This window comes from Pantoea sp. DY-5, assembly GCF_019795955.1.
Lineage (GTDB): Bacteria > Pseudomonadota > Gammaproteobacteria > Enterobacterales > Enterobacteriaceae > Pantoea > Pantoea leporis.
Genome location: NZ_JAIMIE010000007.1, coordinates 57672 through 173014, shown reverse-complemented (window position 1 = coordinate 173014; position 115343 = coordinate 57672). Strand labels below are relative to the sequence as shown.

Sequence of the window (115343 nt, the reverse complement as noted above, 5' to 3'; positions counted from 1 at the left end):
TGCACAGCGTGCGGTGGAAATCGGTATCGGCGGAGGCAAAACCGTAAACGTTATCGCTTTGCATCATCGCCTGCATCTGCGCCACGCCCTGATAGAGCTGATTAAGCTGCTCAGCGCTGTTGCGTCCGGCCTCAATCGCCCGGCGACAGGCCAGCGTCTCCAGCGGGATGCGCACATCGATAATCTGCTCCAGCCGCTGATGCGAAATCTCCATCAGGCGGATACCTTTATACGGCTCGCTGGTGACAATGCCCTGGCTCTCCAGAATGCGCAGCGCTTCGCGGATCGGCACGCGGCTCATACCGAGTTTCGCCACCAGCTCGGGTTCTGCGATGCGGTCGCCGGGCAGGATCAGGCCGCGCGAGGCGGCGCTGAGAATGGCATCCACGGCGTGATCGACCAGCGTGCGCGGACGCGCGCTATTCCAGCTGTTATCGGTGGCTGCGTCCTGCGCCAGCGGGGCGCTGTTTTTACGACGAGCGGTAGAGGGTTTTCCTGCCATGTTGTTTATCCTGTTTAAACCTGTCGGGTCACGAATTGACCGAAGCCGGGTTCAACCTGCATCTGGTCATCCTGGAATACCGTGACGCCACGAATTAATGTGCGCACCACTCTACCCTGACAGCGCATCCCTTCAAATGCGCTCCACTTGCCGAGTCCCTGAAAATTGGCGCCGCGCACCGTCCAGCTTTGGCTGGCGTCGTAGAACACCAAATCGGCGTCGAAGCCGGGCGCAATCGCCCCTTTTTTGCCCCACAGCTGGAAGGCTTTGGCCGGGCTGCTGGCGGTCATGCGCGCAAACTCGCTGAGCGCCACGCCACGTTCAATATGGGCCGCGCTGAAGAACATCGGGCTGAGGGTTTCCACGCCGGTCAGGCCCATGCCCGCCTCCCAGATGCTGGCTTCACCCGCCTGTTTTTGTGCGGGCGTGTACGGACAATGGTCAGAGGCGATCATGTCGATATCGCCGCGCAGCAGCACCTGCCACAGCGCATCCACCACCGGACGCGGGCGGATCGGTGGGCCGCAGCGCGCGTTGGGGCCGATGCGCACCAAATCGTCTTCGTCGAGCAGTAAATAGTGCGGACAGGTTTCGAAGCTGGCGCGTACGCGGGTTTTGGCAGCGACAATGGTTTCCGCCGCGCGCGCCGAGCTGACGTGCACGATATGGCAGCGCGCGCCGGTCTCTTCGGCAATCGCTAACACGCGTCCTACCGCTTCGATCTCGGCGATTTCCGGCCCCGCCAGCGCATGAGCGCGCGCATCTTTGCGTCCGGCGCGGCGCTGTTCGCTGCCGGCACCGATCAAAATCTCGTGATTCTCAGCGTGCACGCCAATCAGCCCGTCGAACGTGGCCAACTCGCGCATGGCGCGCAGCAGGCCGTCATCGTCGAGACGCGGCAAACCTTTCTCGTCGGTGGCGTCGCCGTTGGGTGCGCCGCTGCACAGGAAGGCTTTGAAGGCCAGCGCACCCGCCTGATTCAGCGCCGCCAGTTCATGCACGTTATTTCCATCTAACCCAGCCCACAGGGCGTAATCCACCGAGCAGTTGTCTGCCAGCCAGCTTTTTTTGGCGCTGAAGTTAGCCAGCGACGTCGCCGGTGGCAGAGAATGCGGCATCTCGACGATGGTGGTAACGCCGTGCGCCGCCGCACCGCGCGTGCCTTCGCGCAGCTCCTGTTCGGGAAAATCGTGCGAGCCGGTGAAATGGGTATGCACATCAATCGCGCCGGGCACGATGATCAAACCACGCGCATCGATCACCTCGTCAACGCCGTCGGTAAGCGCGCCGGGCGTCAGCAGACCGCTGATTTTGCCGTTTTCCAGTAACAAATCGGCAGGCGCCGCGCCGCTTTCACCGACCACCAAACCATTAATAATTAGCTGTTTCATTGCTCTGCTCCTGCCTGCGTCACCAGCGCCGCGTACGGCACCGGCTGTGACGAATCGAGCCAGCCGATAGCACTTAACAGCTGGCTGAAATGCGTAAATTCGGCGCGCGGAATGACGCCATCTGGCGCAAAGACGCCAGCCTGTTGATAAGCCGCGAGACCGTGCACCAGCGCCTCGCGCGGATAATCGGGGTAAAACGCCTGCACCTGTTGCGCCAGTTCATTGGCGTTATGATTGGCGATCCACGTCAGCGCCTGCGCAATGGCGCGGGAGAAGGCGGCGAAGGCGGCGGCTTTCTCCTGCAGCACATCGGCGCGTGCGATGTAGGCGCTCCACGGTACGTGGCCGCACAAGCTGGCGAGGCTGCTGATGCTGTGGAGTTGTCCGGCGGCGATGGCAGGCGCCAGCATATGCATGGCGTGCAGCGCATAATCGGCTGCACCTTGGGCAACTGCGGCGAAATCCCGCGCCTGATCGCCGCTGCCTGCGATCAGCTCAACGTCATCCTGCAAACCGTGACGCGCCAGCAGCCAGCGGAACGTCAGCGTGGCGGTGCCGACATTACCGACATCCAGCACACGTTTGCCGCGCAGATCGCTGAGCTGAAAATCGGGCTGCGCCTGCGCCGCCGCAAGAAACCACGGATTGGCCGCCACCGAGGCGCAGAAACACTGCAACTCTGCGCCGTGCTGCTGAAAATGCTTCATCACCACCATCGGGCCGCCCAGCGTGAGATCGGCGTCGCGATTCAGCACTGCGGGAACCTGGCCGCCTTGTACCGTATGCCCGCCTGATTCGCTGGTGGTGAAGATCACCTGCAGCTGCTGTGCGGCGAACAGGCCGAGGCTGTGCGCCAGATAGTGCGCGCAGTAATAGATGCGGGATTCGCTGGCATCGCCTTGATTGAAAATCAGTGTCTGCATCAGTGGCGCTCCTCGGTGATAAAGCTGCCGTTGAGTGCCGCCATATCGCTGACGCCGCACCAGTGACTAATGGCCGTAACTTCATTGATCCAGCCGGAAAGCAGATCGAACACCGCGCTCTCGCCGCCCGCCACTAACGCGCTGATGATCGGGCGCACGCTGAGCGACAGCGACGCGCCAAGACAGCGCGCCACCACCGCATCGCTGCCGCAGCGTACGCCGCCATCCAGCAGCAGCGGCAGCCGCGTCACCGCCTGCAAATCGGGCAGCTGATCGACCGGCGTAGCCCAGCGCGCGCTCTGGCGCAGGCCAATGTTAGAGGCAATCAAACCGCTGACGCCGTGCTGCGCGGCCTGCGCCGCATCGTCATGATGCAGAATGCCTTTTAGCCACAGCGGAAGCTGGCGATCGGCGCAGTGCGCCGCCACCTCATCAATCTCCTGCCAGCGCCACACCGGGAAAGCCGGCAGCGGCGCAACACCCGGCTGCGTGCCGCCGATGGTGTGCCAGCCGCGCTGTTTCAGGGCGTCGCCGATAGAGAAGCCGCCGGGCTGTAACCCGGCCACCGGATGCACCGGCGCCAGCACCGTGAGCACGATATTTTTAAATCCGGCCTGCGCGGCTTGGTCGATCAAGGCGTTGATGCGGCCGACATCGCCCGCCGCGCGCAGTTGCAGCCAGCAGCGGTCGTATTCGGCACCAATCTGCTCCAGCGTTGTGACGCTCTCTTCGGAGATCACCAGCGGCAGTTGCAGACGTTTGCAGGCGCGCGCAATCGGCAGCACCCCTTCTTCATGGAAAATACGGTCACCGGCAAACGCGCCGACGCCAATCGGCGCGGACCAGTTTTGCTGGTGCAGGGAAATCTGCGTATCGATGCTTTCATTGCCCTGCAGCACGCGCGGTAACAGACGAAAGCGGCGCAGCGCCTGCTGATTGGCATCGGGTTCATTACCCAGCGCATCGGCCGGTTGGCCCTGCATATAGCGGAACAGCGCATCGCCGAGGCGCTCGCGTGCCGTGAGTTCAAAGCGCGTTGGCATGTGGCGCCTCCGCAGCATTTTCATGTTCAAGGAAGGTGGCAAAAGCCGGCGTTTGCGGATTTTGCAGCATCGTCGGCGGGCCTTCTTCAATCAGCGCGCCGTCCTGCAGGAACACCACGCGATCGGCAACGCCCGCCGCAAATGCGATGTCGTGGGTGCTGATGATCATGGTGATGCCGGTCTGCGCCAGGCTGCGCATGGTTTGGTTCACTTCGCGCACCAGTTCGGGATCGAGCGCGGAAGTCGGTTCATCAAACAGCAGGATTTGCGGTTCTGCCGCCAGCGCGCGCGCAATGCCGACGCGCTGTTTCTGTCCGCCAGAGAGTTCGTGCGGCAGCGAGGCGGCGAAATCACCGAGTCCTACCATTTTCAACGCGCGCATCGCTTTGCCGCGCGCGATTTCCGGCTGTGCGCCCTGCACGCGCAGCAGAATGCTCATCACGTTTTCCAGCGCGGTAAGATGATCAAACAACGCGAAGTGCTGGAACACGATGCCAATGCCCGACTTGGCGCGGTTCACCGGCAGATGTCGCGGCGCCAGTGCGCGACCGTTTTCGTCGCTGCCCATGAAGTGGCCTTCGGTCTGAATGGTGCCGCTGCTGCGTGGCGTCAGCGCCAGAATCGATTTCAGCAGCGTACTTTTGCCCGAACCGGAGCGACCAAGCAGCACCACCACTTCGCCGCGACGGACGGTTAACGACAGCGATTTCAGTACCGCTTTACCGGCGTAGTCGACGCACAGCTGATTCACTTCCAGCACCGGCGCGGCGGTTTGCGTATCCCAGCGCCGTTTTGGTAGCTGCATCGGCATCACGTCTGCTTCCGGCGGCAGTTTCGCCAGGCGCGCGCGTGCCCGACGTGCACGTTCATCAAGGTTGTAGAACTTCTCCAGCCACCACTGACCGCCCGCCAGCAGCGTGGAAAGAATCAGGTAGATGCCGCCCGACGCGACCAGCACCGGAATAAACAGGAAGTTTTGCGACACAATCGCCTGGCCGCGCATCGTCAGCTCATTGACGCCCACCACCGAAGCCAGCGAGGTGGATTTCAGCAGCCCGACAGTTTCATTGCCCATGGTGGGCAGAATGGCGCGCAGCGCCTGCGGGATCACCACGTGAATCATCTCTTTGCTGCGCGAATAACCGAACGCCTGCGCCGCCATGCTTTGATCGCGATCGGTCGCCATAATGCCGCCGCGAATGATTTCGGCGCAGAAGGCGGTTTCGTTGATCATCAGGGCGATAAGCGCGCTGGTGAATGGGCTCAAACGCAGACCAAATTCCGGCAGCACGTTGTACAGCAAAATCAGCTGCAGCAGCACCGGCGTGCCGCGCAGCGTATAGATGTAAATCTTCACCGGCACGCGAATAAACCCGTGCTTTGAGCTGCTGGCTAACGCCAGGAAAAAACCAATCACAATGCCGCCCGCCAGCGCGCCAATCAGCAGCTGCACGGCGATAACAGCGCCTTCCCACAAGTAGGGGAAAGTCAGGTACTTAAGAAAATCATCCAAGGCGTTATCCTCCTCAGCGCCTCGGTTTCGTCACCGAGGCGGCTGAGTTTATGCATTAACCACGCGCAACCACTGGACGCTCGGCAGCGCTGCCCTGGCCCCAGTAATCCAGCAGTTTTTTCTGTGCGCCGCTCGCCTGAATCACCTTCATCGCGTCCAGCACCGCCGCGCGCAGCGTGGCGTTGTCTTTGGCGATCGGGAAGCCCACCATGATCGGCAGATCCACGGTGAAGCCGCTTTGCAGCGATTTATCCGCTTTGGCGATAGCAACGGCGGAACCGGCTTCGGTCAGATAGACGTCCGCGCGACCGCTTTTCACCGCCTGAATGCTGTTGTCGGTGTTTTGCACCATCAACATGCTGACTTCGGGCTTACCGGCGGCGCTGCATTTGGCGCTTTGTTCCGGCACCAGTTTGTTGGCTTCGTACGAACCCGCAGCGGCGGCGACGGTTTTGCCGCACAGATCATCGACGCTGTTGATTTTCTTCGGATTGCCCTGTGCCAGCACCGAACCATCCTGCACCTGCATCGAGGCGACGAAGGCGATCTGCTTCATGCGTTCTTCGGTGACGTACAGCATCGGACCGATATCCGCGCGTCCGCTGGCGATCGAGGTGAGCAGCACGTTGAACGAGCCACTTTGGTAACTGTGTTTCGCGCCGAGGCAGCTGCTGATGCGCTCGAACAGGGAAGGATCGAGTCCTTCAATGATGCTGGGATCTTTTTCCGATGGCGCTTCAAAGCCTTTGGTGTAGCCGCCGAGGCCGACGACCAGATCTTTGCCTTTCAGCGAGGGATATTTGGTTTGCAGTGCTTTGCACTGCGCCATCGCCGCGAAGTCGCTGGCGGCAGGCGTGATGGGATCGGTGCTGGCTGCGTGGGCGCTGGAGATGCCCGCCAGTAAGCTGCCGCTGAGACCAGAGATTAACAAAGCAGTGCGTGCAAATTTCATAATAAGGTTCCCCTGATGCTGGTGAATGAGAAAGCGATGACCTTGTGATTTATGAACGTCTTTGGTGCTTTTTTAGGTGGTCGCCATGAATGGCGACCCTACGGAAATATCGGGGGTTAATAACCTCGTGCCGGATCAACCTGATTACGCAGCGGTTGTCCGTGGCGGAAGCGCGCCAGGTTATCGATAAACACGTCAAGGCAACCGGCGAGGTAGGCGCTGTGATCGTCGAGGCTGCAGTGCGGCGTCATCACTACGCCGGGCGTGTGCCACAGCGGGTCGTCGGCCGGTAGCGGCTCTTGCGGATAGACATCCAGCACCGCGCCGGCCAGTTCGCCTGCGTTGAGTTTTTCGCGCATCGCGCTGTAATCAAACACATCAGCGCGTCCAACAATCACGATACCAGCGCGTGCGGGCAGCAGATCGAGACGGCGGCGATCGAACAGATTGCGGGTTTGTGGCGTCAGCGGCAGCGTCGATACCACCACATCCACCTGCGGCAATACCTCGTCTAGCGCATCAATACGGATGCAGCGCGCCACGTTGGCATCGCACTGGCCGCTGCGCGTCACGCCAATCACGCGATAGCCTTGCGCCGTCAGCAGAGTTGCCGCTGCGGCGCCAATGCCGCCCACGCCCAGCAGCAGCACGATTTTGCCGCGTGCGCAGCCGCCAAAGGTCGGACGCCACACACGCTGCGCCTGATCCTGCAGAAAACCGGGAATGCCGAAGTTGAACATCAGCGCCGCCATCAAAATGAACTCGGCACCTTTATCGCCGTGTACGCCAGAAGCATTGGTGAGCGTCACGCCTTGCGGCCAGTGCGCCAGCCACTGCTCAACGCCAGCGGACATCACCTGCACCCAACCCAGACGCGGCGTGCTGAACTGATCGAGCGCCAGCTTACGTCCGCTCCACAGAATGTCGCAGCGGGCGAGAAAGTCGGCGGTGTGTGCCGGATCGCGGTTTTCGCTCAGCGTGAAGTGGCTGCGCAACGGCGGATGCGCGTCGAGCTGCAGTTGCAGCTGCTTGACAGAGAGATGGAGTGCGCGCGGTGCGCTGGCGTCGTTCTCGATATGAATATGCATCAGCGCATCGCCGTCACTTCCATCTCGACCAGCAGGTCAGGATGGTTGAGTTGAATGCCCACGGTGGCGCGCGCCGGGAAGGGGAACCGGAAGAATTCACTGTAAGCGGCATTCATCGCGCTGAACGTACTGAGATCGGTCAGGTAAACAGTGACGCGGACCACGTTGTCGAAGGTCATATTCGCTTCGCTCAGCAGATCGCCGACGTTTTTCAACACCTGACGCGTCTGGCTGGCGATGTCGTTGCCCATAATCTCGCCGCTGTAGGGATCAATCGCCACCTGGCCGGAAATGAACAACATCGGTTCGTGCAGCACGGCGGCGGAGAGCGGCGCAGGCCCCATTGGGCGGTCGCTGGCGTTCATGCCGGGATAACTCAACGCAATCTTCATGGTGAAATCTCAAGCAAAACTGTTTCACCGCAATTTCGTATACGATTATACGAGTGTCAACGCGCGATTTTTAACCATTGGGTCAAAAAGGTGATATTCATAACGTAATAGGATTTGCTGATATATCGATCAAGATTATGATACGTAAGATTTTAATGAAAATTTTATGTTGAGTGCTCGCGATGAGTGTGAATCGTATACGATTTTCTTATTGTTCTGTTTTTGCCCGCTAAACCTTGCCGTAATCGCCTGCGCATTGGCCTGGATTTCCGGCTGCACAATCCGCGGTCAAAGGGTATACTGGCGCACTCTTTTTTTAACCGATCCGTATCGCGTGCGAATTCAACATGCAAAAGTTTGATACCAAGACCTTTCAGGGCCTGATCCTGACCTTGCAGGATTACTGGGCGCGTCAAGGCTGCACCATTGTCCAACCGTTGGACATGGAAGTGGGCGCCGGCACCTCACACCCGATGACCTGTCTGCGTGCCTTAGGCCCAGAGCCGATGGCGACCGCTTACGTGCAGCCATCTCGTCGTCCGACCGATGGACGTTACGGTGAAAACCCGAACCGTTTACAGCACTATTACCAGTTCCAGGTGGTGATTAAGCCCAACCCGGACAACCTTCAGGAGCTGTACCTTGGGTCGCTGAAAGAGCTGGGTATGGATCCCACCATCCACGACATTCGCTTTGTCGAAGACAACTGGGAAAACCCGACGCTGGGCGCGTGGGGACTCGGTTGGGAAGTGTGGCTGAACGGCATGGAAGTGACGCAGTTCACTTACTTCCAGCAGGTTGGCGGCCTCGAGTGTAAGCCAGTAACCGGCGAGATCACGTACGGCTTGGAGCGTCTGGCGATGTACATTCAGGGCGTAGACAGCGTTTACGATCTGGTGTGGAGCGACGGTCCGTTCGGTAAAACCACCTACGGCGAAGTGTTCCATCAGAACGAAGTGGAGCAGTCGACCTATAACTTTGAATACGCTGACGTTGACTTCCTTTTCACCTGCTTCGAGCAGTATGAGAAAGAAGCGCAGCAGCTGCTGGCGCTGGAAAAACCGCTGCCGCTGCCGGCTTACGAGCGCATTCTGAAAGCGGCGCACAGCTTTAACCTGCTGGATGCCCGCAAAGCGATTTCGGTTACCGAACGCCAGCGCTATATCCTGCGTATCCGCACCCTGACGAAAGCCGTGGCGGAAGCCTATTATGCGTCCCGTGAGGCGCTTGGCTTCCCGATGTGCAATAAAAACAAGTAAGAGGCAGCCATGACCGATAAAACTTTCCTGGTGGAAATTGGCACCGAAGAGTTGCCTCCGAAAGCGCTGCGCAGTCTGGCGGAAGCCTTTGCTGCGCACTTCACCGCTGAACTCGATAGCGCCGGTCTGGCGCACGGCGAAGTGAGCTGGTTTGCTGCTCCGCGCCGTCTGGCGCTGAAAGTGGCCCAGCTGGCTGCCGCGCAGCCGGATCGCGAAGTTGAAAAACGTGGCCCGGCTATCGCCGCCGCATTTGATGCCGATGGCAACGCCACCAAAGCGGCCGAAGGTTGGGCGCGTGGTAACGGCATCACCGTGGCGCAGGCTGAACGTCTGAGCACGGATAAAGGTGAATGGCTGGTGCACCGCGCTGCGATCACCGGCGAAAGCGCGCAGGCGCTGCTGCCCGCTATGGTTGCCACCGCGCTGAGCAAGCTGCCGATTCCTAAGCTGATGCGCTGGGGCGCGAGCGACGTGCAGTTTGTGCGTCCGGTGCACACCGTTACGCTGCTGCTGGGTGACGAGCTGATCCCCGCGAAGATTCTGGGCATTCAGTCCGATCGCGTAATTCGCGGTCATCGCTTTATGGGCGAGCCAGAATTCACCATCGACAACGCCGATCAGTATCCGCAGCTGCTGCTGGAGCGCGGTAAAGTGGTGGCGGATTACGCGGCGCGTAAAGCCAAAATCAAAGCGGACGCGGAAGCGGCGGCACAGAAGATTGGCGGCATCGCCGATCTGAGCGAAAGCCTGCTGGAAGAAGTGACCTCGCTGGTGGAGTGGCCAGTGGTGCTGACGGCGAAATTCGAAGAGAAGTTCCTCGCGGTGCCAGCTGAAGCGCTGGTTTACACCATGAAAGGTGACCAGAAGTACTTCCCGGTGTACGACGCGGCGGGCAAACTGCTGCCGAATTTCATCTTCGTCACCAACATCGAATCCAAAGATCCACAGCAGATTATCGCCGGTAACGAGAAGGTGGTGCGCCCGCGTCTGGCGGATGCCGAGTTCTTCTTCAACACCGACCGCAAAAAGCGTCTGGAAGATAATCTGCCGCGTCTGGAAACCGTACTGTTCCAGAAAGAGCTGGGTACGCTGCGTGATAAAACCGATCGCATTCAGGCGCTGGCTGGCTGGATTGCCGCGCAGATTGGTGCTGATGTGAATCACGCTACCCGCGCGGGCTTGCTGTCGAAATGTGATCTGATGACCAACATGGTCTTCGAGTTCACCGACACGCAGGGCGTGATGGGCATGCACTACGCGCGCCACGATGGCGAAGCGGAAGATGTGGCTGTGGCGCTGAACGAGCAGTATCAGCCGCGCTTTGCCGGTGATGATTTGCCGTCAAATCCTGTGGCCTGCGCCGTGGCGATTGCTGACAAAATGGACACCCTAGCGGGTATCTTCGGCATCGGTCAGCATCCGAAAGGCGACAAAGATCCGTTCGCACTGCGCCGTGCCGCGCTGGGTGTGCTGCGCATCATCGTGGAGAAAAACCTGCCGCTCGATCTGCAAACGCTGACCGAAGAAGCGGTGCGTTTGTACGGCAGCAAGCTGAGCAACGCCAAAGTGGTCGATGAAGTGATCGACTTTATGCTGGGCCGTTTCCGTACCTGGTATCAGGAAGAGGGCCACAGCGTTGACACCATTCAGGCGGTGCTTGCGCGTCGTCCAACTCGTCCGGCTGATTTCGATGCGCGCATGAAGGCGGTTTCGCACTTCCGTACGCTGGAAGCGGCTGCGACATTGGCCGCTGCCAACAAACGTGTGTCGAACATCCTGGCGAAATCGACCGAAACCCTGAATGACAGCGTGCAGGCTTCCCTGCTGAAAGAGAACGAAGAGATCCAACTGGCGACCTTCGTGACCGCGCTGGGCGACAAGCTGCAGCCGTACTTTGCAGAGGGTCGCTATCAGGATGCGCTGGTTGAACTGGCGCAGCTGCGTGAAGCGGTGGATAACTTCTTCGATAAAGTGATGGTGAACGCTGACGATCAGGCGGTGCGTATTAACCGTCTGACGCTGCTGGCACAGCTGCGCCAGCTGTTCCTGCAGGTGGCGGATATTTCGCTGCTGCAGTAATTGGCGTGGTCGCCATGAATGGCGATGTTACGAAACAAAGGGGACGAGAGATCGTCCCTTTTTTGTTTTCAAAACTCGGCGCTAACGTCCTGCGAGTGGTGCAAGATACGCCCGATGAAAATGTCATCCACTTCAGCGCGGTAGATCACAATATGCTGTTCGAAAGGCAGCGAATAAATCTGCTTTCCTAAATCCGGTCGTTTGCGACCTAAATCAAACATGGCGAGTTTGTCGAAGAGCTGAGCGAATCTGGCGCTATAGTCATCAGCTAACCGCTCTCCATAATTCCAGTAGCCATAAATCCAGATCTTCATTAGATCTGCATCAGCTTCCGGTTTTATCGTGATGGTCCTTTTCATAAATGCCTACCCTGGCTTTTGCTCGTTTTAGAAAATCTTCATGATCCCACTCTTTTCCCGGGCCGCTTTCAAAGCCCTCTCTGACCAACTCTCTGAGCTTTTCCAGCTTTGATTCCGCCTGCTTCTCACGCAGTAAGCGCAGCGAGTCGCGCACCACTTCGCTTTGCGTACGGTAGTCCCCGGACTCAACCAGAGATTCAACAAACTCGCGCAGTTCATCGCCTAAATCGATCGTCATGGTACGTGCCATCATCGTCATCCTGTGTAAGAGTATTTCTTACATTCTGGCACTTTTTTGCGCAACAGGGAATGCGCGTTGCAGCGCAGTTACAGGCTGAACTGCGAGGCAACGCGAGAGATTTTAGGCAGATGAGACGGGAAACAGGCGGTCGTCGCGCAACAGATGATCGTTACCACGGCGGCGAGTGAAGCCGCTGCGGTCGAAGAATTCCAGAATCTGTATCGCCACTTTGCGCCCGGTGCCAAGCTGGTTGCGGAAGTCGGCGGCGCTGGTGCTGCCCTCTTGCGCGGCACGTTGGCGAATCAGATCGGCGAAGATCTGGATCTGGTCGCTGCGGTAGTAGCGATCGCGTACGATCGCGGTGATATGTCCGAGCCGGGCAGCAGTGAGCAGCAGCGAGCGAATCGCCTGTTCATCCTGCTGCAGCGCCAGCGCGATATCGCGCACCCACAGCGGCTGATCGCCAAACAGCGGGCCGACCTGCTGCCAAAGGGCTTCTTCCTGCGGATTAAAGCGCGGTTCGAAATCGGGCAGATGCAGCCAGCCCTGTCGCTGTTGCAGCTGACCTTGCGCCAGCAGCTGATCAATCAGCGCTAATACCCATTCCGCAGGCTGATGCGGCATTGCCACACGACGCAAACGATCGTGGCCGATGCCCGGCACCTCGGGATGCTGCTGATGAAAATGCGCCAGCGATTCCAGCAGCTTTTGCCGCCATTGTACTGCCTGCGCGGCACTCATCAGCGCGTTATCAAGCTTTACCGGCGCTGCATGCTTGATCAGTGCATCCAGCGCGGGCTCGGTAAGCTGGCGCGCCCACGCCAGGTCACGCCGTTCTGTCGGTTGATAGGCCAGATGCGCCTGCAGGCTGGCGTCATCATCTTGTGCGGCGGCCAGCTGCTGCAGCCAGGCAAGATATTCCGTCTGACGTTTGCCGCGCTTTTTACTGTTGAGCAGCAGCACGCGCGCGCCGCCCAGCGTGTGCTGTGCGTTGCTGTCGCGGATAATCAGCCGATCGTTCTCGGCCAGCCACAGCGGTTGGTTCAGCACCAGTTCCGCGACATCATCCGCCAGCAGCGTAATGCGTCCAGTGACGTGGCTGGCGGCGTGGTGGAGATGAATCGGCTGCGACGCGCTCTTCAGCGGCTGCAGCAAGCGCAGCGCCACGGTTAAGCGCGTGGTGCCTTCCGCTCTGGCCTGTGACAGCAGCCAGTCGCCGCGCGCGATCTGCGCTTTTTCCACATCGCCGACGATATTCAATGCGATACGTTCACCGGCTTGCGCGCGCGTCACCGATTGGTTCTGCGCATGCAGCGCGCGCACGCGCAGCGGCAGATTCAGGCTGCTAAGCCAAAGAGTATCGCCGACGTTCACTTCGCCCGACAGCGCGGTGCCGGTGACCACCAATCCGCTGCCTTTCAGCGTGAAGGCGCGATCAATAGCGAGACGGAAACGGTAACGAGAGTCGAAGGCCGGTTCCGCCAGCGTGCTGAGATGCTGGCGCAGCGCATCGATGCCTTGCTGGGTGTGGCTGCTGGTGACAAATTGCGGCACCGCCGGCCAGCCGAGTTGCTGCGTGAGCTGCGCCACCTGCCGCTGGACTTCCGCGATGCGCGCTTCGTCCACGCGATCGGCTTTGGTCAGCGCCACGCTGAGCGGCGGCTGTCCGGCCAGGCTCAGCAATTGCAGATGTTCGCGGGTTTGCGGCATCACGCCATCGTCGCAGGCCACCACCAGCAGCGCATGATGAATGCCGCCAATGCCCGCCAGCATATTGGCGAGAAATTTCTCGTGGCCCGGCACATCAATAAAGCCCAGCACGCGACCATCCGGCTGCGGCCAGTACGCGTAGCCGAGATCGATGGTCATGCCGCGCCGTTTCTCTTCCGGCAGGCGATCGGCATCCACGCCGGTTAATGCCTGTAGCAGCGCGGTTTTGCCGTGATCGACGTGTCCAGCGGTGGCAATAATCATGACGCTAAGGCCTGAATCAGCGCGCTTTCATCATCAAGGCAGCGCAGATCCAGCCACAGTTTGCCTTCCTGAATGCGGCCAATCACCGGGCGCGCTAAGCTGCGCCAATGCTGTGACAAATTGACGAGCTGGCTACCGCGCCCATCGCGCGGCGCAAAGGTGATAGCAAAACTGGGAATACGTTCAACTGGTAGCGATCCACTGCCGATTTGGGATGAACAGGGCGCAATCGCTAGCGAAAAATCATCTTGATAAATCTGTTGTAACGCGGGCAGCAATCGTTCAGCTTGTTGCTGAATAGCCTGCGCTGGACGGGTGAGCAGCCGCAGCGTCGGCAGGGCTTCGCGCAGCGTTTCCGGCTGACGATAGAGCTGTAGCGTGGCTTCCAGCGCCGCGAGCGTCATTTTGTCAACGCGCAACGCGCGTTTAAGCGGATGCGACTGGAGCTGATCAATCAGCGTCTGCTTGCCGACGATAATCCCCGCCTGCGGACCGCCGAGCAGTTTGTCGCCGGAGAAACTTACCAGACTGACGCCTGCGGCGATCAGCTGCTGCGGCATCGGTTCAGCCGGCAGACCAAATTCGGTCATATCGATCAGCGATCCGCTGCCAAGGTCGGTGATCACCGGCAATTGATAAGCGTCACCCAGCTCAACCAGCTCTACTTCCGTTACCGCATGGGTAAAGCCCTGAATCTGATAATTGCTGGTGTGCACCTTCATCAGCAGGCCGCTGTTTTCCGCGATGGCGGCGCGATAATCTTTCAGGTGCGTGCGGTTGGTGGTGCCCACTTCCACCAGCTTGCAGCCCGCCTGGCGCATCACGTCAGGAATGCGGAAGGCGCCGCCAATTTCCACCAGCTCGCCGCGCGAGACAATCACTTCGCGCCCCGGCGCTAACGCGGCCAACATCAATAACACGGCGGCGGCATTGTTGTTAACGATACAGGCCGCTTCCGCGCCGGTTAACTCGCACAGCAGCGCGCTAACCGCACGATCGCGGTGGCCGCGCGCCGCTTCATCCAGCGCGTATTCCAGCGTGACCGGCTGACGCAGGCAATTCACCACCGCGTCGATAGCGCGATCGCTCAGCTGTGCGCGGCCAAGATTGGTGTGCAGCACGGTGCCGGTGAGATTGAACAACGGACGCAGCGCGCTTTGCTGCTGTTGCTGGCTGCGGCGCAGCGCTTCATCCGGCCAGTTCAGGTGCCACTCTGGCAAGGTTTGGTGCTGCTGAATGTGGTCGCGCGCTTCCTGCTGCATGCTGCGCAGCTGGCGCGTAGCGAAGGCGGTTCCGTGATCGGCAAGCAGCGGCTGCAGCGCGGGATCGCGCAGCAGGCTGTCGATAGCAGGTAATTGACTGTACAGGGTTTTCATCGGGTGACTTACAGAGAGGGCGGAACGGTGCGGGCAAAGCTTTCGCGCGCAAACAGGTTTTCGGCCAGCTTCACCAGCGCCGGGCGATTTACGCACCAGTTTGGCAGCACGCGGCGGAAGTTGAGGTAACCAATCATGCAGCCGGTGGCGATATCGGCCAGATTGAGCGTGCCGCTATTGAGCCATTCGCCTTGGGCGGCGGCGGTTTCTAGCGCATCGAGGCCGCGTTGGATTTTGTCACGGTTGCGCAGCAGCACCTCTTCAGATTGCTGATCGCCGGGACGCATCTGCTCGCGCACGATCATCACCGCCGCATCGTTAATGCCATCGGCCAGTTTTTCCAGCTGACGGATGTGCAACGCGTGCAGCGCATCATCGGGCAGCAGCGCAGGCGCATCGCCGCGCAGCTCAATGACTTGCGCGATGATCGAAGAGTCGAACCAAGTGAGCTGGTTGTCGTCAATCAGCGCCGGTACTTTGCCCAGCGGATTGTACTGCGGTACATCGCTGTCATCGATCCACGGAGAGTGATTAACGAATTCGAAAACCAGGCCTTTTTCCAGCAATATCACTGATATTTTGCGGACAAAAGGGCTGGTGTAGCTGCCAATCAGTTTCATCGTGCGCCTCCGTGTTGAGCTGCGTGGATTTGTGCGTTCATCGAGAAGGTCGCCATAAATGGCGACCCTACGAGGTTGTTGCGAACTTTCGTCGGGGCGAATCCTTAATCGCCGGGGAACATAAACGGATTCAGACTGCTGCGGGCGAATCCTTCTTGCTCCATGCGGGCATCCAGCACCAGCGAGGCCAAATCATCGGCCACCGGCTCCACGGCGGGATCCTTCTCCTGATACAACATCTTCAGGTAGGTGCCGCAATCGCCGCAGCTCTCTGCTTTCACCGCCGCTTTTTCGCTGTCCAGCGACCAGTAATGCAGATCGCCGGTTTGTTCACAGTTGGAGCACTTGCTGCGCACTACATACCATTCGCTTTCACACAGATTGCAGTGCAGATAGCGCAGACCTTGCTGGCCTACGCTCATGTGCACCACGCTGGTGACCGGCACGCTGGCGCATACCGGGCAGAACTGGCGATGCTCACCGTATTCGGCGCGCGCTTTGCCGGGAATTAATGCCGCCATCTGCGCCCAGTAAATCGACAACGCCGCCCAGATGAACGGCGATTTGTCGCTGCTCACCTGTGCGAAATCGCCTTCCAGCAGCGCATGTGCCAGATTTTCCAGTTCGGTAGTGGAGGATTTTTCCAGATTCTCCAGCACTGCCAGCGCCTGGCCGCTCATCTCTGGCTTCAGCTCGGCGATCAGCGAATGCAGCAAACGCTGCCAGTGCGCATCGCGCGTATAGGTGTGGATATCGAGCGGCGGTTTGCCCTGCTCGGCGCTCTGCGTCAGCCGCTGCTGCAGATCGAGCTGCAGCGGATGGTCATACAGCACGATCTCCTGCGCCTCGGCGATCACCGCGGCAAAGCGCAGGTAATCACCCAGCGGATTCTTCGCGGCCAGGTCGCGCAAACGTGCCGCACGGCGGCTATACAGATTTTTCAGCCGGGGGAAAAGTAACGGCGGAACTTGCTCCGCCGTGTGCTTTTCGCTTTTCTCCAGCTGGTCCTGCGGGATGATGCGAATACTCATCAGGGACGTTTTTCCTGTTGTGTTTGGCGTTGGCGCTGCTCGCGATACCAGCGTGGGTGATGTTTCTTCGCCCACGCGGCCGGAACCCAGCCCTCAACCATGGCGGTAATGGTGCCTTTTACCCACAAGGCGGCGTAAATGTGCACCATAATCACCACGATCAGCGCCACAGCTGAGACCGAATGCACCACTAGCGCGATGCGAATCAGCGGAATAGTAAAGGCACCGGCAAAGTACGGGCGCCAGATAACAATTCCGCTCACCAGCAGCAAGACTAAGCTGATGATAGCAGCCCAGAACACACACTTCTGCCCGAAATTGTATTTGCCGGTATCGCCGACCTCTTCGTTTTGCACGATTTTGTGGATGTTTTTCGCCCAAACCAGGTCTTCGCGATTGATCAGATTATGTTTCCAATAGCGTAAGAACATGATGATAAAGGCGGCAAACATCACCGTGCCAACAAACGGATGCAGGATACGCGCCAACTGCGGCGTGCCGAGCACGTGCATCAGCCAGTTAAACGACGGGAAAAAGAAACCCAGTCCGCTCAGCGCGGCGAGCACAAAACAGAACGCCACAATCCAGTGATTGATGCGTTCCGGTGCGCTGTAGCGCACCAGACGATCGCGTTTTTTCATTATTCGCGCTCCTCTTTTTCGTGCAGATTCTCGTCCTCATCCTCTTCCACGCGGTTTGGCCCTACGCCAACGTAGTGGAACACGGATGCAGCAAAGGTAGCGGCAAAACCGATCGCCGCCAGCGGTTTCCAGATCCCTTTCCAGAACGTTACCGCCGGGCTGATGCTCGGATTATCCGGCAAACCGTGATAGAGCTGCGGTTTGTTGGCGTGGTGCAGCACGTACATCACGTGCGTACCGCCGACGCCTTCCGGATCGTACAAGCCGGCGTTGGCATAGCCGCGCGTGTTGAGCTCGGCCACACGTTCACCCGCCAGCGCCTGCATATCGCTTTTGCTGCCAAAGTGAATCGCGCCGGTCGGGCAGGTTTTCACGCACGCCGGTTCCTGTCCAACATTGACACGATCGACGCACAGCGTGCACTTATAAACGCGGTTGTCCTCTTTATTCAGACGCGGCACGTTGAACGGACAGCCTGCAATGCAGTAGCCGCAGCCAATGCACTGTTCCGACTGAAAATCGACGATGCCGTTGGCATACTGAATAATCGCGCCTTCAGACGGACACGCCTTCAGGCAGCCGGGATCGGCGCAGTGCATGCAGCCATCCTTGCGGATCAGCCACTCTAACCTGCCGTTCTCCTCCACTTCTGAGAAGCGCATCACCGTCCATGATTTGGCGGTCAAATCGGCGGGATTGTCGTACACCCCAACGTTATGTCCCACTTCATCGCGGATATCGTTCCACTCCGAACACGCCACCTGACACGCTTTGCAGCCGATGCAGGTGGTCACGTCGATCAGTTTCGCCACTTCCTGCTGATGGTTACGTGCCTGCGGGGCAGGCGTGAGTCCATTGGTGGCGGAGCGGCGGATAATGTCTTGAGATTGATAAGCCATATTCGTTCTCCTTACACCTTCTCGACGTTGACCAGGAACGCCTTAAATTCTGGCGTCTGCGTGTTGGCATCACCGACAAACGGCGTCAGGGTATTAGCGATAAAGCCTTTTTTCGCCACGCCCTGATAACCCCAGTGAATCGGAATGCCGATGGTATCGACGATTTTGCCGTCGACGTTGAGTGGACGGATGCGCTTAGTGACCACCGCTTTGGCTTTGATGTAGCCGCGATTGGAGCTCACTTTCACCGTGTCGCCCTGCACGATGCCGAGCTTGTTGGCCAGCTTCTCGCCGATTTCAATAAACTGTTCCGGCTGTGCGATGGCATTGAGCCGCGCGTGTTTGGTCCAGTAATGGAAATGCTCGGTGAGGCGATAAGTGGTGCCGACATACGGGAACTGCTCCGCCTGGCCCATCGATGCCATATCGTCCTTGAACACGCGCGCCGCCGGGTTGGATACCACGTTCGGATGCAGCGGGTTGGTGCCGATTGGCGTTTCAAACGGCTCGTAGTGTTCCGGGAACGGACCTTCGGCCATTTTATCGAGCGCAAACAGGCGGCCCATGCCTTCCGGCTGCATGATGAACGGCCCGACATCGCTGCCGGGTGCGGCTGCGCTGTAGTCCGGCACATCCATGCCGCCCCATTTGCTGCCATCCCACTTCAGGATCTGACGTTTCGGATCCCACGGATTGCCTTGCGGGTCAGCCGAGGCGCGGTTGTAGAGAATGCGGCGGTTGAGCGGCCACGCCCAGCTCCAGTTCAGCGTATTGCCTAAACCGGTGGGATCGGTGTTGTCGCGGCGTGCCATCTGGTTGCCGTCCGGCGTCCAGCTGCCGGCGAAAATCCAGCAGCCGCTGCTGGTGCTGCCGTCATCTTTCAGATGGGCAAAGGTGCTGAGCTGTTGGCCTTTTTTCACCAGCAGCGTGCCTTTGTCATCGTATACATCCGCCAGCGCTTTGCCGTTGTTCTCCATCGCCACTTCTTCCGGCGCAGGATTTTCTGGCGTCAGGTAGTTCCAGCTCATGTTCAGCACCTGCTCAGGCAGCGCACCGCCTTCACTGGCGTACATTTTGCGCAGGCGTGAATAAATGCCGGAAAGAATCTCGCCGTCATTCAGCGCTTCGCCCGGTGCATCCTGACCTTTCCAGTGCCACTGCAGCCAGCGGCCAGAGTTAACGATTGAACCGTTCTCTTCGGCGAAACAGGTGGAGGGCAAACGGAACACTTCGGTCTGAATTTTTGACGGATCGACATCGTTAAACTCGTCGTGATTCTCCCAGAAGGTGGCGGTTTCGGTGTTGAGCGGATCGATGGTGACGAGGAACTTCAGCTTCGACAGCGATGCGATCACTTTGCGCTTGTTCGGGAACGACGCCACCGGGTTGAAGCCCTGGCACAGATAGCCATTGACCTTGCCTTGTGACATCATCTCGAAGTACTGCAGCACGTCGTAGCCTTTATCCCACTTCGGCAACCAGTCGAAGCCCCAGCTGTTTTCCGCCTGGGCTTTGTCGCCGAAGAAGGCTTTCATCTGGCTGACAAAGAATTTTGGGTAGTTGCTCCAGTAATTTACCTGGCCCGGCAGCAGCGCTTTCGGCGTGTTGGCAGCAAGATAACTCTGCAGATCGGTGTGTTTTTCCGACGGCAAAGTCATGTAACCCGGCAAACTTTGCGACAGCAAACCGAGATCGGTCAGACCCTGAATATTCGAGTGACCGCGCAGCGCATTGATGCCGCCGCCAATCATGCCCATGTTGCCGAGCAGCAGCTGAATCATCGCCATGGTGCGGATGTTCTGCGCACCGACCGAGTGCTGCGTCCAGCCGAGCGCATACAGGAACGAGGTGGTGCGATCGCGCGCGCTGGTTTCGCCAATCAGTTCACACACGTGCAGGAAGTCCGCTTTTGGCGTGCCGCAGATGCGTTCAACAATTTCTGGCGTGTAACGGCTAACGTGCTGCTTCAGCAGGTTCCATACGCAGCGCGGATGCGTGAGCGTGGTGTCGCGTTTGGCGAAGCCGTCGGCGTCCAGCTCGTAGTTCCAGCTGGTTTTGTCGTATTTGCGATTCTCTTCGTCGTAGCCGCTGAACAGGCCATCTTCAAAATGATAATCCTCGCGCACGATCAGGCTGGCATTGGTGTACGCCTGCACATATTCATGCTGGATTTTGTCGTTTTGTAGCAGCCACAGCAGGACGCCCGACAGGAAAGTGATGTCGGTGCCCGAACGAATCGGCGTATAGAAATCGGCTACCGATGCCGTGCGCGTGAAGCGCGGATCGATAACAATCAGTTTGGCTTTGTTGTGAATCTTGGCTTCCATCGCCCAGCGGAATCCCACAGGATGCGCTTCAGCGGCGTTCCCGCCCATCACAACGATCAGATTGGCATTACGGATGTCGACCCAGTGATTGGTCATCGCACCGCGACCAAATGTTGGAGCAAGACTTGCTACCGTTGGTCCGTGTCAAACGCGTGCCTGGTTGTCGACCGCTAACATGCCGAGCGATCGGGTAAATTTCTGGGTTAAGTAGCCGGTTTCATTGCTGGAAGCGGAAGCACACAGCATGCCGGTGGAGAGCCAACGGTTTACCGTCACGCCCGCAGCGTTTTGCGCCACGAAGTTAGCGTCGCGGTCCGCTTTCATCAGCCTGGCGATGCGATCAAAGGCATCGTCCCAGCTAATGCGCTGCCATTTATCGGAGCCTGGCGCGCGGTATTCCGGGTATTGCAGGCGACTTTCACTGTGAATAAAGTCGAGCAGGCCTGCGCCTTTCGGGCACAATGCGCCGCGACTCACCGGATGATCCGGATCCCCTTCGATGTGGAAAATGGTCTCTTTGGCGTTTTTCGCGCCGTCACCGAGGCTGTACATTAACAAGCCACAGCCAACTGAGCAGTAAGTGCAGGTGTTACGGGTTTCGCGTGCGCGCAGCAGTTTATACTGTCGCGTTTCCGCCAGCGCTACCTCTGGCGCAAAGCCAAGCAGTGCTGCCGTTGTCCCTGCCATACCGCCAGCACAGACCTTGAAGAATTTTCTTCGGCTGACGTTCATGGATTATCCTTTCAACATGAATGATTTTTTACTTTTGCAGTGCAGTGAATCGGGCGTCACAATAACCCGACGAATATTGCGGCAATAGCGACCTAATATTACCACTACTTTAGTAAGGTTGTTATGTGAGGCGAAAAAAGTGACAGAGAATGAGCAGGAAAGTCACATTAATGTGAATAAGATCTCAGGTGCGGTGCAGGCGCAGGTGCATCAGCGGCGTGATATCAGCCTTGCGGAAACAGACTGGCTGGCGCAGGAAGTACCGGTGGCGCTGGTCTATAACGGCATTTCGCACGTTGTGATGATGGCGACACCCAATGATTTGGAAGCTTTTGCGATAGGTTTCTCGCTCTCGGAAGGCATTATTACGCGCCCGGATGAAATCTACGGTATCGATGTGGTTCCGGGCTGTAATGGCATTGAAGTACAGATTGAACTCTCCAGCCGCCGCTTTATGGCGTTGAAAGAGCAGCGCCGCGCCATGGCCGGACGCACCGGCTGCGGCGTGTGTGGCGTGGAGCAACTCGATCAAATCGGTAAGCCATTACAGCCGCTGCCGTTCAGCCAAACCTTTGATTTAGTCAATCTGGATAAAGCCCTGGCGCAGCTGCGCGATTACCAGCCGATCGGTAATCTCACCGGCTGCACGCACGCGGCGGCGTGGATGTCACCGCAAGGCGAATTGCAGGGCGGGTATGAAGATGTCGGTCGCCATGTGGCGCTGGATAAACTGCTGGGGAATCGCAGCCAGCAGCCGTGGCAGCAGGGCGCGGTGCTGGTTTCCAGTCGCGCCAGCTATGAGATGGTGCAGAAATCCGCCATGTGCGGCGTGGAGATTCTGTTCGCGGTGTCGGCTGCGACACAGCTCGCCGTTGAGGTGGCCGAACGCTGCAATCTCACGCTAGTCGGCTTTAGTAAACCGGGCCGCGCCACGGTTTACAGCCATCCGCAGCGGCTGCGTTAAACCACCTGCACCTGCGGCAGCGCCTGTTGCAGCGCCGTCAGCGCGCCGGGTTTTACCGCGCCGCTGTCGCAGATCAGCAGATCGATTTCCGCAATCGCTGCATAAACGGTGCGGCTCATCACGCCGAGTTTGCTGTGATCCGCCAGTAAAATGGTGCGGTTTGCCTGCTGTACCATGGCGCGGGCAATCGCCGCTTCGTGGGGATGAAAACTGCTGGCACCGTTTTTCGCATCGATGCCGACCGGCGAAAGCAACGCGACATCGGCGCGATAACGATAAATTTCCCCAATCGTCATCTCCCCGCGCGTTTGCTGCGCGCCTGCCATCATCATGCCGCCAATTAAAATCACCTGATTATTCAGCGTCTCATGCTCTTCCGCTGCGCTCAGCGCCAGCGCGGCCTGCAGGCTGTTAGTGATAATGGTTAAACCCGACATGGTGCGCAGTTGTTCGGCCAGCATGGTGGTGGTGGTGCCAGCATCGAGGAACAGCGTTTGGCCGGGCTGGAGATGTTGCGCGGCAGCAACCGCAATTGCGCGTTTCTCTTTCGCCTGCGCGTTACGGCGCACCTGCAGCGGCGGCTCTGGCTGGCTATCGACGGCGACCAAACCGCCATGCACCCGCCGCGCCAATCCCTGCGCTTCCAGCGCAATAATGTCGCGCCGCGCGGTTTCACGCGAGATGCCAAGCTCAGTGATAATGCGCTCGGTGCTGAGCTGATGTTGCGTGGTCAGCAGCGCGCGAATGCGGTGTAAGCGGGTTTCCTGCAGCATGACTTTTCCCTGTGGCGTGTTCAACCTAGGCCTAAGCTTACCTGAGTGTCATTGCGCCGTCATGTGTATTTGGTTGTATTTGTGTATTTGGTTGCATTTGTCGCCAAAGCAGGCATGATATTGGCAAACGGCGATTTCGCATGCACCCCTTTCACCTTCGCAACGGGAGTTACCATGGCTACACGTTCTACCATCATGGATACCAACAGTTTTCGTGCTGAGCACGCCGACGGACTGGATGCGGCAACCCGCAAGCTAACCGACAAGCGCAGCAAAGTGTTGGGCGAGTCGTATCGCCTGTTTTACCGCAAGCCAGTGCATTTAGTGCGCGGCGAAGGGCAGTATGTGTGGGATGCCGCCGGTGATAAATATCTTGATGTGTACAACAACGTGGCGAGCATTGGTCACTGCCATCCGGCGGTGATTGAGGCGGTGAATCAGCAGATGAAGATGCTGAACACCCACACGCGCTATCTGCACGAACGCATTCTCGATTACACCGAAGAGTTGCTGGCGACCACGCCAGATGCCATCGATCGCGCCATGTACATGTGTACCGGTTCGGAAGCCAACGATTTGGCGATCCGCGTGGCGCGGGCTTTCAGCGGCGGCACCGGCATTATCGTGTCGCAGGAGGCGTATCACGGCACCAGCGATCTCACGTCAGGTGTGTCGCCCGCCCTCGGCAGCGGACAGCCGTTGGCGGCAACCACGCGTCTGGTTTCACCGCCGGATGCCTATCGCGTGAATGCGCCCGATCTCGGCGAGTGGTTTGCCAATGAAATCCAGCAGCAGATTGACGATATGAAAGCGCACGGCATTAAGTTTGCCGGCTTCCTCGCTGACTCGATCTTCTCATCCGATGGCGTATTGCCGAACCCGCGCGGCTTCCTGCAAAAAGCGGTCGATGTGGTGCATGCCAACGGCGGGATTTTCATTGCCGATGAAGTGCAGCCGGGCTTTGGTCGTACCGGCGATGCGTTCTGGGGCTTTGCGCGTCACGGCGTGGTGCCTGATGTGATCACCACCGGCAAGCCAATGGGCAACGGCATTCCGGTTTCAGGTTTGCTGGCGAAAAGCGATGTGCTAGCGGCATTTAGTGACGAGATTCCTTACTTCAACACCTTTGGCGGTAATCCGGTGGCGATGGCCGCCGCGCAAGCGGTGCTGACGGTAATTAAAGAAGAGGGCTTGCAGGAGCACAGCCGCGTGGTGGGCGCCAGGCTGTTGAGTGAACTGCAGAAACTAATGGATCGTCACGAGTCGATCGGCGACGTGCGCGGTGCGGGCCTGTTTATTGGTTTCGAACTGGTGCAGGATCGCGCCAGTAAAACGCCGGATAAAGCGCTGGCGCTGGATTTGATCGAGAAACTGCGCGAACACCGCGTGTTGACGTCAGTGGCGGGACCTTACGGCAACGTGCTGAAGTTGCGTCCGCCGTTGGCGTTCCAGGAAGCGGATATCGATTGGCTGGTGGGCGCGCTGGATAAATCGCTGAGTGAGCTGGGGCGTTAACAGATCATTGATTGTGCACATTTTGTCGCGGCGCGATTTATCGCGCAATAAATTGCGCCGCTACGATATGTGCAGGTTTACGCAGCTGCGGTTTCCTCGGCGAAAATGCTCTCCATCTTCTGCCACGCCTGCGCGACATCGTCATCCAGATTAAACAAACCTGACGTGCCCACAATGAACACATCCACGCCGGAAGCGGCGATTTGTTTAAAAGTGCGCGCATTGCATGAACCATCAATTTCGGTCAGATAGTGATAACCGTGCTCTTCGCGCATGGCGATCAACTGACGAATCTTATTCAGCGTTTGCGGGATAAATGTCTGCCCGGCGAAACCCGGATCCACTGACATCACCGTGACTTTATCCAGCAGGTGCGCATATTCACGAATAGTTTCTGCCGGTGTGGCCGGATTTAACACCACGCCGCAGCGACGGCCTGCGTCTTTAATTTGCGTCAGCAGGCGGAAAATTTTGTTATTAGCGGTTTCCGGGTGGAAGCTAATAATATCGGCGCCGGCCTCAATGCACATCGGGATAATATCTTCGGGGTGATTTACCATTAAATGCACATCAATCGGCACATCGGTAATTTTACGCAGGTTCTCAATAAAGAACGGCGACAGCGTAATATTCTTCACATAGCTGCCATCCATAATATCGACATGATAAAAGGCGGCGGTGCTATTCATCGCTTCAACCTGCTCGCGAAAACGCGTGAGATCCATGCACATTAAGGAGGGGGAGAATTTGGCTTGCATAACTTATTTCCTCATTACAACAACAGCGCCCGCAGGCGCTGTTGATGACATCAATGGAAGAACGAAATAATGTGGCCGAGCACAATACCAACAATGCCGAAGTCGGCATCACCGAAGGTGGTGGAAGCGAAGCCGAGGTCGCCCATCAGCGGCAGCAGAATCGCTGGCAGGAAGGAGATCAGCAAGCCTTGCACAAAGGCGCCGATCACTGCGCCGCGACGTCCGCCAGTGATATTGCCGTAGACGCCGGCGGTCGCACCGCAGAAGAAATGCGGTACCAGACCCGGAACAATAACGCTTAGACCAAACAGCGGACACAGGAACATGCTGATCAAGCCGGCGGAGAAGCTCGACAGGAAGCCGATGATTACCGCGTTCGGCGCGAACGGGAACACGGTTGGGCAATCCAGCGCCGGTTTGGCGTTGGGTACCAGCTTATCGGCGATACCTTTAAAGGCCGGCACGATTTCGGCAATCACCATGCGCACACCGGCGAGGATGATATAGACGCCCGCAGCAAAGGTGATCGACTGAATGATGGCGAACACAATGTAGTTTTGGCCGCCACTGATGCTTTCGGTGAATTCTTTACCGGCAACCAGAACCAGCGCGATAAACAGAATCATCATGGTCAGCGAAATCGCTACCGATGAGTCGCGCAGGAAGTTGAGGGTTTTCGGCACCTTAAGCTCTTCAATCGACGGGCTGCCTTTACCGACCATTTTGCCCACTAACGCGGAGAGCAGATAGCCGGTTGAGCCAAAGTGGCCGAGCGCCAGATCGTCCGAGTTGGTGATTTTGCGGGTGAACGGCTGCAGAATCGCCGGGCAAACCACCATCATGGTGCCGAGAATCAGCGAACCAATCAGCACCAGCCAGAAGCCGTGAATGCCGCCTACCGACAGAATTACCGCCAGCATCGCCGACATATACAGCGTGTGGTGACCGGTCAGGAAGATGTATTTCAACGGGGTAATGCGCGCCAGCAAGATGTTCACCAGCATACCAAACACCATGATCATGGCGGTTTCGGTGCCGTAACTTTTCTGCGCCAGCGCGGCCATTGCATCCGTATTTGGCACTACGCCCTGAATATTAAAGGAGTGCTCAAACAGCTGGCTGAAGATGGTCAATGTGGCCGCAATTAAATTGGCCCCGGCGATGAGAATAACAAAACCCATGATGGTTTTAAGCGTACCGGAAATAACATCAGAAACCGGTTTCTTTTGCAGTAATAAACCAAACAGGGAAAAAAGGCCGACAAGTATAGCGGGTGTTCCAAGAACATCCTTAATTATAAACTGCAGCATAACTTACTCCATAGTGAGTAAAGTTTTTCGGGATAAACTGTTATTAGATATTTTCAGCCAGAATTTCTTTAATCTTTGCATTATCCAGCAGGTTTGTCAGACCAACGACTTTCGCGCTGTGCCCGGCTAATTGGTCGGCAATATCTTTTGCGGCAATGATTAAATCAGCCTGTTCAGATTTCGCAGAGGTTAAATCGGTGTGGCCCACTTCCGCTTCTTTGCCTAATTCCGCCACAATCTTCTTCACGTTCATTTCAACAATAAAGCTGCTACCTAAACCATTTCCACACACAATCAGCACTTTTTTCATCATAGGGTTCTCTGGTTATTTATTTTCAATGACAGCTTCAATCGCTGACAGGGAAGAAGCCGACAGCAACTGCTGCAGGCGGGATTCGTCGCTGAACACGTCCGCTAAGGCGGTGATCATCTGAATGTGATCGTCACCAGATACCGCGCACAGCATGATGACCACATAAACCGGATCGTTTTCATCGGCCTGAAAATTCACGCCATTTTTCACATGCAGCAACGACAGGCCGTTTTTGCGCGCGCCTTGTTCCGGGCGGGCATGCGGCATCGCCAGGCCCGGCGCCAGCACGTAGTAAGGGCCGAGTTCGGCATGTGAAGTGAAGATAGCATCGAGATAAGCCGGGCTGATCGCCCCAGCGGCCAGCAGCGGTTCGGCAGATAATCGCACTGCTTCCTGCCAGTCGCTAACCTGCTCTACTACCCGAATATGTTGCGGCGTTAGCCATTGAGTGAGCATCAGTCATTCCTGTTTATTCGTCGATGGAGTGCAATGTAGGTTATTTTCTCAGCGGTTTTCTGTGATGATTGTCGCAAAAGTTAGCGCTAACACCGTTATTGTTAAAAAACGTGTTATCGCTAACATTTCCTTGCTGTGCGTTTGTCTTGGTTGCAAGCACCTGACATGCTCAATCATTCTGAAAAGATCGCGGGGTGAGGGATGCCCGAAACTGTGGTTTTTCACATGGCGCGTTAACAGATTTGGTTTTAAGCTGCGTCCTGGCAAAAAAGTAGCGAGTAATGCAGGAGATCGCATGACAGAAAAGAAACGGCGCGGTACCGGCAAAAGTACTTTAGCCGATGTTGCCCGTTTGGTAGGTGTAAGCACCATGACTGCGTCGCGCGCGTTGCGCATGCCGGAGAAAGTGTCGCCTGAAATTCGCGCCAAAATCGATGCGGCGGTGATTGAGCTCTCCTATGTACCGAACGTGCAGGCGAGTAATCTCGCATCGGCGACATCACGCCTGATCACCATGGTGGTACCGTCGTTTGCCACGCCGGGCAGTGCGATTGTGTCGGAAGCGCTACAGGAAGTGCTGCGCCCGCAGGGCTATAACATGATGCTGGCGGAAGCCAACCATTCGGCTGCGGAAGAGAGCGAGCTGATCGAAATGCTGCTCTCCTATAATCCGGCGGCGATGGTGCATTTCAATTTTGATAACGCCGCCGAAGCGCATCGTCTGCTGAGCAATTCCGGGCTGCCGGTGATGGATATTGGCGGCGTGCATCAGGATTCGGCGGGGATCAGCATTGGTGTCGATTACGCCAAAGCGATTCGCCAGTTGGTGCAAAGTCTGGTCGAGCGCGGCTATCGCAATCTCGGTTTGCTGTGCACGCAGAGTAATAACACCATCTTCCGCCAGCTGCTGAATGGCTGGCATAGCGGCATGCTGGCGATGAATCAGGCGCCGCATCGCGTGGTGACCTCGCCGAAAATGCCGACCTTTGCCGCCGGGCACAGCTTGCTGGCGGAAATTCGCCTGACCTGGCCGGAGCTGGATGTGCTGATTTGCACCAGCGATGAAGTGGCCTGCGGCGCTATCATGGCGTGCCATGCGGCGGGGATTGCGATTCCCAGCCAGTTGGCGATTGCCAGCATCGGCGGCGGTCCGCTAGCGGCCGTATGTTCGCCGCCGCTCACCAGCATTGTGCTGCCGTATGAAGAGATGGGGCGCATGGCGGGTAAACGTCTGCTGGCGGCGCTCAAAGGTGATGAGCCGCCAGCCATCAATGAACTGCCGGTGCAGCTAAAACTGCGCGCCAGCAGCCACAAGGTGTAGCCGTGCGTGCGCACCTTTTCCCAGATTCATCAAATCCTTATCAATTCTAAGGCATTGATAACCCTTTTACGGATCATGTTTTTAACTATAATGATCCGACTGCTTACGCGGCACGCCCAGTGAGGTGGTGCTGCAAAACACTAAAATGGAGAGGAAGAACATGAGTTATTCACTGCCATCCCTGCCGTATGCGTACGACGCACTGGAACCGCACTTCGACAAGCAGACGATGGAAATCCATCACACTAAACACCACCAGACCTACGTTAACAACGCTAACGCTGCGCTGGAAGGTACCGAATTCGCTGACCTGCCGGTAGAAGAGCTGATCACCAAACTGGATCAGCTGCCAGCAGACAAAAAAGGTCCACTGCGTAACAACGCAGGCGGCCACGCTAACCACAGCTTCTTCTGGAAAGGTCTGAAGCTGGGCACCTCGCTGCAGGGCGACCTGAAAGCCGCCATCGAAAAAGATTTCGGTAGCGTTGAAGCTTTCCAGGCTGAGTTTGAGAAAGCCGCGACTACTCGCTTCGGTTCAGGCTGGGCGTGGCTGGTGAAAAAAGGCGACAAACTGGCTGTGGTTTCAACCGCAAACCAAGATAGCCCGCTGATGGGTGAAGCCGTTGCTGGCGTTTCAGGCACGCCGATCATCGGTCTGGACGTGTGGGAACACGCTTACTACCTGAAGTATCAGAACAAACGTCCTGATTACATCAAAGCATTCTGGAACGTAGTGAACTGGGACGAAGCTGCAGCACGTTTCGCTGCTGCGAAGTAAGTTCAGGCGATAGCCGCAACGCACTAAACCGGTGATCTCTTCACCGGTTTTTTTTCGCCTTTATAAACCCTTGCTAAACGACCTGAATATTCCCGCACACGACTATTCCGCTGCGAAAGCTATTAACCTGCCGTTGATAATTTGGGGCATATAGTGGCGATAATTTGTCTCGCCAAGCCTAAATAATCATGTCTACTATCACAACTTCTGTGACGAATAATGATTCGTCAGCACCGCTGTTTTTGCCGTTAATAAGCGGAAAGTTCAGGCCAAATAAATTATGGAATAGCGGAAGATTTCGCGCGAAATTTGCCTTAAGATCGCTGGTGTTTCCTGTAACTACCTTTAATTACCTGCATCAGTTGGCGCAATTATCTGCGTTACCACAGCTGTTGACCATGCAGGGTTTGCTGCCGGCGAAGCCACATCGTCCTTATCTGCGTGCGGGATTCAGCGTGGCGCAGCGCGCACAGGCGATCATCGATCACTATACGTTGATGGATCAGTTAGACAATGCGGCGCTGCGTCAGCTGTTGCAGAGTCCGGGTGATAATTTACTGGCCAACCTGAGCGGCAAAAATGATGAGACGTATGTGATTCACTGCTGTCCGGGCCGCTTTGACCGTGAAGGTGAAATTACTTTGGAATTGCGCTATGAAACGCAGTTAATTGCGTCGCTCTCTTTCTCAATTATTCGCGAACAGCAGAAGCGCACGTTATTAATTGGTGGATTGCAGGGGCCGCGTAAGCATATTTCTAACGATGTGATTCGCGATGCCACCAAAGCGGCGCACGGCGTATTCCCAAAACGCCTGCTGATGGAAGTAGTATTTAATCTGGCGGAACAGTGTGGCGTTGAGGCGATCACCGCCGTTGGCGATACCACGCACGTGTTTCGCAGCCTGCGCTACCGTCACAGTAAAGGTGATAAGTTCTTTGCCAGCTACAGCGAGTTTTGGTTGTCGTTGGGTGGCGTGGCGCGTGCCGATGAGCTATTTACGTTGCCGTTACGCGCGGAGCGTAAAGATCTGGAAGAGATTGCCAGCAAGAAGCGCGCCGAGTATCGCCGTCGTTATGCCTTGCTGGACAGTCTGAATGAACAAGTTCATCAGGCGGCGGGTATCCTACGCGACGTTTCACACGCCGCGTAAGTCAAGATTAGAACGGCTGCTTCGCGTAGCCGGTCATCACTTTCAGTCCCATCTCACGTCCGAGCGCGGTCATTGGGTGTACCACCACCAGGCCGCGCACGCTTTTCTTGAATGCGCCCATGTTGGCTTGTTCTTTTTTGGTGATTTCGCGGCTAAAGCCCAGCTTCTGCAGCTGTTGCGCTTCTTTGCTCAGCTTCTCGGTGCGCACACCGCGCAGGCGCTCAATTTCCAGCTCCAGCTTCTCTTTTTCACGCAGCAGTTCACCGAGCTTTTCGGCATCGCCAGAGGCTAACAGCGGGGCTTCTTTGCGGTTGAGCGCATCGAGCTGATCGCTCAGAAGTTTGATCTCGGCTTTTTCTTGTTCTTTCATTGGGGGAAAACTCGTTAAGGAAAACAGGCAAAGGATACATCAAATTCAGGCAACTTTGCAGCGCATGACTTCGCGCGATAAATCGCGCCGCGACAATGCGTGCTGATTTAAGACGTAGATGCCTCACGCGCACTTATCCGCAGCGGCACGCTTCATCGTGCTTGTTCATACAAAAACTACAGCGCCGGCTTTTTAAACACCTGCTTATGCGAAATCCGTGAAATCAGCTCGGTGAGCGACAGCACCATGGTTGAACGCACCATCTGCAGATAGCGCTGTTGCTGCATGGAGCGCAGTTGGTCGTCGTCACGGTTGAAGTCTGGCTGCGGTGGCCAGGCGGCCACGCAGTGCAGTTCGCCAAACGGGCCGAGGATCTCATCGTCGGTAAAACGATAATCGCTGATATCGTGATTCAGCTCCTCACGCAGCGCCAGCAGCAGTTCACAATCTTCGTACTCATGCCGGTTGATCACGCCCAGGCCGTAAATCAGCTTGAGGCGAACCGAGAGTTCGCCCAGCGGACCATCACCCAGCAGCAGCGGTTCTACCGCGTATTTAACCGCGTAATCGTCCTTGCGAAATACTTGCAGCACCAGCAGGTTAACCGCTTCGGTCAGCAGCTCAACGGCGGCGATCAGGAAGCTTCTCACCGAACGACCGGCGTTCAGGCGCTCAAGCACCCGGTTTTCAAAAGCCTGCTTCTCTTCCATCATTGCCTGCATCGTTCAGCTACCGCCAGCGGGCACGCAAGCGCGCCCGAGTTAACCACTAAAGGGCGCGCATTATGCCATAGCGTTGTAAGCGCTCACCACTGAGGTGACTACTTCGCTGTTGGCATCCAGGCCAGAAATTTCCGCCAGCGTGGCTTGCGGGCCTTTTTCTGCCAGCAGCGCGACCAGTTCCTGCGCCTGCGGATCGGCTTCGCTGCGATAGTGCATCGCGGCGGCAATGCCCTGAACCAGATTATCGTGCGGCAGCTGATACTCCAGCGTGCCCAGCGTTGGCTTGATCAGGCGATCGCCCGCGCTCAGTTTACGCAGTGGCTGACGACCGACGCGCTCAACGTCATCTTTCAGGTAAGGGTTTTCAAAGCGGGTGAGGATTTTCTGGATATAGGCAGCATGTTTATCGGCTTCAAAACCATAACGCTTGATCAGCACGGCGCCGCTCTCCTGCATCGCGCCTTGCACTACCGCACGCACGTTCTCATCGAGAATCGCGTCACGAATGGTAGCGTGACCAGCCAGCTGGCCAAGATACGCGGTGATGGCGTGACCGGTGTTAAGGGTGAACAGCTTGCGCTCAACGAATGCCATCAGGTTGTCGGTCAATTCCATGCCAGGAATGTTCGGCAATTCCCCTTTGAACTGGGTTTTATCAACAATCCACTCGCTGAAGGTTTCAACTGTCACTTCCAGCGGATCGGTGGTGCCCGCTTCGGACGGCGGCACGATGCGGTCTACTGCGGAATCAACGAAGCCAACATGCGTTTCAACCCATGCGTGATACTGCTTTGGCAGCGCTTTTAGCACGTGCTGCTTCAGCTGGCTGGTACCGCGCACCATGTTTTCACAGGCGATGATGTTGAGTGGACGCACATTACCGCTGTCGCTGCGTTTGGCCAGACCTTTCGCGACGCCACCGGCGATGCGCTCCAGAATCTGCGGACCAACCGCTGTGGTCACGATATCAACCTCAGCAATCAGCGTAACGATGTCATCGCTGGTGCTGTTAACGGCGCTCACGCCTGTTACGATTTCGACTTTTGCCTGTTCGCCAACCACATGAACCGGATACTCATGACGGGCGTTAAGGGCATCAAGTACCACCTGATTGACGTCAGCAAACACCAGCTCGATGCCGGCATCTGCCAGTAACTTACCGATAAAACCGCGACCGATGTTACCTGCTCCAAAATGTAACGCTTTCATAAATTTGACCCATATCAAATGACGAAAGGGCGGGCAAGTCCGCCCCGGAAATGTGGGACGGGCTTACCCGCCCCAGGGAAGGTAAAACGGGGTATTACGCTTTGACGGTGCTGCCCGAGAGCAGATCCAACACGTCCTGCACGCTGGTGGTATTGGCCAGCTTCTCAATCACGCTGTCATCATCCAGCGCGTTGGTCAGGCTGGTAATCACCTGAATGTGCTCGTTGTTGCGAGCGGCGATACCAATCACCAAACGCGCCACGTCTTCTGGCTCATCACCAAACTGCACGCCCGCCGGATACTGACAGAACACCACGCCGGTTTTCAGCACGCGGTCTTTCGCTTCTACGGTTCCGTGTGGTACAGCAATGGATTCACCGAGGTAAGTTGGCGTCAGCTTTTCGCGTTCCAGCATCGCTTCAACATATTCCGGCTGCACGTAGCCGCCTTTCACCAGCTGCTCACCCGCAAAGCGAATCGCCTGCTCTTTATGGGTGGCACTCAGACCGAGGAACACGTTGTCTGCACCCAGTTTGAACAGGTGCGCGTTGCCTTCGTCGTAGCTGTCAGCCAGCGTGGTCTGCACGGTTTCACGACGCGCTTCGCTGCGGTTAGCGGCCACCAGACGTTCGGTCAGGTTGCTGTACAGCGCGCTATCGAGGAAGTTGTTCAGCGAAATGTGCTGCGCCTGCGGCGCCTGACGCATTGCACGTTCGGTCAGATCGCGGTGGGTAATCACCAGATCAACGTCGCCCGGCAGCGAGTTAATCGCCGTGTTGGTGACAGAGATATTGCTCAGACCCGCGTCCTGCACTTTTTTACGCAGCACGCCTGCACCCATCGCACTTGAACCCATACCGGCGTCACAGGCTACGATGATTTTACGCACGTGGTTCAGGTCAACGCTCATCGCATCGCCAGCAACTGGCGAACCGGCAACAGCCTGACCTTTTGACTGCGCTTTCATATCCTGCATGCGCTGCGTCGCCGCTTCGATGTCGTCATCTTCTTTCACTTTGCTGGTTTTCAGCAGAATAGCTGAGACCACAAAGGAGACGGCAAACGCAGCGATAATGGCAGCGATATTCGCGAAGTAAGCGCCTTTTGGCGTCATCGCCAGCACCGCCAGGATGGAACCTGGAGAAGCCGGAGAGACCAGGCCGCCGTTCAGCAGTGTCAGGGTGAATACGCCAGTCATACCGCCGAGAATAACCGCCAGCAACAGACGCGGCGCCATCAGCACGTATGGGAAGTAAATTTCGTGGATACCACCAAGGAAGTGGATGATCGCTGCACCGCCTGCAGATTGTTTGGCGCTACCGCGACCAAATACCATGTAGGCAACCAGTACGCCCATACCCGGACCTGGGTTGGCTTCAATCAGGAAGAAGATTGATTTGCCTGCCTCGCTCGCCTGCTGGATACCCAGCGGCGAGAAGATACCGTGGTTGATGGCGTTATTAAGGAACAGGATTTTCGCCGGTTCAACAAAGATTGAGGTCAGCGGCAGCAGGTTGTTCTGCACCATCAGATTCACGCCCGCGGCGAGAATGTGAGACAGGCCTTCAACCAGTGGACCGATAGCGACAAACGCCAGCAGCGCCAGCAGCATACCGATGATACCGGCCGAGAAGTTGTTAACCAGCATCTCGAAGCCGCTTTTGATCTTGCCATCAACAACGCGGTCAAAGGATTTGATTGCCCAGCCGCCCAGCGGACCGGCAATCATGGAGCCGAGGAACATCGGCATATCGGCACCGACGATCACGCCCATGGTGGTGATCGCACCGACCACGCCACCGCGATCGCCGCCAACCAGACGGCCACCGGTGAAACCAATCAGCAGCGGCAGCAGGTAGGTGATCATTGGGCCGACGAGTTTCGCCAGCGTTTCGTTTGGAATCCATCCGGTTGGGATGAACAGCGCAGTGATGATACCCCATGCGATAAACGCACCGATGTTAGGCATCACCATATTACTCAGAAAGCGACCAAAGCTCTGAACCTTGACCTTTACTGATGAGGACATAAACCCACCCCTTATTGAGACGCGCTGCAATAAGAGAGCGCGTTTGTTTTTGTTTGAACGTTACGGCGGGGGCCGTGGCATTACTGTATGCACGCGGACTCTAGCACTAGTTTATTACGCTGCGTAGAGCTGCACCTAAGTGTGATGCAGATCACGCTAAGCTGGGGTGGTTGGGGGGCAATAAGGTGACATCGATCACAAAAAGGCGCTGTAAGAAAGCAACGGTGCCGAAAAATTAAGCAAAACAAGGCGATGAATGTGACTTAAGTCACCTTTTTAAGTAGGTGCTTTGTTGTGTAAGTGTGATCAATGTCACAAACTATTTTTGGTCGAAAATGCGCCAGATCACAATCTGCAGCAGCAGATAAGTGAGCTGTAAGGAAGTGACGAAATTCTGAAAAGGGATAACAGACTTTCAGGGTCGCCATTGATGGCGACCACTAAAATAGTTCGGCTGTTACAACCCGCCTTGCACCGCATTTTGCGCTTGCGTCAGCGCTTGCGCGTTGCTGGAGAGATTGCTCATCAGCGTGTTGTATTGCGTTGCCTGATCCTGGGTTGGGAACTGTACGCCGCCATCGTTGAAGGTTACGCGCGTGCCTTGCGATTGCAGATAGTCGCCGGTTTGCACGGCTGCCTGGCTCAGCGCCTGCAGCTGTGGCAGCAGCGGAATCAGCGTGCTCGCTGGCTGCGTCACGACTTTGACGTAGGCCGCGTCATACACTTTCTTCAGATCATCCGGCTGCTTCAGGGTGGCTTTGCTGCTGTCCGCCTGCATTTTGGCGCTCTGAATCTGCTGGGTCAGCACGCTCAGATTGCCGCTGGCCTGGCGCAGGCTATCGCGACGCGTGAGGTAATCCTGTGGTACACGAATCGCTGCTAACTCATCAACCACCGGGCGCATACCTTGCTCAATCGCCTGATTGGTCTGCTGCGAGAAGCCATAAAGGATGGCGTAGTCGCTGGCGTAATTGCCGAAGGTTTGCTTTTGGTTTTCACTCAGGCTTGGCAGATGTTCGCCACTGCGCATCACCGTGTTCTGAAGGAAGTCACTGAACGCTTTACGCTGATCGCCCTCTTTGTCACCGCAGGCTGTGAGTTGCAGCACCACTAACGCGCTGACCATCAGCATGCCGGTACGCATCCAGATGCGAGAAATTCCTGACGCCATGATGAACTCCTGTTATGGCTAATTCGATTCGATGGGAATGGTCCTAAAGAATAGTGCAATGGCCTGACGGGTACAACGGGCGGCGTTTGCCTGGTGCGCATAAATGCGCACCCGATAAGGAAATGGCGGAATTCCAGGGTCACCAATAATGGTGACCGTTTTAACACGTTAAATCAAAACACCAGCGCCTGCCCATCCTTACGGCTTTCAGTGGCGGCGATATAGAAGCCTTGTGGATCGCGCACAATCGCCTGCGCACCGCCGAAGTTATAGCCGAGCAAAGGATCTTCCAGCGTGATCTGGTGCCCCATCTCGCGCAGCTTCGCCAGCACGTTACGGTCGATGCCGGGTTCAACCACCACCGCACGTCCTTGTTCAACGCGCCAGCGCGGTGCATCAATCGCTGCCTGCGGGTTTTGCTTATGCTGCATGATGCGTAGCGCCATCTGCAAATGACCTTGCGCCTGCATCGGGCCGCCCATCACGCCAAACGACATCAGCGGCTGGCCGTCACCGTCGAGGGCAAACGCCGGAATGATGGTGTGGAACGGACGTTTGCCGCCGGCGACCACATTGGGATGCTGCGGATCGAGCGAGAAACCGCAGCCACGATTTTGCAGGCTAATGCCGGTGCCCGGCACCACTACGCCAGAACCGAAGCCCATGTAGTTTGACTGTATAAAGGAAACCATCATGCCGCTGGCATCAGCGGTAGAAAGATAAACCGTGCCGCTCTGCTGCGGGGAGCCAAAGGTAAAATCTCCTGCCCAATCGGGATTAATCAACTGCGCGCGTTGTTTTAAATACTCATCACTGAGAAGCAATTCTGCCGGGAACTCAAGGTGATCGTAATCGCTGACGTAGCGATCCAGATCGGCCAGCGCCAGCTTCATCGCTTCAATCGACAGATGCAGCCACGGCACCGAATCCGGTTCATAGCGACCAATATCCCACTGCTCAAGAATGCCCAGCGCAATCAAGGTGGCAATGCCCTGACCGTTCGGCGGCAGTTCCTGCACCGATCCGCCCGCAAACGGGCGCGATAACAATTCTACCCAGTCGACGCGATGATTTTTCAGATCATCAAGGCTCAGCGCCGCACCATGCTGCTTAGCAAACGCCACTATCTTTTCAGCCAGCTCGCCACGATAGAAGGCTTCACCGCGCGTTTCGGCGATTTTTTGCAGCGTTTCGGCTTGCGCCGGATTACGGAACAGCTCGCCGGCACGCGGCGGTCGTCCATCGGGCGCAAAGCACTCGAGGAAGCCGGGCTGATCTTTCAGCTTGTGGTAGGCGCGTTGCCATAGATGACCAATCAGCGGTGAAACCGGGAAACCATCGCGTGCGTATTCAATAGCCGGTTGCGCTAGCGTGGTGAGCGGCAGCGTGCCAAAGCGTTCGGCCAGCTCCACCCACGCCGAAACCGCGCCCGGCACGGTGACCGCTTCCCAGCCAATTTCCGGCATGGCATCGCGTCCGGCAAAGCGTTCCGGGTTCCATGCGGCGGGCGAGCGGCCCGAGGCATTCAAACCGTGCAGCTGTTTGCCATCCCAGATAATCGCAAAGGCGTCACTGCCGAGTCCGTTGCCGCTAGGCTCCAGCACGGTCAATGCCATTGCACTGGCAATCGCCGCATCTACCGCATTGCCGCCCTGTTGCAACATACGCATCCCGGCTTGCGCCGCCAGCGGCTGCGAAGTGGCAACCGCGTTGCGTCCCATCATCGGTACGCGGTGTGAGGCATAGCTGACGTTAAAATCCAGTTCACTCATGATCGTTCCTTAGTGTGAGTCATCACGTGGGTCGAGCGCGTCGCGCAAACCGTCGCCCAGCAGGTTGAAGCCCTGCACGGTGAGAAAAATAGCCAGGCCGGGGAAAATCGACATCCACGGCGCCTGTTCGAGAAAGCCTTTGGCGGTATTCAGCATCGCACCCCATGAAGGCGAGGGCGGTTGCTGGCCGAGGCCAAGGAATGAGAGGCTGGCTTCGGTAATGATCGCCGAAGCAATCGCCAGCGTGGCCTGCACCAGAATTGGCGATAGCACATTGGGCAGCACGTAACGCAGGATGATCCAGCGATCGGGCAGGCCAATCGCTCGCGCGCCGTCAATATAATCTTCGTGGCGAATGGCGATCACCTGGCCGCGCGTCAAGCGCGCGAAAATCGGCATCGCAGATAAACCGATGGCAATCATAGCGTTTGATAAGCTCGGGCCGAGAAACGCTCCCAGCGCGATTGCCAGAATCAGAAACGGGCATGCCAGCAGCGCTTCGATAAAGCGCGAAATAATGCCGTCGCACCAGCCTTGCCAGTAACCGGCAATCAACCCAAGCGGCACACCAATCAGAATGGCGATCAGCACCGAAATGCAACCCGCCAGCAGCGAAGTACGCGCGCCCCACACCAGCCGAGACAAAATATCGCGCCCCAGCTCATCGGTGCCAAACCAGTGCAACACCGTAGGTGCTTTACGCACCGCAAGGAAATTGGCTTTGATGGGATCAAACGGTGCCAGCCACGGTGCCAGCAGCGCCACGGCGACAAACAGCAGCACAATCACCGCACCAATCAGCGCACTTTTATTACGCAGGAACTTTTTCAGCACCCGACGATTCGGCTTTGCCACTGCAGGCAGTGCGCCAGCGGTTAATACCTCGCTCATGGTCAGCCTCGCATTTTCGGGTTAATGATCATATAGAGCACATCGGCCAGCAGATTGAGCAGCAAGAAGCCAATCGCCACCACCAGCACCACGCCTTGCACCACGGCGTAATCACGGTTGAATACCGCATCGACAATCATCTTGCCAAAGCCGGGCAGCGTGAAGACCTGCTCGGTCAGCACCGCGCCACCCAGCAACTCGCCAAACAGCAGCGTGGTGAGAGTAACTATCGGCATCAGCGCATTACGTAACGCATGCTTGAGCACCACTTTCTTTGCCAGCAGCCCTTTGGCGCGTGCGGTGCGAATGTAATCCGCTTTCAGCACGGCGATCATTGAAGCGCGAGTGTGGCGCATTAACGTGGCGGCCAGTCCGGTACCAAGCACCAGCGCCGGCAGCAGCAGCGTTTTCAGGTTCTGCGCCACATCTTCGCTAACCGGCACAAAACCCGATGCCGGCAGCCATTGCAGGTGCACGGAAAACAGCAAAATCAGCAGAATACCGAGCCAGAAGTGAGGCACTGAAATCCCGGAAAGCGCGACAAAGTTGGTGGTGTGATCGACCCAACTGTCTTTGCGCACTGCGGCGATGATGCCCATGCTGATGCCAATCACCAGCGCGATAATCATCGCCAGCAATGACAATTCCAGCGTGACCGGCAATTTGCTGGCGATCAGCGCCGTCACCGGCTCTTTGGTGCGCAGCGACATGCCCAAATCGCCGGTTAGCGCATTACCCATCCAGGCGAAATATTGCGCGGGGATCGGATCGTCCAGATGATATTCCGCCCGCAGCTGGGCGATAACCGCTGGATCGCGCTCTTCGCCCGCCATCGCCAGCACCGGATCGCCCGGCAGCAGCTTTTGCAGTGCGAACACCATAATGCTCACCAGCAGCAGCGTCGGAATGGCCAGCAATAGCCGTTTTACAATCAGTTCCAGCATCCTCGCTCCTTAGCGGTTTACTGCGCCAGACTTACGCCAGCCAAACGTACCAATCCGTCCGGCCAGGCTTTGAAGCCCTGCAGTTTTTTCGACATGCCAAAAATGCGTGGCTCAAAGTAGAGGTAAGCAATCGGCATATCGCTTTGCAGTTGGTTCACCACCTGGGTGTAGAGCGCCTGACGCTGTGCCTGGTCGTTGGTGAGACGCGCGGCATTCAGCCACTCATCGACCTGCGCATTGCTGTAGCGTCCGTCATTGAGCGTGCCTTTGCTGTTAATAAACGAATAGATGCTGCCGTCCGGATCCGGACGACCAGACCAACCCGACAGGCTAAGCTGATAATCCCCGCGCTGCTGGCGATCCAACAGGGTGGCGAACTCACTCATTTGCAGATTGAGGTTGAAACCGGCTTCACCGACCATCGCCTGAATCACCTGGCCCACCTGCTGCGCGGTCGGGTTATTGCTGACCAGCAGCGTCAGATTCAGCGGTGTGGTAACACCCGCAGCCTTCAGCAGTGCTTTGGCTTTCTCAACATCGCGCGGTGCGATCGGTGTTTTGACGTGATACGCGCTGACCGGTGAAAACGCCTGATTGGCTGGCGTATATAAGCCTTCAAACGCCACCTGATTCAGCGCATCACGGTCAATCGCCAGTGAGAACGCTTCACGCACCCGCGCATCTTTCAGCGGACTATTAGCATCGACTTTGCCGTTGTTGATATTGAAAGTGATGCCCTGATAACCAAGACCTGTGACTTTTGCCAGCGCCAGTTTGCTATCGGCTTCAACGGTTTTCACATCGCTGGCGGCCACGCCTTCGGTGAGATCCAAATCGCCCGCACGCAGGTTCGCGAGGCGCACTGAAGCATCCGGGATCGGCAGGAAAATCACCTTATCGAAGTGATAGGCGCCTTTATTCCAGTAATTGTCATAGCGCTTGAGCACGATGCGATCCTGCTGAACACGGCTGTCGAACTGATACGGGCCAGAGCAGACCGGATGAGCGGCGAAATCGGGCTTTTTCGCCGCTTCCGGTGCCAGCATGGCTCCGGCGCGGTCGGTCAGCTGGCTCAGCAGCGCCGCATCCGGGTTTTTCAGGTGGAACTTCACCTGCATCGGGCCGCTCACTTCCACGCTTTCAATCGAGGAGATTTCACTTTTACGCAGCGAACCCGGCAGCGTTTGCGCACGTTCGATATTGAATTTCACTGCTTGCGCATCAAATTTTTCGCCATCGTGGAAGGTCACGCCGCTGCGCAGATTCATGGTCAGCGTTTTGCCGTCCTCGCTCCACGCCCAATCGGTCGCGAGACCCGGTACCACTTTGAGGTTTTGGTCAACATCGACCAAACGATCGCACATGGCCGCAAACACAAAACGGCCGTAATAGGTGCGCGCCAGATGCGGATCGAGCATGTCGGGATCGGCGCCCAGGCCGATGCGAATCACGCTGTCAGCCTGGCTGTGGGCGCTAGCCCCGAGCAGTAACAGACCGCTGAGGGCGGTTAATAACGTATGACGAGCTTGCTTCACGGTGTATCTCCAGAGGTTAGGCTTGCTGATTCACCGCCTGCTCAAACAGGGCGCGGCGACGTAAAAAAGCGGCGGAAGGTGGCGCAAGGGTGATGACGCTGCGATCGCGATTAATCTCCTGCCAGCGGTGACAGGCAATTTGACGGCCGCCGCTCAGCACCTGATTAATCGGTTCAAACTGGCGACATTCCGCTGTGGCATAGGGACAACGGGTATGAAAACGGCAGCCGCTAGGTGGATCTGCAGGGTTGGGCAAATCACCCTGCAGCATGGGGATGGTGCGACTGACGCCCGGCTGCATTTGTGGCGCGGAGGCAATCAACGCTTGCGTATAAGGATGGAGCGGCGCATCAAAAATCTCATCGACGCTGGCCAGTTCGACAATCTGACCGAGATACATCACCGCCACGCGATCGCTCATATGGCGGATTACCGCCAAACCGTGCGCCACGATCACCATCGTCAGGCCAAACTGCTGTTTCAGGCTCTCAAGCAGATTCACCACCTGCGCCTGCACGGACACATCCAGCGCTGAAACCGGCTCATCGCCGAGCAGTAATTTCGGCTGTGAGGCCAGCGCGCGGGCAATACCAATGCGCTGGCGCTGACCGCCTGAAAACTCGTGCGGGTAACGTTCGGCCCAGGCCGCAGGCAGGCCAACGGTGCGCAGCAGTTCGGCGACGCGCGCGTGGCGCTGATCGCGGCTCATCTTTTCATGCAGCCACAAAGGTTCGCCCACAATCTGCTGCACCGTCATGCGCGGATTGAGCGAGGCAAACGGATCCTGAAAGATAATCTGCAATTCGCGACGCAGCTGATTGAGCCGCGCGCCGCTGGCATCGGTGATGCTTTCACCCTGATAGAACACGTCGCCGGCGCTGGCGGCTAATAAACGCAGCAGCAAACGTCCCAGCGTCGATTTACCGGATCCGGATTCGCCGACAATCGCCAGCGTTTCGCCCGGCATCACCTGTAGCGCAACGCGATCAACCGCCGTCACGCCGCGATTGCGTGAAAACAGCCGGTTGCCGGTGGAGAAGGTTTTGCTTAAATCGCGGCACTCTAAAATCGGCTTCATACACTTTCTCCCAGCGTGACGTGTTGCTCTAACGGAGCGCGGAAACAGGCCACCTGATGATCGTTCGCCAGTGCACGCAACGCCGGACGATGCTGGTGGCAGCGTATTTCGGCGAAGGGGCAACGCGTGGCAAAGCGGCAGCCAGCCGGCATATTTTCCGGCAACGGTACCTGGCCGGGAATGGTGGCTAACGCACCTTCGCGTGCGCTCAGGCTAGGAATTGAGCCCATCAGGCCAATGGTGTAAGGATGCTGCGGATCGTTGAAAATACGCTCCACGCTGCCGCTCTCCACCACCTGACCGGCATACATCACCGCCACGCGCTGCGCCACTTCCGCTACCACGCCGAGGTCATGCGTGATCATCAATACTGCGGTGCCCGTTTCCTGTTTTAGGGTGTTCAACAGCGCCAGAATTTGCGCCTGAATGGTGACGTCGAGCGCGGTAGTGGGTTCATCGGCAATCAACAGTTTTGGCTGGTTGATCAGCGCCATGGCAATCATCACGCGCTGGCGCATGCCGCCGGAGAGCTGATGCGGATAGGCTTTCAGCCGCTGTTCCGCCGCTGGAATTTGCACTTTTTGCAGAATCGCCAGCGCCGCGTCCATTGCCCGGCGCTTACTCACTTTGCGATGGCGCATTACCGCTTCGCTCAGCTGATCGCCAAGCGTGAAGGCTGGATTAAGCGAGGTCATCGGTTCCTGAAAAATCATCGCCAACTGGTTGCCACGCAGGCTGGCGTATTCACTGCTGCTGAGTTGGCGCAGATCGCGGCCATCAAACAGCATGTCGCCCTGCAAGATTTGCGCACTGTCAGGCTGCAAACCCATCAACGTGAGTGAGGTGATGCTTTTGCCGCAGCCCGATTCACCGACCAGCGCCAGCGTTTCTCCCGCCTGTAGCTCCAGAGAAATATCATCCAGTACCGTGACCGGCGAGCCGCGAAACTGCACGCGCAGATTGCGTAGCGATAAAACGGGATGTGCGGTCATGGCGCTTCCTCCTGGCGGGAATAGAGCGTTTCCATCAGCGCCTGTTGCAGCGCAAGCAGATGCTCACGCATCGCCGCTGCCGCTTCATGGGGCTGGCGCTGGGCGATGTGCATCACCAGCCGCTGATGATGGGTGTCATAGTTATCCAGGCGTGCCGGGGTACGCGCCTGCACCCGCAAATGCTGCCAGCCGGGATCGCGGCGCACCGCATCGACGGCATCAAACAGCCCGAGCATCAAACGATTGCCCGCCGCTTCGGCGATGGCGCGATGGAAGGCGCTGTCCCACAGTTCATGCTGATCGCCATCTTCAGGCGGCGTGATGGCGTGCATGCGCTCCAGCAGGCGTTTCATTAAGGCGATTTGTTCTTTGGTGGCGCGCAGGGCGGCAAGACTTGCCAGCCCCGGCTCCAGCTGCAAACGCGCTTCCATCACTTCAAGCAGATTCGATTGCTGTGGCAGATCCTGTAGCACCAGCGGCTGCACTGGCGCGGAGGGCCCAACAAAGGTGCCTTTGCCCTGTTTACGCCAGATGCGGCCCTCTTCTTCCAGCACATCTAATGCCCGGCGAATTTCACGACGACCGATGCCAAACCGCTCGGCTAACTCACGTTCGGTGGGCAGCGCGCGATCGGGCGTGTGCTCCTGCTGCTGAATCAGCTGGCGCAGTTGCTCAAGTGCGGTGCTGGAGTTGCGGCTGGTTTCTGGCGTGTCATTCATAATTGGTTCGCCTGCTTATGCATCAGAAAAAGATCGGTAATCGCCGCGTATCCAGCACTTTTCCTGATGAAAGGCGAATTCGGCAGCTTTCTTAGCGTAGGCAAGAAGTGAACCAATATTTAATTGGTTCGGATTAGCGTGTCATCAATGTGTAATAACCACATGATCGCAAAGTAAAAGTTTTTTTCAGTGCCGGTTGAGAATTGCGATAAGCGTCAACGTCCTCACCGGCATGCTGCTTCACGGTGGTGCGCGCGCGCTGCTTATCTGTGCAATGCCAGCAGTGCGGCGACGCGCGGTGAGTTAATAACCGATGGTTTTCAGCGGGATATAACCTTGGCATCTATTTTGTATGTGTTAACGCAGATGCAGGAGCGATAGCGGGCAACCGAGGTCGCCAGACAATTTGCAATGGGTCACTAGGGTTCCGGTCGAAAGATGCTGGTCCGAGAGTGACCGACCGTCCTCTGACGGTTACACGGCGGGAAAAAAGCCCGGGAGGAAAGCGAGAACGTTGCTCGCCGCCTCCTGCTTTTTTTTCGTCCGTTAACGCCAGAGGAACCATCATGATCAAAGCCTGCCTTCGCCTGCTGTTGCTTTGCACCATCACGCTGTTCAGCGTCAACACGCTGGCCGCCGACAAACCCTCCTTTAAGATTTGCTGGTCGATCTACGCGGGATGGATGCCGTGGGATTACGCGCAGCAGAGCGGCATCGTCAAAAAATGGGCCGACAAATACGGCATCGATATCCAGTTTGTGCAGGTTAACGACTACATCGAGTCGGTGAATCAATACACCGCCGGGGGTTTTGCGGGTTGCACCATGACTAACATGGATGCACTGACCATTCCGGCCACCGGCGGCGTCGATAGCACGGCGCTGATCGTTGGCGATTACTCCAACGGTAACGACGGCATTCTGCTGAAAGGCGCGGGCAACCTCTCAGCGCTGAAAGGCAAGCCGATCAACCTGGTCGAACTCTCGGTTTCGCATTACCTGCTGGCGCGGGCGCTGGAGAAATCCGGCATGAGCGAGAAAGACGTCAAAGTGGTGAACACCGCCGATGCCGATTTGGTGGCGGCGTTCGGCACCGCCGACGTCAACGCTATCGTTACGTGGAATCCGCTGCTCGCCGAAGCGGAGAAGCAGCCGAACAGCCATCTGATTTTCTCTTCCGCGCAAATTCCGGGCGAAATCCTCGATCTGCTGGTGGTCAACAGCGCCACGCTGCAGAAGTATCCGCAGCTCGGCAAAGCGCTGACCGGCGCGTGGTATGAAACGTTGAAAACCATGTCCGGCCCAACCGACAGCGCTAAAGCGGCACGTACACAAATGGCGCAGGCTTCCGGCACCGATCTGGCGGGCTTTGACCAGCAGCTGGCCGCCACGCATCTGTTTAGCGATGCCAAAACCACCCTCGACTTCGTCCAAAGCCCACAGCTCAAAACCACCATGCAGATGGTCGCCGAGTTCTCGTTTAAGCACGGTTTGCTGGGCGAGGGCGCGCCGAGCGCCGATGTGGTTGGCGTGGCAACGCCTGCGGGCAATTGGGGCGATGCGGGTAACCTCAAACTGCGCTTCACCGATGAGTACACCAAAATGGCCGCCGCCGGGCAGCTGTAAGCGAGGCGATGCCGATGCGTAAGTTGATCAACTACCAACCGCTGCCGCTGGGGCGCTTGCTGCTGGGCATTCTGCCGCTGCTGGCGCTGCTGCTGGTGTATCTGTTCGCGTCGGATGCGCGTCTCAGTCTGAATGCGGCAGACAAGCTGTTGCCGGGCTTTAACGCCATGGGCGACGCCTTCAGCCGCATGGCGTTTCAGCCCAGCCCGCGCACCGGCGAATATCTGTTGTGGAGCGATACCGCCGCCAGTTTGCTGCGTTTGCTGTGTGGTGTGGCGATCAGCGCGCTATTGGCGCTGGCGCTGGGTCTGTTCACCGGCGCGCTGCCAGTGGTGCGTGCGGTGCTGGCGCCGCTGGTGACGCTGTTTGCGTTGGTGCCGCCGCTGGCGATTCTGCCGATTCTGTTTATCTGTTTTGGTCTCGGCGAAGTATCGAAAGTGGTGCTGATTGTCATCGGCATTACGCCGCTGATTGCCCGCGATTTGCAGCTGCAGGTGCAGAAGATCCCGCGCGAGCAGCTGGTAAAAGCGCAGACGCTCGGCGCGCACAGCGCGCAGATTTTATGGCGCGTGATCCTGCCGCAGCTGATGCCGCGGCTGTTGGATGCGGTACGGCTGTCGCTGGCGTCGGCGTGGCTATTTCTGATTGCCGCCGAAGCCATCGCCGCCACGGAAGGCCTGGGGTATCGCATCTTCCTGATGCGGCGTTATCTGGCAATGGATGTGATTCTGCCCTACGTGGCGTGGATCGCGCTGCTGGCCTTTCTGCTCGACCTGTTGCTGCGGCTGGTTAGCCGTCGCTGCTGGCCGTGGTATCACGCGAAATAAGGGGCGAGCGATGCCGTTACTGCAACTGAAAAACCTCGAGAAACATTACGGCCAGCAAGTGGTGCTGGAGCGCCTCAACATTGAGGTTGAAGAGGGCGAGTTTGTGGCGATTGTCGGTGCGTCCGGCTGCGGCAAAACCACTTTCCTGAATATGCTGCTCGGCACTGAAGCGCCCAGCAAAGGCCAGCTGTTGCTGGATGGCGAACCTATCCCCGACGAACCGGATGCGCATCGCGGCGTGGTGTTTCAGCGTTATTCCGTGTTTCCGCATCTGACGGTGCTGGGCAACGTGATGCTGGGCGACGAGTTCAGCAGTGCGCGTTGGCTGGGCCGCGTGTGGGGAAAGAAACGCCAGGCGATTCGCCAGCGCGCGCAGGCCATGCTGGCGCAGGTCGGGCTTGAACAGGCACAGAATAAATATCCGCATCAGCTGTCGGGCGGCATGCAGCAGCGTCTGGCGCTGGCGCAGGCGTTGATGAAGCAGCCGCGCATTTTGCTGCTCGATGAACCCTTCGGCGCACTCGATCCCGGCATCCGTAGCGAGATGCACCAACTGATCACCCGTTTGTGGCAGCAGCATAACCTGACCATCTTCATGATCACCCACGATTTGAAAGAGGGATTTAGCCTTGCATCGCGTCTGCTGGTGTTCGACAAGCTGCGCCACGATCCGCACGCGCCTGAAGCCTGGGGCGCGACCATCACTTACGATCTGCCGCTGGATCGCGCACAGCCATCCGAACCGCAGGTCGCCTAAAGGAGAAAACCATGAAGCCTTACCAAACCTTGTTGCCGAGCGGCGCACACTGGTCGCTGGTGATGCGCAGCGGCAGCGCGCTGACCCTCACCGATGTCGAAGGTGGCGCCAACGTCGGCCTGCTGTTTTACAACCCGGAAAACCTGCTGGAGCGCTATAACGCGCCCGATACCCTGAAGTGCCAGCACACTTTCCGCCTCACCGCCGGTCATTGTCTCTATTCCGATATGGGACGGATTTTCTGCGGCATCGAACACGACAGCTTCGGCTGGCACGAAAGCGTGTGTGGCACGCTGAATGCCGCACAAACCGCCGCGCGTTTTGGTGCCAGCACCTATCAGCAGGCGCGCAATCTGCGCCATCAAAATGGCTACGACAGTTTTCTTGTCGAGCTGGCCAAATATGGGCTCGGCCAGCGCGATATGGCGTCCTGCCTCAACCTGTTTGCGCAGGTGCGCGCCGACGACAGTGGCACTTTGCAGCTGGAACGTCAGGGCGCGGCGGGTGCCAGCGTGCGTTTACGTTTCGCGATGGACACGCTGGTGCTGCTGCACACTTGCCCGCATCCGCTCAGCGCATCGCAGGATTATCCGCGCCAGCCGGTGCAGATCGAACTGGATGCGCAACACGCGCCGCTGCCGGCGATGTGTCTCGAGCGCGACGAGAATAAGCGCGGTCTGCGCAATAACGCGCTGTATCAACTGCAAGGAGAAATGTGATGATCATTGAAAGTCAGCGCAATCCAGCCGAAGCGCGCTTCCAGCAACAAATTGATGCCGGTGATTACTGGCTGCAGCGCATCGAGGCGGGCCAAACGCTACGCATCACCGATCTTGAAGGCAATCAAGCCGCAGATACGCTGTTTTTCAATGCTGATGACACCGCCGAACGCTACAGCATGAGCGACACGCTGCGCGGGCAGAACAATGTGTTTCTGACGGCCGGCAGCGTGCTGCGCTCGAACTTTGATCGCCCAATGCTGACCATCACTGCCGATACCTGCGGCCGTCACGACACGCTCGGCGGCGCTTGTTCGTGCGAAAGCAACACGGTGCGCTATGACCTGGAGAAGCGCCATATGCATTCGTGCCGCGATAGCTGGATGCTGGCGGTGGCGGAACAGCCGGAGTTTGGCCTGACGCGCCGCGACATCACCCACAACATCAACTTTTTCATGAACGTGCCGGTGACGCAGGATGGCGGATTGACCTTTGCCGACGGCATTTCTGCGCCGGGCAAATATGTCGAGATGCTGGCGCACATCAGCGTGCTGGTGCTGATCTCCAACTGCCCGCAGCTCAATAATCCCTGCAACGGTTACAACCCAACGCCGATTTTAGTCAGCGTGTGGTGATTCTCTGACGCAACGGGACGACCCGTTTTCTGCCGTCAATGCTACGCAGGACGACCTGCCGCAACGAGAGTATTCAGTCATGATTGATCGCGTATTAATTGCCAACCGTGGCGCGATTGCCGTGCGCATTATTCGAACCCTGCAAGCCATGAATATCCGGGCGATTGCCGTATACGCCGAAGCCGACCGTCATGCGCGCCATGTGCGTCTGGCGGATGAAGCCTGGTCGCTCGGTGAAGGTCAGGTGCGAGACACTTATCTCAATCAGGATAAATTACTGGCGATAGCCGCGCAGAGTGGCGCGCAGGCGCTGCATCCCGGTTACGGTTTTCTCAGTGAAAATCCGGAGTTTGTCACGCGCTGCGAAGCGGCGGGCGTGCATTTTCTTGGGCCGAGCGCCGAGCAGATGGCGGCCTTTGGCCTGAAACACAGCGCGCGTGCGCTGGCTGAACAGAATAACGTGCCGCTGCTGCCGGGCAGCGGCTTACTGGCTTCGCTGGCCGAGGCGCAGCAGATGGCGGCGCAGATTGGCTATCCGGTCATGTTGAAAAGCACCGCGGGCGGCGGCGGCATTGGCATGCAGCGCTGCGACGATGCCGAACAGCTCGACGCGGCATTTACCCGCGTGAAGCGCCTGGCGGGCAACAACTTCGCCGACGATGGCGTGTTTTTAGAGAAGTTTATTGCGCGTGCGCGCCATATCGAAGTGCAGATTTTTGGCGACGGCGCAGGTGAAGTCATCGCGCTCGGCGAGCGTGATTGCTCGGCCCAGCGCCGCAATCAAAAGGTGCTGGAAGAGACGCCCGCACCGGGCTTGAGCGCTGCGGTGCGCGCGCAGTTGCAGGCCACCGCCGTAAGGCTGGCGCGGGCGGTGAACTATCGCAGCGCGGGCACGGTGGAATATGTTTATGACGATGCCAGCCAGCAGTTCTGGTTCCTCGAAGTGAACACGCGCTTGCAGGTGGAACATGGCGTCACCGAAATGGTGTATGGCGTTGATTTGGTGCGCTGGATGGTAGAACTGGCGCAGCAAAGATTGCCGCCGCTGGCCGATTTGCAGCCGGTGGTGCAAGGTCACGCCATTCAGGTACGGCTTTACGCCGAAGATCCGGCTAAGCAGTTCCAGCCCAGCGCGGGATTGCTCAGCCATGTGCAGTTCCCGACTATGATTGAGGGCGCTAAGCTGCGCATCGACAGCAGCGTTGAGAGCGGCATGGAGGTTTCGCCATTTTACGATCCGATGCTGGCGAAACTTATCGTGCATGCCGCTGACCGGACCAGCGCGCTAGGCAGCATGGCGCAGGCGCTATCCGCCACCGAACTGTACGGCATCGAAACCAATTTGCTGTGGCTGCGCCAGCTGTGCACGCTGCCGGACGTGCAGCAGGGACGCATCATCACCGCCACGCTCGGCACCCTGCAGTGGCAGCCGCCAACGCTGGATATTCTCAGCGGCGGCACCTTAACCACAGTGCAAGATGCGCCGGGCCGCATCGGTTATTGGCATGTTGGTGTGCCGCCTTCCGGTCCATTCGACAGCCGCGCGTTCCAGCTGGGTAATCGCCTGTTAGACAATGATGCGCAGGCCGCCGGGCTGGAGATCACCTTGCGTGGCCCGACGCTGCGCTTCAACCAGGCCTGCAGTTTTGTCCTGACCGGCGCGCCGATTGCCGCGCAGCTTGATCAACAAACGATACCGATGCATCAGCGGCTGACGGCGCAGGCCGGGCAAACGCTGACGCTCGGCGAAGTTCGAGACGGCAGCCGCAGCTATCTGCTGCTGGCCGGTGGCCTCGATACGCCGCGCTATCTGGGTAGCCGCAGCACTTTCACCCTCGGCAAATTTGGTGGTCATGCCGGACGCGCGCTGCGCGCTGGTGATGTGCTGCATCTCGCCGCGCCGCAGGTGCTGACAGCGGCCAGCTTGCCGGATAATTTGCTGCCGTCACTGAACGGCAGCTGGCAGCTGCGGGTGATTTACGGTCCGCATGGCGCGCCAACCTTCTTCACCGATGAAGACATCGCCGAATTTTTCGCCGCTGAGTGGCAAGTGCACTACAACTCCAGCCGCACCGGCATTCGCCTAATCGGCCCCAAACCGACCTGGGCACGCAGCGATGGCGGCGAAGCGGGCATGCATCCCTCGAACATCCACGACAATGCGTACGCCTTCGGCACGGTGGATTTTACCGGCGATATGCCGGTGATCCTCGGCCCGGATGGCCCATCGCTGGGAGGTTTTGTTTGTCCGGCAACGGTGATCGAAGCCGATCTGTGGAAGCTGGGGCAGCTGAAAGCTGGCGATCGCGTCCAGTTCCAACCGATCGAACTTGCCACCGCCGATCAACTGGCGCAAGCGCAGCGTGACGAGATCATCAAACTGCAATCTCAACCGATTACAGTGAACGCGGCGCTGCCCTTAATTGATCCGGTTCTGCACCATCATGCGGCAACGGAGCAACGTCCTTCGCTCTGTATTCGGACGGCAGGCGACCGTTTTCTGCTGGTGGAATATGGCGATTTGCAACTGGATATCGCGTTGCGTTTTCGCGTGCATGCGCTGATGCAATGGCTGGAAGCGCACCCGCTGCCGGGGCAACTGGAATTGACGCCTGGCATCCGCTCGCTACAAATTCATTATGACGCACAAATGTGTGCCAGAAGTGAGCGAGTGGCGCAAATATTGCACGCTGATTTAGCATTGGGGAGCCTGGCCGATGCGGCCGTGCCTGCGCGCACCGTCTGGCTGCCACTCAGCTGGGATGATGCGGCCTGTCGTGAAGCGATTGTGCGCTACGACCAATCCGTCAGACCGAATGCGCCGTGGTGCCCAAGCAATATTGAATTTATTCGCCGCATCAATGGGCTGGATAGCATTGAATCGGTAAAAGAGATCGTATTTAGCGCCTCTTATTTGGTCATGGGATTGGGCGATGTCTATCTCGGTGCGCCGGTGGCTACGCCACTCGATCCGCGCCATCGCCTGGTGACCACCAAATACAATCCGGCGCGCACCTGGACGGCGGAAAATTCAGTCGGTATCGGTGGCGCTTATATGTGCGTGTACGGCATGGAAGGGCCGGGCGGCTATCAGTTTGTTGGACGCACTATGCAGATGTGGAACCGCGATCGCCCCACAGCTGCGTTTACCCAGCCCTGGTTACTGCGCTTCTTCGATCAAATTCGCTTTTATCCGGTAGATGCCGACGAGTTGCTGCAGATTCGTGAGCGTTTCCCGTGGGGCGATTATCCGCTACGCGTGGAACAGGGTGAATTCCGCCTCGCCGAGTATCAGGCGATGCTGACGCAGCACGCGCAGGAGATTGATGCCTTCCAGCAGCAGCGCCAGCAGGCGTTTGATGAGGAGTTGGCGCGCTGGCGAGCGGAAGGGCAGTTTACCTTCGATAGCCAGCTGCAAGCGCAGAGCACCGAAGAGAGTGTGGTGCCAGCCGGTTGTCATCCCGTTGAGAGCCAGGTGGCGGGCAGCGTGTGGCAATGGCTGGTGGAGGAAGGCAGTGAAATCAGTGCGGGGGCCACGGTCGGCATTCTCGAATCAATGAAGATGGAAATCCCGATCGTCGCGCCCGTCAGTGGAAAAATCCATAGTCTGACGCGGCAGCCTGGGCAGCAAGTGCAGGCAGGTCAATTGCTTATGGTGATCGACCCAAAAGTGGCATAAGAAAGAATAAAAAATAATCAGGAATCTGGCAGCAAAGTCGGGGATATGTCCCATACTTAGAAACCCGAACTATTGTTGCATTGCCCTGACATCTTTTGCAGTGCTCAACAGGCTGTGTCCCGCATCGGTTTGATAATAACTATGCGAAACCGCTTCGGGATACAGCCTGATCGTCCGGTTTCAGCGCCTGGTGGCGCTTACCTCTCTACTTTCACGTGCTTCATAGTGAGTTTTTAAGGAGTTCTCTATGGAATTAAAAGATCCCATGGTCGAGTTGCTCAGCAGCCTTGAGCAGATTGTTTTGACACGTGACGCGAAGCCATCCGTATCAGAAATTTCAATCAATCAGACTACAGTTCCCGAGCCGCAGCGTTTACGCGAGATGACCGGCATGCAGGTTGACGAATTTGCCCGTGTGATGGGTGTCAGCGTTTCGTCAGTGAAAAGCTGGGAGGCGCAACGTACACGTCCTTCCGCTACGGCGCGTAAATTGATGAAGTTGTTGCAGGCCAACCCTTATTTAGGGCGTCAGCTGCTGGAGTAATCCCTTTTTTGGGATGATCCAACCCGCCTTGATGGCGGGTTTTTTAATTTATGGCGCCATACTTTGCTGCCTGTTTAACGAACCAGCTCTCCGGCACGCAGTGCGGCGGTTGCGCTAACTGCGCAAGCCCTTGTTTGATGGTCTGCTCTGCCTGCCGCCAAAGATGGCTATCGCCCTCGCGCAGTAGCTGAATCTGAATCTGCTTTTCCACCAGATAGACGCGCGCAAAGTCGGCATCGTACTGCACGATGGCGCGGGTGTTGTCGATGATGTCGGCCAGCTTGATGGTTTGCGCTTCGGGCGAGGCATCGGCGGTATGACGAAAATGCGCCAGCTTGCGTGCGGCGCGGTTTTTTGCCGCAGGCTGCGCGCTGTCGGTGAGCTGGTCCACCAGTTCCGCCACGCGCGGGCCGAAATGGCGTTCGATATCGTCAATGGTGCTGGGCGTGTCTTCTACCGTGTCATGCAGCCAGGCGGCGGCAATCATCTGTTCATCATCGGTAACGCTACGCACTAATTCGGCGACGGCAGCCGGATGCACAATGTAAGGCTCGTCAGTGTATTTGCGACGTTGACCCGCAGCGGCATGCGCCTCAGTGGCATAACGGCGCGCTTGCTCTTCCAGTGAATCTCGCATATTTCACTCTCCCAGAGAAAAGTCGCTTGCAATTATCTAGCGCGCTATTTATATTGAAACCCATGAACAGTAATCAAGATGACAAAAAAGTGAAGCAGGCGCCACTTCAGTTAGATCAGCAGCTCTGCTTTGCACTGTATTCGGCGAATCTCGCGATGCACAAAGTCTATCGCCAGCTGCTATCAAAGCTGGAGATTACCTATCCGCAATATCTGGTGATGCTGGTGCTGTGGAATCAGGACGATGTGACGGTCTCTGAGATTGGCGAGCAGCTGTTTCTTGATTCAGCTACGCTGACGCCGCTGTTGAAACGTCTGGAGAGCGCGGGTTTATTGCATCGCCAGCGTTCCCGTCAGGATGAGCGTCAGGTTGTGGTAACGCTGACCGATGAAGGTCGTGCGTTGCGTGACAAAGCAGAAAGTATTCCGGAAGCCATTCAGTGCGCAACAGCCTGCGATGACCAGGTGATGGCATCTCTGAAAGCTCAGTTAGACGAGTTGCGCGATAGCCTTTACCGCGCCAATTAATAAACAGGGGAAGTCGCTGTCCAGACAACCCAAAAGATGACGTTCAGGTTTGCGCATAATAAGTAGTGCGCGATTATATAGCGAATTAATGAGGTTATTATGTCTTTAGAAAAAGTTGTTTACACTGCAAAAGCTAAAGCTACCGGCGGTCGTGATGGTCGTGCTACTTCTTCCGACAACGTGCTGGATGTAAAACTGGGCGTGCCAAAAGAGATGGGCGGCGCAGGCGGCGAAGTGACTAACCCAGAGCAGCTGTTTGCTGCAGGTTATTCAGCGTGTTTCCTCGGTGCGATGAAGTTTGTGGCTGGCCGCGACAAGATTGCGATGCCGAAAGATGCGTGGATTGAAGGCGAAGTTGGCATTGGCCCAATCCCGAACGGTTTCGGTATTGAAGCCAAGCTGAATATCCATCTGCCAGAGATGGACGCAGCTGAAGCGCAGAAGCTGGTGGATGCGGCACACATCGTTTGCCCATACTCAAACGCAACGCGTGGCAACATCGACGTGACGCTGAACATCATCAACTAATTGATGTTGTTAATGACAAAAGGCTCCTGCGGGAGCCTTTTTTACATATGAATAAAACGCTAACCGGTTCGATTAGAAAATTTATCTGGTCTTACCATTGGTTAAATGTTCTACTGCTCGGCTTCGCGCCATCGCCCTTTCGCCAGTCGGAATCGTCCCGATCCTGCATCTTGCGTCACGCTTTTTCTGCGGTTTAGCGAACTCTGCTGTCTTTAAACAGTCACATAACGGTTGATACAACGACACCAGGTCGGGAATAGAAATTTTCATGAATTATATTAAAAGTTTAACGCAGCAGAAGCTGTCACTACTGCTTGCGTTATATCTCGGTATCTTACTGAATTTACCGATATTTTATCGCCGCTTTGACGGCTTCTTAACGAAATCCAATATCTCTAATTGGCTCTCCGCGGCGGCGGAAGTGATGGCAGCTGTGCTGCTGACTTTCTTCCTGATGCGCTTACTGTCGCTGGGCGGCAAATGGGTTTACCGCATTCTCGCCACACTCACCGTGATCATCTCTGTTGCCGCCGCCTATTACATGGCGTTCTTCAACGTGGTGATCGGCTACGGCATTATCGCCTCGGTGATGACCACCGATATCGATCTCTCTAAAGAAGTGATTGGTCTGCATTTCGTGCTGTGGATGGTGCTGGTGAGCGCGCTGCCACTGCTGCTTATCTGGCGCAATAAGCTTAGCCAAACGCTGATTGAACAACTTAAAACGCCAGGGCAACGTTTGAAGCCGGTAGCCATTATGCTGCTGAGCGTGGCGCTGGTCTGGCTGCCGATTCGCTATTTCGACAAACTGCAGAAGGTGAATGAAGAGATCACCAACATCGATTTGCCGAGCTATGGCGGCGTGGTGGCGCACTCGTATCTGCCATCCAACTGGATTGCCGCGCTGGGCCTGTTCGCCTGGACCAAAGTTGATGAAGAGTGGGATGGTCAGAAATTACTCGATCCGGCAAAAGAGTTTACTTACGTCGCGCCTGCGGGCATCGACGATACCTATATGGTGTTTGTGATTGGCGAAACCACGCGCTGGGATCACATGGGCATGCTCGGCTACGATCGTGATACCACGCCGAAGCTGTCGAAAGAGAAGAATCTGGTCGCGTTCCGTGGTGAATCTTGTGATACCGCCACCAAGCTGTCGTTGCGCTGCATGTTCGTGCGCGAAGGCGGCACCATGGATAATCCGGGCCGCACGTTGAAAGAACAAAATGTTTTCGCCGTGTTGAAAGAGCTGGGCTTCACGTCTGAGCTGTTCGCGATGCAGAGCGAAGTGTGGTTCTACGATAACGCTGACACCAATAACTTCTCGTTCCGCGAGCAGATTGGTTCAGAGAAGCGTAATCAGGGCAAAGCGGTCGATGACATGCTGTTAGTGCCGGAGTTGCAGGCATCGCTACAGCGCTTCCCGAAAGGCAAGCACGTGGTGATTCTGCACACCAAAGGCTCGCACTACCTTTATTCTCAGCGTTACCCGCGAGACTTCGCGCGCTATCAGCCGGAGTGCATGGGCGTTGATGAGAAGTGCAGTAAAGCGCAGTTGATTAACGCCTACGACAACTCGATTTTATACGTTGATACCATGCTGGATAGCGTGCTCGATCAGTTGCGTGATAAGAAGGCGATTGTGTTCTACGCCTCCGATCACGGTGAATCAATCAGCGAGAATATGCACTTGCACGGCACACCGCGCGAGATGGCGCCACCGGAGCAGTTCCGTGTACCGATGATGGTGTGGGCTTCTGATAAGTATCTTGAGGATCCAACCAACCGCAGCAACTTCGAACGTTTACAGGCGCAGCAGCGCGTGGGTAAAACCCATCGTCATGTTGAACTGTTCGATACCATTATGGGATGCCTCGGCTACACCTCACCGGACGGCGGAATTAAAGACGCAAACAACTGGTGTTCAGCACCTGCGGCCGCGCCTGCTAAAGCACTGTGATTTTTTGGGGTTGTTGACCGCTGCTTGCTTTCCAGGCGATCAGTTGGGTTTTCAGTAAAAGGCATTGACGCTTTTTTAGCAGCACAGTAATATGCGCCCCCATCGGCGAGTAGCGCAGCTTGGTAGCGCAACTGGTTTGGGACCAGTGGGTCGGAGGTTCGAATCCTCTCTCGCCGACCATCTTTGAAGAAGCCTGCTTTATAAGCAGGTTTTTTTTCGTCTGTAATTTGTTGGGCCTTGTGCCGATCAGGCTGAAATACAGGGCCGCTCCGTAAAGTCGCCGTGGACACATCCCTGTGGGCTCTGCCGACGCATCCATGCGTCGGAAGCTTTACTCCGCGGCCCTGTATCTCATCCTTAATGAGGCTCCGATGCGTTGCCTTTTACCGCCACACCAATGCTGATCAGCGATGGGAAGGCGGCTCGGTTAGCAAAGCGTCCGCCGCAGGGATGCGGCGGTCGAGGCTACAGGGATGTATTTACGCCGACTTTGCGTTCGAGCCGCCTTTCCTGAGCAACGCACCGAGTGAACAGCAAAACCCGTCGATTTAACCCTTCCGCGCGTCAAACCAATAATAACCATTAATATCTCCAGTTTACTCTCTGCATCCCTTGCCAAATCACACCAACAGGCTTAATTCGCGAAACATTCTTCTTATGACCGGTTTATGCATCATGCTGATTTCTTATGCCATTTCCCTAGCACATTCCGCTGCCTGAACGTCATAACGCACGCAGAATCGTTCAGATATTCAACATTTACCAATAAGTTTCGTGTGTTTTTTAGCGGTGATAATCACTGTCATTTGGCTACATAGCCAGATAATCACGCGGCATTGAGTGCTTTATCACCTTTTTTAATTTTGGCTTAGGCGCGCAAGGGTGTTTTTTATCGTTGCTTGCACTTACTCACACTCTGTGTAAATAACCCCACACTGTATTGACGTTCATTGCAACTGTTGACAAATTGATGCGTCAATAAAATGTAGAGAAGGACGTGTCTGACAGATTCCACGGTGCCAGCACAAAAAAATAACCGCTCACATTTTGCTTACTCTTAATTGACCTGCCCGAACCGCATAAAAAAATCAGAGGTCGGGCGACGCACACAACATCACATCACAATGGAGCAAAACATGATCAACTCCCTGGCTAAATCCAGGATGCTGAAGGTCGGTCTCAGCCTGATTGCTATGACCGTTGCCGCTGGTGTCCAGGCGAAAACCCTCGTTTATTGTTCAGAAGGTTCGCCGGAAGGCTTCAACCCGCAGCTCTTCACATCGGGTACCACCTACGACGCAAGCTCCGTACCGATCTACAACCGTCTGGTTGAATTCAAAACCGGTACCACCGAGCTGCAGCCAGGTCTGGCAGAAAAATGGGATGTCAGCGCGGACGGTAAAACTTACACCTTCCACCTGCGTCAGGGCGTGAAATGGCAAACCACTAAAGACTTCAAGCCAACCCGCACCTTCAATGCCGATGACGTCGTGTTCTCCTTCGAGCGTCAGCTCGACAAAAACAACAAATATCACGGTGTTTCTGGCGGCAGCTACGAATACTTCGAAGGCATGGACATGCCTAAGCTGATCGCCAAAATCGAAAAAGTTGACGATTACACCGTACGCTTCACCCTGACGCGTCCTGAAGCGCCGTTCATTGCTGACCTCGGCATGGACTTCGCCTCAATCATTTCTAAAGAATATGCCGACAACATGCTGAAAGCGGGCACGCCTGAGAAGCTGGACCTCAATCCAGTGGGCACCGGTCCGTTCGTACTGCAGCAGTATCAGAAAGACTCGCGCATTCTGTATAAAGCTAACCCAGACTTCTGGGGCACCAAGCCGAAGATTGATCGCTTAGTGTTCTCCATCACGCCAGACGCCTCTGTGCGTTATGCGAAACTGCAGAAAGGCGAGTGCCAGGTCATGCCGTACCCGAACCCGGCCGACATCGCCAGCATGAAGAAAGACGACAAAATTAACCTGATGGAACAGCCTGGTTTGAACGTCGGTTACCTGTCGTTCAACACCGAGAAAAAGCCGCTGGATAACGTGAAGGTGCGTCAGGCACTGACCATGGCGGTGAACAAACAAGCCATCATTGATGCTGTTTATCAGGGCGCTGGCCAGGCCGCGAAAAACCTGATCCCACCCACCATGTGGGGCTACAACGACGACATCAAAGATTACGCTTACGATCCTGAGAAAGCCAAAGCGCTGCTGAAAGAAGCAGGTATGGCTGATGGTTTCTCCATCGACCTGTGGGCAATGCCGGTTCAGCGTCCATACAACCCGAACGCACGTCGCATGGCGGAAATGGTTCAGGCTGACTGGGCGAAAATTGGCGTGAAAGCCAAAATCGTCACCTTCGAATGGGGCGAGTACCTGAAACGGGCAAAAGCCGGTGAACACCAGACCGTGATGATGGGCTGGACCGGTGATAATGGGGATCCGGATAACTTCTTCGCCACGCTGTTCAGCTGTGCAGCGGCGAAAGACGGTTCTAACTACTCACGTTGGTGCTACAAGCCGTTTGAAGATCTGATTCAGCCAGCGCGTGCTGAAGCCGATCACAACAAACGTATTGAACTGTACAAACAGGCTCAGGTAGTGATGCATGACCAGGCTCCAGCGCTGATCATCGCTCACTCAACCGTATACGAGCCAGTGAGTAAGAAAGTCTCTGGTTATGTGGTTGATCCATTAGGTAAACATCACTTCGAAAACGTCGATATCCAGGAATAACCTTTCGGATTATCGCGGTCAGGGCCAGCATTGCTGGCCCTCGGGCGGCACCTTCGCCGCCCGTATTCCGCTCTTTTTTTCCGGCAAATTCTACTAATGAAGCGCTTCTTGCGTCGCGTCCGCTCTTGGCTGGCTGCGAGTGTTGAGCAATGTTGTCCCCGGCGGTAACGCTGTGGGAAATGTCAGAGAACCAGGCTTATGCTGCAATTCATACTCCGACGTTTGGGCCTTGTCATCCCAACGTTCATCGGTATCACATTATTGACCTTCGCGTTTGTCCACTTGATCCCCGGCGATCCGGTACTGATCATGGCCGGCGAACGCGGCATCTCTCCTGAACGTCACGCACAATTGATGGCGCAGTTTGGCCTCGATCAGCCGATGTGGAAGCAATACATCACCTACATCAACGGTGTCTTACACGGTGACCTCGGCATCTCGCTGAAAAGCCGCATCCCGGTTTGGGACGAATTCGTACCACGCTTCAAAGCCACGCTGGAACTGGGCATCTGCGCCATGTTGTTCGCGGTAGCTGTCGGCATTCCCGTCGGCGTGCTGGCCGCAGTAAAACGTGGATCGATCTTCGATCACACCGCCGTGGGCATCTCGCTCACCGGTTACTCGATGCCGATTTTCTGGTGGGGCATCATGCTGATCATGCTGGTCTCGGTGCAGTGGAACCTCACGCCGGTCTCCGGGCGCGTCAGCGACATCATCTTCCTCGACGACAGTCATCCGCTCACCGGCTTTATGCTGATCGATACGCTGTTCTGGGGCGAAGAGGGCGATTTCAAAGATGCGGTGATGCACATGATTCTGCCTGCCATCGTGCTCGGCACCATTCCGCTGGCGGTGATTGTGCGTATGACGCGCTCCTCAATGCTGGAAGTGCTGGGTGAAGATTACATCCGTACCGCGCGCGCCAAAGGTCTGACGCGTATGCGTGTGATTGTGGTCCACGCGTTGCGTAACGCCATGCTGCCGGTCGTCACCGTGATTGGTTTGCAGGTTGGTACGCTGCTGGCCGGTGCGATTCTGACCGAAACCATCTTCTCATGGCCGGGACTCGGTCGCTGGCTGATTGAAGCGCTGCAACGCCGTGACTATCCGGTAGTGCAGGGCGGCGTGCTGCTGGTGGCGATTCTGATCATCGTGGTCAACCTGCTGGTTGATCTGTTGTACGGCGTGGTCAATCCACGTATCCGTCATAAGAAATAAGGGGGAATCATGTCTGCTGTTGATCCCGCAAGCGTAACTGCTGCACCCAAGCCGATGACCCCGTTGCAGGAATTCTGGCACTACTTCAGGCGTAACAAAGGCGCGGTTATCGGCCTGGTTTACATCGTTCTGATGCTGTTAATCGCTATCTTTGCTGATGTGTTGGCACCGCACGCACCGGCTGAGCAATTCCGTGATGCCTTGCTGCATCCGCCGGTTTGGCAGGAAGGCGGCAGCTGGAGCTACATCCTCGGTACCGATGACGTGGGCCGCGATGTGCTGTCGCGCCTGATGTACGGCGCGCGCCTGTCGCTGCTGGTTGGCTGCATGGTCGTCGTGCTGTCGCTGATTCTCGGCGTGATATTTGGCCTGATGGCTGGCTACCTTGGCGGCGTGGTTGACGCCATCATTATGCGTGTGGTCGATATCATGCTGGCGCTGCCAAGCCTGCTGCTGGCATTGGTGCTGGTGGCAATCTTCGGTCCGTCGATCGTTAATGCCTCGCTGGCGATTACCTTCGTCGCCTTGCCGCACTATATCCGTCTGACGCGTGCTGCGGTGCTGGTTGAAGTTAACCGCGACTACGTTACCGCCTCAAGCGTGGCGGGTGCCGGTACGCTGCGCCAGATGTTCATCAATATTCTGCCTAACTGCCTGGCACCGCTGATCGTGCAGGCATCATTAGGTTTCTCCAACGCCATCCTCGATATGGCGGCGTTGGGCTTTCTCGGTATGGGGGCGCAGCCGCCCACGCCGGAGTGGGGCACCATGCTCTCCGACGTGTTGCAGTATGCGCAAAGTGCCTGGTGGGTGGTGACATTCCCTGGAGTGACCATTCTGCTAACGGTTCTGGCATTCAACCTCATGGGCGATGGTTTGCGTGATGCACTCGACCCGAAACTCAAGCAGTAAAGAGGCACCGAGATGGCGTTATTAAATGTAGACAAGTTATCGGTGCATTTCGGCGACGAAAAGACACCGTTCCGTGCAGTTGACCGCATCAGCTATCAGGTCGAGCAAGGCCAGGTAGTCGGCATCGTCGGGGAATCCGGTTCCGGTAAATCGGTCAGCTCGCTGGCGATTATGGGCCTGATCGATTATCCCGGCCGCGTGATGGCCGAGAAACTGGAATTCAATCAGCGCGACCTGCAGAAAATCTCCGAAAAAGAGCGCCGCCAGTTGGTGGGCGCCGAAGTAGCGATGATCTTCCAGGACCCGATGACCAGCCTCAACCCTTGCTACACCGTGGGTTTCCAGATCATGGAAGCGCTGAAAGTGCATCAGGGTGGCAGCAAACGTACCCGTCGTCAGCGTGCGATTGATCTGCTCGATCAGGTGGGCATTCCCGACCCGGCTTCGCGCCTGGATGTGTATCCGCATCAGCTGTCGGGCGGGATGAGCCAGCGCGTAATGATCGCGATGGCGATTGCCTGCAAACCGAAACTGCTGATCGCCGATGAGCCGACCACCGCGCTCGACGTGACCATTCAGGCGCAAATCATCGAACTGCTGCTGGAGTTGCAGAAGCAGGAGAACATGGCGCTGATTCTAATTACTCACGATCTGGCGCTGGTGGCCGAAGCGGCACAGCACATCATCGTGATGTACGCCGGACAAGTGGTGGAAAGCGGTAAAGCGGTGGATATCTTCAAAGCGCCGCGTCATCCCTACACGCAAGCGCTGCTGCGCGCGTTGCCTGAGTTCGCCGCTGACAAAGCGCGTCTGGCTTCGCTGCCGGGCGTGGTGCCGGGTAAGTACGATCGCCCAACCGGCTGTCTGTTGAATCCGCGTTGCCCGTATGTGACCGATCGCTGCCGCAGTGAAGAACCTGAGCTGCGCGACATTCCGGGCCGTCAGGCCAAATGTCACTTCCCACTGGATGATGCCGGGAGACCGACTTATGAGTCTTGATAATGAAAAGCAGGATTACCTGCTGCAGGCGATTGACCTGAAAAAACACTACCCGGTGAAGAAAGGTCTGTTTGGCCAGGAACGTCTGGTCAAAGCGCTGGATGGCGTGTCGTTCAATCTTGAGCGCGGCAAAACGCTGGCGGTGGTGGGGGAATCCGGCTGTGGTAAATCCACGCTAGGTCGCCTGCTGACGATGATTGAAACGCCAACTGAAGGCCAGCTGTTCTGGCACGGTCAGGATCTGTTGAAACACGATCCGCAGGCGCAGAATCTGCGTCGCCAGAAAATTCAGATCGTGTTCCAGAACCCGTATGGCTCGCTCAATCCGCGTAAGAAAATCAGCCAGATTCTGGAAGAGCCGCTGGTGATCAACACCTCGCTGACCAAAGCGGAGCGCAAGGAAAAAACGCTGGAGATGATGGCGAAGGTTGGCCTGAAAACCGAGCATTACGATCGCTATCCGCACATGTTCTCGGGCGGCCAGCGTCAGCGTATCGCTATCGCGCGTGGTTTGATGCTCGATCCTGATGTGCTGATCGCCGATGAGCCGGTCTCCGCGCTCGACGTGTCGGTGCGTGCGCAGGTGCTGAATTTGATGATGGACTTGCAGCAGGATTTAGGCTTGTCCTACGTCTTCATCTCGCACGATCTCTCCGTGGTGGAACACATCGCCGATGAGGTGATGGTGATGTATCTCGGCCGCTGCGTTGAGAAGGGCAGCAAAGAGGCGATCTTCAGCAATCCGCGTCATCCTTACACGCAGGCACTGCTGTCGGCGACACCACGCCTCAACCCGGACGATCGCCGCGAGCGCATCAAACTGACGGGCGAGTTGCCAAGCCCGCTCAATCCGCCGCCGGGCTGTGCGTTTAACGCGCGCTGCCGTCGTCGTTTTGGCACCTGCGTTCAGCTGCAGCCAAAACTGAAGCAATATGGCGATCAGCAAATCGCCTGCTTCGCGGTTGATCAGGATGAAAATCAGCCGGTAGGCGTGTCATAAATTACTGCCATAAATGAATCAAGGCTCCTGCGGGAGCCTTTCTTTTTGCTGATTAATACATGAGATAAATTAACGACAAAAAGTGTTACTGCCAAAGCCCTGGCAAAAGCATTACGCCACTGCATCTGTGAACAATTGGTCCTGATTAAGATATATAGCGTAAAGGCAAATTCCTATTTTCATCATCATTGTGTGAGCAATGTCACTGTAGAATAAAATCCATAACTTGCAGCGCAGTAGAGGTTTTTCAGTAGCTTAGGTTAAAATCCCTGCGTGATTATTTCTGTTAATTGATACTAATTAATCTCCGTCCATAAATAACTGCATGCTTTTTGCATTCCCGCTTTTTCAATCTTAAAGATAGAATTGTTTTATTGAATGCGCTGTTTTAGTAATCAGATTTGTCTCACCGTCTTTTAATGTGTGTGATATATTCGCGGAAAATTCCCTCCCGCTTTTACAGGCTCTGATCATGAAGAATTACGACGATCTGCAGCGTTTTAAAGAGAAAACGCAGACGCTTGACATCGCTTTTAAGGATATGTCCGGTCAATCGCAGGAAGCCGATCAAAGTCAGTGGGCGTTACTGCGTCAATTGACCACCGAACAAGAGCCTGAATTAGGCAGCGGTCAGCGCATCGATATGCCGCAACCACAGCCGATTCGCGGGGATGAATTCAGCGCACCGCCGGAACCGGCTCAGGCTGCACCAGCCAGCCCGACGCGCGCATCGATTCTCGATCGCCTGAACGCACCTGCCGCCGCGCAACCGGAGAGCGGCTCACCGCTGTTTCCGCCCGCGCCGTCGGTTAAGCCGCTCTCCTCTGCGACGCCATTAGCGCCGAAAGCCACGCTGGTCGAGCGCCAGGCGACAACCTCACTGTTTCCACCAGCAAAACCTGCCGCCGCGCCAGCCGCTCAGCCTGCTGCTGTTGCCGCACCGGCAGCTCCCGCGCCAATCGCGCCAGTGCCTCTGCCAACCCTGGCCGCTGCGGTTGAACCGGCACGTCCGGCTGCGCCGGCCCCGTCTCGCTTTGGTGCGCTGTTCCGCTCGCGTCCAGCCGAGCCGGCTAACCTGTCAAAAGAAACACCGTTAAAACCGCTACTGGAGAAGATTGCGCTATGCCGTTAGTTTGTGTGTGCTCGCCAAAAGGGGGAGTAGGGAAAACCACCATGGCGGCCAACCTTGCGTGGAGTCTGGCTCGCGCTGGCAGCAAGGTATTGGCAATCGATTTCGATGTTCAGAACGCCTTGCGCCTGCATTTCGGTGTACCGCTGAATGATGGTCGCGGCTTTGTGGCACGCTCTGAAGATCAGGCTGACTGGAGCCAATCGATTCTGACCACCGGCGGCAATATTTTCGTCATGCCGTATGGCGAGGTCAGCGAAGAGCAGCGTGAACGCTTTGAAGAAAATCTGGTAAAAGATCCCCATTTCCTGAAACGCGGGCTGGATACGGTGCTGAATTATCCGGGACTGGTGATTATCGCCGATTTTCCTCCCGGTCCGGGTCCGGCGCTTAAAGCAATGCAGGCACTTGCCGATATGCATTTAGTGGTGATGTTAGCGGATACCGCATCGGTCTCGTTGCTGCCGCAAATAGAAAATGACCGCATGATCGGTCGGCCGCTGAATAATAAACGTGGTCACTATTTTGTCCTTAACCAGAGTGATAACCGCCGCAATATTAGCCGTGAAGTCACCGCTTTTATGCAGCAGCGCTTGGGTGAGAACTTATTAGGCGTGGTTCATCGTGATGAAAGCGTCGCGGAAGCCAATGCCTCGCAACAATCGGTTTATGATTTCAGCCCAGCGTCTGCAGCTGCGTTTGATATCGAATTAGTGGCAAAACGCGTAGCCAATATCCTGGATATCACCGTGGGTAACGGCGAAGTTCAGGCACCTTTTCGCAGCCACTATTAATAATGAGGCCGACTCCGGCCACATAATAACAACACAGCTTCTTCAGGGTGAATCATGAGTAAACTCGGGTTTTACCTGCTGCTGCTGGTGCTTGCACCGGTGGCGGCGGTAATTGTCATCACGCCTATGGACAGCCAGAAGCAATATATATTTGGCTTAATCAGCATCGGGATGATGTTTCTACTGGGCTTCAGCAAAAGCCGCAAAATAACCATCGTGATGGTTATCTTATCCGCGCTGATGTCGACCCGATATATCTGGTGGCGCACCACGGAGACGCTGCAATTTAATTCTGAGATTGAAGCGATTCTCGGTATCGGCTTATATCTGGCCGAACTGTACGTCTGGCTGATCTTAATTCTCGGCTTCCTGCAAACCACCTGGCCATTAAAACGCACCATCGAACCTCTGCCGGATGATACCAGCCTGTGGCCGACGGTGGACGTCTATGTTCCGACCTACAACGAAAGTCTCGAAGTGGTGCGTGATACCGTGCTGGCGGCGCAGTGTATTGATTACCCGCGCGACAAGCTGAAGGTCTATTTGCTGGATGACGGTAAGCGCAGTGAGTTTGCGGTATTTGCCGCCGATGTTGGCGTGGGTTACATCACCCGTGACGACAATAATCACGCTAAAGCCGGTAACCTCAACCACGCGATGAAGATCACCAAAGGTGAGCTGATTTGCATCTTCGACTGCGATCACGTGGCCACGCGCACCTTCCTGCAGGCGACGGTCGGTCCGTTCCTGAAAGACCCAAAGCTGGCGCTGCTGCAAACCCCGCACTACTTCTATTCGCCAGATCCGTTCGAGCGTAACCTGCGCGCAGCGCGCAGCATCCCGAACGAAGGTTCACTGTTCTACGGCCCGGTGCAGCAGGGTAACGATAACTGGAACGCCACCTTCTTCTGCGGTTCTTGTGCGGTGATTCGCCGTAGCGCGCTGGAAGAGATCGGTGGTTTTGCGGTGGAAACCGTGACCGAAGATGCGCATACCGCGCTGAAAATGCAGCGTCGCGGTTGGGGATCGGCCTTCCTGGCGATTCCGCTGGCGGCCGGTCTGGCGACCGAGCGTCTTGGCCTGCACGTTGTGCAGCGTAACCGCTGGGCGCGTGGCATGACGCAGATCTTCCGCGTTGATAATCCGCTGTTTGGCCGTGGATTGAAATGGCAGCAGCGTCTGTGCTACCTCAACGCCATGCTGCACTTCCAGTTCGGCTTGCCGCGCGTGGCGTTCCTGACGGCACCGCTGGCCTACCTGCTGTTTAACCTGAATATCATTCACTCGTCGGCCTCGCTGATTTTCGCCTACGTCCTGCCGCATCTGGTGATGTCGCTCTACGTCAACTCGCGAATGAACGGCAAGTTCCGTTACACCTTCTGGGGCGAAATCTACGAAACCGTGATGTGCTTCCACCTCGTCATCCCAACGCTGCTCACCATGCTGGCGCCGAAGCGCGGTAAGTTTAACGTAACGGATAAAGGCGGCCTGCTCGATCAGGGCTTCTTCGACTTCCACATCGTGCGTCCGCATGTGATTGTCGCGGTGCTGCTGTCGATCGGCATCATCGCGGGCGTGGTGCGCGCTACTGCGCATGACTACTTTGGCGTTGATCCTTACGTTATTGCGCTCAACGTCGGCTGGGCGGTATTCAGCCTGGTTATCCTGATGGCGGCGATTGCCGTGGCCCGCGAAACCAAGCAGGTGCGTAAAACCATCCGTATTGAAGTGCAGATTCCGGCGGTGATTCACTACGCCAGCGGCATCTCGTCACGCACGAAAACCAGCGATCTGTCGATGGGCGGCGCGCAGTTGGATGCGCCGGACAATCGTCACGAGCACGATGAAATTGAAGAGATCGATCTGCTGCTGAAGTCGGGCACTATCACCATTCCGGTGAACAAAATTTCCGGCGATGAGGAGAGCATCCGTCTGCGCTTTGGCGATATGCCGCTGTCGCGCCGCCGTGAGCTGGTGCGCGTGGTACTGGCGCGTGCCGATGCGTGGATTCAGCCAGAGTATAAGCAAGACAATCCACTGATTTCGCTTGGCACCATTATTCGTACCGTATTTGAGCTGTTCTGGCTGACCTGGAAAGATCGCCGTGAGAAGCGTAAGCGTGACAACCAGCCCGCGGTAAAAGAGGACAGCGCTGCATGAAGAATTTGACGCAAACGTTGCTGGCAAGCTCGCTGGCAACGGCGCTGCTGCTCGCACCAGCGTGGGCCGAAACCCCGCCAGTCACTCAGGATAGCGGCGCGCTTTCAGACGTGCCGCCGCCGCAAGGTATTGAAAGTGCCGCCGATCAACAGCTGCAACAGGCGGCGGGCGCTGCACCTTATGCGCCAGCGGAAACCGCACCGCAAACTGCTCCGGAAACCGTACCGGAAGCCGCATCGACAATGGAAAACGACGCGCCTGCTGAACCTGCTGCCAGCGAACCTGCTGCTGCCGCACCAGAAATGGTGCTGCCAACGGTAACGCCAACCGCACCGGCGGTAATGCCAGAAACGGCTTCCGTGACGCTTAACCAGCCAATCAGCAGCACCGTTTCGGTGGCGCAGATGGGCCAGCCACGCGGCATTACGCTGACCGGCGGCCAGCTGCAATCCGGTATCATGTTCACCCTGCCCAGCGATGAAGTGATCACCAACGCGCGTCTTAATCTGTCGCTGCGCGTCTCGGCGGCGCTGGCCGCGCGTAACACCTCGCTGCAGCTGATGCTGAACGGTCAGCCGCTGGGTACCTTGCCTTTAGGCGCCAGCGACAGCGATGTCAGCGATTACCAGCTGGATATTCCGGCGGCGATGGTGGTCTCCAGCAACAACCTCAGCTTCAAGATTAACGATGCCGACAAGCTGCTGTGCGAGAAAGAGAGCGCGCAGCAGTATCAGGTGTCGATTTTGCCGAAAACCACGCTGAGCCTCGAAGGCCAGCAGCTGAACATCGGCACCAGCCTGCGTAACTTCCCGCGTCCGTTTATCGATGCGCAGCGCATGACGCCCGCCAGCGTCACCTTTGGCTTTGCCGCCAATGTCGCGCCGGACAGCATCAGCGCCGCTGCGCTGGTGGCATCGTGGATGGGCATTCAGTCGGATTATCGTGGCATCCGTTTCCCGGTGGTGCGCGGCGATCTGCCTGAACACAACGGCATTCTGGTCGGCCATCCGGGCGACAAAATTGGTACCGTAACCTTGCCAGCCACCAGTGGTCCGCTGCTGCAGGTGATCGATAACCCGAACAATCCGGTCTACAAACTGCTGCTGGTGGTGGGCGCAAATGACGATCAGCTACGTCAGGCCGCTAACCGTTTAACCACTCAGCCGCTGGCGACCGATGCCAGCAGCCTTAACGTGCAGCCGCAGCCGATTGGCGTGCGTAAGCCGTACGATGCGCCGCGCTGGATCAACACCACGCGCCCGGTGCGTTTGAGCGAACTGCTGCGCAAAGATCAGAGCCTGACCACCACTGGCATCTGGCACGATGCGCTGAGCGTCAACTTCCGCGCGGCGCCAGACCTGTTCCTGTGGGATGGCGACACCATTCCGGTGGAGCTGCACTATCGCTTCCCATCCGAAAGCTGGATTGATGAGGACAACTCGTTCCTCAACGTCATGATTAACGGCACGTTCCTGCGCAATCTAACAGTGAATAAAGTCGGCTTGCTGGAGAGCGCCTGGCATCGGCTGGGCGGCGACGCGCGTCAGGAGCATTACACCCTGAAGCTCGAACCCTATCTGATTTACGGTGATAACCAGCTGGCGCTCTACTTCAACATCAAGCCGAAAGCGGATGCGCCGTGCGGCGTGCTGCTGAACAACAACATTAAGAGCCGCATCGAAGAGGATTCGTGGATCGATCTGAGCCACACGCGCCACTTCACCATGCTGCCAAATCTCTCTTATTTTGTTGGCGCTTCGTTCCCGTTCTCGCGTCTGGCGGACTTCTCGCAGACCACGCTGCTGCTGCCGGAACAACCAAGCGATGCGGAGATCGCCACGCTGCTGGATATGGCCTCACGCGCCGGTAACGCTACCGGCGTGCCGCTGCTGCAAAATCAGGTGCTGTTTGGCCTGCCAAACGGCGGCACCAACATGACGCGCCTGCAGCAGAGCGATCTGCTGGCGGTGAGCACCACGCAGAACAACGACTTCAACCAGGCAATGCTGGCGAACACGCCGTTCGATACCAGCGGCAACACGCTGGGCGTGAAAGAGCCCACCACCTGGGACAAACTGCGTGGCTGGCTGACCGGCGACTGGTATCGCCAGCCGCTGGATGCCGATCGTTACTTCTCCTCCAACGAAGCGTGGCGCGGCTTTGTCAGCTATCGATCGCCGTGGAACCCGGATCGCTTAGTGGTGATGACGGTGGCGACCAGCGATCAGCAACTGCTGCGCCTGCATGAAGACCTGAATTCTGCACGCATCAACGCCGGGATTCGCGGCGATACCGCCATCATCACCGATGAGAACGGCATTCGCAGCTTCCGCGTCGGCCCGCAATTCCCGAGCGGCGAAATGCCGTGGTACATGATGGTGGTGTGGTATGCCAACCAGCACTCGGTGCTGATGGCGCTGGCGGCGCTGCTGCTTTCAGCGTTGGTCGGCGGCGGTGCGTGGGTGATGCTGAAACGTCATGCGTGGCGTCGTCTTAATCCAAAAGTTGATAGCAAGTCCGGCAAGAAGTAAGGATAAAAACAATGAAAAAACATCTGTTAAGTGCCGGTATTCGCCATGCCCTGATTCTGGGTGGGGCGCTGACGCTCTCTCAGCCGCTGCTGGCGGCGGAGAGCAGTAATCCTGCGTTACAGGCGCTGTTCGATCAGGCGGCTTACTGGCACCAGAAAGCGCATGACGATTTGGCCAAAGCCTCGCTGCAGAAAGTGCTGATGGTTGAGCCGAACAACACGCAAGCGCTCTATCTGCTGGCGCTCTATTCACAGCAGAGCGGCGGCACGGCGGAAGCGGCGCAGTGGCGTGCGCGCCTGAGCGCGGCCTCGCCGAACGATCCGCATCTCACCGAGCTGGATAACGCCCGCCAGCTGCAAACCATTCCGCAGGCGCAGCTGCAGTTGGCGCGCCAGCAGGCACGCAGCGGCAACATCGCGGCGTCGCTGCAAACCTGGCGTAACACCTTCAGTGGCAACGAGCCGCCGCCGAGCGTGGCAGCCGAATATTATCTAACCATGGCGGGCGATCGTTCGCTGCTGCCGCAGGCGGTTGAAGCGCTGCGTCAGTTCTCCGCCGATCATCCGCAGGATACCGGTGCCAAACTGGCGCTGGGTAAAGCGCTGACCTATCAGGAAGCAACGCGTCGTCAGGGTATCGATGTGCTCGGCAGCCTGGCAGACGGCAACAAAGAAGCGGACCGTTCGCTGCGTCAGGCGCTGTTGTGGCTGGGTCCGCAGGCGTCCGATGCGTCGCTGTATCAAACCTGGCAGCAGCGCCATCCGCAAGATAACGCGGTGCTGGATTACTACCGTAAAAACGTCGGCGGCGCTGAGAAGGGCGCGGGCTTTACCGCGCTGAACAGCGGCGACGTCAGCAACGCGCAGAACAACTTTGAGAAAGTGCTGCAAGCTAACCCGCAAGATGCGGATGCGCTGGCCGGTATGGGCTATGTTGCCCAGCGCGCCGGACGTTATGCCGAAGCGGCGGATTACCTGACGCGCGCGGCGCAGATGGGTGGTGATCAGAGCGACACGCGCCAGAAGCAGGCCGCCGATGCACGTTTCTACGCGCAGCTGGCCTCCGCGCAGCAGGCGCTGAAAAATGGCGACAGCGCGCAGGCGTTGGCGCTGAGCGAACCGCTGGCGCAGGCCGACGGTGAGAAAGGCGTCTCCGCCAAACTGTTCCGCGCCGATGTGCAGCGTCGCAGCAATCAGCTCGATCAGGCGGAGCAAACCTATCGCGCCATCCTGCAAAGCGATGCCAATAACCGCAACGCCAAAGAAGGCTTGTTCTACGTGCTGCGTCAGCAGAACCGGGGCGCAGAAGCCAATACGTTGCTGGCGTCGCTGCCCGACAGCGTGCGCCAAAGCGTGGCACCGCGCGGCAGCAGTACCGATCCGATTCGTGCCCAGGCCAAACGTGAAGTGGCGGCAGGCAATAACAGCGCAGCTATCGCCACCTTGACCTCGGGCATTCAGCGCTATCCTAACGATGGCTGGCTGCGTCTCGATTTGGCACGTCTCTACCGCGCGCAGGGCAATAACATGATGGCGGCCAATATCATGCAGCCCACTATGCGCAGCGGCGCCAGCACCACCGAACTCTACGCGGGTGCGTTAAACGCCAGCGAAAGCAGCGCGTGGCAGCAGGCGAGTCAGTTGCTGTCTCGCATTCCCAACAGCAGCAAAAACAGCGATATGCGCGAGCTGGCGCAGCGCGTCAACTTCAACCTGCAGATGGCTACCGCCGATCAGTATCTGGCGCAGGGCTCGAACGCGGCAGCAGCCAACACCTTGCGTGCGCTGGCCTCTACGCCGCCCGCCAATCCGGTTGATGCCGGTAACCTGGCGCAGAAGCTGGCGAAAGCCGGCGATCTCACCACTGCCGTCTCCGTGGTGCGCAGCAACATGCAGCGCGGCATTCAGGGCAACGCCGGTGATTACGCCGCGCAGGTGGCGGTGCTGAATCAGGCCGGGCTGAATACCGAAGCGCAGAGCTTCCTCAGTAGCCCGGAACTGCAGGCACGCAGCACGCCAACCCAGCTGGCGGGCATCCGCAACGGCTACGTGATCAACGAAGTGGATCGTCTGCGCGAGCAGAAACAGTACGCCGCCGCTTACGACAAGCTGGTGGGCGCGCTGCAGCACGATCCGCAGAACCGCGATCTGATGTTCGCCATGGCGCGACTCTATCAGTCCGGCAAGATGAACAAAGAAGCGGGTGTGGTGTACGACTACCTGATGACGCAGGATACGCCAACGCAAGATGCGCGCACCGGCGCCATCAACGTGGCGCTGGCGCAGAATGACGTCAACAAAGCCAATACCTTAACGCGCGGCCTGCGCAATGAGCAGTCGCCGGATCGCTTGCTACTGTTAGCCCGCGTGGCCGAAGCCAATGGCGAACACAGTCAGGCGATGAGCTACCTGCGTACCGCGCGCGGTCAGCTGATTGGTCTGCAGGGCGCAGAAACCGGCAGCGTGCCAAGCGTTGGCGGTCTGGCGCTGGCCGACAATCCGTTTATCAATCGCGGCACCTCGCCGGTGGGCCGCACGCCGTCCAGCTATGGCGCGGTGATGCCGTGGCAGTCGGCTCCGGCGGCCACCAGCAGCGCCGAAGGCGTGACGCTGGCGAGCAACACGCCGGCGATTCAGCAGAGCCAGACGCTGCGCCAAATCGACAACATGATGGATGACCTGCAAGAGAAAACCGGCACCTGGGTGCAGGGCGAAATGCAGGTACGCGGTCGTGATGGCGAATCAGGCTTGAGCAAACTCACCGAAGCCAAAGCGCCGCTCACCTTCTCCACCGTGCCGTTTGGCGAGTCGCGCTTCGACTTCACCATGACGCCGGTTTCCCTCACCGCCGGCAGCGCCGGTGGCGACGCATGGCGTCGTTTCGGCACCAACTCGCTGGTGCAGGGACAAGTGGTGGCATCGGGTGATGCGAAAATCGACGATGTGCCCAACTCCTCCACCGATTCGCAATCCGCGACCGGCGTGGAGCTGAACATGGCGCTGAAGGGCGACAGCTACAAGATTGACCTCGGCAGCACGCCGCTGGGTCAGGACTTGAGCACGCTGGTGGGCGGCGTGCAGTGGTCGCCGAAGCTGACCGACTTCCTGACGCTGATCCTCACCGGTGAACGTCGCGCGATGACCGACAGCTTGCTGTCGTATGTCGGCGTCGAAGACAAAACCAGCGGTAAACGCTGGGGCCGCGTGACCAAAAACGGCGGTAACGCCTTGCTGAGTTACGACAACGGCGATGCCGGTTTCTATGTCGGCGGCGGCGCGTATAGCTACATCGGCGAAAACGTGGCGAGCAACAACAGCGTGCAGGCCACCGCAGGCGCGTATGTGCGCCCGTATCATCTCGACGATCGCGAGCTGAAAGTCGGCATGAGCTTGTCGTGGATGGATTACTCCAAAAACCTCAGCTACTTCAGCTACGGTCAGGGCGGTTACTTCAGCCCGCAGAACTATGCGTCGGTGTCGTTCCCTATCGAGTTCAGCCGCAAGTTTGACGATCTGAAAGTGAACGTCGGCGGTTCGGTGGGTTATCAATCCTACAGCCAGGATAAGAGCGCCTACTTCCCGAATAATCCGTCGTTGCAGGCGCAGCTGCAAAGTCTGGCCGATCAAGGCTACGTGAAGGATGCGTTCTACAGCGGCGACAGCAAAAACGGCATTGGCTACAACCTGCATGCCGGTGCGGATTATAAGATCAACAAAGATGTCACCGTGGGCGGTCAGCTCGGCTACGACACCTTTGGCGATTACAACGAGAGCACCGCCAATCTGTACTTCCGTTACATGTTCGGAGATTACTAATGAGTGAGCAAGTAACCGCGCGCGTCAGCCATCCGCATCAGCCGGGTTGGTTTGATTTGGTGAGCGCGATGATTGAGAGCATGCTGGACAACGCGGGCGAGGAAGCAGAAGGCTTCCTCAACGGAGTCGGCGTATCGCTGGCAACACGCTATCCTTTACCCGACGCGCGCACCGTGCAGGATCTGGAGCGTGAAATGAATTTGCAGCTGGCGCGATTTAACTGGGGCTTTGTGCAATTACAGCCGCAGGAGAATGCCATTCTGATTCAGCACCACGCGCTGCCGCAGGGTGACAGCAACGTCGGTGTTGAACGTTGGCAGCTGGCGTTGAGCGCGGTGCTGGCGGGCGTGTATGCGCAGTGGCTGCAGGCACAAGGCGGCAGCGCGGCGGTGCCGGTGACGCTGGAGAACAACGACGGCGGCACGCTGCACTATCGATATCAATAGGATGCTGTAATGAGAGTGATGCGGTTCTGGCGTCAATGGATGCTGTGTTTCATGGTGATGTTTTTTAGCGCTCAGGCGGCCGCAGATGGCTGGAGTAGTTACAAAAGCCGTTTTATGGGCAGTGATGGTCGAATCAGCGATACGGCCAACAACAACGTCAGCCATACCGAAGGGCAAGGCTACGGCATGTTGCTGGCGGTGGCGCATGACGATCGCGCCACCTTCGATCTGCTGTGGCAGTGGACGCGCAGCCATCTGCGTAATCCGCAAAACGATCTGTTCTACTGGCGCTACACGCCAGGTGCCGCCGATCCGATTGCCGACAAAAACAATGCTTCAGATGGTGATGTCCTGATTGCCTGGGCATTGCAACGTGCGGCGCAAAAGTGGGGCGGCGATTATCAGCAGGCCTCCGACCGCATTCAGCGTGCGATCGTCAAACTGAATGTGATCAGCTACGGCGGACATAAAGTGATGCTGCCGGGCGCGCAGGGCTTCAACAAAACCAGCTACGTGGTGCTTAATCCCTCCTATTTCCTGTTTGAGGCCTGGCGCGAATTTGCGGAACACAGCCATCTGCGTATCTGGAATGAGCTGATTGATGACAGCATGGATTTGCTGGGTGAGATGCACTTCGGCAAAACTGGCCTGCCGCTCGATTGGGTGGCGCTGAATGCTGATGGTTCTGTGGCACCGGCGGTCGGCTATTCCAATCGCTTCAGCTATGACGCGATCCGTATTCCGCTAAATATCTGGTGGTACGACCCGCAAAGCCTGCGTCTGGTGCCGTTCCAGCGTGTCTGGCAAGGTTCGGCGCGCATGACCACGCCAGCCTGGTATGATGTGTTGGGCAACACGCCAGCGCCGTACAACATGGAAGGGGGGTTGTTAGCGATCCGCGATTTGACCCTGAATCAAACCAGTTACCTCAATGACCGCTTAGCGCCGGATCAAAACTACTTCTCCGCCAGCCTGCAGCTGCTGACCTGGATGGCGTATCAGGAAAAGCGGTAAGTCCCATTTTTAACCAGGTCGCCATAAATGGCGACCCTACAAAACCGGCACCTCATCCGTAGGGGCGCCATTTATGGCGACCTCAGGACGGCGGAGCTGTTCATTAGTGTGACGCAAGCTCATGGAAGAATTTTGGATTGGCTTGAATCGTTGCCAGCACCTTTGCGGCCAGCCCGGTCGGATTGCGCCGCCCCGTTTCCCAACTTTTAATGGTATCGAGGCTGGTGCCGAGGACCTGCGCCATTTCGCTTTGCGAGACGTTAAGCTGCATCCTAATGGCTTTTACGTCAGCCAACTCATAACGGGTTACGCGAGCAGTTTCGCTTTTACCGTTTTTAATTTCTACAGCTTCTTCAAGCGATGCTTTCAGCTCGTCAAAAAAACTCATGTTATACCTCGTCTTTTAATCGTTGGGTCAACTTCTTCAACTCGGCTTTTTCCGCATCCGTGAGGCTCTCTTTGATATTTTTCGGGTAAGCCATTACCAGGTAAATCACTTCAACGGTGGCGAGGAAATAAATCACCCTTGCACTGCCACTTTTTCCCTGATTACCCGTTGCCATCCTGATTTTTCGCAGGCCACCGGTATGTTGAATGAGATCACCTTTATCAGGTGACTCGATAAGCGTTTTTTGTAACTCCCTGAGTTCGTCATCCGCGGCGATTTGCTTTATCTGACGAGTAAATATCGGAGTTTCAATAAACTCAATCGCATGACTCATCGGCAATCTCCTTTGCCTTCAAGGAGTACATTGTACACTAGAATGTGTGCCGTTAAAGACTCTCAGGCGTCAGAGTTATTGTGAGTTACATCCGAAGTCGCTATTTAAAATCCGCATACGGCGTTAGCGGTTGTGGCGGCATATCCATGTCGCCGTTCCAGCCGGACATCGAGTAGCGCATGAAAATCAGGCCGTGGCTTGGGGTGTAATCCTTCGCCTGCTGAATATCCATCGCCAATCCCACCGACCAATGCGGCGTAATGCGTCGCTCCACCAGCGCCTGCAGCGTGTAACCGAAACCGATGCCCGAACTGCTGTCTGAAGTGGGATTCGACGCCAGCGTAAAGCCTGGATTGACCGGATAGCGCTGCTGCCCGTCGGTATGCGATTGCGACCAGGAAACCGAGCCGCCGAGATCAAACGACCAGTTCTCTGTGCGCTGGCGATAGGTCACCGGCACCGACAGCGAGAAATATTGCTGCGGGCTGTAATAGCCGCCCTGACCAAAGGTGTAATCACTGAGATCCTTCTGGTAATGCCACAGCATGCTGTTCAGGCCAACGGTGGCGCGGCGATTATCTTCATTAATCAGCTTGTAGTAATAGCCCGCCATCAGGCGTTCGCGGCTGTTATCCGCGACGTTATCACCGCTGAGCTGATGCGCACTGATATCGCCCCACACGCCATGCGCGCCGCCCTGATCGTAACTCAGTCCGAGCGAGCCGCCGGTTGCGACCACGCCGCCCCAGGTTTTGCCGCCGTTCGCCGCGGGATCGCGCGCGCCTGCGTATGCCAGCAGCGAGCTGGAGATCGGTCGGCGTGATGCGGTGAACGTCAGGCCAATGTCTTTGACGTCGGTTTTCCAGCTGACGCCGCCGACCCAGTTGCGGGTCTCGAAGCCGAGCGGCGTGGTGCCGAAGTCTGCCGACCAGCGATCGTTATGCCAGCCCACGCCCAGCGCAGTGCCTTCATCGCGCTGGTTAAAGTCGCGGCTGCATCCGCCGGAATTGTCATCGTTACAGCTGCCGAACTGCTCGCTGTGGCTGCCGTTGCTGGTGGAGAAGGTGCCAGCTGAAACCAGCACATGATCGACACGCACAAAGCTGCGGCCATCGGCCAGCGGCGTTTCTGCCTGCATCATGGTGGTATGGGCGGTGAAATCGGAGGTGCCGCCGTTGCCTTTGTTGCGCGAGTAATCCTGCTCCAGCGTGAACGTGGTGTCCTGCTGGCGATAAAGATCGGCGGCGTCGCTGCGGATGCTGCGTTTCAGCCAGTCATCCTGCACCTGATTGCGGGTTAATTGCGTATAACGATCGTTATCCTGTGGCACATCCGGGCTGATGCCGCTCACGGCCATCGCCCGTTGATAATCCTGCTGCGCTTGTGCGGGTTGTTGCAGCTGCGTTTCCAGCCGCGCCGCATCGCGAAACACCAGCGCTTTTTCCTGCGATGGTGCGAGTTTCGTCGCGCGGGTTTTCAGCTCAGCAAAAATCTGTTGAGCACGCACCGCATCGCCACTGTTTTGCCAGGCGAGCGCCACGCGTCGACCGCTGTTCACGCTTTGCTGCGCCACGCCTGGCGGCAAGGCTTGTAACGCGCGTTGCGCTTCAGCAGGGCGTTTTAAGGCGATCAAGGCTTCGATACGACCCAGCGCCGCATCGCCGTTTTTACCGTCTTGCTGCAGCACCTGTTGATAGCTCGCCAGCGCGCGGCGGGCGTCGCCGCGCTCCAGCGCCCAATCGGCCAGCGTGATATCGCGGCGGATGGACGCGGGTTGCTGTTGCAGTAGCGCAATCGCCGCCGTTTCATCGCCGCGCGTGCGTAAATCACTGGCGCGGGTAAACACTTTGTCCTGCTCGAGACGATCGGCCAGCTCATGCATGTTGCTGTCCCAGCGCGCAGCGGGCAGGCGATGCAAGGTGGCCAGCGCCGCGTCATCGCGGTCGCCGGAAGCCAGCCACAACGCCGACGCATACAGCGCTGTAGGTTCCTGTGGATGCTGGCGCACCATCGCGTCCATCACCTGCGCGCCCTGAGTTTCTTCGCCGCCGTTGCGCAGCGCGCCAGCCAGTCGATAAGCCAGCCAGATATCATTGGGATTCGCCTGCGCCACCTGGCGATACTTCTCCGCCGCCTGATGCCATTGGCCTTGCTGCGCCAGCGCATCGGCTTCGGCCATCAGCGCATCGGTGCGCAGCTGTAGCAGACGACGTTTCGCCGTGCTATTGCTGCGATCTAAGCGCAGCGCCTGCTGCCAATAACTCTCTGCCTGCGCAGAATTTTTACGCGCCAGCGCCGCATCACCCAAGCCAATCAGCGCCCAGCTATCGCGATTATCCAGCGCTTGCGCGCTGCGGTAATACCCTTCCGCCGCTGCGATATCGCCTTTTTTCAGCGCCGCATCGCCATTGTTGATCGCCAGCCAGTAACGGTTGGTTTGCAGCAACGACTGCCATTTGCCGATCTGCGTGCTGGCCTGACCGGCCTGAATCGCTTTCTCCAGCCAGCGAATGGCGGCGGCGCGATTGTTGGCTCGCGCCTGCGCCTGGCCCATCGCGCCCATCAGTTCAGCATCATTGGGGCTGGCTTTAAGCGCGGCATTGAGCGTGGCAATCGCATTGGCGCCGCCACCGGCATCCACCAGCGCTAAGCCACGCATGCGCTGGCGATACGCCGGATCGGCGAGCAGTTTTTGCTGACGCGCCAGCTCTTGCTGACCGCGCTGCTGGGCATCGCCTTCGGTAAAGGTTTGCAGATATTGCTGCAGGCTGGCGACGCTGCTTTCGCTCACCGGCTGATTCTGGATCTGCTGTAGCCACAGCTCGGAAGCGGCATCGCGCCCGCCGTTGCGGTTGGCGAGACGACGCAACTGGGTGAAGGCTTCGGCCGGCTGATTATTATCAAACGCCATGCGCGCCAGCTGCAGTTCTACGCCGATGTTGCCGGGATAGCGCTGTTCCAGCGCCTGCAACTGTTGATACGCTTGTGGCTGCTGGCCGGGTAAACGCGCCACCAGCCGCCAATACTCCAGCTCGGTATTCACATCAGGGAACACGCCGTGGAACAGCGCGTCCCACGCGGCTTTGGCTTCGACAACATGCCCGGCAGTGGCCAGCAGTCGCGCCTGCTGCAGCTGCTGCCGCCCTTCCGCAGTCACCAGACGCAATCCGGCTGCTGATTCACGCGTGGCGGCGGCATTCGGTGCCACGCGCTTCAGTTCATCCAGCAGTTTTTGCGCTTTGGCCTGATCGCCCTGGCGCAGTGCCATGCGGATTTGCGCCGCCAGCACCTGCGGATTATCAGGATCGATTTTTTCCAGCCGATAGAGCGATTGCTGTACCAGATCGATTTTGTTGGTCGATTCGCCGGTACGAATCTGCATCAGCAGCCACTCAACCGGCGAAACCTGGGGACCGATCGGGGCGGCAGTCGCGCCGGCCAACACCCCGAGCGTGCTACTGATCAGCAATCCCAGCTGCAGCTTATTCATCGTCATCCAGCTCGGCCAGACGGCGACGGCTGACCATGCGCATTAAACGCCATGCCATCAGCGCAAACAGAATCACCACCACCACCGCGCAAATCGCCAGCCACACCGGATGGGTGGCCAGCAGATTCCACAGGCGTTCCCACCACGGCAGGTGACCGACGTAATAGGTATCGCCGACGCGGATGCTGTTAACGCCCGATTCACGGATCACCGTGGCGGTACCGAACACTGCCGCGCGTTTGCCGCTGTCGAGCAGCGCGTTATTCAGCAATTCCCAGCCGCGTGGGCTGTCGGCCAGCAATGCCACGACGCTGCGTTGATCGTTAAACGGTGACTGGAAGCCGACAATCGCGCCCATCGGCCCGCGTGAGCTAATGGTGGTTTGGCTTTCTACCGCGCGTTCACTGTCAGAAATCGGTACGTTGGCTGCTGCGTTGTTGCGTGCAGGCATGCTGATCCAGCTACGGGCGGCATCGGCCAGCAGCGGGATCTTCGTGTCGTCCTGCAGATCCTGCGGAATGCCGCCGATCATCAACATATCCGCATCCGCCGATTTCGCTTTGCTCCAGTCATCGCTCATCTGCACGCGCAGCGCCGGATAACCGGTTTGTGCGCCGATGCTGCCGAGCGCATTCAGCAGCGTGCTGACTTCGTCATTGCTCGGCCTGGATTGCACCAGCACCAGCGTTTGCGCCAGATCGGCGTAGCGGCTGTACGGGAAACCAGCGTTGGCGAACGCGCCCAGCGACGGCATTTCGATGTAGTGACGATAGCCAGAGAAATCGATGCTCGAGGTATCGTCGATCACCACGTGATGTCCGACGGCGGTGACGGTTTCGCAGCGGCCATCGGCGGTACCGCCAATAAAGGTGTTGGCGTAATCAAAGTTAAAACGCAGCTGATTCACTACGCCAAGGCGCAGCGCCGGAATGGTCAGCTGGCGATTGCTGTCCTGCAAACCCTGCATCAGCGGGATGCGCATCAGCTGCTGACCGGCGGTATCTTTCTGCGTCAGCGGATAATCCTGCATGAACTGATTGTTGAGATGCACCGCGAGACGCGAGCCATCCTGCTGAATCGGCGAAGTGTAGCGGTAGCGCAGATCCATATCGATGCCGCGCGCGCGCACCAGGAACAGATCCGGTGGCAGATTCAGCGTCAGGCTGATCGGATTCGGCTGCAAACCGTTGCCCTGTAGCTGGTTTTGATACTGCGTCAGCTCGGCAAAGGTGGTGCGGCGATCGGTGCGCACCCAGTTCGGCGCGTCGTACGGCTGGCGTGCGGCCAGCCGTTTTACGCTGTCGATGGTTGAGCTGTCGCCGCGCAGCAGCAGCTGGCCTTGCGCAATGCCTTCGACGGCGGTCAGCAGGTCATTATCGTCACGGCCAAGGATCAGCAGCATCTTCTCGTACGAATTGTCCGGCTGATTCACCATCTCCACCGTCGGTTTCTCCACTGGCGGCAGATCTTTCAGGAAGTCGGGGCGATGATCGTTGGTGGCAAACACCACCGCATGCTGCTCTTTGGGCAGCTGGTTATATAGCACCGGGAAAGATTGTCCGCGCCACTGCGCTTTGCTGCCAAACCAGGAAGCCAGAACCCCGGCCGCACGCTGTTGCAGCAGATTCGGCTGGGCGTTGAAGACCATCGGCAACTGCAACGGACGGCTGTCGCGCGTATCTAAGAACGGCTCCGGGAAATGCGACAGATCGTTCTTCAGCGGCAGCTTCTGCAGCGTCAAATCGAGTTTGCTGGCTTTGCCGATATCCAGCCAGATGGTGCTGTTGGCCGGGTTTTCACATACGTTGGCATAGTGACCTACCAGCTCAAGCCGCACGCGGTTGAAGTCGCTGATAAAGCGCGGATCGATAGGGATTTGCGTTTGGTTCTCTTTGCCGAGCTGCTCGGCGGTGACCGTCACCAATCCCACCAGCTCATCGTTGAGATAGACTTTGAGCTGCGACAGCGTCGGAATCAGCGCCGGCGAGGGACGATAGCTCAGATTCAGCAGCGCGCGCGTCACCACTTCATCGCTGCGCACGCCGAACTCAATCTGGCTGCTCGGTTCGGTACCGCGCAGCGTCATGCTACCGGGCGGCGGAGCGACCTGATTAAACACCAGCTGGCTGTCACGCAGCGGCGCGTTGGCGTCGACCCGCGCGTTCACCTCCGGTAACGGCTGCGGCGCAGTCATGGCGCCAGAAGTCAGCGGCGCGGCCTGTACCGCAGAGACGCAGCCCAGCAGCAGGGCGGTGAACCAACTCAGTTTTTTCGTCATGGTCATATCATCAACTTAAGTAAAATCGGTTTTGATCGTCGCAGGCTGGCGGTCAATACGCTGCGGTAGCAGTGTCGCCAGCCAACTCACCAACGCGGTGAGGCCACGGAATAAGCGGCGCAGCGGCGCAGGTCCATACTCGGCCAGACGCAGATAGCCTTTAAAACCCAGCACCATAATGTCGGCCAGACTTTGCACCGGTTTATCTTCCGGGAAGCCGTCCTGCCACAGCGCCCAGGTATCGGCGCGAGCGAAGGTGCACTGAATAAATTCAATGTGTTGGCGCGTCGTGAGTTGATGCAGGCGAATCCCGGCGCGACGGCCAAACACGCGCTGCACCTGACACGGGAAGCTGAACTCTTGCTGACCACGGCGCAGCAGCAGCGACACGGTTTCGTCCTCTTTCAGCGCATCGGCTTCGCGCAGCTCAACGCCCACGCCGCCGTCGGAATAGTCACGCAGGGTGCACGGCACCATGTGTCCATCTTCACGCGCGATGGCGGCAGGCATGGCGATTTCCACACGATGCGCTTCACGGATCTGGCGCGCTTCAACCGATACCGCCACCGCGCCGCCGAGGATAATCATGTTGTAAATCACCCACACCAAACTGACCCAAATGGTGAGCATTTCGTTGGCCGGACCGTACGCCATGCGCCAGAAGGCCATGCCAATACCGGCGATATTCAGCAGCACCAGCATCATGTACGGCTTGGTAATCACCCAGTCGAGATGACGTTCGGCCACCAAACCACCTTTGGCGGTAACGTTGAATTTGCCTTTATGCGGATTAAACAGCGCCACCGTGGTTGGCCGCGCGATGTACCACGCCAGCACAGTTTCATACACTTCGCTCCAGAACGAATGTCGCCAGCGGCCCTGAATGCGCGAGTTGGTCAAACTGGTGTGCAGCATGTGCGGCAACACGTAGATGGCGATCGCCAGCGCGGGCGCGTAGATGATGTAGGCGTGGAACAGCAGAAACGCCAGCGGTGCCAGCAGGAAGATCAGACGCGGAATCCCGGCGAGAAAGTGCAGCATGGCGTTGGCGTAACACAGGCGCTGCACCAGCTTTAATCCTTTACCGAACAGCGGGTTATCGAGGCGGAAAATCTGCACCATCCCGCGCGCCCAGCGGATACGCTGGCCGATATGCGTGGACAAACTCTCGGTGGCCAGACCCGCAGCCTGCGGAATACGGATATACGCCGAGGTGTAACCCTGACGATGCAGGCGCAGCGAGGTGTGCGCATCTTCGGTGACGGTTTCTACCGCAATGCCGCCGATCTGATCCAGCGCAGTTCGGCGCAATATGGCGCAAGAGCCGCAGAAGAACGCCGCATCCCAGGTATCGTTGCCATCCTGCACCAAACCGTAAAATAGCGAGCCTTCGTTAGGCGTCTGGCGGAAGCGACCGAGGTTACGTTCAAACGGATCGGGTGAGAAGAAGTGGTGCGGCGTTTGCAGCATCGCCAGCCGATGATCTTTCAGGAACCAGCCCATCGTCAGCTGCAGGAACGAGCGCGTCGGCACATGGTCGCAGTCAAAAATGGCAACATATTCGCTGCGGCACACGGCTTTCAAAGCATGGTTGATGTTGCCCGCTTTGGCGTGTTCGTGGGTGGGACGCACCACGTAATTGACGCCGACGCTGGCGGCAAACTCGCGGAACTCTTCGCGCGTGCCGTCGTCCAGCAGGTAGATATTGAGCTTGTCCTGCGGCCAATCGATGCCCATCGCCGCGTAGAGGGTCGGTTTCACGACGCTCAGCGGTTCGTTGTAGGTCGGTACCAGAATATCGACGCTCGGCCACGAGGTGATTTCCGGCGGCATCGAGACCGGCTGACGATTGAGTGGCCACAGCGTCTGGAAATAACCCAGCACTAATACCGCCCACGCATAGGTTTCTGCACCTATCAGCAGCAGACCAAATGTCAGGCTGATCGGGTCGTCCCAGTTGAGGGTTTCGGTGTAGCGCCACCACAGATAACGGCAGGAAATCGTCAGCGATAACACGATCAGCATGATGGTGGACAAGCGGCCCGGCACGCGACGCACCAGCATCGCCAATCCCCATAACAGCAGCACGAAGACAAACTGCGTAGTGATGCCGAAGGGCTGCGAGATGCACAGCAGCGCCAGCAGGCTGGCGACAATCGCTGCCACGATAAACAGCAGCTGCCGCAACCACACGGGCAGCGCCTGAATACGTTGTTCGCTGCGCTGGGCGAACCGGTTTTGTTCCAGCCGTGCCGGCAGCGCACCGAGCCACTGATAGAGCGGCTCACGCCAGCGGAACAGCGGCTTGACGCTGAAACTTTTACGCGTGCGTTTATCCAGCGGCAATACCAGCATCAGCCACAGGCTTTGCAGTGCATAGCGCAGCGGGTCAAGCGGACGTGGGCGCAGCGGCGAAATTTGCGGGTAGTAACGTTGACGATGTTGCAGGATGCGCTGCCATCCCGGTGTTTCCAGCCGCAACAGCGACCACGCGAGTACGCACCACATTAAATGCAGCGCGATGGTGAAACGGCCCGCGCCATGCTGATGCGCCAGCTGAGCGCGGCGTTGCAGCGCCTGCCACGCTTGCGGCATCAGCAGCCAGCGTAATGGATTCACGCCGCGCCTCCCGGCACATGCAGCAGCAGCCAGTTAGCCAGGGTGTTGATCTCTTCGCTGGCCAGCGCATGCGGCCGATATTCGCCCACCGGCTGTTTCATCATCAGCGCTTCCGCCAGCGCTTCATCGCGGTGAATCACTTGGGGAATCAGGTTTTTCAGTGAGCTGATCCACAGCTGATGCAGATCCTGCTGTAGCTGGCTGTTGGCGTTGAACTGGTTGATCAGAAACAGCGTGTGCGCAGGAAAACGCGCGTGATGCAGACGCAACTGACAGTTGGCATCCAGCGTTAGCACCTGCAGCAGACGATCGGCCGCGGTAACCAGGGATCGCTGCCACGGCAACAGATCCGCTGGCATGTCGAAAATAATCCAGTTGTAGTGCGATTTCAGGGCCGGTAGCGCGTGTAGCAGCGGTGCGGCAAATTCTGCGTTGATAGCGCTGATGCTGGCGTACTGTTGCGACGTGAGAGCGCCAAACGGCAGAAAATCCAGCCCCGCTTGATAGCGCTGTGCGTACTGCTGCCAAGCGTGCTGTTCGAGCAGCGCGGGCGCCCAGCCCTGAGAGCGGTCGAGCGGCATATTAAAGTGGGCAGCTAGCTGATTTACCGGTGAAAAATCGATAACCAGCACCGACTGCTGCAGCGCGTTAAACGCCCAGCCAAGTGCGGCGCTCAGCGAAGTGGCGCCACAACCGCCACGCAATCCTTGTAATGCAATAACAGGCATTAACGTTCTGACTCCTGTGCGGCGCTTATTTCACGCAGCAATGGCCAGCGCGTCATAATGGTATTAAGTCGCGCTTCGCGGGCAATATCAATGTAGCGAAATGCCTTAAGGGAAAAGGCATAACTTAAGGCTGTAATGTCATCGTGCTCTTCGCTGCTAGCAGCATTCAGCGAAAATGCATTCTCTGTTTTCATTATTTTTTTGCCACCGAAAAATCGACAACGGATGAATTGTGGTTTTATTTTTTGTAAAGTTTAAACCTGAAGTAAAGACAAATGCTATCCACAGATCAATATGATTTTCACCAATACGCTATTTTTTATTTCACCCGTTCCAATTGTGGCTGTCTCGATTAAACTAGCCTGGATTGTATCGATCGCGAATCAAATATGAAAAAACATTATGCGCTTGGCCTGCAGCAGATTCAGCAGGAATTAAATACTCTGCAGAATCCAGGGTTTTACTGGATTACCAGCCAGCGTCAGGAAGATGCGCGAATACTGCTGCGTCAGGTGGTTAGCCAGCAAAAAGCGGCTACGCTCATTAGTGCGGACGAGAAACCGCAGGCGCTGTTGACGCCCGATCCCATCGGCGGTCCGGCGCGTATGCCGTTATTTTCACTGCCGGCAAATAAAAGCAGCTTAAAGCAGCTGGAAAGTGATTTTTCCCGCGTGCTGAATAGCCGCAGCGGCCTGGTAATTTTTTATAGTAATGCCGCGCTGTGGGGGAAATTATCGCCCGACGAGTTAATCCTCTGGCTTAAGCGAATGCGCCGTTTGTTATCTAAAAAACAAATTACGCTGTTAATGATCACCCCCGGTACGTCAATAATTCACTTGCGTAATCATCTGCAAGGTTATTTTCGCCAGCTTGATGGTCTCGCACATTTAGAGTTTCAGCAGGACAGTTGGCAATATCGAATTAACTGGTGGTATGCGGCAGATAAATTGCTGGCCGACCGCGCTATCCGTTTGAGTTATGTCGATAATCAATTTATTGCCGTTAATCAAGCGGAACAAAATATTCCCTTAAGCCGCAATGATGAAAACCAATTCCTTGCGCAAGAAGGTGTGCTGGAAGGCGCGCCGCCGCTTTCGACGCAGTGGCAATTGTTTAGCGATAACGAAAGCGTGTTCTCGCGTGCGCAGCAGGCGAATGCCGCCACGGTCATCTTTAGTCTGGTTCATAATCAAGACATTAATTCTTTAGCAACGATGGTCCATAGTTTGCGTCGCTCACGCGGTAGCGCGCTTAAGATTGTGGTGCGCGAAATCACTACCACGCTGCGCTACAGTGATGAGCGTTTGCTGCTGGCCTGCGGCGTGAATGCCATTGTGCCGACCGCGGCTAGCCTGTCGCGCTTTCTGACCACGCTGGAAGGGATTCAGGGGCAGCAGTTCTCGCGCCATGTGCCTGCCAATCTCAATGCTCTGATGCAGGCGCTGCAGCCGCTGCAGCAGAAAGGCTATCTACCGCTGGACGCATTTTGCGCGGCGGTGCAGCAGTTGATGACCAATACGCTGCTGCCGGAAAATGACAAAGGCTTGATGGTGGCGCTGCGCGCGGTGCCGCAGCTGAAACCCGAACAGATTCTGACGCTGTGTAAACCGCGCCGCTTCGGCGATCTCGTGACGCTGGTGAACGACCGCATCTATCTGTTCCTCTCTTCGTGCCGCTTCAACGATTTGGATATCGCGCTCAAATCGATTTTCTCCTTGCCGCACGACGAGCTGTTTAGCAATCGCATCGTCTGGTTTGAAGACAATCAGATCGTGTCGGAGGCGGATAAAATTCGGCAGTTAACCTCGGTGGCGCAGCGTGACAGGCAAACCGTGCCGCTGGCCGCTGCGCCAGTTAGCCCCCAAGCCGCCGCGCCTGAACGCGGGGCACAAACGCCGCAGCCGATTACCCTCAACCTCGACGGAGTAAGCCACCAATGACGCTGATGGATTGGGTGCAGGTGGCGATCCTGCTGTTACTGATTTTGCTGTTCCTGACATCACTGTTTGGGCGCGGACGAGCGCGCAGCGGCACCAATCCGCTGCGGCGTTTGCTGCCGACGCGCGCATTAAAATCAGAAGGACAGTGGCAACGCAAAACCAATAAAACGGATAAACATGAATAACAGATTCACGATGCACGGTTCGTGGTGGCGCGGCCTCGGCGGCTGGAACTTTTACTTCCTGATCAAATTTGCGCTGCTGTGGTACGGCTACCTCAATTTTCACGCGCTGAGTAATCTGGTGTTTCTGGCGTGGCTGCTGTTCCCGCTGCCGGGCGCGCGGCTGCATCGCCTGCGTCAGTGGATTTCGCTGCCGATTGGCGTGGCGCTGTTCTGGCACGATACCTGGCTGCCGGGACTCAATTCGATTATGAGCCAGGGCAGCCAGCTGGCGGGCTTCTCGCCCAGTTATCTGCTTGATCTTGCCAATCGCTTTATTAACTGGGAGATGATTGGCGCGGGCTTTGTGCTGCTGGTGCTGTATCTGTTTGTCGCGCAGTGGATTCGCGTCACCGTGCTGGTGTCGCTGATGCTGATCTGGCTTAACGTGCTGACGATCGCCGGACCGGCAATGAATTTACTGCCGACCAGCGCCGCCACGCCGACGGTGAAGCTCAACGATACGCCAGCGGCGAAAGCGCCAGATGGCCTCGATCAATCCGCGCCGCCAACCAGCGCCAATCTTACTGCGTGGCTCAACCGTTTTTACGACGCCGAGCGCCAGCGTGCGACCCATTTCCCGGACGCCTTGCCAGCTGATTCGCAGCCGTTCGATATTCTGGTGATCAACATCTGTTCGCTGTCGTGGTCGGATTTGAACGTCGCGCAGCTGCGAAATCATCCGCTGTGGCAGCACTTCGATATTCTGCTTAACAACTATAACTCCGCCACCGGTTACAGCGGCCCGGCGGGGATTCGTCTGCTGCGCGCCAGCTGCGGCCAGAGCTCGCACAGCGATCTGTACAAAGCCACCGATCAGCGTTGCTATCTGTTTGATAATCTGGCGAAGCTGGGCTTTAAACAGCAATTGATGATGGATCACACCGGCGTGTTTGGTAACTATCTCAAGGAACTGCGTGAAGAGGGCAATCTGCAGGCGCCGCTGATGTCGCAGGCGGGCATCTCGCCGGAGGTGACGTCATTTGATGGCTCGCCGGTATTTAATGATGCGCAGCTGATGCAGCGCTGGCTCGACGATCGCACCAAGAGCAGCGATGCGCGCTCCGCCACCTTCTATAACCTGATTCCGCTGCATGACGGTACGCGCGAGTTGGGCAGCACGCGCAGCGCCGACTGGCAGCCGCGCGCCAAAGTGCTGTTTGATCAGCTTGATGCCTTCCTGACCAATCTGGAGAAGTCGGGCCGTCGCGTGATGGTGCTGGTGGTGCCGGAACACGGCGCGGCGCTGCAGGGCGACAAGATGCAGATGTCAGGATTGCGTGATATCCCCAGTCCGGATATCACCCATGTGCCGGTCGGCATTAAGTTTGTTGGCATGAAAGCACCGCATCAGGGCCAGCCGCTTAGCGTGGAGACGCCTACCAGCCTGATGGCGATCTCAGAAATCGTGTCGCGCGTGGTGGATGGCCAGGTATTTAACGCGCCGAACGTTAATATGTCGGTGCTGACCGATAATTTGCCGCAGACGCCGGTGGTGTCTGAGAACGATAACGCGGTGGTGATGATGTATCAGGGTAAACCGTGGATTCGCCTGAACGGCGGCGATTGGGTGCCGTATCCGCAGTAGGTCGCCATTAATGGTGTGATGCCGCTCAGTTAAGCGCGGAGCGACTTTCGTTCGCCATGTGCTGAGGCAGTTGCAGCACCTACGTGCGGCGACCGAGCAGAGGACGCCTGGCCGCGCCCTCTGCACTCCCGGGCCTTGCGCCAGCCCAACCCGCCGCTTCGCGGTGCCTTCACTCATTCACGATTCCTGACGGACCGGTGGCGATTCGCTCCTGCTCAGCGCCACCTCTCGCCGCATCCATGCGGCTCGCCCTGGAATCCCTCATTCGCTCAGCGGCTCGGGATGTCGCCTCAACACCCGCGTTGCAGCATTAACGCGTATTTTTCACTCGCAATCGCTACAAATCTCATGGGGTTGTCATCCATGACGGCCAGGCGCGCTTGAATGCGCGTCAAAACCTGCATAATTCCGAATCACTTCATAAATAACCAAACTTGCTTATTTTTCGCCTTTATCCCGGCGAAAAAAACGCGTGACCTGGGATATACTCGCTGCGAATTTCATCTCATTACACGCCTTTGGTGGCCTGGAGAAGTTTTGTTGCGCGTCAGTCGTTCTCTAACGATAAAGCAGATGGCGACGGTTTCCGCCGTGGCGATGGTGACCATCTGCATCTTTATTGTCATCCAGCTTTTTCACTTTGTGCAGCAGCGCAGGATTGACTACGCCCAGCAAATGGAAAATGTGGCGCACACCGTGCGTCAGCCACTCTCCGAAGCGGTGCTCAAAGCCGATATTCCGCAAGCCGAACGCATCCTTAATACCCTGAAACCGGCCGGTATTTTATCGCGCGCCGATGTGGTGTTGCCGAATGCCTTCCAGGCGCTGCACGCCGATTTCGCGCCGGAGAAACCGGTGCCGCGCTGGGTCGCGCGCCTGTTTGAGCTGCCGGTGCAAATCACGCTGCCGCTCTATTCGGTGGAGCGTTCCGGCTTGCCGAAGCCGATTGCCTATCTGGTACTGCAGGCCGATTCCTCGCGCGTTTATCAGTTCCTGCTCAGCACGTTATCCACCATGATCACCACCTATCTGCTGTTGGCGCTGATTCTCTCGATCGCCATTAGCTGGTGTATTAACCGCTTGATTGTGCATCCGCTGCGCGACCTTTCGCGTGATTTGCAGGAGCTGCCGCCGCAGGCGATTCTGACCCACAAAATGAAGCTGCCTAATAATCATCGCGATGATGAAATCGGCATGTTGATCCGCAGCTATAACCGCAACCAGCAGGTGCTGGAGTCGATTCACGACGAAATGAGCCGCATGACCACGCATTTTGCCGTTACGGATCTGCCCAATCGCGCGCTGTTCCTTGCGCTGCTCGAACAGCACATCAGCCATCGCCACAATCGTCAGGCGTGGGGTTTGATGGTGATTCGCATTGAAACGTTGCAGGAAGCCAACGGCGTGCTGAGTGATGAGCAGCGCGATACGCTGATGCTGACGCTGGTGGAGAAGATTCGCAGTACCGTTGACGATCACTCACTGCTGGCGCAAACCGGGCCCAGCGACTTCGCCTTGCTGATGAAGCGCGCGCACAATCCGTTCCGCGCCATGCGTCTGGCGCGCAACCTGATGATTCGCATTAATCAGCCGGTGAACCTGCAACAGCTGCAGCTGCGTCCGAACGCCAGCATTGGCCTGGCGCTGCACGAAGAGAGCAGCATCTCGGCCAGCGAACAGCTCGATCGCGCCACCTCGGCGATGATGTCGGCGCGGCATCAGGGCAAAAACCAGATTCTGTTCTTCGATCCGGCGCTCACCGAGCGGGCGCAAAAGCGTTTAACGCAGGAACACGACATCTTGCAAGGTCTGCAGGACGAGCAGTTTGCCCTCTATCTGCAGCCGCAAATCAATATGGAAACCGGCGAGCTGGCCGGTGCCGAAGCGCTGCTGCGTATGCGCATGCCGGATGGCAGCTACGGATTATCGGAAGAGTTTATTGCCAGCGCCGAAGAGATTGGTGTGATCTCGGCCATTGGCCGCTGGGTGTTTGAAGAAGCCTGCCGCATTCTGGCCGGCTGGCAGAAGCAGGGCATTAACATCCCGCTCAGCGTCAATATCTCGGCGGTGCAGCTGCGTGATGCCAGCATGGTCAGCCATTTGCAGGGCTTACTGGAGCGCCATCGCATCGCGCCGGGCAACTTCGTATTGGAAATCACCGAAACCGCGCAGATTGGCGATGCCGAACAGGCGATTGCGCTACTGCGCTTGCTGCAGCAAACCGGCGTGGCGGTAGCGCTCGATGATTTCGGAATGGGCTACTCCAACCTCAACTATCTGCATCAGTTCAAAGCGCTGCCGGTAAATAAGCTGAAAATGGATCGCAGCTTCGTCGCCGCGCTGCCGGATGACGACACCATGGTGCGCATCGTGGCGGCGATTGCCGACATCATTCACCTCGACGTCATCGCGGAAGGTGTGGAAACCGCCGAGCAGCGCGACTGGCTGCTGGCGCGCGGAATTACTATAGGGCAAGGCTACTTATACGCTGAAGCGCTGCCGCTCCACATCTTTAACCAACGCTGGCTCAATAGCTCGCAACTCCCTGAATAATCACCTTGGTTATTGATTTTCCTTACAAAATTGTAGCGAAGCGCTGTGCTGAAGCGTTTCAGTTCATAGTTAGAGTTTTGTAACTTTTGTAAGGAATAGTAGGGGATATTAATCTTGTTAACAGGGTGTTATTTTCCTCGCCATCGGTAAGGTTTTACGCTTCTGGCGGCTTGCCGCATGCGTTCTCCACAACAATGGCGGTGCGAACCGTCTTACTGGACACCTGTTATGAAAATCTTAAAAAGCCTCTATTTTCAGGTACTGGTTGCCATCGGCATCGGCGTCCTGTTGGGCCACTTCTATCCTGAGTTAGGCGCGCAAATGAAGCCGCTTGGCGATGGTTTCGTTAAGTTGATCAAGATGATCATCGCCCCCGTGATTTTCTGTACGGTGGTGACCGGTATTGCCGGCATGGAGAGCATGAAAGCCGTTGGACGTACGGGCGCAGTGGCGCTGCTGTACTTTGAAGTGGTCAGCACCATCGCGCTGATCATCGGTTTGGTGGTGGTTAACGTGGTGCAGCCTGGCGTGGGCATGAACGTTGATCCAGCCACGCTGGATGCTAAAGCAGTCGCGGTTTACGCGCAGCAGGCGGAGCAGCAAGGCGTGGTCGCCTTCCTGCTGGATGTGATCCCGAATAGCGTCATTGGTGCCTTTGCCAGCGGCAACATTCTGCAAGTGCTGCTGTTCGCTATCCTGTTCGGCTTCGCCCTGCATCGCCTGGGCAGCGCCGGCACCGTGATGTTCAACGTCATTGAGAGCTTCTCGAAAGTGATCTTCGGCGTGATCAACATGATTATGCGTCTCGCGCCAATCGGTGCCTTCGGGGCGATGGCCTTCACCATCGGTAAATATGGCGTCGGTTCGCTGGTGCAGTTGGGGCAGCTGATCATCTGCTTCTATATCACCTGCGTGCTGTTCGTGGTGGTGGTGTTGGGGCTGATTGCACGCTTCGCTGGCTTCAACATCTTTAAATTTGTCGCCTACATCAAAGAAGAGCTGCTGATTGTGCTGGGCACGTCATCTTCCGAATCTGCGCTGCCGCGCATGCTGGATAAGATGGAGAAGCTGGGCTGTAAGAAATCGGTGGTGGGGCTGGTGATTCCAACCGGCTACTCCTTCAACCTGGATGGCACCTCGATTTACCTCACCATGGCGGCGGTGTTTATCGCTCAGGCGACCAACGCGCATATGGACGTGTTCCACCAAATCACGCTGTTAGTGGTGCTGCTGCTTTCCTCGAAAGGCGCAGCGGGTGTAACCGGCAGTGGCTTTATCGTGCTGGCGGCGACCTTGTCAGCGGTGGGACATTTACCAGTTGCGGGTCTGGCGCTGATTCTCGGTATCGACCGCTTTATGTCCGAAGCGCGTGCGCTGACCAATCTGGTGGGCAACGGCGTGGCGACCATCGTGGTGGCGAAGTGGGTCGGCCAACTGGATGAGAAACAACTGAATGCGACGCTTTCTGCCGGGAAAAAGGTGAATAACGCACCAGAAACCGCCGCATAACCTGCTATTTGCGTTAATTTGCCGAGAAATGCCCGCTGTCGCTTGCCCTGACAGCGGGCATTTGCATAATAAACCCCATTGATTTTTTTCCCGATTTTTTGCCTCGTTGCGCGACATCCTGACCTTCTCGTGGTCAAAGAGTCTGTTATTAAATAAACGTGGCGGCACAATGCCGCGCCGGTCACCCCAGATGTGACCGAACATGCCGCGCTAACGAGCGTTGATCTGTTTGAGTAGGGGTTCACATGCAGGGCACCAGAATTCGGCTTTTGGTTGGCGGATTGCTACTGGCAGCGTCCGGTTTTGGCGTACACGCCGAGACGCTCCAACCCGATCCCGCCTGGCAGGAAGGCAAACTGGACAATGGTTTTAGCTGGCAACTGCTAACCACACCACAACGTCCAAGCGATCGTATTGAGCTGCGCCTGATTGTTAACACCGGTTCGCTGGTGGAGAGTGCGCAACAAACCGGCTATAGCCATCTTTTACCGCGTTTAGCGATGGTGCATAACGCCACGCTGGACACCAATCAGCAACGTGCGCTGTGGCAGCAAGCCATGGATCCGCAACGTCCGCTGCCACCCGCTATTTCGTCGTACGATTACACCCAATACAACCTGAGCTTGCCAAATAACCGCCCTGATCTGCTGAAAGAAGCGCTCAGCTGGCTGGCGGCGACCGCCGGGAAAATGACGATTAATGAGCAGGTGGTTTCTACCGCATTAATGGCGACCGATCCGATAGCCACCTGGCCCGCCAATACGCAGGATGTGTGGTGGCGCTATCGCCTGAAAGGCTCGGCGATGCTGGCGCACGATCCGGGCGAACAACCGCGCGCGCCTGTGGATATCGCCCAACTCAACAGCTTCTATCAACAGTGGTACACGCCAGACGGCATGACGCTGTACGTGGTGGGGAATGTCGATAGCCGCAGCATGGCGGAGCAGATCAACAAAGCTTTTGCGCCGCTGAAAGGCAAGCGTGTCGCACCTGCCGCGCTACCGACGCTGTCACCGCTGCCGCATCAGCCGGTGAATCTGGTGAATGGCGGCATGAATCAGGATCGCCTGTCGCTGGTATGGGACACCGCATGGCAGCCGATTCGTGATTCGCAAAATTTGCAGCGCTACTGGCAGAGCGATTTAGCGCGTGAAGCGCTGTTTTGGCATGTGCAGCGCGCGCTGGCTGACAGCAAAGCGCAAAGCGTGCAGGTTGGCTTCGATTGCCGCGTGCTCTATCAACGTGCGCAGTGCTCGATCAACATGGACAGCCCGAATGCCTCTTTGCCGCAGAATATGAATCAGGTGGCGAAAGAGCTGGCGGCGGTGCGCGACAAAGGGTTACCGCAGGAAGAGTTTGATGCGCTGATGGCGCAGAAGCTGCTGGAGCTCAATAAGCTGTTTGCCACATACGCCCGCACCGACACCGATATTCTGATGGGCCAGCGTCTGCGCTCGCAGCAAAACGCGGTGGTGGACATTGCGCCTGAGCAGTATCAGAAGCTGCGTCAAACCTTCCTCAGCGAAATGACGCGCGACCAGCTAAATCAGGAACTGCGTCAGCAACTGTCGCAGGAGCTGACCATGGTGCTGATTCAGCCGCAGGGTGAAGCCGAGACCAACGTGAAGATGCTGCAGGAAAGCTGGGATAAAGTGATGAAGCTACCCGAACCGCCAGCGGTACCCGCGAGTCCGGAAGAAGTGAAACCGGATAACAGCGCAGGCGCGGCGGATCAGACCGCGCCATCATCCTAAACATTAGGTCTTAGCACGTAGCCACTCGGTTACCAGCATCGGCCAACTGGCGAGCGGTAAATCCGCCACGCCACGGATACCAAATCCGTGGCCGCCTTTCTGGTAGAAGTGAATCTCCACCGGCACTTTGTGCTCACGCAGCGCGCTGAAGAACACCATGCTGTTGTTCACCGAAACCGATTCATCATCGGACGCGTGAATCAGCAGCGTCGGTGGCGTTTGTGCGTGCACGCGCGTCTCCAGCGAATAAGCATCAACCATCTTCTGATCCGGCCATGCGCCGAGCAAGCGGGTGCGCGCACCTTCATGCGCCAGACCTTCACGCATGCTGATCACCGGATAGAGCAGCACCATCGCATCCGGGCGCGGCGTGAAGCTGTCGGCCTGATCCTGCACTGGATAAAGTTTCTCGCCAAAGCGGGTGCCGAGGCTGGCGGCAACGTGTCCGCCCGCCGAGAAACCCATCATCACAATATATTTGCCGTTCAATCCGCGCTGCGCACGTTCACGCAGCACGCGCACCGCACGCTGCGCATCGGCCAGCGGCGCGTCTGGACCTTCATGGTGACCGTCATACGGCAGGCGATACGTCATCACCGCCAGCGTGTAGCCCATTGACGTGAAGAAAGTGGCAAGCGCGCTGCCTTCGCGGTCGATCAATACCCGCTGATAACCGCCGCCCGGCGCGACCAGCAGCGTGATGCCGTTCGAGGTTTCCGGATGCCAGATGGCAATTTCCGGGCAGCGCACGCCGGTGGCGGCGCGGTCATAAGGTTCGTACTCTTTGGCGAGATCGACGATCTGCGGCTGAGCGCGCGAATCGCTCGCGCCTGGCGCATCACCGTGTGGCCAGATATTGATGATTTCTGTGTGCATAAGTCAGTCCTGAGCGAGTCATGTTGTCGTTATTTTTTCGCGGCCGGAGTAACAGCGTCCTGCTGTTGTTGATTAAAACATGGTCTTTTTTGCTGCTGGCGTCCAGCCGAAAACCGCCGATTACGCCAGTTTCGGACTATGCCTGGCGGCCAGATTTCGTGCCATAACGCATTGAATTTAAATCGATCTGATTAGCGTGAGTGAAGAAGTCATACCGGTTTTGTTACAGAAGTGGATGAGTCAGGTCGTTAGCGGAAATTAGCAGGGAAAAATGCTGTGTTAAGGCAAACTGCGCGGGCGGGTTGGTTAGCAGTGTTTATGCGTTTGGTCGCCATAAATGGCGACCCTACAACATGCGCACCTGGATTAACGCGGCATCGCGCTGAGCGGGATAATTGCCCCGCGATGCTGGATCACCGTGCTGGCGGTGAGATGACCGCGTGCGGCGGCATCTTCGGCGCTTCCTCCGGCTAAACGCACCGCCAGATAACCAGCGCTGAAGGAGTCGCCAGCCGCGGTGGTATCGATCACTTTCTCTTTCGCCAGCTTGATGGCGGCGACTTCGCGCAGCGGCTCATCGCCAACCGCCACCAGACAGGAGTCCGCACCGCGTTTAATGACAATTTCCTGCACGCCCGCAGCGCGTGTGCGGGCAATCACCGCATCCAGCGGCTGCTCGCCCCACAGCAAATCTTCGTCGTCGAGCGTCAGAAATGCCATGTCGGTATGACGCAGCATCTCGGCATACGCCTGCTGAGCGCTGGTTTTATCGGCCCACAGACGCGGCCGATAGTTGTTATCGAAAATCACCTTGCCGCCGTTCTGGCGACAGGCGCTGAGCAGCGACATCAGTTTTTCGCGACTGGCCGCAGGCAGAATCGCCAGGCTGATGCCGCTCAAATAGAGAAAATCATAGTGCGCCAGCTGCTGGCAAATCGCGTCCGCTTGCGCGCTGTCCAGCCAGAAACGGGCGGCAGCGTCGTTGCGCCAGTACCAGAAGGTCCGCTCGCCGTGGTCGTCGGTTTCGATGAAGTACAAACCCGGCATTTTATTGTCGAGGCGCTGAACCAGCGCGGTTTCGACCTTTTCCTGCTGCCAGGCGGCGATCATCTGGTCACTGAAACTGTCGGTGCCGAGTGCGGTGACATAATCGACACGCAGCTGTTTATCTGACTGACGCGCCAGATACACCGCCGTGTTCAGCGTATCGCCGCCAAAACCGCGTTTGATGTTCTCACCTTTCTCGGACAGCTCAATCATGCATTCGCCAATAATAGCGATTTTCTTCTGCGTCATGGTCTTCAGCCTGTAGTGAATTCTGCCTTAGTCTCGCGTCTGGTATGGCAGTCGTCAATGGTTTTTAAAACGATGTTTTGATTTAACTTAAGGCAGCAAACCGCCTGCGCCACGGTGATTTAGCGGCCAAAGCGCGTTTTGTTTTGCCGATTAAGTGCGAAGCACGCTGTTACACTCAACTCTTCATGGGACTAACGAGATTGATAAAGTTATCCCGGCGATCGCCGATACTTGCCGCTGAGATGCTATTTGCAGGCACTCAACACCAACCAGGAAAAAACCATGGTGATGAAGAATTTGAGTCATCGGCTGCCTGTTTCAAATGAATTGGAGCAACAACAGGAAACGCGTCTCTTCTGGCAGCAGTGCCAACGATTCTATACTTTCCAGCCGATTTACCAGGTCTCAGGCCGCATGCTGGCTATTGAATTACTGACGGCGGTTACGCATCCCTCCGCGCCAGAAAAAAGGCTGTCGCCCGAAGACTATTTTGAAGCACTGACTATCGCGCAGCGGCTCGGTGTCGTCCAGGAACAACTCGAGCTGCTGATCACATGGTCAGCGTTTTTCAATCAGCGTCAGCTAGTGGCGTCAGTGAATATCGACGGTCCAACGCTGATGGAGATTGAGAAGCATGAGTCGATTCGCGCGCTGATCGCGCAGCTGCCTTGGGTGCGCTTCGAACTGACGGAACATCATGCGCTGCCGCAGGAAGAGATGGTGGCGAAGATGCCGGAACTCGGGCCGCTGTGGCTGGATGATTTTGGCTCTGGCATGGCGAACTTCTCCGCGCTGACCGAATTACGTTACGACTACATCAAACTCTCGCGCGAGCTGTTTATGCTGCTGCGCGCCAGCGATGAAGGCCGCTCGATGTTCTCCATGCTGCTGGCGTTAATTAACCGTTATTGCAACGGCGTCATCGTCGAAGGCGTGGAAACCGAAGAGGAGTGGCAACAGGTACGTAGCTCGCCCGCGATGGCGGCGCAGGGCTACTTCTTCTCGCGTCCGGTGCCGTTTAGCGAGCTGGAACGTATGGCACTTGAGCTTCCCTGATCCCGTTCCGCAGCGTCTCGACTATCCTTAGTCAGACGTGGAAGGGCAAGGAGGAAGCAATATGTCACGTACTCGAAAGATCCTGAGCTGGGTGTTCGGGATTTTTTTGTTATTGGTTGTAGTGATTGTGGTGCTCATCGCCACCTTTGACTGGAACCGCCTGAAACCAACGATTAATCAAAAAGTTTCAGCCGAGCTGAACCGACCTTTCGCGATTCGCGGCGATCTCGGCGTGGCCTGGGTTCGCAACCGTGAAGAACCTGGCTGGCGCAGCTGGGTGCCGTGGCCGCAGGTGCATGCCGACGATGTCATGCTCGGTAATCCGCCATCCATTCCTGATGTCACCATGGTGCATCTGCAGCGGGTTGAAGCGACGATTGCGCCGCTGGCGCTGCTGCATCAGCAGATCTATTTGCCGTGGATCAAGATGCAAAAGCCGGATGCGCGGCTGGTGCAAACCGCAGATAAAAAGAACAACTGGACCTTTGATCTTGCCAGCAGTCAGAACAGCGATGCTAACGCCGCGCCTTCTGCCTGGTCCTTCCGCCTCGACAACATCCTGTTCGATCAGGGACAAGTGCGCTATCGCGACGCCGTCAATAAAGCCGATGTCACAGTGACCATCAATCCGCTGGGCAAACCGGTGCCGTACGCCCAAGTGGCGGGCGGTGACGATCAGCAGAAAGGCGCGGGTGATTTTGTCTTTGGCTGGCAGGCGAACGGCACCTACAACAATCAGAAGCTGGATGGCGACGGCAAAATTGGCGGCATGCTATCGCTGCGCAGTAAAACCACGCCGTTCCCGCTGCAGGTGGATGTGCGTAATGGCACCACGCGTGTACGTATTGACGGTACCTTGCAGGATCCGCTCAATCTTGGCGGACTTGATGTGCGTCTGCGCTTCGCGGGCGATACGCTGGCCAATCTGTATGGCCTGACCGGCGTGCTGCTGCCCGATACGCCGCCCTATGAAACTGACGGCCATTTGATTGCGCGTTTCAATGAGGCGAAAGGGCCGCTATTCCGCTACGAGAAGTTTAACGGCCACATCGGCGACAGCGATATTCACGGCTCGCTCACCTATCGTCAGGGCAAACCGCGTCCAACGCTGACCGGTGAATTGACCTCGAACCAGCTGCGGATGGAAGATTTGGGGCCGCTGATTGGCGTCAACTCCGGCAAAGGCAGCGAGAAAACGCAGCAGGCCAAAGCGCAGCGCGGCGAAGCCTCATCGCAGCCTGCCGATCGCGTGTTGCCACACGACAAGTTTGATACCAAGAGCTGGGACGTGATGGATGCGGATGTGAAGTTCAGCGGCAAACGCATTGAACACAGCAGCAAGCTGCCGCTCAGCGATCTCTATACGCATCTGCAGCTGAAAAACGGCGACCTGTTGCTCGATCCGCTGCGCTTCGGTATGGCCGGCGGCAGCATCAACTCCACCATTCATCTGGAGGGCGACCGCAGCCCGATGCGCGGACGCGCCGATTTGCACGCGCGTAAGCTGCGTCTGCGTCAGCTGTTCCCGGATGTTACGGCGATGCAGAACAGTTTGGGCCAGCTCAACGGCGATGCCTCGCTGAGCGGCACCGGCAATTCGGTGGCGGATCTGCTCGGCACCAGCAATGGCGAACTGAAGCTACTGATGAATGATGGCCTGATCAGTCGCAGCCTGATGGAGATTGCCGGACTGAACGTCGGTAACTATGTGGTGGGTAAGCTGTTCGGCGATGATGAAGTGAAGATCAACTGCGCGGCGACCGATATGAATATTCGTCAGGGCTTAGCGACGCCGAAACTGTTCCTGCTGGATACCGAGAACGCGGTGATCAACGTGACCGGCAACGTTAATTTCGCGAATGAACGCATGGACTTGTCGATCAATCCGGAGAGTAAAGGGATTCGCATCATCACGCTGCGTTCGCCGCTGTATGTGCGCGGCACCTTTAAAAATCCGGATGCTGGGGTGAAAGCCGGACCGCTGATTGCACGCGGTGCCGCAGCGGTGGCGCTCGGGGCGGTGGTTGCTCCCGCCGCCGCGTTGATCGCACTGATTTCGCCTAGCGATACTGACGACAATCAGTGCAGTAATGTGCTGCAGCAGATGAAGAATCAGAAGTGATCAGTTACGCCACAGCACTTTGATGATGTGGTAACCAAAGGCGGTTTTCACCGGTCCGTAAGGCTGTAGCAGCGGACAGGAGAAGACCGCCTTATCAAATGCCGGTACCATTTGTCCTTTACGGAACTCACCCAAATCACCGCCGTTGCGTCCGGATGGGCAGGTAGAGTGTTTCTTTGCCAGCTGCTGGAAGTTCGCCCCTTTCTCAAGTTGCGCCAGCAGGGATTTGGCCTGCGCTTCCTCTTTCACGAGGATATGTAAAGCCGCCGCGGTTTTCGCCATGATGAAGTCCTAATGTGTATAATCCGGCCATTATAACCTCCTTTCTTTTGATTCAACTGAGCGAATTCCGTTATGCGTTTAAACCCCGGCCAACAACGAGCTGTCGAATTTGTCACCGGTCCTTGTCTGGTGCTGGCCGGTGCTGGCTCGGGTAAAACCCGCGTGATCACCAACAAAATCGCCCACCTGATCCGCGAATGTGGCTATCAGGCGCGCCATATCGCCGCCGTAACCTTTACCAATAAAGCCTCGCGCGAGATGAAAGAGCGCGTGGCGCAGACGTTGGGGCGTAAAGAGGCACGCGGCCTGATGATTTCCACCTTTCATACGCTGGGACTGGAGATCATTAAACGCGAATACAAGGCGCTGGGAATGAAAGCCAGCTTCTCGCTGTTCGACGATCAGGATCAGCTGGCCTTGCTTAAAGACCTGACCAAACAGTGGCTGGAAGAGGACAAGACGCTGTTACAGCAGCTGATTTCCACCATCTCCAACTGGAAGAACGATCTGGTCGATCCGCAGGGCGCAGCGGGTTTGGCGCAATCGCAGCGTGATCAGATTTTTGCTCACTGTTATCAGCTGTACGACCAACATCTGAAATCCTGCAACGTGCTGGATTTTGACGACTTAATCGCGCTGCCCACGCTGCTGCTGCAGCGCAATCAGGAAGTGCGCGAACGCTGGCAGCAGCGCATCCGCTATCTGCTGGTGGATGAGTATCAGGACACCAACACCAGCCAATATGAGCTGGTCAAGCTGCTGGTGGGTGCGCGCGCGCGCTTTACCGTGGTGGGCGATGACGATCAGTCAATTTACTCGTGGCGTGGCGCGCGTCCGCAAAACCTGGTGCTGCTGCAGCAGGATTTCCCGGCGCTGGAAGTGGTGAAGCTGGAGCAAAATTATCGCTCGACGCAGCGCATCCTGAAATCGGCCAACATCCTTATCGCCAACAATCCGCACGTATTTGAGAAGCGCCTGTTCTCAGAGTTGGGGCAGGGCAGCGAGCTGAAGGTGCTGAGCGCGAATAACGAAGACCACGAAGCGGAACGCGTAGCGGGTGAATTGATCGCGCATCACTTCATCAACAAAACCGCCTACAAAGATTACGCCATTCTTTATCGCGGCAATCATCAGTCGCGCGTGTTCGAGAAGCAGCTGATGCAGAACCGTATTCCGTATCGTATTTCGGGCGGTACGTCGTTCTTCTCACGCCCGGAAATCAAAGATTTGCTGGCTTATCTGCGCGTGCTGACCAATCAGGAAGATGACAGCGCGTTTCTGCGTATCGTGAATACGCCGCGCCGTGAGATTGGTCCGGCAACGCTGCAGAAGCTGGGCGAATGGGCCAACCTGCGCAATAAAAGCCTGTATAACGCCAGCTTCGATATGGGGCTGGAGCAAACGCTGAGCCGGCGCGGGCTGGAGCATCTGCAGCGCTTTACGCACTGGCTGAGTGAAATCGTCCAACTGACCGAACGCGAGCCAGTGAATGCGGTGCGCGACCTGATTCGCGGCATCGACTACGAAAGCTGGCTGTTTGAAACCTCGCCCAGCCCGAAAGCCGCTGAGATGCGCATGAAGAACGTTAACCTGCTGTTCCAGTGGATGACCGAGATGCTGGAAGGCGATGAGCTGAACGAGCCGATGACGCTGGCGCAGGTGGTGACGCGCTTTACGCTGCGCGACATGATGGAGCGCGGTGAAAGCGACGAGGAGCTCGATCAGGTGCAGCTGATGACGTTGCACGCCTCAAAAGGGCTGGAGTTTCCGTATGTCTATCTGGTTGGCATGGAAGAGGGGTTATTGCCGCACCAGAGCAGCATCGATGAGAACAACATCGAGGAAGAGCGGCGTCTGGCTTACGTGGGGATTACCCGGGCGCAGAAAGAGCTGACTTTTACGCTGTGCCGTGAACGCCGCCAGTATGGCGAGCTGATGCGCCCGGAACCGAGTCGCTTCCTGCTGGAGTTGCCGCAGGACGATGTGGTGTGGGAACGCGAGAAAAAAGTGGTGAGCGCCGAAGAGCGCGTGAAGACCGGACAGACGCGCGTCGCTGGATTGAGAGCGATGCTGGAGAATGCGAAGAAGGGTTGAGTTATCGGTTAGTGGTCGTAGTTCCCCTCCTCGGTCCGTGCTTGCAGTCCCCCTCCTCGGTCCTCCCCCATGAATGGGGGAGGAAGATGCTGCTATATGTGAGTCGGAAATTGCATGTGGCAGCATCTCCTTCCCCCGCTTGCGGGGGAAGGTCGGGATGGGGGACAGCCAGCACATTTCCAATCAGGAAATCGTCAGTAACCAGTGCACGTAGGACTGATAATGACTCTCTTGCTCCAGCAGCTCAGAACGCAGCGGATGCACTTCGCGCCAACCGGCTGGCAACGTCAAATGCAGCGCATCATCATCCGCCTGTAAACGCACGGCAGGCAAAGTGTCATCGCGACGACGACTCGAGAAAATAATCGCTAAACGCAACAAACGGCTCAAACGCTCCGCCATGCGCGGCGGTACGGCGTTTTGCTGGGTCAGCAAGGCTAAATCGATGCTGCCGCTTTGGTTCTGCAGCAGGCAAGCCAGCATTTTTTTCTGCGCGGGAGTGAAGCCAGGAAGATCGAGATGACGAATCAGGTAAGCGGCGTGTTGCGGTGCCTGGCGGAAATCGACGCTCAGGCCAATTTCGTGGATAGAACAGGCGCTAAGGAGTAGATCGCGACATCGGTTATCCAGCTTCCAACTGCTGCTCACCTGACGGAAGAAACTTTCCGCCAATTGACGTACGCGACCGGCCTGGTCAATATCAATGGCAAAACGACGCTGCACGTTCTGCAATGTGCGGCTGCGGATATCACGATCCACCGGCAGATGCAGCATGCCATACACTAAACCTTCGCGCAGTGCGCCGCCGGCTAGCGTCATGCCTTCAATGCTGAGTTCCTGGAAGATAGCGATGAGAATCGATAAACCGCTCGGGAACACTAAGGCGCGCTCCAGCGTCAATCCTTCAATTTCCAGCTCTTCCAACTTGCCGCACTGAATCGCGCGCTGTTTCAGCTGTTGCAGTTTGCTTAGGGTGATGCGCTCATCCATGCCCTGCGCCATCATAATTTCCTGCAACGCCTGTACGGTGCCCGATGCCCCGACACAGATTTGCCAGCCTTTCTCGCGCAGCGCAGCAGCCACCGGACGGATCATCTCGCGCGCGGCCAGTTCGGCCTGCTCAAAATTCTCTTTGGCCAAATGACGATCGCTGAAGTAGCGTTCAAGCCAGGTTACGCAACCCATCGACAAGCTGAACAGCGTGGTGGCATGTGCACCTTCGCCGGTCACCAGTTCAGTGCTGCCGCCGCCGATATCGACCACTAAACGCTGATCGGAACCGCCGGTGGTATGCGCTACGCCCTGATAAATCAGGCGTGCTTCCTCTTCGCCGCTAATAACATTCACCGCGCAGCCAAGAATCTGTTCAGCCGTTGTGAGGAAATCCTGCGCATTTTCGGCAAGGCGCAGCGTGGCGGTTGCCACCACGCGGATTTGTTCCGGAGGAATATCCTGCAGCTGTTCAGAGAACAACTTCAGGCACTGCCAGCCGCGTTGCATCGCCTCAGCGGAGAGGTGATTCGCTTTGTCGAGGCCAGCCGCCAGACGCACTTTGCGCTTTATCCGCGCGACGGTCTGAATGCTGCCAGACACCTCGCGCACCACCAACATATGAAAGCTGTTAGAACCTAAATCAATCGCTGCATAAAGTGACGATGCGCTTAGCATGGTGTGCTTAACCCGAACGTTTACGGTTGCTATTGCGCGGCGCGCCGCTCCGACGGTTACTGTTGTTCCCGCCACGGCGTGGGCCGTTACCCGAGCGGCTGCGTTGCAGACGTTTCGGCGGTGGCAGTTCGCTCATCAGCGCATCGCTGTTGTACTTGCTGACCGGAATACCGTGACCAATATACTCTTCGATTGCCGGCAGGTTCAGCGCGTACTCTTCGCACGCCAGGCTGATGGAGTGACCGCTGGCACCCGCGCGGCCAGTACGACCGATACGGTGAACGTAGTCTTCGCGATCGTCAGGCAGATCGTAGTTGAACACATGCGTGACGGCAGGAATGTGTAAACCCCGTGCCGCGACGTCGGTGGCAACCAGGATATCCACATCGCCTTTGGTGAAGTCATCGAGGATACGCAGACGTTTTTTCTGCGCTACATCGCCGGTCAGCAGACCCACGCGATGACCATCCGCAGCCAGATGGCCCCAAATTTCTTCACAGCGGTGCTTGGTGTTAGCGAAGATGATGGCGCGATCTGGCCACTCTTCTTCTACCAGCGTCTGCAGCAAGCGCATTTTCTCTTCGTTTGAAGGGTAGAAAAGCTCTTCTTTAATGCGGTGGCCGGTTTTCTGCTCGGGTTCCACTTCCACGTATTCGGCGTTGTTCATGTGCTCAAATGCCAGTTCACGTACGCGGTAAGACAAGGTTGCAGAGAACAGCATACTCAGGCGTTGGGTGGCCGGCGGCATGCGGCGGAACAGCCAACGAATGTCTTTAATAAAACCGAGATCGAACATGCGATCGGCTTCATCCAGCACAACAACCTGAATCGCGCCCAGGTTGACATGGTTCTGCTTGGCGTAGTCGATCAGACGTCCGGTGGTGCCCACCAGAATATCGACACCATCAGCCAGCACTTTCAGCTGTTTATCGTAGCCGTCGCCACCATAAGCCAGGCCCAGCTTTAAGCCAGTGACTTTCGCTAACGGTTCTGCATCGGCATGAATTTGTACGGCGAGCTCACGCGTCGGGGCCATGATCAGCGCACGTGGCTGATTGATCTGGCGACCTTCTGCGGCAGGATGAGAAAGAAGATAATGAAACGTTGACGTCAGGAACGCCATCGTTTTGCCGGTACCGGTTTGCGCCTGACCCGCAACATCACGCCCTGAAAGCGTAAAAGGCAATGCGAGCGCCTGGATAGGCGTGCAGTTAGAAAAGCCTTTGGTATCAAGGGCTTCTACCACCTGAGGGTGCAGGGCGAAGTCGGAAAACTTCTGTTCAGTTAAGTGTGTTTTGCTCATAGTGTGGTAGAATATCAGCTTACTAGCGCTTTACGAAAGCGTATCCGATGAAATAAAGTCAACCTACGTTGGTATCATTTCCGCCAATTCGCCAGGCGCAATCTTTTGGAGTTAAACATGAGCAGCGATAAGATCGTTCACTTGACCGATGACAGTTTCGACACAGACGTACTGAAAGCAGACGGTGTCACTCTGGTAGATTTCTGGGCTGAATGGTGTGGTCCTTGCAAAATGATCGCCCCAATTCTCGACGAAGTCGCAGAAGAGTACGAAGGTAAACTTACCATCGCTAAGTTGAACATTGATGACAACCCGGGTACAGCGCCAAAATATGGCATCCGCGGTATCCCAACTCTGCTGCTGTTCAAGAACGGTGAAGTGGCGGCAACCAAGGTTGGCGCACTGTCTAAAGGACAGTTGAAAGAGTTCCTGAACGCCAACCTGGCCTAAGCCCGGCGCGGTGTTTGTTCGGCAGTGGTGAATTTTTTCGCCACTGCTGGACGTCTCACTTTAAGCGTGTTAAGTTAATTTCACTGCATTACGCTCTTACCTTGTAGTTTGCATCTAAGTTTTCCCTTGTCAGACCCTACTCGCAATGAACGTTATCGTGGTTTGGCAATCTGATGACTAGCACATTCGGCATCATCTTTCGACTGTCTCCTCGTTTCCTATCGCCACATCTGACGATAATCGTCGAGCTGAGTTGAAAAAGAGCCATTAACAGGCATGGAATTTTTGCCATACCACTCACGACAATCATTTCGAGAATTACCCCGAGTTTAAGAACCCATCACTATGAATCTTACCGAATTAAAGAATACGCCGGTTTCTGAGCTGATTACCCTCGGCGAAAATATGGGGCTGGAAAACCAGGCGCGTATGCGCAAGCAGGATATTATTTTCTCTATCCTGAAACAGCACGCAAAAAGCGGCGAAGACATCTTTGGTGATGGTGTGCTGGAGATATTGCAGGACGGATTTGGTTTCCTCCGTTCTGGAGATAGCTCCTACCTCGCCGGTCCCGATGATATCTACGTCTCTCCCAGCCAAATCCGCCGCTTCAACCTCCGCACTGGTGACACCATTTCTGGCAAGATTCGCCCGCCAAAAGAGGGTGAACGCTACTTTGCGCTGTTGAAAGTTAATGAAGTTAACTATGACAAGCCGGAAAACGCGCGTAACAAGATTCTGTTCGAAAACCTTACGCCGCTGCACGCCAGCAAGCGTATGCGTATGGAACGCGGTAATGGCTCGACTGAAGATCTGACCGCACGCGTGCTGGATCTGGCTTCTCCGATTGGTCGTGGTCAGCGTGGTCTGATTGTGGCGCCGCCGAAAGCGGGTAAAACCATGCTGCTGCAGAACATCGCGCAGAGCATCGCCTACAACTATCCAGATTGCCTGCTGATGGTGCTGCTGATTGACGAACGTCCGGAAGAAGTGACCGAGATGCAGCGTCTGGTTAAAGGTGAAGTGATCGCTTCGACCTTTGATGAGCCTGCGTCACGTCACGTGCAGGTTGCTGAGATGGTGATCGAGAAGGCCAAGCGCCTGGTTGAGCACAAGAAAGATGTGATCATTCTGCTTGACTCCATCACGCGTCTGGCGCGTGCCTACAACACCGTGGTTCCAGCATCAGGTAAAGTGCTGACCGGTGGTGTGGATGCTAACGCCCTGCATCGTCCGAAGCGTTTCTTCGGTGCGGCACGTAATGTGGAAGAGGGCGGCAGCCTGACCATCATCGCGACCGCGCTGGTTGATACCGGTTCGAAGATGGACGAAGTGATTTACGAAGAGTTTAAAGGTACAGGTAACATGGAATTGCACCTCTCGCGCAAAATCGCCGAGAAGCGTGTATTCCCAGCGATTGACTACAATCGTTCCGGTACTCGTAAAGAAGAGCTGCTCACTACGCAGGAAGAGCTGCAGAAGATGTGGATTCTGCGCAAAATCATCCATCCAATGGGTGAAATCGACGCGATGGAGTTCCTCATCAACAAACTGGCCATGACCAAAACCAACGACGAATTCTTCGATATGATGAAGCGTTCCTAAGTTGCGATCGGCGAGTCACTAAGCCAAGCGGTGATTCGCACAATTTGCCAGGAAATATTGCTAACGCCACGTCTTAACGTGGCGTTTTTTATTTATGGGCATTAGGATTAGCGCAGTCAGGAAGCTTTTATATTGACTGTGACAGAGATTCGTTTGTTTTTTCAGCAATCAGACTTTTCTGTAGCAGAATTCGGAATAGGGATATACGGCAATGGCGGGTGTTTTGCATATTGTTGTCCACGATTTTAGCTGAGAGCATTAACGTGAATTTACTCACTATGAGTACTGAGCTTGGTTTAGTTTTTCTTTTTACTTTAGTGTTCCTGTTTTTTGCTCGCAAAGCAGCTAAAAAAATTGGGCTTGTGGACACACCAAACTCCAGAAAAAGGCACCATGGCGCCATTCCGTTAGTTGGCGGCATTTCCGTGTACGCGGGAATCTGCTTCGCTTTTGCCATCTCAAATTATTATTTGCCGCACGCGATGCTGTATCTGAGTTGCGCGGGCGTATTGGTGCTGGTTGGCGCACTGGACGATCGCTTCGATATCAGCGTTAAAATTCGTGCGCTGGTGCAGGCGGCGGTTGCCATCGTGATGATGGTCGGCGCCAAACTCTATTTGCTCAGTCTGGGCTTTATTATCGGGCCGGTTGAGTTAATTGTCGGTCCCTTTGGCTACGTATTGACGCTATTCGCCGTATGGGCCGCCATCAATGCGTTCAATATGGTGGATGGGATTGATGGCCTGCTTGGCGGCCTCTCCAGCGTCACTTTCGCCGCCATCGGCATCATTCTCTATTTCGACGGCCAGACCAGCCTCGCCATGTGGTGCTTCGCGATGATCGCCGCCACCATTCCTTATATCCTGCTTAATCTCGGCTTGATTGGCCGTCGCTACAAAGTGTTTATGGGCGATGCCGGCAGCACCATGATCGGTTTCACCATCATCTGGATTCTGCTGGAAACCACCCAAGGTCTGAGCCATCCGATCACGCCCGTCACCGCGCTGTGGCTGATCGCGATTCCGCTGATGGATATGGTGGCGATTATGTATCGCCGTTTGCGCAAAGGCATGAGCCCGTTTTCCGCTGACCGCCAGCACATCCACCATTTAATTATGCGCGCCGGATTCACGTCACGTCAGGCGTTCCTGCTGATTACCGTCGCCGCCGCGCTTCTGGCGGGTATTGGTGTGCTCGGCGAGTATCTGGCTTTCATCCCGGAATGGGTGATGCTGGTGCTGTTCATGATGGCATTCCTCCTTTATGGCTATTGCCTGAAACACGCATGGCGCGTGGCGCGCAAAATCCGTCGCATTAAACGTCGCTGGCAAAGCAGCGAAGATAAAAAATAAATTACCCAGAAAGTACCCTGATAAGGATTTTGTTATGACCTCTGTCGTTGTGGAGAACGAACTGGATATACGTGGCCTTGGCTGCACACTCTGGCGTGGTAAACGCTGGATTATCGGTCTGGCGCTGCTGTTTGCGCTGGTCGCCTGGTTAGCATCGATGTTAATGAAGCAGGCGTGGAGCACCACGGCGGTGACCGATCGTCCAACGGTCAATATGCTGGGTGATTTCTTCGTACAGCAGCAATTCCTCAATAATCTGGATGTGCGCACCAATACGCTCAATCTCAGTTCGCCAGCGCCGACCGTGATGGATGAGGTTTATCAGGAGTTCACCATGCAGCTGGCATCATGGGATACGCGCCGTGATTTCTGGCAGCAGACCGAATACTTCAAAAGCCGCAAAAGCGGTAACGCGCACAACGATGCGGCGCTGCTCGACGACCTGATCACCAACATTCAGTTCACCGCTGCCGACCCGGCGCGCAATATCTTAGATAACATTAAGCTGGTGGCCGAAACCGCCAGCGATGCTAACAATCTGCTGCGTCAATATATTGCCTACGCCAGCGAGCGTGCGGCGCGTCATCTCAATGCGGAACTGAAAGGCGCCTGGCAGGCGCGCAGCGTGCAGCTGGCGTCGCAGGTCAACCGCCAGCAGGAAGTGGCGCAGGCGGTATTTGAACGTCAACGTCAGCGCATCGAACAGGCGCTGAAAGTGGCGAGCGAGCAGGGGATTAAAGAGAACCGCGCGCCGGCAACCGGCGAGGCGTTGCCAGACAGCGATCGTTTCCTGCTGGGTCAGCAAATGCTGCAGGCGCAACTCGACACTTTACAAGCCAGCGGGCCTGCTTACGATTTAAGCTATGATCAAAACAAAGCGATGCTGAGTACGCTGCAGGCCGGTCCGCGTCTGGATAAACAATTCCAGACTTACCGCTATTTGCGCACCCCGGAAGAGCCGGTGTCGCGCGATAGTCCGCGCCGCCTGTTTATGATGATCATGTGGGGCGTAATTGGCGCGCTGGTCGGTGCGGGAGTGGCGCTGGTGCGTCGTCCGCGTTCAACGTTAGCAACGAGCCATTAAGAGAAGCCACGTGAAAGTTCTGACGGTATTTGGCACGCGTCCTGAAGCGATCAAAATGGCTCCGCTGGTGCAGGCGCTGGCGCAGGATGCTGCGTTCGAGTCACGCCTATGCGTCACCGCACAACATCGTGAAATGCTCGACCAGGTGCTGCGTTTGTTCCAGCTGCAGCCTGATTATGATCTGAATATCATGCGCCCGGAGCAAGGGCTGACGGAGATCACCAGCCGCATTCTGCAGGGCATGAAAACCGTACTCGCTGATTTCCAGCCGGATGTGGTGTTAGTGCACGGCGATACCACCACCACGTTTGCGGCCAGCCTGGCGGCGTTTTATCACCAGATTCCGGTGGGTCACGTAGAAGCGGGATTGCGTACCGGCAACCTGATGTCGCCGTGGCCGGAAGAGGCCAATCGCACGCTCACCGGCCATCTCGCCAGTTATCACTTCACGCCCACGCAAAATTCGCGACAAAATTTGCTGCGCGAGAATCTGCCAGATGCGCGCATTTTCGTGACCGGCAACACGGTGATTGATGCGCTGCTGTGGGTGCGTGATCGCGTGCTGGACGATGCCGATCTCAATGCCCGCCTCGCCGCGCGCTATCCGTTCCTCGACGCTGACAAAAAACTCATTCTGGTTACGGGTCATCGCCGCGAAAGTTTTGGCGACGGCTTTGAACGCATTTGCAGTGCGCTGGCGCAAATCGCGCGCCAGCATCCGCAGGTGCAAATTGTCTATCCCGTGCACCTCAATCCCAATGTCAGCGAGCCGGTTAACCGCATTCTCAGCGGCATCGAGAATATCATCCTGATTGAGCCGCAAGAGTATCTGCCGTTTGTCTGGCTGATGAATCGCTCATGGCTGATTCTCACCGACTCCGGTGGCATTCAGGAAGAAGCGCCGTCATTAGGCAAACCGGTGCTGGTGATGCGCGATACCACCGAGCGTCCGGAAGCGGTGGACGCAGGCACGGTGAAACTGGTCGGCACCGATATCAGTAAAATTGTCGCTGAAGTCAGCCTGCTGTTGCAGGACGATGAAGCCTGGCAGGCAATGAGCCGCGCGCACAATCCGTATGGCGATGGCCATGCCTGCGCGCGCATCTTGCAGGCCTTAAAACAACACAGAGTGTAACCATGCGTTTTGAAACCATTTCCGTTATCGGACTGGGCTACATTGGGCTGCCAACGGCAGCCGTTTTTGCCTCACGGGGAAAGAAAGTCGTTGGGGTGGATATTAATGTCCGCGCCGTTGAAACCATCAATCGTGGTGATATCCACATCGTGGAACCCGAGTTAGGTGAGGTGGTGCGCGAAGCCGTGCGTGCCGGTCATCTGCGAGCGACTACGCAGGCCGAAGCCGCCGATGCATTCCTGATTGCCGTGCCCACGCCGTTTATCGGCGACCATCAGCCGGATCTCAGCTATGTGCAGGCCGCGGCGCTGTCGATTGCGCCCGTATTAAAAGCGGGCGATCTGGTGATCCTTGAATCCACGTCGCCGGTGGGCGCCACCGAGCAAATGGCGGAATGGCTGGCGGCGGCGCGTCCCGATTTGCGTTTCCCGCAGCACGGTGAAGCGTGCGATGTGTTTATCGCTTACTGCCCGGAGCGCGTGTTGCCCGGCAAAGTGATGGTTGAACTGCTGGAAAATGATCGCGTCATTGGTGGCATGACGCCAGCCTGTTCCGCACGCGCCAGCGAGCTGTACCGCATTTTCCTGCGCGGCGCGTGTGTGGAAACCAATGCGCGTACCGCCGAGATGTGCAAATTGACAGAAAACAGCTTCCGCGATGTGAATATCGCCTTTGCCAATGAGCTGTCGCTGATTTGCGCCGAGCAGGGCATCAACGTGTGGGAGCTGATAGCGCTGGCGAATCGCCATCCGCGCGTCAACATCCTGCAACCCGGACCGGGCGTCGGCGGGCACTGTATCGCCGTCGATCCGTGGTTTATCGTGGCGCAGAATCCAGAACAGGCGCGACTGATTCGCACCGCACGTGAAGTGAATGATGCCAAACCGGGCTGGGTGCTGGATCAGGTAAAAAAGGCGTTAGCAGAGTGCCTCACCGCCAGCGGAAAACGCGCCAGCGATGTCACCATTGCCTGCTTTGGTCTGGCCTTCAAACCGAATATTGACGATCTGCGCGAAAGCCCGGCGATGAGCGTCGCGCATCGGATTGCCGAGTGGCACAGCGGCGCAACCTGGGTGGTTGAACCGCATGTGAAAGACATTCCGCAACGTCTGGCGCACGAAGCCACGCTGGTTGCCACGGACGTAGCGCTGCAGCAGGCGGATATTCTGGTGATGTTGGTTGATCACGCACAGTTCCGCGCGATTGATGCGGCACAGATTGCCCAGCCGTGGATTGTTGATACCAAAGGCGTGTGGCGATGAAACAGTTTCTGGTGACCGGCGGGGCAGGATTTATCGGTTCTGCGCTGGTACGTTTTCTGCTTGAAAACACTGAACACCGCGTGGTGGTGGTCGATAAGCTGAGCTATGCCGGCAATCTGGCGTCGCTGGCGCCGGTGCAACAGAATGCACGTTTCGCCTTCGAACAGGTGGATATTTGCCATCGCGCTGAGCTGGATCGCGTCATGGCGCACTATCAACCGGATTGCATTATGCATCTGGCGGCAGAAAGTCATGTTGACCGCTCGATCGATGGACCTATCGCCTTCATCGAAACCAATATTGTCGGCACCTATCAGCTGCTGGAAGCGGCGCGTCATTACTGGAATGGCATGGCAGATGAACGCAAAAAAGGCTTCATTCTGCATCATATCTCCACTGATGAAGTGTTTGGTGACCTGCACGGTAGCGACGATTTCTTTACCGAAACCACGCCGTATGCGCCGAGCAGCCCCTATTCGGCGACCAAAGCCAGCAGCGATCATCTGGTGCGCGCCTGGCTGCGCACCTACGGTTTGCCGGTCATCATCACTAACTGCTCCAACAATTATGGACCGTATCATTTCCCGGAGAAGCTGATCCCGCTCACCATCATTAATGCGCTGGCGGGCAAACCGCTGCCAGTCTATGGCAACGGCAGCCAGATACGCGACTGGCTATATGTAGAGGATCACGCGCGGGCGCTGTATAGCGTAGTGAGCAGCGGTAAAGTGGGGGAAACCTACAATATTGGTGGTCATAACGAGCGACGTAATCTTGAAGTGGTGGAAACGCTGTGCGATCTGCTGGATGAGTTGGCGCCGCAGCAGCGTGCACCGCACCTGAGCCGCTACCGTGACCTGATTACCTTTGTTAGCGATCGTCCCGGCCACGACCAGCGCTACGCCATCGACGCCAGTAAAATTGAGCGTGAGTTAGGGTGGACGCCGCAGGAAACCTTTGAGAGCGGCATTCGTAAAACCGTGCACTGGTATCTGGCAAACCCGCAATGGTGGCAGGCAATTCTTAACGGCAGCTATCGCGGTGAGCGTCTGGGATTAGCCACGCCGCGTTAAACGCACTTCAGAAGGATCAGCGATGAAAGGCATTATTTTAGCCGGAGGTTCGGGCACGCGTTTGCATCCGATTACCCGCGCCATCTCGAAACAGCTGTTGCCGGTATATGACAAACCCATGATTTACTATCCGCTGTCGGTACTGATGCTGGCAGGGATTCGCGAAATTTTGATCATCACCACGCCAGAAGATCGCGCCCATTTTGAACGCTTACTGGGCGACGGCAGTGAATTTGGGATTCAGCTAACCTATGCAGAACAACCCCGTCCTGATGGGCTGGCGCAGGCATTTATCATTGGCGAAAGTTTTATTGGTGACGATCACTGTTGTCTGGTGCTGGGCGACAATCTCTATTTCGGCCAGGGTTTCAGCCCCAAGCTGAAGAAAGTGGCCGCGCGCAGCAGCGGCGCGACCGTCTTTGCTTATCAGGTGATGGATCCGGAGCGTTTTGGCGTGGTGGAGTTTGATGACGACTTTAACGCGCTCTCCATTGAGGAAAAACCGCAGCAGCCGAAATCGCGCTGGGCGGTCACCGGACTCTATTTTTACGACAACCGCGTGGTGGAGTTCGCCAAACAGGTGAAACCTTCCGAGCGCGGTGAGCTGGAAATCACCGCCATCAACCAAATGTATCTCGATCAGGGCGAGCTTGCGGTGGAGTTGCTAGGGCGCGGATTTGCCTGGCTGGATACCGGCACGCACGACAGCCTGATTGAGGCGAGTATGTTTGTGCAGACGGTGGAAAAACGGCAGGGCTTTAAAATTGCCTGCCTGGAAGAGATTGCATGGCGTAACGGCTGGCTGAGCGATGCCCAGCTTTTAGCCGCGGCTCAGGCGCTAACCAAAACCGGCTACGGCCAGTATCTGCTGGATGTTCACAATGCCCGTCCGCGTCAATATTGATTCCCTTACGTGGGAAAATGAGTTCTTCGGTCAGAACAGCGCGCGCTTATCGCTGGATGGCGATTTGACGCTGGCCGAGGCCCTTCAGCAGCCGTATGCGCTGTGGCAAGTGAAGGTGCCCGCTGAACGCGTTGATGCCATCGATGCGCTGAGCCAGCATGGTTTTCAGTTAGTGGAAGGCGAAGCTGACCTTTCCCTCAGCATCAAACATACCGAGCGGCAAGTTGGCGTGCGCATTGCGCGGGAAGCACAAATCCCGGCACTGCGTGAAGCGGCTGCGCAGGCGTTTAGCCAAAGTCGCTTCCGCGCGCCGTGGTTTGCTGCGGCGGACAGCGGACGTTTCTACGCGCAGTGGATTGAAAATGCGGTGCGCGGCACCTTTGATAATCAATGTCTGGTGGCCTGCGATGAGCAGGGCGCGCTGCAAGGTTTCGTCTCGATGCGCGAAGTGGACGGCGACATGCGCATCGGTCTGCTGGCGGTATTGCCCGCCGCACAAGGTTGCGGCGTCGGCCAGCGCCTGCTGCTCGCCGCCGCCGACTGGGGCCGCGTACGTCAGCTAACGCATCTGCGCGTGGCGACCCAGCTCCGCAATCTCACGGCGTTGCGCCTCTATTTACGCAGCGGTGCGCGGCTGGAAAGCACCGCTTACTGGTTCTACAGGAAAGCCTCATGATCCCATTTAATGCGCCGCCGATTGTCGGCAGCGAAGTTGAATATATGCAGTCGGCGATGGCCAGCGGCAAGCTGTGCGGCGATGGCGGCTTTACTCGCCGCTGCCAGCAGTGGATGGAACAGCATTTCGGCAGCAAAAAAGTGCTGCTGACGCCATCCTGCACCGCGTCGCTGGAGATGGCGGCGCTGCTGATTGACCTGCAGCCTGGCGATGAAGTGATCATGCCGAGCTACACCTTCGTCTCCACCGCCAACGCCTTTGTGCTGCGCGGCGCGACCATTGTGTTTGTCGATGTGCGCCCCGATACGCTAAATATCGATGAAACGCTGATTGAAGCGGCGATCACGCCGAAAACCCGCGCCATCGTGCCAGTGCATTACGCGGGCG

Annotated in this window: 95 protein-coding genes, 1 tRNA gene and 1 riboswitch (2 of these 97 cut by a window edge); of the genes, 49 read left to right on the top strand and 47 right to left on the bottom strand. The window is 57.0% G+C overall.

What is annotated here, in order from left to right:
• From K5Y30_RS20645 to K5Y30_RS20610, 8 genes are all read right to left on the bottom strand, one after another.
• Nucleotides 1–502 carry the 5' portion of a GntR family transcriptional regulator gene (locus K5Y30_RS20645; RefSeq protein ID WP_101763851.1) on the bottom strand. It extends 260 nt beyond the left edge of the window, so only the first 502 of its 762 coding nucleotides appear in the window; the start codon lies at nucleotides 500–502; its stop codon lies off the left edge, out of view.
• Between the two features lie 14 nt (nucleotides 503–516).
• Nucleotides 517–1893, bottom strand: a complete 1377-nt coding sequence (locus tag K5Y30_RS20640) for a dihydroorotase family protein (RefSeq protein WP_222213183.1) — start codon at nucleotides 1891–1893, stop codon at nucleotides 517–519.
• Nucleotides 1890–2816 carry an ABC transporter substrate-binding protein gene (locus K5Y30_RS20635; protein WP_222213182.1) on the bottom strand — a complete coding sequence of 309 codons (927 nt, stop codon included), beginning with the start codon at nucleotides 2814–2816 and terminating at the stop codon, nucleotides 1890–1892. Before K5Y30_RS20635 ends, K5Y30_RS20640 begins: the two co-directional genes overlap by 4 nt.
• Nucleotides 2816–3859, bottom strand: a complete 1044-nt coding sequence (locus K5Y30_RS20630; protein WP_222213181.1) for an alpha-hydroxy acid oxidase — start codon at nucleotides 3857–3859, stop codon at nucleotides 2816–2818. Before K5Y30_RS20630 ends, K5Y30_RS20635 begins: the two co-directional genes overlap by 1 nt.
• Entirely contained in the window at nucleotides 3843–5372 is a 1530-nt protein-coding gene (locus K5Y30_RS20625; protein ID WP_101763847.1) for an amino acid ABC transporter permease/ATP-binding protein, read from the bottom strand. Before K5Y30_RS20625 ends, K5Y30_RS20630 begins: the two co-directional genes overlap by 17 nt.
• Nucleotides 5373–5427: 55 nt before the next feature.
• Entirely contained in the window at nucleotides 5428–6324 is an 897-nt protein-coding gene (locus K5Y30_RS20620) for a transporter substrate-binding domain-containing protein (protein WP_101763846.1), read from the bottom strand.
• A gap of 116 nt (nucleotides 6325–6440) precedes the next feature.
• The gene (locus K5Y30_RS20615; protein ID WP_222213180.1) at nucleotides 6441–7412 is read right to left on the bottom strand and encodes a D-2-hydroxyacid dehydrogenase; all 972 of its coding nucleotides are present in this window, start codon (nucleotides 7410–7412) and stop codon (nucleotides 6441–6443) included.
• A complete protein-coding gene (locus K5Y30_RS20610; RefSeq protein WP_101763844.1) occupies nucleotides 7412–7804 on the bottom strand; it encodes a RidA family protein in 393 nt (130 codons plus the stop codon). The genes K5Y30_RS20615 and K5Y30_RS20610 overlap by 1 nt, the downstream gene beginning before the upstream one ends.
• A 347-nt stretch (nucleotides 7805–8151) precedes the next feature.
• On the opposite strand from K5Y30_RS20610, the gene glyQ reads away from it, so the two are divergent.
• Together glyQ and glyS are read left to right on the top strand one after the other, a co-directional pair.
• Complete coding sequence (gene glyQ, locus K5Y30_RS20605; protein ID WP_008105242.1) at nucleotides 8152–9063, top strand: glycine--tRNA ligase subunit alpha; 912 nt, start codon at nucleotides 8152–8154, stop codon at nucleotides 9061–9063.
• Nucleotides 9064–9072: 9 nt separating this feature from the next.
• Nucleotides 9073–11142, top strand: a complete 2070-nt coding sequence (glyS, locus tag K5Y30_RS20600; protein ID WP_222213179.1) for a glycine--tRNA ligase subunit beta — start codon at nucleotides 9073–9075, stop codon at nucleotides 11140–11142.
• Nucleotides 11143–11210: 68 nt separating this feature from the next.
• On the opposite strand, the gene K5Y30_RS20595 is transcribed toward glyS, so the two are convergent.
• From K5Y30_RS20595 to fdnG, 9 genes are all read right to left on the bottom strand, one after another.
• Entirely contained in the window at nucleotides 11211–11456 is a 246-nt protein-coding gene (locus K5Y30_RS20595; RefSeq protein ID WP_255606746.1) for a type II toxin-antitoxin system RelE/ParE family toxin, read from the bottom strand.
• Between the two features lie 10 nt (nucleotides 11457–11466).
• The gene (locus K5Y30_RS20590; protein ID WP_370634229.1) at nucleotides 11467–11760 is read right to left on the bottom strand and encodes a type II toxin-antitoxin system ParD family antitoxin; all 294 of its coding nucleotides are present in this window, start codon (nucleotides 11758–11760) and stop codon (nucleotides 11467–11469) included.
• 102 nt (nucleotides 11761–11862) lie between these two features.
• A complete protein-coding gene (selB, locus tag K5Y30_RS20585) occupies nucleotides 11863–13716 on the bottom strand; it encodes a selenocysteine-specific translation elongation factor (RefSeq protein ID WP_222213177.1) in 1854 nt (617 codons plus the stop codon).
• The gene (gene selA, locus K5Y30_RS20580) at nucleotides 13713–15092 is read right to left on the bottom strand and encodes an L-seryl-tRNA(Sec) selenium transferase (protein WP_222213175.1); all 1380 of its coding nucleotides are present in this window, start codon (nucleotides 15090–15092) and stop codon (nucleotides 13713–13715) included. Before selA ends, selB begins: the two co-directional genes overlap by 4 nt.
• An 8-nt stretch (nucleotides 15093–15100) precedes the next feature.
• Complete coding sequence (locus K5Y30_RS20575) at nucleotides 15101–15712, bottom strand: glutathione S-transferase (protein WP_101763839.1); 612 nt, start codon at nucleotides 15710–15712, stop codon at nucleotides 15101–15103.
• A gap of 104 nt (nucleotides 15713–15816) precedes the next feature.
• Entirely contained in the window at nucleotides 15817–16743 is a 927-nt protein-coding gene (gene fdhE, locus K5Y30_RS20570; RefSeq protein WP_222213173.1) for a formate dehydrogenase accessory protein FdhE, read from the bottom strand.
• Nucleotides 16743–17384 carry a formate dehydrogenase cytochrome b556 subunit gene (gene fdoI / locus K5Y30_RS20565; RefSeq protein ID WP_101763837.1) on the bottom strand — a complete coding sequence of 214 codons (642 nt, stop codon included), beginning with the start codon at nucleotides 17382–17384 and terminating at the stop codon, nucleotides 16743–16745. The genes fdhE and fdoI overlap by 1 nt, the downstream gene beginning before the upstream one ends.
• Entirely contained in the window at nucleotides 17384–18283 is a 900-nt protein-coding gene (gene fdxH, locus K5Y30_RS20560) for a formate dehydrogenase subunit beta (RefSeq protein WP_222213172.1), read from the bottom strand. Before fdxH ends, fdoI begins: the two co-directional genes overlap by 1 nt.
• 11 nt (nucleotides 18284–18294) lie before the next feature.
• Nucleotides 18295–21342 (bottom strand): formate dehydrogenase-N subunit alpha, encoded by a 3048-nt coding sequence (gene fdnG / locus K5Y30_RS20555; RefSeq protein ID WP_222185662.1) that lies wholly within the window; start codon nucleotides 21340–21342, stop codon nucleotides 18295–18297.
• Between the two features lie 172 nt (nucleotides 21343–21514).
• Between fdnG and fdhD the strand changes: the two genes are divergently transcribed.
• Nucleotides 21515–22306: a formate dehydrogenase accessory sulfurtransferase FdhD gene (gene fdhD / locus K5Y30_RS20550; protein WP_222213170.1), complete on the top strand. Its 792-nt coding sequence runs from the start codon at nucleotides 21515–21517 to the stop codon at nucleotides 22304–22306.
• On the opposite strand, the gene K5Y30_RS20545 is transcribed toward fdhD, so the two are convergent.
• Nucleotides 22303–23079, bottom strand: a complete 777-nt coding sequence (locus K5Y30_RS20545) for a DeoR/GlpR family DNA-binding transcription regulator (RefSeq protein ID WP_222213168.1) — start codon at nucleotides 23077–23079, stop codon at nucleotides 22303–22305. The two genes, fdhD and K5Y30_RS20545, sit on opposite strands and share 4 nt — an antisense overlap.
• Nucleotides 23080–23253: 174 nt before the next feature.
• On the opposite strand from K5Y30_RS20545, the gene K5Y30_RS20540 reads away from it, so the two are divergent.
• Entirely contained in the window at nucleotides 23254–24594 is a 1341-nt protein-coding gene (locus tag K5Y30_RS20540; protein WP_110867874.1) for an aspartate aminotransferase family protein, read from the top strand.
• Nucleotides 24595–24671: 77 nt separating this feature from the next.
• Here K5Y30_RS20540 and alsE read toward each other — a convergent pair whose 3' ends face one another.
• Genes alsE through K5Y30_RS20520 form a run of 4 tightly spaced genes read right to left on the bottom strand, consistent with a single transcriptional unit; the run spans nucleotide 24672 to nucleotide 27431 of the window.
• Entirely contained in the window at nucleotides 24672–25352 is a 681-nt protein-coding gene (alsE, locus tag K5Y30_RS20535; RefSeq protein WP_192236849.1) for a D-allulose 6-phosphate 3-epimerase, read from the bottom strand.
• Nucleotides 25353–25402: 50 nt separating this feature from the next.
• A complete protein-coding gene (locus K5Y30_RS20530) occupies nucleotides 25403–26662 on the bottom strand; it encodes a PTS ascorbate transporter subunit IIC (RefSeq protein WP_110867875.1) in 1260 nt (419 codons plus the stop codon).
• Between the two features lie 43 nt (nucleotides 26663–26705).
• Nucleotides 26706–26972 (bottom strand): PTS sugar transporter subunit IIB, encoded by a 267-nt coding sequence (locus K5Y30_RS20525; RefSeq protein ID WP_101763934.1) that lies wholly within the window; start codon nucleotides 26970–26972, stop codon nucleotides 26706–26708.
• Between the two features lie 15 nt (nucleotides 26973–26987).
• On the bottom strand, nucleotides 26988–27431 hold the full coding sequence (locus K5Y30_RS20520; RefSeq protein ID WP_222213166.1) for a PTS sugar transporter subunit IIA: 444 nt from the start codon (nucleotides 27429–27431) through the stop codon (nucleotides 26988–26990).
• 295 nt (nucleotides 27432–27726) lie between these two features.
• Between K5Y30_RS20520 and K5Y30_RS20515 the strand changes: the two genes are divergently transcribed.
• From K5Y30_RS20515 to K5Y30_RS20505, 3 genes are all read left to right on the top strand, one after another.
• A complete protein-coding gene (locus K5Y30_RS20515; RefSeq protein WP_101763827.1) occupies nucleotides 27727–28752 on the top strand; it encodes a LacI family DNA-binding transcriptional regulator in 1026 nt (341 codons plus the stop codon).
• A gap of 160 nt (nucleotides 28753–28912) precedes the next feature.
• A complete protein-coding gene (gene sodA / locus K5Y30_RS20510) occupies nucleotides 28913–29530 on the top strand; it encodes a superoxide dismutase [Mn] (RefSeq protein WP_101763826.1) in 618 nt (205 codons plus the stop codon).
• A gap of 188 nt (nucleotides 29531–29718) precedes the next feature.
• Complete coding sequence (locus K5Y30_RS20505) at nucleotides 29719–30681, top strand: VirK/YbjX family protein (RefSeq protein ID WP_222213164.1); 963 nt, start codon at nucleotides 29719–29721, stop codon at nucleotides 30679–30681.
• Nucleotides 30682–30688: 7 nt separating this feature from the next.
• On the opposite strand, the gene K5Y30_RS20500 is transcribed toward K5Y30_RS20505, so the two are convergent.
• The 12 genes from K5Y30_RS20500 to K5Y30_RS20445 all read right to left on the bottom strand — a co-directional run bounded on the left by K5Y30_RS20500 (nucleotide 30689) and on the right by K5Y30_RS20445 (nucleotide 44113).
• Nucleotides 30689–31051 (bottom strand): YibL family ribosome-associated protein, encoded by a 363-nt coding sequence (locus K5Y30_RS20500; protein WP_007893377.1) that lies wholly within the window; start codon nucleotides 31049–31051, stop codon nucleotides 30689–30691.
• Between the two features lie 176 nt (nucleotides 31052–31227).
• Complete coding sequence (gene mtlR, locus K5Y30_RS20495; RefSeq protein WP_192236852.1) at nucleotides 31228–31773, bottom strand: mannitol operon repressor MtlR; 546 nt, start codon at nucleotides 31771–31773, stop codon at nucleotides 31228–31230.
• Nucleotides 31774–31833: 60 nt separating this feature from the next.
• Nucleotides 31834–32982, bottom strand: a complete 1149-nt coding sequence (gene mtlD / locus K5Y30_RS20490; RefSeq protein WP_222213162.1) for a mannitol-1-phosphate 5-dehydrogenase — start codon at nucleotides 32980–32982, stop codon at nucleotides 31834–31836.
• 94 nt (nucleotides 32983–33076) lie between these two features.
• The gene (locus K5Y30_RS20485; RefSeq protein ID WP_222213160.1) at nucleotides 33077–35011 is read right to left on the bottom strand and encodes a PTS mannitol transporter subunit IICBA; all 1935 of its coding nucleotides are present in this window, start codon (nucleotides 35009–35011) and stop codon (nucleotides 33077–33079) included.
• 457 nt (nucleotides 35012–35468) lie between these two features.
• Nucleotides 35469–36182 carry a DUF3053 domain-containing protein gene (locus tag K5Y30_RS20480; protein ID WP_110867877.1) on the bottom strand — a complete coding sequence of 238 codons (714 nt, stop codon included), beginning with the start codon at nucleotides 36180–36182 and terminating at the stop codon, nucleotides 35469–35471.
• 173 nt (nucleotides 36183–36355) lie between these two features.
• The gene (locus tag K5Y30_RS20475) at nucleotides 36356–37954 is read right to left on the bottom strand and encodes a gamma-glutamyltransferase family protein (protein WP_222213158.1); all 1599 of its coding nucleotides are present in this window, start codon (nucleotides 37952–37954) and stop codon (nucleotides 36356–36358) included.
• Nucleotides 37955–37963: 9 nt separating this feature from the next.
• Complete coding sequence (locus tag K5Y30_RS20470) at nucleotides 37964–38845, bottom strand: ABC transporter permease (protein WP_222213156.1); 882 nt, start codon at nucleotides 38843–38845, stop codon at nucleotides 37964–37966.
• 2 nt (nucleotides 38846–38847) lie between these two features.
• Nucleotides 38848–39789 (bottom strand): ABC transporter permease, encoded by a 942-nt coding sequence (locus K5Y30_RS20465; protein ID WP_137384873.1) that lies wholly within the window; start codon nucleotides 39787–39789, stop codon nucleotides 38848–38850.
• A 17-nt stretch (nucleotides 39790–39806) separates the two neighbouring features.
• Complete coding sequence (locus K5Y30_RS20460; protein WP_192236854.1) at nucleotides 39807–41324, bottom strand: ABC transporter substrate-binding protein; 1518 nt, start codon at nucleotides 41322–41324, stop codon at nucleotides 39807–39809.
• Nucleotides 41325–41340: 16 nt separating this feature from the next.
• The gene (locus K5Y30_RS20455) at nucleotides 41341–42402 is read right to left on the bottom strand and encodes an ABC transporter ATP-binding protein (protein WP_101763817.1); all 1062 of its coding nucleotides are present in this window, start codon (nucleotides 42400–42402) and stop codon (nucleotides 41341–41343) included.
• Complete coding sequence (locus tag K5Y30_RS20450) at nucleotides 42399–43394, bottom strand: ABC transporter ATP-binding protein (RefSeq protein ID WP_222213154.1); 996 nt, start codon at nucleotides 43392–43394, stop codon at nucleotides 42399–42401. Before K5Y30_RS20450 ends, K5Y30_RS20455 begins: the two co-directional genes overlap by 4 nt.
• The gene (locus tag K5Y30_RS20445; protein WP_101763815.1) at nucleotides 43391–44113 is read right to left on the bottom strand and encodes a FadR/GntR family transcriptional regulator; all 723 of its coding nucleotides are present in this window, start codon (nucleotides 44111–44113) and stop codon (nucleotides 43391–43393) included. Before K5Y30_RS20445 ends, K5Y30_RS20450 begins: the two co-directional genes overlap by 4 nt.
• Before the next feature lie 408 nt (nucleotides 44114–44521).
• A riboswitch (guanidine-I (ykkC/yxkD leader) is annotated at nucleotides 44522–44616 on the top strand.
• A gap of 63 nt (nucleotides 44617–44679) precedes the next feature.
• Here K5Y30_RS20445 and K5Y30_RS20440 point away from each other — a divergent pair.
• From K5Y30_RS20440 to K5Y30_RS20410, 7 genes are all read left to right on the top strand, one after another.
• Nucleotides 44680–45738 (top strand): putative urea ABC transporter substrate-binding protein, encoded by a 1059-nt coding sequence (locus tag K5Y30_RS20440; RefSeq protein ID WP_222213151.1) that lies wholly within the window; start codon nucleotides 44680–44682, stop codon nucleotides 45736–45738.
• Nucleotides 45739–45752: 14 nt separating this feature from the next.
• Nucleotides 45753–46565: an ABC transporter permease gene (locus tag K5Y30_RS20435; protein ID WP_222213149.1), complete on the top strand. Its 813-nt coding sequence runs from the start codon at nucleotides 45753–45755 to the stop codon at nucleotides 46563–46565.
• A 10-nt stretch (nucleotides 46566–46575) separates the two neighbouring features.
• Nucleotides 46576–47322, top strand: a complete 747-nt coding sequence (locus K5Y30_RS20430) for an ABC transporter ATP-binding protein (protein ID WP_222185679.1) — start codon at nucleotides 46576–46578, stop codon at nucleotides 47320–47322.
• An 11-nt stretch (nucleotides 47323–47333) separates the two neighbouring features.
• Nucleotides 47334–48041 carry an urea amidolyase associated protein UAAP1 gene (locus K5Y30_RS20425; protein ID WP_222213147.1) on the top strand — a complete coding sequence of 236 codons (708 nt, stop codon included), beginning with the start codon at nucleotides 47334–47336 and terminating at the stop codon, nucleotides 48039–48041.
• Entirely contained in the window at nucleotides 48041–48676 is a 636-nt protein-coding gene (locus K5Y30_RS20420; RefSeq protein WP_222185681.1) for an urea amidolyase associated protein UAAP2, read from the top strand. The genes K5Y30_RS20425 and K5Y30_RS20420 overlap by 1 nt, the downstream gene beginning before the upstream one ends.
• A 79-nt stretch (nucleotides 48677–48755) precedes the next feature.
• On the top strand, nucleotides 48756–52355 hold the full coding sequence (gene uca, locus K5Y30_RS20415) for an urea carboxylase (RefSeq protein ID WP_222213144.1): 3600 nt from the start codon (nucleotides 48756–48758) through the stop codon (nucleotides 52353–52355).
• 247 nt (nucleotides 52356–52602) lie between these two features.
• A complete protein-coding gene (locus K5Y30_RS20410) occupies nucleotides 52603–52899 on the top strand; it encodes an HTH-type transcriptional regulator (RefSeq protein ID WP_008104629.1) in 297 nt (98 codons plus the stop codon).
• Between the two features lie 43 nt (nucleotides 52900–52942).
• On the opposite strand, the gene K5Y30_RS20405 is transcribed toward K5Y30_RS20410, so the two are convergent.
• Nucleotides 52943–53536 carry an HD domain-containing protein gene (locus K5Y30_RS20405; protein ID WP_222185683.1) on the bottom strand — a complete coding sequence of 198 codons (594 nt, stop codon included), beginning with the start codon at nucleotides 53534–53536 and terminating at the stop codon, nucleotides 52943–52945.
• A 62-nt stretch (nucleotides 53537–53598) separates the two neighbouring features.
• Between K5Y30_RS20405 and K5Y30_RS20400 the strand changes: the two genes are divergently transcribed.
• The 16 genes from K5Y30_RS20400 to K5Y30_RS20325 all read left to right on the top strand — a co-directional run bounded on the left by K5Y30_RS20400 (nucleotide 53599) and on the right by K5Y30_RS20325 (nucleotide 75316).
• Nucleotides 53599–54063, top strand: coding sequence for a MarR family winged helix-turn-helix transcriptional regulator (locus K5Y30_RS20400; RefSeq protein WP_110867890.1), 465 nt, complete (start codon nucleotides 53599–53601; stop codon nucleotides 54061–54063).
• 99 nt (nucleotides 54064–54162) lie between these two features.
• Nucleotides 54163–54591: an organic hydroperoxide resistance protein gene (locus tag K5Y30_RS20395; protein WP_222185684.1), complete on the top strand. Its 429-nt coding sequence runs from the start codon at nucleotides 54163–54165 to the stop codon at nucleotides 54589–54591.
• A 268-nt stretch (nucleotides 54592–54859) separates the two neighbouring features.
• The gene (eptB, locus tag K5Y30_RS20390) at nucleotides 54860–56551 is read left to right on the top strand and encodes a kdo(2)-lipid A phosphoethanolamine 7''-transferase (protein ID WP_101763805.1); all 1692 of its coding nucleotides are present in this window, start codon (nucleotides 54860–54862) and stop codon (nucleotides 56549–56551) included.
• A gap of 103 nt (nucleotides 56552–56654) precedes the next feature.
• Nucleotides 56655–56731 (top strand) — tRNA-Pro (locus tag K5Y30_RS20385).
• Nucleotides 56732–57687: 956 nt separating this feature from the next.
• Nucleotides 57688–59298 carry a dipeptide ABC transporter periplasmic-binding protein DppA gene (gene dppA / locus K5Y30_RS20380; RefSeq protein ID WP_101763804.1) on the top strand — a complete coding sequence of 537 codons (1611 nt, stop codon included), beginning with the start codon at nucleotides 57688–57690 and terminating at the stop codon, nucleotides 59296–59298.
• 198 nt (nucleotides 59299–59496) lie between these two features.
• The gene (gene dppB / locus K5Y30_RS20375; RefSeq protein ID WP_222213142.1) at nucleotides 59497–60516 is read left to right on the top strand and encodes a dipeptide ABC transporter permease DppB; all 1020 of its coding nucleotides are present in this window, start codon (nucleotides 59497–59499) and stop codon (nucleotides 60514–60516) included.
• 9 nt (nucleotides 60517–60525) lie between these two features.
• Nucleotides 60526–61428, top strand: a complete 903-nt coding sequence (gene dppC / locus K5Y30_RS20370; protein ID WP_110867893.1) for a dipeptide ABC transporter permease DppC — start codon at nucleotides 60526–60528, stop codon at nucleotides 61426–61428.
• A 12-nt stretch (nucleotides 61429–61440) separates the two neighbouring features.
• Nucleotides 61441–62427, top strand: a complete 987-nt coding sequence (dppD, locus tag K5Y30_RS20365; protein ID WP_222213140.1) for a dipeptide ABC transporter ATP-binding protein — start codon at nucleotides 61441–61443, stop codon at nucleotides 62425–62427.
• A complete protein-coding gene (gene dppF / locus K5Y30_RS20360; RefSeq protein WP_222213116.1) occupies nucleotides 62417–63427 on the top strand; it encodes a dipeptide ABC transporter ATP-binding subunit DppF in 1011 nt (336 codons plus the stop codon). Before dppD ends, dppF begins: the two co-directional genes overlap by 11 nt.
• A 472-nt stretch (nucleotides 63428–63899) precedes the next feature.
• A complete protein-coding gene (gene bcsO / locus K5Y30_RS20355) occupies nucleotides 63900–64559 on the top strand; it encodes a cellulose biosynthesis protein BcsO (RefSeq protein ID WP_222213114.1) in 660 nt (219 codons plus the stop codon).
• Nucleotides 64550–65350, top strand: coding sequence for a cellulose biosynthesis protein BcsQ (gene bcsQ, locus K5Y30_RS20350; RefSeq protein ID WP_101763799.1), 801 nt, complete (start codon nucleotides 64550–64552; stop codon nucleotides 65348–65350). Before bcsO ends, bcsQ (K5Y30_RS20350) begins: the two co-directional genes overlap by 10 nt.
• Before the next feature lie 54 nt (nucleotides 65351–65404).
• Nucleotides 65405–67510 (top strand): UDP-forming cellulose synthase catalytic subunit, encoded by a 2106-nt coding sequence (bcsA, locus tag K5Y30_RS20345; RefSeq protein ID WP_222185687.1) that lies wholly within the window; start codon nucleotides 65405–65407, stop codon nucleotides 67508–67510.
• The gene (gene bcsB / locus K5Y30_RS20340; RefSeq protein ID WP_222185688.1) at nucleotides 67507–70041 is read left to right on the top strand and encodes a cellulose biosynthesis cyclic di-GMP-binding regulatory protein BcsB; all 2535 of its coding nucleotides are present in this window, start codon (nucleotides 67507–67509) and stop codon (nucleotides 70039–70041) included. Before bcsA (K5Y30_RS20345) ends, bcsB (K5Y30_RS20340) begins: the two co-directional genes overlap by 4 nt.
• An 11-nt stretch (nucleotides 70042–70052) precedes the next feature.
• The gene (locus K5Y30_RS20335) at nucleotides 70053–73856 is read left to right on the top strand and encodes a cellulose biosynthesis protein BcsC (protein WP_222213112.1); all 3804 of its coding nucleotides are present in this window, start codon (nucleotides 70053–70055) and stop codon (nucleotides 73854–73856) included.
• Complete coding sequence (gene bcsD, locus K5Y30_RS20330) at nucleotides 73856–74302, top strand: cellulose biosynthesis protein BcsD (protein ID WP_008104594.1); 447 nt, start codon at nucleotides 73856–73858, stop codon at nucleotides 74300–74302. Before K5Y30_RS20335 ends, bcsD begins: the two co-directional genes overlap by 1 nt.
• Before the next feature lie 9 nt (nucleotides 74303–74311).
• On the top strand, nucleotides 74312–75316 hold the full coding sequence (locus K5Y30_RS20325; RefSeq protein WP_222213110.1) for a glycosyl hydrolase family 8: 1005 nt from the start codon (nucleotides 74312–74314) through the stop codon (nucleotides 75314–75316).
• Between the two features lie 103 nt (nucleotides 75317–75419).
• Here the strand turns inward: K5Y30_RS20325 and nadS are convergent, their stop codons facing one another.
• The 7 genes from nadS to bcsR form a co-directional block, all read right to left on the bottom strand.
• On the bottom strand, nucleotides 75420–75704 hold the full coding sequence (nadS, locus tag K5Y30_RS20320; RefSeq protein ID WP_222213108.1) for a NadS family protein: 285 nt from the start codon (nucleotides 75702–75704) through the stop codon (nucleotides 75420–75422).
• A 1-nt stretch (nucleotide 75705) separates the two neighbouring features.
• A complete protein-coding gene (locus tag K5Y30_RS20315) occupies nucleotides 75706–76038 on the bottom strand; it encodes a type II toxin-antitoxin system RelE/ParE family toxin (protein ID WP_222213106.1) in 333 nt (110 codons plus the stop codon).
• Between the two features lie 100 nt (nucleotides 76039–76138).
• The gene (gene bcsC / locus K5Y30_RS20310) at nucleotides 76139–79528 is read right to left on the bottom strand and encodes a cellulose synthase complex outer membrane protein BcsC (RefSeq protein WP_222213104.1); all 3390 of its coding nucleotides are present in this window, start codon (nucleotides 79526–79528) and stop codon (nucleotides 76139–76141) included.
• Entirely contained in the window at nucleotides 79521–81806 is a 2286-nt protein-coding gene (gene bcsB, locus K5Y30_RS20305) for a cellulose biosynthesis cyclic di-GMP-binding regulatory protein BcsB (RefSeq protein WP_222213102.1), read from the bottom strand. Before bcsB (K5Y30_RS20305) ends, bcsC begins: the two co-directional genes overlap by 8 nt.
• Before the next feature lie 15 nt (nucleotides 81807–81821).
• On the bottom strand, nucleotides 81822–84425 hold the full coding sequence (gene bcsA, locus K5Y30_RS20300) for a UDP-forming cellulose synthase catalytic subunit (protein WP_222213100.1): 2604 nt from the start codon (nucleotides 84423–84425) through the stop codon (nucleotides 81822–81824).
• Nucleotides 84422–85153, bottom strand: coding sequence for a cellulose biosynthesis protein BcsQ (gene bcsQ, locus K5Y30_RS20295; protein WP_222213098.1), 732 nt, complete (start codon nucleotides 85151–85153; stop codon nucleotides 84422–84424). The genes bcsA (K5Y30_RS20300) and bcsQ (K5Y30_RS20295) overlap by 4 nt, the downstream gene beginning before the upstream one ends.
• Nucleotides 85153–85347 carry a cellulose biosynthesis protein BcsR gene (bcsR, locus tag K5Y30_RS20290; protein ID WP_222185696.1) on the bottom strand — a complete coding sequence of 65 codons (195 nt, stop codon included), beginning with the start codon at nucleotides 85345–85347 and terminating at the stop codon, nucleotides 85153–85155. The genes bcsQ (K5Y30_RS20295) and bcsR overlap by 1 nt, the downstream gene beginning before the upstream one ends.
• 195 nt (nucleotides 85348–85542) lie before the next feature.
• On the opposite strand from bcsR, the gene bcsE reads away from it, so the two are divergent.
• The 6 genes from bcsE (at nucleotide 85543) to K5Y30_RS20260 (ending at nucleotide 94718) form a co-directional block, all read left to right on the top strand.
• The gene (gene bcsE, locus K5Y30_RS20285) at nucleotides 85543–87093 is read left to right on the top strand and encodes a cellulose biosynthesis protein BcsE (RefSeq protein WP_222213096.1); all 1551 of its coding nucleotides are present in this window, start codon (nucleotides 85543–85545) and stop codon (nucleotides 87091–87093) included.
• Nucleotides 87090–87278 carry a cellulose biosynthesis protein BcsF gene (locus K5Y30_RS20280; protein ID WP_222185698.1) on the top strand — a complete coding sequence of 63 codons (189 nt, stop codon included), beginning with the start codon at nucleotides 87090–87092 and terminating at the stop codon, nucleotides 87276–87278. The genes bcsE and K5Y30_RS20280 overlap by 4 nt, the downstream gene beginning before the upstream one ends.
• Complete coding sequence (bcsG, locus tag K5Y30_RS20275; protein WP_222213094.1) at nucleotides 87271–88902, top strand: cellulose biosynthesis protein BcsG; 1632 nt, start codon at nucleotides 87271–87273, stop codon at nucleotides 88900–88902. The genes K5Y30_RS20280 and bcsG overlap by 8 nt, the downstream gene beginning before the upstream one ends.
• Before the next feature lie 540 nt (nucleotides 88903–89442).
• Nucleotides 89443–91455: a biofilm formation regulator HmsP gene (hmsP, locus tag K5Y30_RS20270; RefSeq protein WP_217549664.1), complete on the top strand. Its 2013-nt coding sequence runs from the start codon at nucleotides 89443–89445 to the stop codon at nucleotides 91453–91455.
• Nucleotides 91456–91683: 228 nt separating this feature from the next.
• Nucleotides 91684–92964 (top strand): dicarboxylate/amino acid:cation symporter, encoded by a 1281-nt coding sequence (locus K5Y30_RS20265; RefSeq protein ID WP_101763784.1) that lies wholly within the window; start codon nucleotides 91684–91686, stop codon nucleotides 92962–92964.
• 245 nt (nucleotides 92965–93209) lie between these two features.
• Nucleotides 93210–94718 (top strand): pitrilysin family protein, encoded by a 1509-nt coding sequence (locus K5Y30_RS20260; RefSeq protein ID WP_101763783.1) that lies wholly within the window; start codon nucleotides 93210–93212, stop codon nucleotides 94716–94718.
• Between the two features lie 3 nt (nucleotides 94719–94721).
• Here the strand turns inward: K5Y30_RS20260 and K5Y30_RS20255 are convergent, their stop codons facing one another.
• Together K5Y30_RS20255 and K5Y30_RS20250 are read right to left on the bottom strand one after the other, a co-directional pair.
• Nucleotides 94722–95594, bottom strand: coding sequence for an alpha/beta hydrolase (locus K5Y30_RS20255; RefSeq protein ID WP_137384896.1), 873 nt, complete (start codon nucleotides 95592–95594; stop codon nucleotides 94722–94724).
• A gap of 366 nt (nucleotides 95595–95960) precedes the next feature.
• Complete coding sequence (locus K5Y30_RS20250) at nucleotides 95961–96890, bottom strand: sugar kinase (RefSeq protein ID WP_222213092.1); 930 nt, start codon at nucleotides 96888–96890, stop codon at nucleotides 95961–95963.
• A 282-nt stretch (nucleotides 96891–97172) separates the two neighbouring features.
• Here K5Y30_RS20250 and pdeH point away from each other — a divergent pair, with 282 nt between their 5' ends.
• Together pdeH and K5Y30_RS20240 are read left to right on the top strand one after the other, a co-directional pair.
• Entirely contained in the window at nucleotides 97173–97946 is a 774-nt protein-coding gene (gene pdeH / locus K5Y30_RS20245) for a cyclic-guanylate-specific phosphodiesterase (RefSeq protein ID WP_222213090.1), read from the top strand.
• A 61-nt stretch (nucleotides 97947–98007) separates the two neighbouring features.
• Complete coding sequence (locus tag K5Y30_RS20240; protein ID WP_137384898.1) at nucleotides 98008–100068, top strand: AsmA family protein; 2061 nt, start codon at nucleotides 98008–98010, stop codon at nucleotides 100066–100068.
• On the opposite strand, the gene ppiC is transcribed toward K5Y30_RS20240, so the two are convergent.
• Nucleotides 100069–100350, bottom strand: a complete 282-nt coding sequence (ppiC, locus tag K5Y30_RS20235) for a peptidylprolyl isomerase PpiC (RefSeq protein ID WP_008105734.1) — start codon at nucleotides 100348–100350, stop codon at nucleotides 100069–100071.
• A 72-nt stretch (nucleotides 100351–100422) separates the two neighbouring features.
• Here ppiC and rep point away from each other — a divergent pair, with 72 nt between their 5' ends.
• Entirely contained in the window at nucleotides 100423–102444 is a 2022-nt protein-coding gene (gene rep, locus K5Y30_RS20230) for a DNA helicase Rep (RefSeq protein ID WP_222185704.1), read from the top strand.
• Between the two features lie 183 nt (nucleotides 102445–102627).
• Here the strand turns inward: rep and ppx are convergent, their stop codons facing one another.
• Nucleotides 102628–104112: an exopolyphosphatase gene (gene ppx, locus K5Y30_RS20225; RefSeq protein WP_222185705.1), complete on the bottom strand. Its 1485-nt coding sequence runs from the start codon at nucleotides 104110–104112 to the stop codon at nucleotides 102628–102630.
• Between the two features lie 7 nt (nucleotides 104113–104119).
• On the bottom strand, nucleotides 104120–105415 hold the full coding sequence (gene rhlB / locus K5Y30_RS20220) for an ATP-dependent RNA helicase RhlB (RefSeq protein ID WP_222213088.1): 1296 nt from the start codon (nucleotides 105413–105415) through the stop codon (nucleotides 104120–104122).
• Between the two features lie 117 nt (nucleotides 105416–105532).
• Here rhlB and trxA point away from each other — a divergent pair, with 117 nt between their 5' ends.
• From trxA to rffA, 10 genes are all read left to right on the top strand, one after another.
• Entirely contained in the window at nucleotides 105533–105865 is a 333-nt protein-coding gene (gene trxA, locus K5Y30_RS20215; protein ID WP_008105741.1) for a thioredoxin TrxA, read from the top strand.
• 345 nt (nucleotides 105866–106210) lie between these two features.
• A complete protein-coding gene (gene rho / locus K5Y30_RS20210) occupies nucleotides 106211–107470 on the top strand; it encodes a transcription termination factor Rho (protein ID WP_008105744.1) in 1260 nt (419 codons plus the stop codon).
• 278 nt (nucleotides 107471–107748) lie between these two features.
• Nucleotides 107749–108822 carry a UDP-N-acetylglucosamine--undecaprenyl-phosphate N-acetylglucosaminephosphotransferase gene (gene wecA / locus K5Y30_RS20205; RefSeq protein ID WP_101763775.1) on the top strand — a complete coding sequence of 358 codons (1074 nt, stop codon included), beginning with the start codon at nucleotides 107749–107751 and terminating at the stop codon, nucleotides 108820–108822.
• 34 nt (nucleotides 108823–108856) lie between these two features.
• Entirely contained in the window at nucleotides 108857–109906 is a 1050-nt protein-coding gene (gene wzzE, locus K5Y30_RS20200; protein ID WP_137384901.1) for an ECA polysaccharide chain length modulation protein, read from the top strand.
• Between the two features lie 10 nt (nucleotides 109907–109916).
• Entirely contained in the window at nucleotides 109917–111041 is a 1125-nt protein-coding gene (gene wecB / locus K5Y30_RS20195) for a non-hydrolyzing UDP-N-acetylglucosamine 2-epimerase (protein ID WP_008105750.1), read from the top strand.
• 2 nt (nucleotides 111042–111043) lie between these two features.
• Nucleotides 111044–112303 (top strand): UDP-N-acetyl-D-mannosamine dehydrogenase, encoded by a 1260-nt coding sequence (gene wecC / locus K5Y30_RS20190; RefSeq protein WP_222213078.1) that lies wholly within the window; start codon nucleotides 111044–111046, stop codon nucleotides 112301–112303.
• Nucleotides 112300–113376 (top strand): dTDP-glucose 4,6-dehydratase, encoded by a 1077-nt coding sequence (rfbB, locus tag K5Y30_RS20185; protein WP_101763771.1) that lies wholly within the window; start codon nucleotides 112300–112302, stop codon nucleotides 113374–113376. Before wecC ends, rfbB begins: the two co-directional genes overlap by 4 nt.
• 22 nt (nucleotides 113377–113398) lie before the next feature.
• The gene (gene rfbA, locus K5Y30_RS20180; protein ID WP_101763770.1) at nucleotides 113399–114280 is read left to right on the top strand and encodes a glucose-1-phosphate thymidylyltransferase RfbA; all 882 of its coding nucleotides are present in this window, start codon (nucleotides 113399–113401) and stop codon (nucleotides 114278–114280) included.
• A complete protein-coding gene (gene rffC, locus K5Y30_RS20175; RefSeq protein ID WP_222213076.1) occupies nucleotides 114258–114956 on the top strand; it encodes a dTDP-4-amino-4,6-dideoxy-D-galactose acyltransferase in 699 nt (232 codons plus the stop codon). Before rfbA ends, rffC begins: the two co-directional genes overlap by 23 nt.
• Nucleotides 114953–115343, top strand: the 5' portion of a protein-coding gene (gene rffA, locus K5Y30_RS20170) for a dTDP-4-amino-4,6-dideoxygalactose transaminase (protein WP_008105756.1). Its footprint extends 740 nt past the window's final position; 391 of the gene's 1131 nt are visible here — the first part of the coding sequence; its start codon is at nucleotides 114953–114955; its stop codon lies off the right edge, out of view. The genes rffC and rffA overlap by 4 nt, the downstream gene beginning before the upstream one ends.

Excerpts from the sequence above, each read along its gene's own strand:
- K5Y30_RS20640 (WP_222213183.1), bottom strand. The coding sequence starts at position 1,893 with ATGAAACAGCTAATTATTAATGGTTTGGTGGTCGGTGAAAGCGGCGCG.
- K5Y30_RS20635 (WP_222213182.1), bottom strand. The coding sequence starts at position 2,816 with ATGCAGACACTGATTTTCAATCAAGGCGATGCCAGCGAATCCCGCATC.
- K5Y30_RS20630 (WP_222213181.1), bottom strand. The coding sequence starts at position 3,859 with ATGCCAACGCGCTTTGAACTCACGGCACGCGAGCGCCTCGGCGATGCG.
- K5Y30_RS20620 (WP_101763846.1), bottom strand. The coding sequence starts at position 6,324 with ATGAAATTTGCACGCACTGCTTTGTTAATCTCTGGTCTCAGCGGCAGC.
- K5Y30_RS20615 (WP_222213180.1), bottom strand. The coding sequence starts at position 7,412 with ATGCATATTCATATCGAGAACGACGCCAGCGCACCGCGCGCACTCCAT.
- K5Y30_RS20610 (WP_101763844.1), bottom strand. The coding sequence starts at position 7,804 with ATGAAGATTGCGTTGAGTTATCCCGGCATGAACGCCAGCGACCGCCCA.
- glyQ (WP_008105242.1), top strand. The coding sequence starts at position 8,152 with ATGCAAAAGTTTGATACCAAGACCTTTCAGGGCCTGATCCTGACCTTG.
- glyS (WP_222213179.1), top strand. The coding sequence starts at position 9,073 with ATGACCGATAAAACTTTCCTGGTGGAAATTGGCACCGAAGAGTTGCCT.
- K5Y30_RS20595 (WP_255606746.1), bottom strand. The coding sequence starts at position 11,456 with ATGAAGATCTGGATTTATGGCTACTGGAATTATGGAGAGCGGTTAGCT.
- K5Y30_RS20590 (WP_370634229.1), bottom strand. The coding sequence starts at position 11,760 with ATGACGATGATGGCACGTACCATGACGATCGATTTAGGCGATGAACTG.
- selB (WP_222213177.1), bottom strand. The coding sequence starts at position 13,716 with ATGATTATTGCCACCGCTGGACACGTCGATCACGGCAAAACCGCGCTG.
- selA (WP_222213175.1), bottom strand. The coding sequence starts at position 15,092 with ATGAAAACCCTGTACAGTCAATTACCTGCTATCGACAGCCTGCTGCGC.
- K5Y30_RS20575 (WP_101763839.1), bottom strand. The coding sequence starts at position 15,712 with ATGAAACTGATTGGCAGCTACACCAGCCCTTTTGTCCGCAAAATATCA.
- fdhE (WP_222213173.1), bottom strand. The coding sequence starts at position 16,743 with ATGAGTATTCGCATCATCCCGCAGGACCAGCTGGAGAAAAGCGAAAAG.
- fdoI (WP_101763837.1), bottom strand. The coding sequence starts at position 17,384 with ATGAAAAAACGCGATCGTCTGGTGCGCTACAGCGCACCGGAACGCATC.
- fdxH (WP_222213172.1), bottom strand. The coding sequence starts at position 18,283 with ATGGCTTATCAATCTCAAGACATTATCCGCCGCTCCGCCACCAATGGA.
- K5Y30_RS20545 (WP_222213168.1), bottom strand. The coding sequence starts at position 23,079 with ATGCTGCAGGAAACCCGCTTACACCGCATTCGCGCGCTGCTGACCACG.
- K5Y30_RS20540 (WP_110867874.1), top strand. The coding sequence starts at position 23,254 with ATGGCTACACGTTCTACCATCATGGATACCAACAGTTTTCGTGCTGAG.
- alsE (WP_192236849.1), bottom strand. The coding sequence starts at position 25,352 with ATGCAAGCCAAATTCTCCCCCTCCTTAATGTGCATGGATCTCACGCGT.
- K5Y30_RS20530 (WP_110867875.1), bottom strand. The coding sequence starts at position 26,662 with ATGCTGCAGTTTATAATTAAGGATGTTCTTGGAACACCCGCTATACTT.
- K5Y30_RS20525 (WP_101763934.1), bottom strand. The coding sequence starts at position 26,972 with ATGAAAAAAGTGCTGATTGTGTGTGGAAATGGTTTAGGTAGCAGCTTT.
- K5Y30_RS20520 (WP_222213166.1), bottom strand. The coding sequence starts at position 27,431 with ATGCTCACTCAATGGCTAACGCCGCAACATATTCGGGTAGTAGAGCAG.
- K5Y30_RS20515 (WP_101763827.1), top strand. The coding sequence starts at position 27,727 with ATGACAGAAAAGAAACGGCGCGGTACCGGCAAAAGTACTTTAGCCGAT.
- sodA (WP_101763826.1), top strand. The coding sequence starts at position 28,913 with ATGAGTTATTCACTGCCATCCCTGCCGTATGCGTACGACGCACTGGAA.
- K5Y30_RS20505 (WP_222213164.1), top strand. The coding sequence starts at position 29,719 with ATGTCTACTATCACAACTTCTGTGACGAATAATGATTCGTCAGCACCG.
- K5Y30_RS20500 (WP_007893377.1), bottom strand. The coding sequence starts at position 31,051 with ATGAAAGAACAAGAAAAAGCCGAGATCAAACTTCTGAGCGATCAGCTC.
- mtlR (WP_192236852.1), bottom strand. The coding sequence starts at position 31,773 with ATGCAGGCAATGATGGAAGAGAAGCAGGCTTTTGAAAACCGGGTGCTT.
- mtlD (WP_222213162.1), bottom strand. The coding sequence starts at position 32,982 with ATGAAAGCGTTACATTTTGGAGCAGGTAACATCGGTCGCGGTTTTATC.
- K5Y30_RS20485 (WP_222213160.1), bottom strand. The coding sequence starts at position 35,011 with ATGTCCTCATCAGTAAAGGTCAAGGTTCAGAGCTTTGGTCGCTTTCTG.
- K5Y30_RS20480 (WP_110867877.1), bottom strand. The coding sequence starts at position 36,182 with ATGGCGTCAGGAATTTCTCGCATCTGGATGCGTACCGGCATGCTGATG.
- K5Y30_RS20475 (WP_222213158.1), bottom strand. The coding sequence starts at position 37,954 with ATGAGTGAACTGGATTTTAACGTCAGCTATGCCTCACACCGCGTACCG.
- K5Y30_RS20470 (WP_222213156.1), bottom strand. The coding sequence starts at position 38,845 with ATGAGCGAGGTATTAACCGCTGGCGCACTGCCTGCAGTGGCAAAGCCG.
- K5Y30_RS20465 (WP_137384873.1), bottom strand. The coding sequence starts at position 39,789 with ATGCTGGAACTGATTGTAAAACGGCTATTGCTGGCCATTCCGACGCTG.
- K5Y30_RS20455 (WP_101763817.1), bottom strand. The coding sequence starts at position 42,402 with ATGAAGCCGATTTTAGAGTGCCGCGATTTAAGCAAAACCTTCTCCACC.
- K5Y30_RS20450 (WP_222213154.1), bottom strand. The coding sequence starts at position 43,394 with ATGACCGCACATCCCGTTTTATCGCTACGCAATCTGCGCGTGCAGTTT.
- K5Y30_RS20445 (WP_101763815.1), bottom strand. The coding sequence starts at position 44,113 with ATGAATGACACGCCAGAAACCAGCCGCAACTCCAGCACCGCACTTGAG.
- K5Y30_RS20440 (WP_222213151.1), top strand. The coding sequence starts at position 44,680 with ATGATCAAAGCCTGCCTTCGCCTGCTGTTGCTTTGCACCATCACGCTG.
- K5Y30_RS20435 (WP_222213149.1), top strand. The coding sequence starts at position 45,753 with ATGCGTAAGTTGATCAACTACCAACCGCTGCCGCTGGGGCGCTTGCTG.
- K5Y30_RS20430 (WP_222185679.1), top strand. The coding sequence starts at position 46,576 with ATGCCGTTACTGCAACTGAAAAACCTCGAGAAACATTACGGCCAGCAA.
- K5Y30_RS20425 (WP_222213147.1), top strand. The coding sequence starts at position 47,334 with ATGAAGCCTTACCAAACCTTGTTGCCGAGCGGCGCACACTGGTCGCTG.
- K5Y30_RS20420 (WP_222185681.1), top strand. The coding sequence starts at position 48,041 with ATGATCATTGAAAGTCAGCGCAATCCAGCCGAAGCGCGCTTCCAGCAA.
- uca (WP_222213144.1), top strand. The coding sequence starts at position 48,756 with ATGATTGATCGCGTATTAATTGCCAACCGTGGCGCGATTGCCGTGCGC.
- K5Y30_RS20410 (WP_008104629.1), top strand. The coding sequence starts at position 52,603 with ATGGAATTAAAAGATCCCATGGTCGAGTTGCTCAGCAGCCTTGAGCAG.
- K5Y30_RS20405 (WP_222185683.1), bottom strand. The coding sequence starts at position 53,536 with ATGCGAGATTCACTGGAAGAGCAAGCGCGCCGTTATGCCACTGAGGCG.
- K5Y30_RS20400 (WP_110867890.1), top strand. The coding sequence starts at position 53,599 with ATGAACAGTAATCAAGATGACAAAAAAGTGAAGCAGGCGCCACTTCAG.
- K5Y30_RS20395 (WP_222185684.1), top strand. The coding sequence starts at position 54,163 with ATGTCTTTAGAAAAAGTTGTTTACACTGCAAAAGCTAAAGCTACCGGC.
- eptB (WP_101763805.1), top strand. The coding sequence starts at position 54,860 with ATGAATTATATTAAAAGTTTAACGCAGCAGAAGCTGTCACTACTGCTT.
- dppA (WP_101763804.1), top strand. The coding sequence starts at position 57,688 with ATGATCAACTCCCTGGCTAAATCCAGGATGCTGAAGGTCGGTCTCAGC.
- dppB (WP_222213142.1), top strand. The coding sequence starts at position 59,497 with ATGCTGCAATTCATACTCCGACGTTTGGGCCTTGTCATCCCAACGTTC.
- dppC (WP_110867893.1), top strand. The coding sequence starts at position 60,526 with ATGTCTGCTGTTGATCCCGCAAGCGTAACTGCTGCACCCAAGCCGATG.
- dppD (WP_222213140.1), top strand. The coding sequence starts at position 61,441 with ATGGCGTTATTAAATGTAGACAAGTTATCGGTGCATTTCGGCGACGAA.
- dppF (WP_222213116.1), top strand. The coding sequence starts at position 62,417 with ATGAGTCTTGATAATGAAAAGCAGGATTACCTGCTGCAGGCGATTGAC.
- bcsO (WP_222213114.1), top strand. The coding sequence starts at position 63,900 with ATGAAGAATTACGACGATCTGCAGCGTTTTAAAGAGAAAACGCAGACG.
- bcsQ (WP_101763799.1), top strand. The coding sequence starts at position 64,550 with ATGCCGTTAGTTTGTGTGTGCTCGCCAAAAGGGGGAGTAGGGAAAACC.
- bcsA (WP_222185687.1), top strand. The coding sequence starts at position 65,405 with ATGAGTAAACTCGGGTTTTACCTGCTGCTGCTGGTGCTTGCACCGGTG.
- bcsB (WP_222185688.1), top strand. The coding sequence starts at position 67,507 with ATGAAGAATTTGACGCAAACGTTGCTGGCAAGCTCGCTGGCAACGGCG.
- K5Y30_RS20335 (WP_222213112.1), top strand. The coding sequence starts at position 70,053 with ATGAAAAAACATCTGTTAAGTGCCGGTATTCGCCATGCCCTGATTCTG.
- bcsD (WP_008104594.1), top strand. The coding sequence starts at position 73,856 with ATGAGTGAGCAAGTAACCGCGCGCGTCAGCCATCCGCATCAGCCGGGT.
- K5Y30_RS20325 (WP_222213110.1), top strand. The coding sequence starts at position 74,312 with ATGAGAGTGATGCGGTTCTGGCGTCAATGGATGCTGTGTTTCATGGTG.
- nadS (WP_222213108.1), bottom strand. The coding sequence starts at position 75,704 with ATGAGTTTTTTTGACGAGCTGAAAGCATCGCTTGAAGAAGCTGTAGAA.
- K5Y30_RS20315 (WP_222213106.1), bottom strand. The coding sequence starts at position 76,038 with ATGAGTCATGCGATTGAGTTTATTGAAACTCCGATATTTACTCGTCAG.
- bcsC (WP_222213104.1), bottom strand. The coding sequence starts at position 79,528 with ATGAATAAGCTGCAGCTGGGATTGCTGATCAGTAGCACGCTCGGGGTG.
- bcsB (WP_222213102.1), bottom strand. The coding sequence starts at position 81,806 with ATGACGAAAAAACTGAGTTGGTTCACCGCCCTGCTGCTGGGCTGCGTC.
- bcsQ (WP_222213098.1), bottom strand. The coding sequence starts at position 85,153 with ATGCCTGTTATTGCATTACAAGGATTGCGTGGCGGTTGTGGCGCCACT.
- bcsR (WP_222185696.1), bottom strand. The coding sequence starts at position 85,347 with ATGAAAACAGAGAATGCATTTTCGCTGAATGCTGCTAGCAGCGAAGAG.
- bcsE (WP_222213096.1), top strand. The coding sequence starts at position 85,543 with ATGAAAAAACATTATGCGCTTGGCCTGCAGCAGATTCAGCAGGAATTA.
- K5Y30_RS20280 (WP_222185698.1), top strand. The coding sequence starts at position 87,090 with ATGACGCTGATGGATTGGGTGCAGGTGGCGATCCTGCTGTTACTGATT.
- bcsG (WP_222213094.1), top strand. The coding sequence starts at position 87,271 with ATGAATAACAGATTCACGATGCACGGTTCGTGGTGGCGCGGCCTCGGC.
- K5Y30_RS20265 (WP_101763784.1), top strand. The coding sequence starts at position 91,684 with ATGAAAATCTTAAAAAGCCTCTATTTTCAGGTACTGGTTGCCATCGGC.
- K5Y30_RS20260 (WP_101763783.1), top strand. The coding sequence starts at position 93,210 with ATGCAGGGCACCAGAATTCGGCTTTTGGTTGGCGGATTGCTACTGGCA.
- K5Y30_RS20255 (WP_137384896.1), bottom strand. The coding sequence starts at position 95,594 with ATGCACACAGAAATCATCAATATCTGGCCACACGGTGATGCGCCAGGC.
- K5Y30_RS20250 (WP_222213092.1), bottom strand. The coding sequence starts at position 96,890 with ATGACGCAGAAGAAAATCGCTATTATTGGCGAATGCATGATTGAGCTG.
- pdeH (WP_222213090.1), top strand. The coding sequence starts at position 97,173 with ATGGTGATGAAGAATTTGAGTCATCGGCTGCCTGTTTCAAATGAATTG.
- K5Y30_RS20240 (WP_137384898.1), top strand. The coding sequence starts at position 98,008 with ATGTCACGTACTCGAAAGATCCTGAGCTGGGTGTTCGGGATTTTTTTG.
- ppiC (WP_008105734.1), bottom strand. The coding sequence starts at position 100,350 with ATGGCGAAAACCGCGGCGGCTTTACATATCCTCGTGAAAGAGGAAGCG.
- rep (WP_222185704.1), top strand. The coding sequence starts at position 100,423 with ATGCGTTTAAACCCCGGCCAACAACGAGCTGTCGAATTTGTCACCGGT.
- ppx (WP_222185705.1), bottom strand. The coding sequence starts at position 104,112 with ATGCTAAGCGCATCGTCACTTTATGCAGCGATTGATTTAGGTTCTAAC.
- rhlB (WP_222213088.1), bottom strand. The coding sequence starts at position 105,415 with ATGAGCAAAACACACTTAACTGAACAGAAGTTTTCCGACTTCGCCCTG.
- trxA (WP_008105741.1), top strand. The coding sequence starts at position 105,533 with ATGAGCAGCGATAAGATCGTTCACTTGACCGATGACAGTTTCGACACA.
- rho (WP_008105744.1), top strand. The coding sequence starts at position 106,211 with ATGAATCTTACCGAATTAAAGAATACGCCGGTTTCTGAGCTGATTACC.
- wecA (WP_101763775.1), top strand. The coding sequence starts at position 107,749 with ATGAGTACTGAGCTTGGTTTAGTTTTTCTTTTTACTTTAGTGTTCCTG.
- wzzE (WP_137384901.1), top strand. The coding sequence starts at position 108,857 with ATGACCTCTGTCGTTGTGGAGAACGAACTGGATATACGTGGCCTTGGC.
- wecC (WP_222213078.1), top strand. The coding sequence starts at position 111,044 with ATGCGTTTTGAAACCATTTCCGTTATCGGACTGGGCTACATTGGGCTG.
- rfbB (WP_101763771.1), top strand. The coding sequence starts at position 112,300 with ATGAAACAGTTTCTGGTGACCGGCGGGGCAGGATTTATCGGTTCTGCG.
- rfbA (WP_101763770.1), top strand. The coding sequence starts at position 113,399 with ATGAAAGGCATTATTTTAGCCGGAGGTTCGGGCACGCGTTTGCATCCG.
- rffC (WP_222213076.1), top strand. The coding sequence starts at position 114,258 with ATGCCCGTCCGCGTCAATATTGATTCCCTTACGTGGGAAAATGAGTTC.